Source organism: Rhodoferax sp. PAMC 29310 (genome assembly GCF_017948265.1).
Lineage (GTDB): Bacteria > Pseudomonadota > Gammaproteobacteria > Burkholderiales > Burkholderiaceae_C > Rhodoferax.
In genome coordinates this window covers 4,343,751-4,456,805 of record NZ_CP072852.1, presented here as the reverse complement: position 1 = coordinate 4,456,805, position 113,055 = coordinate 4,343,751, and the positions used below count along the sequence as shown (strand labels likewise).

Genomic DNA, 113,055 nt, shown 5'->3' with positions numbered 1-113,055 from the left:
CTGTTTGGCTTTGGTGGCATTGCCGCAGGCGCCGTGGGCATCGCCAAGGTCCTGTTCTTTGTCTTCCTCGTGCTCGCTGTTGCCAGCTTCGTCTTCGGGTCGATGAAAGGGCGTTAAGCCCGATCGATCTCCCCCTTCCCTACTTCCAAGGATTCCCTATGTCACTCATCTCTGATACCGATAAATCCAGCCATTTGATCGAACAAGCTTCGCGTTCTGCCGATCAAGCCATCCGCGCCACCCAGCATGCCGCCTCGGGCGCGGTGGACAGCGCACGCGACACCTCCAACCAAATGCGCGTCAAGGCCGAACTCGCCTCAGACACCATGGTCGCAGCGCTCGCGGACAAGGTCAGGCAGGTGACTCGCTCCCGGGACCGCGGATAGCCGTTCGACAAATGACCCTTGATGCCCCCAGCGCTCCGACCATGACAGTGGCGTGCACAGGAATGCCTGAGGCATGGTAAAAAACCATGTTCTTTCCCGGACAGAGCAAGGTCGATGCGCCAGCGCACTGAAGTTGATCCGGCAGGCCGTTACGCTGACTCAACTTCTTTTATTGCTTCAAAACCATGTCGCAACTCTTCAACCAACGTCCTCAAGGTGTGGTCCTGCTGGCCCTCGTCGTCTTCAGCACCGCTGGGTGTGCAAGCTTGCCCGACACCGAGCCCATTCTGGCGCGCCACACCGCCCAGGCCGCCCGGTTTGAAACGGCCCGCGGCCCTGTGTCTACCCGGCAAAGTGCCGCCATCGTGGCCGCACTCAAACGCCAGTCTGGCGACCTGGACATTCTGGACAAGCAAATCGCGCTGGAGCAATCCATCAACGCGAGCTCACTGGTGCTGGGCAACAAAGTCACCCTTCTGATAGACGGGCCGGCCACGCACGCGGCCATGCTGGCCGCCATTTCCAGCGCCAAGGACCATATCAACATGGAGTCCTACATCATTGAGGACGACGCGATGGGCCAGGAATTTACGCAGGCGCTTCTCAAGCAGCAAGGGCGTGGCGTTCAGGTGAACCTGATTTATGACAGCGTGGGCAGCCTGAACACACCCAAGTTGTTCTTTGACCAGCTGACACAGGCCGGCGTGGCGGTGCTGGAGTTCAACCCGGTCAACCCGTTGTCATCGCGCGACGGGTCATGGTTAATCAACAACCGCGACCACCGCAAGTTGTTGATCGTAGATGGCCGCACGGCGTTCCTGGGTGGCATCAACATCAGCAACGTGTATTCGTCAGGTTCGATCATTCACTCATCCCGCAAAGCCAACGCGAGCGATGGTGCTTGGCGCGACACCCACCTGCAGATCCACGGCCCGGTGGTGGCTGACTTCCAGAAACTCTTCATGCAGACTTGGGCCAAACAACATGGACAGGCGCTCAGGGTCAAAAACTACACTCCCTTGCTTGCTCCCGTGGGAAAAGACATCGTGCGTGCCATTGGCGGCACGCCGGACGACCCCTTCAGTCTGGTTTATCTGACGCTGATCTCGGCCATTGGCAACGCCGAGAAACAGGTTTTCCTCACCAACGCCTACTTTGTGCCCGACCCGCAATTGCTGCAGTCGCTCATCAAAGCCGCCGCCCGCGGGGTCGATGTGCGACTGATCCTGCCCAGCTACAGCGACTCGTCTTTGGTGTTTCATGCCGGCCGTGCGCAATACGCTCGCCTGCTGGCCAGCGGGATGAAAATCTTTGAGCGCCAGGGTGCCCTGCTGCACGCCAAAACAGGCATGGTCGACGGCGTTTGGTCCACCGTGGGCTCCAGCAACCTGGATTGGCGCAGTTTCATGGACAACGACGAGGTCAACGCGGTGATTCTGGGGCGGGATTTCGCCAACCAGATGGCCGCCATGTTTGCCCTGGACCAGGCAGCGTCGCTGCCTATTGACCCTCAAACCTGGGCAGACCGGCCGATACAGTTCAAACTCAAGGAATGGTTGGCCCGTCTGTGGGAACGCTGGCTGTAGCGCCAACTTCGCGCCACAGCTGGGATTTTTCCCCCATCACTACCGGCGGCAACTCGACCAAGGCGCCTCATTCGCCGGGCATGCCGCTTTCGAATGGATCAACAACGCCCTTTTATAGCTCAGATTTTGGTTTCTACAACGTATTGCAACAAAAAACATAGTCAATGACGGGCTACTGGACGCCCACGCTGACGGCTGCGACACCGCGCAGGCCTTGTTGCACAGGCGATGACCAGCACCATCAACACATGCCGCCTCGAAATTCATTGAAGGGGTGGTTTCGACACCAAGCTGCATTGAACAAATGCCGACAGCGCGTCAATATCGGGAATGAGCACATTCCGGCGCCCCTTCTCTGTGAATCCAATCACCTTGGCACGGGCCAATTTGGACATCACACGACTCACCGTTTCCAGCGTCATGCCGAGATAGTTGCCAATTTCGGCACGCGTCATGCGCAAGGTGACTTGGTCGCTGCGGAGCCCGCATTCTGCGAGTGACTCGGCGAGGTAGCGCAGGAATTCCGCGACGCGCACTTCCGCTGGCATGGAGCATACCGACATCAGTACGCCACGGTCGTGCGCGATCTCGCGGCTCATGGCCTCGTGCAGCAACGTGAGCAGTGCAGGCGTGCCAACGCAGGCGTCCAGCAGTGCGTCGCACCTGAAGGTCCAGATTTCACCGGTGTCCATCGCGATCGCATCGCACGAGTACTGCCCAGTAGCAATGCCGTCGAAACCGAGCCAATCACCCCGAAACTTAAGTCCTACCACCTGCTCACGCCCATCTCCTGACAGACCCACTATTTTTATGAAGCCGGCATTGAGCAAATGCAAGTTGCCGAAGCGCTCGCTTGCTTGGTAAATCACGTCCCCAGCATGCACAACATGGCGCCGCGGTGTTAGCGCTTCTCTCAATAGTTTCAGCATGTCTGCCACATCGAGATTTTTGCTGCGCTTAACGCCAAGTCGAGGGGTGGGCAACGCACGTTGGCTAGCGAGTGCGGAAACGAAGGTCGGACTGGCCGTCATGTTCATGTTGCGCTCCAGGTTGTTTGGCGGAATTCGTCGACAACCACCCTGGGCAGGCCTGCACAACACAACTCCAACCGCGCAGCCGCCTCCAGCACCTGCGGCAAGCGCGAACTCAGGCATTCGATGGGGCTGTGGTTCTCCAACCAGGCATTTGGCCTTACAAACCAGCTTGCAATCACCCACCCATCGAATCCGCGTCCCAGCTGAGCGGTAATACGCTGCGGCCCAAGCGCCACCTTCGGTCCGGGCATGTCGAACTGGAACAGCGGTATCCATACATCGTCGTGCCAATGAAAACCAAACAGTGCCCCCTCGTCAACGAGTTTCCCGACAACACTTTCTCGCCCCTCATATTCGACGTGCCCGCCCGCTGTCAAACCAAGCAGGCGTGAAAGGCCTCCGTAGGGCCGATAAGCGTCCAACATGGCGATAAAGGCGCGGTCCTGAGACGAGGGGTTGCCCGACTCAAGCCCTGATTTTCCAAGCACGGGAAACCAACCGCCAGCGCCAACACGGGGTGCTTTTGTGCCGCGTGTAAACGCGGCCGGAGTCATGCTGCGGGCAAGACAAGTGATTTCTTTTGGCGCTGGATCGGTGTTTGGGTTCATGACGGTTCTCCTGCCACCGATCATCTGATGACCGATGTGCGTTGGTCTGTTCGCCAGCGCACGTAACAGCCAGGGCCATTCACCCCGCAACGCGACAAAATAGGGGAGTCGCAGGAACGGCAGCACGCACAGTCGAGCAATCAGCCGATGAAAAGAATTTTCACGCTGTTTCGAAAAGTACGCCGACCAAGGCGAAAACATACAAAGAATGGTCATCACCGTGTCACAAAATAGCTTGTACTCGTCTCCTGCGTGCGGCACCGCACAGACCAGATGACATTCAAACCACACACTAGGTTTATGTCCCTGACATTGAAGTAATCCCATGAAGACTGACAGTCCACAGCGGCACGACGCAATCGAAGAGCCTAGCTGGATCAGGCCATTGGGTGAAGGCGGCTGGGGCTTTCAACGACAAGCAGTCAACAGAACAGCCTGTTGCCGGATGGGTGTCAACGTTGGCGCTAACCAGATCACCTTGAAACCGGTGATGTCAATGAGCATGGTCAAAACCGATATTGATTCCATCCTGACTCCAACCTCTGCATCAAAAGGCCCATTGATCACTGACGAGACTCATCAAAATCGACCAGTGTGGACGGATAGCGCACGGCGATGCGGTGAAGACAGAAAAAGCGCGCACCATTCTGCAATGCGCCAATGCCAGGACGACAGCCTGAGCGGAGCCCAGGCGACCCAGTTTGCACCATGAGATCGTCCCGAAACCACAAGGAACACCACCGCACGGATCGTGTGGGTTGGCTACGCGCTGCCGTGCTTGGCGCCAATGATGGCATTGTTTCTACCGCTAGTTTGTTGATGGGCGTGGCTGCAGCCAGTGTCAGCCACAGTGGCCTCTTAATGATCGGTGTGGCCGGGCAGGTGGCGGGAGCCATGTCCATGGCCGCTGGCGAATATGTGTCGGTCCATTCCCAGGAAGACACCGAAAACTCGGATTTGGTGCGCGAGCGCGCCGAGTTTTTGGCCAATCCCGCTGCCGAGGCGAAGGAATTGACAGCCATTTATGTCACTCGCGGTCTTGATCTTGGGCTGGCGCAACAGGTGGCTGAACAGCTGATGAAACACGATGCTTTGGGCGCGCATGCACGTGACGAACTCGGCATCACCCAGGCTCTGAGTGCGCAGCCTGTTCAAGCTGCGCTGGTCTCCGCCGCCAGCTTCGCAATCGGTGCGGCGCTACCACTCGGCGCAGCTGCATTGATGCCTGCGTCGATTCTTTTTGTCGGACTGGCCGTCCTGTCGCTGACATTTTTGGCCCTATTGGGCGCCATTGTCGCCTGGACTGGCGGCACCCCCGTGGCCATCAGCATGTGGCGAGTCACGCTGTGGGGTGCCATGGCCATGGCAATCACCGCGGGTGTCGGTTCGCTCTTCGGCACCGCTACTTGAACTGAGAGCAACATGCTATGAAATACAAAGACTATTATGAAACACTGGGCGTGTCGCGCGACGCCGATCTGGATCAGATCAAGAAGGCCTACCGAAAACTGGCACGCACTTACCACCCGGACATGTCGAAAGCTCCGGATGCCGAAGGCCGCTTCAAAGAAGTGGCAGAAGCCTACGCCACACTGAAAGACACCGCCAAGCGCGCGGCTTACGACGAGCTGGGGCACCCTCCGGCAGGCGCTGAATTTGCGCCACCTCCACAGTGGCGGCAGGACTTCTCTGCGGACGGGTCCGCCTTTGATGACCTTGACTTGGCGGATTTACTGGCGTCATTGGGTCGCGGGCAACGGGGAGCCGCGTCAGCGTCGATGCCACGAAAAGGTCGCGACTATGAAAGCGCGGTCACCATCACCTTGACGGATGCCCGTCGCGGTTCGACCATGAATTTGACCCTGGCAGATGCCGCCGGAGAGCGAACGCTGGAGGTCACCATTCCGCCAGGCGTGCGACAGGATCAGAAGCTGCGCCTGCGTGGCAAAGGCGGCAAAGGCCACAACGGTGCACCAGACGGTGATATTTACTTGCACATTGCGTTGGCACCCCACGCCGTGTTTCGTCCGGACGGTCTGGATCTGTACTTTGACCTGGCGCTGGCCCCTTGGGAGGCCGCTTTGGGCGCAGAGGTAGAAGTCCCCACGCTGGCTGGCCCAGTCTTGCTCACCGTCCCCGCGGGAACGCGCTCGGGCCAAAAACTGCGCTTGCGTGGGCGCGGATTGGCCGAAGGCAGCAGCGATATCTACGCCATTATTCACATCGAGGTACCCACCACACTGACTGATCCAGAACGCGCTCTGTATCTGGAGCTGGCCCGCATCTCACATTTCAACCCGCGCAAGGTCGCGCCCAAGGAGAACCCACGATGACCCAAGAACAAGTCGAATGGCGCTGGCTCGACACCCGGGAAACAATTACCTTGGCAGAGTTGTCAGACTGCTGTGGCATGAGCGAGGCTGAACTCGATGAACTGGTTGACTATTGCGCGCTGGTGCCGGTAGCGCCGAGCAACCAGCAACGTGCTTTCAGTGCGAACTGGGTTGTACCTTTGCGTACCGCTTCCAAAATGCGTGCTGATTTTGATCTGGACATTTTTACCGTCGCCATTTTGCTAGGCAACCTGAACCGCATTGAGGAACTGGAACGCCAGGTGCGCTCGCTTCAGGCTTTGCTCCCTCCTGACCTGCGCTCCAGCATGGGAATCCAATAGTCATTGTTCACCACCCGTGAACCAGCAAAGCCGTTTGTGTATGGCCACCACTACCAGCGTCAGGACGGGCCTTGAATTTTTTATAGTGGCCGCCCTATCGGTCTCGCGACGTAGCCGACGCTCCAATCTCAATCTTTATTTGCGCCATTGTTGGTTTGAATTCAGCCGTATCCGGAAATGGCGTGATAGTTGAATTTCCCGGCCAAGGCGCCGACCTATAGTGCTGTGACTTAACAATGACTGGCCCTGACCGAAACGTTGGCTTTCCGACGCAAAAACCCAAACCCTGCACTGCCAGGTGGTGGACACACTGTGCGACCCTTGTACGGTCGGCAAAGAAGCCAGCTATGTCCTACCCTGTCAGACAAGGTCTTGACCCCCGAGCCACTACACGAAGCATGACATGAAGGTTAGATCGAAGCTTTTCTTAGGCGCTCTCTTGTTGGGTCTGCTTGCCTGCGTGTATTGGTTGATGCATGAGAGCGGCACGCTGATGACGATCCTGGATCCCAATGCACTCCATGCGCGGGTCATCCAAATGGGCGCGTGGGGGCCGGCCGCGATCATCGGGCTGATGATGCTGGCAATATTGATCAGTCCGATCCCGAGCGCGCCCATTGCCTTGGCTGCCGGCGCCGCCTATGGACACGGCTGGGGCACCCTGTATGTTTTGCTGGGTGCCGAAGCCGGCGCTGTGGCGGCGTTCGCCATCAGCCGTTTTGTCGGCTTTGATACCGTGCACCGGTGGTTTGGCAACCGCCTGTCTGTTGGCTTGGTCGGTTCCCAGAGCGCACTGATGGGCATTGTTTTTGTCAGCCGGATCCTGCCGTTCATTTCGTTTGACATCGTCAGCTATGCCGCTGGAATCACGGTGTTGACGTTCTGGCGCTTCGCCATTGCGACCCTCGCAGGCATCGCACCGACGAGCTTTTTGCTGGCCCACTTTGGCAGCGAGATCGGGACTGGACAAACCAACAAGGTCTTGTTTTCAGTGCTGGCGCTGGGCGGCCTGACCTTGATCCCGGTCGGGGTGAAACTGTATCGAGGTTGGCGTGCCAGGCGGCGTCTCGACAGCAAGGAAAATTAGCTTCGTCCATTGAGACGATGCACACATCCAAGTCCGAGCCGTGCCGTGAACCTGCTTCACGGTGGCCAGGGCGCGACAAACACCGCAGTTTTCTTGGCGCGGTCACTTCTGGTCGTCATGACCTCGCTGACTGAGGTTGCGGTGTCAGGCCGCCGTCACGGCCCCGTCTTGGCTTGTCCGCCAGTCACCTTCCCGCTGATTCGGCCGACGCGACTGTCGCGCCCCCCTGCGCGGTGGGCTCGTAAAACATGTCCCTTGTCCCATCCTGACGGGATCGAGATGCGGGGTCACGACCTCGGGCTCCGCGCGGGTGGCCAGACGAGAAGGTACTTCTGGCTCGGGCCGTGGTGATGGGAGCGCAGCGTTGTCTGCATTGGTGGTCAGAAACGTTGAACTGGGAGGCAAGGAACGGATGAGACGGGGTGCTAATTCAGCGGTTCAGGCCATTGTCGTATGCCCATTGGTGGCGCGCCCTTCGCGGCGCCAACGCCTCGCTAGCCGATGAATCTTCTGACCGAGTGATCATCGGTTTGCCGCCTGATTGCCCACGATAGGAATGAAGCCGGCGAAGATACTCCGTTCCGCCGGCTTCATTCTGTTTTTTCTGCTGGCGTGGCGTGCGCGAGCGCTGCGTCCAGCGTGTCCATGAATTCGTTCAACTTGATGGGTTTTGTCATATAGCGGAAAAACCCCGCCTGCAAACCCTTCTCTATGTCGTGCGGCATGGCGTTGGCACTGAGCGCCACCACCGGAATGTGTGCGGTCATGGGGTCCTCGGCCAAGATGCGCAGGGCAGTGATCCCAGTCATGCCCGGCAGGTTGATGTCCATCAGGATCACGTCGGGTTGTTGGGCGCGTGCCATCTCGACACCACGCTGGCCGTCAGCCGTGCTGAGCATGCGAATGTCTGTGCGGCGCTCGAGCAGCCGCTGCACTAACAACAGGTTGGCCGGGTTATCCTCGACACAGAGCAACGTTTTTCGGACGGCACAAGTCACCGTGCTGTGAGCTGGTACCAAATGGGTATCGGTTAAATCAATGTCCGACTGTGGCGCGTGGCTGGAATCGAGTTCAAACCAAAACACACTGCCCACGCCCACGTTGCTATCCACGCCGATGCGCCCGCCCATGAGATCCACTAAGCGTTTGCTCGTCACCAGGCCGATCCCCGTGCCCTCTTGAGTTCCCCCCTCCTGCCCAAGGCGGTTGAAAGGCTGGAATAACTGTGACAGCTTGTCGGCAGAGAGGCCTTCACCCGTGTCTTGCACGCTGACGCGCGTGCGCCCCGATGCGCCCACATCGCAACGCACGTTCATCTGGCCCTGAATCCGGTTGTACTTAATCGCGTTGGACAGAAGATTCAACAGCACCTGCATGACGCGTGTCCGGTCTGCCATCACCACCCACGCAGCACTCTCGGGCGCCGGAAAGTGGACTTGAATGCCACTTTTTTGCGCCTCCGGGTTGATCATGGCCTGACAGTCCACCAGTACTTCCGCCAGCGAAATCGGCTCGAGTGACAAGGACATCTTGCCCGATTCGATCCGCGCAAGGTCAAGAATCTCGTTGATCAACTCCAGTAGATACCAGCCAGCCTGCAGAATCTGCTTGAGGCTGTCCGCTTGTGCCGCAGTGGGTGGCGGCGTGCCGGATTCGATGAGTTGCGCAAAGCCCAGGATGGCGTTCAGCGGCGAGCGCAGCTCGTGGCTCATCGACGACAGGAAGTCTGATTTGGCCAGGTTGGCCTCGTCGGCCTCGACCTTGGCCTTTTTCAGCTCCAGCAGACTGTCTTGAAGCACCTCGGTGAGGCGCATGCGCTCGGCCTCGGCCAGCTTGTGTTTGGTGACATCGCGCGCAGCAGCGAACACGCCAAGCACGTTGCCCTGTACATCTTTGTAAACAGAGGCGTTGTAGAGCACGTCAGTCAGGCGACCGTTCTGGTGCCGAATAGTAAGCGGGTAGTCGGTGACCGAGCCATTCAAGAACGCCTCCTGGTAGCCTTCACGCGCTTTCTCGGGCTCGGTGAAGTAGTCGGAGAAAACAGCCCCGATGAGCTTGTCCCTCGGCACACCCGTCACTCTGACCGAACCCTCGTTGACGTCGGTGATCTTTCCTTGCGGGCTGATGGTCACGAGCGGGTCAAGCGACGCCTCGATCAGACTGCGCGCGTACTGCGAGGCTTGCTTCTGTTGGGTTACGTCGCGAATCGAGCTGGAGATCAGGACACCCGCCTCCGTTTCAAGGGGGCTGAAGCTGACCTCGATGGGGAACTCGGAGCCGTCCTTTCGCCGCCCGTAGAGCTCCAGGCCGGCACCCATTCCTCGAGATTTTGGCTCCTCAATGAAACCGTCGCGATGCTTTAGGTGTTTGGTGCGGAAGCGCGATGGCATGAGAAGCTCGAGTTTCTGCCCCAGCATTTCATGGCGCTCATAGCCAAAGAGGCTCTCTGTTTTGGCGTTGACCAGCACCATTTCCCCCGTGGAGTCCACGACGACCACGCCGTCAGGAGCTGACTCCACGAAACCACGAAACTTGGCCTCTGTTTTTTTCTGGTCCGTCACGTCGCGTGCTGCAGCGAAGACGCATAGCACATTCCCTTGCACATCTTTGTAGATAGAGGCGTTGTAGAGCACGTCGGTCAGGCGCCCATCACCGCGCCGAATGGTGAGCGGGAAGTCCGTGACCGAACCTTTCAAGAAGGCCTCGCGGTAGCCTTGACGCGCCTTTTCTGGCTCAGTGAAGTAGTCTGAGAAGTCCGTGCCGATCAGTTTCTCGCGCGACACGCCGGTCACTTTGACGGAGCCCTCATTGACGTCGGTTATTTTTCCAGCCGGGCTAATGGTCACGAGCGGGTCGAGCGAGGCCTCAATGAGACTGCGCGCGTACTGGCCTGCCGAGCGTAACTTGCCGTCGGCCAACTGGCGCGCGGCATTGTCGGTTCCGATAAGCAGGTAGCCGATGATGGCGTCCTGCGCATCGCGCAGGGCTGTCACCGAGACGACCGCCGGAAAGCGGCTGCCATCCTTGCGGATGTAGGTCAGCTCGTAGATGTCCTCGATGCCGCGCGAGGCCTTGAAGACCAGCGCCTCGAATCCGGGCGAGATCGGGATGTCGAGTTCGGCACTGAGTTGCCTGGCGCGTTCGATCAGTTCCAGGGAGTCGGAAATATCGGCCGGGGTAATTTTATTCACCACGTCGGCAGCAGCGTAGCCCAGCATGCGCTCGGCGCCAACGTTGAAGATCTGGATCACGCCCCGAGCGTCAGTCGCAACGCTGGAGAAGTTGGCGCTTTCGAAGATTGCGCGCTGAAGCGTGCCGGCCTTGAGCAAGGCCGCTTCGGCCAATTTGCGCGCCGTAACGTTGCGGAAAACGATAGAGACGTTGCGCTGGGCGTCTTCACCAAATCGATGAGCGCTCACTTCGTACCACCGATTTAACGCCTTGGCTTCGTTTTCAAAATGTGCTGGCTCGCCCGTCAGGGCGACCTTGCCGTAAATCTCAAACCAATGCTCCTCAAGCGTTGGCACAAGCTCTCGCATCCGCTTTCCCTTTGCGTCTATCAAGCCGGTTTGCGCCTCAAACGCCTTGTTGGTTTCCAAAAAACGATAGTCGATTGCCTTGTCGTCCCCATCAAACATCACTTCGATGATGCAAAAGCCCTCAAACATTGTGTTGAAGATCGTGGAATAGCGCTCTTCAGTCTTGCGAATAGCCTCTTCGACCTGCTTGCGGGCGGTGTTGTCGGTGCCGATCAGCAGGTAGCCGATGATCATGTTGCTGGCATCTCGCAGGGCTGTGACCGAAACAACGGCCGGGAAGCGGCTGCCATCCTTGCGAATGTAGGTCAGCTCGTAGATGTCCTCGATGCCGCGCCGCGCCTTGAACACCATGGCATCGAAGCCCGGCGCAACGGGCGTGATCAGCTCGGCGCTCAACACCTTGGCCCGCAGCAGAAGCTCCTCGGGGTCGGAGATATCTGCCGGTGTGATGCGATTCACCACTTCCGCGGCGGTATAACCCAGCATTCGCTCGGCGCCAACGTTGAAGATCTGGATCACGCCATGCTCGTCGGTGGCAATGCTGGAGAAGTTGGCGCTGTTGAGGATCGCGGTTTGCAGTGCACCCGCCTTGAGCAGCGACTTCCGACGCTGGTCTTCGGTCAAATCTTGGTCACGATCGGAGGGGATGGCAGCGTCAGCAGGCTTGTCAGCTCGGGTTTTCATGTAGGTTTTATGGGTTCGACGAGGAGGATCGGGGCCTAGGAAGGGACAAAGTCGCACAGGGTTGGGTCGGGCACACGCGCTCACATGCCCGCGCAACATCGTGCCGTCACGGGTTGGCGTCGGTGCTCCTGCGCATACAGGCCACTGTAGCGGCCAATTCAGGACAAGTCCAACACATCCTGATGCCCGTCACCGATGCAGATAGGTCGCCGTTCGTCGACGGGGGACCGCACAACCGGTCGGACCCTAAAGACCGCCGCCGCCCAGCGGTAGCCCGTCGCGCAGGGCCTGCAAGGCGCTAGCCCACGGCTGGCGAGCCCTCCATTCGCTCACTGCCCAAGAGGTGAAAGCCAGCGCCGCCGCAACAGCTTTCGCCCTTCGCTGAACCAGAGAATCCCGCTGGCCATCACCACACACAAGCCCCATTGGGCCGCCGAGAGCGCCACGGTGCCAAAGGCGAGGTTGAGGAAAGGCAGGTGCACGACCGCCACTTGCAGCGCCGCCGACAGCGCCACCGCGACCCACAGCCAGCGGTTCGAGAACGCGGCCCGGAAGGCGGATGCGGACTCCGAGCGCGCGTTGAAGCAATTGAACAACTGCGTCAGCACCAGCACAGTGAAGGCAGCTGTACGCGCCAGTTCCAAGCTGTGCGGTCCAGGGCCCAGCCAGGCATCAACCGGCTCAATCAGCCCGCCGGGCAGAAACAGATCCAGCGTGAGCAAAGTCAGCGCCGCCATCACGATGCCGCCCTCAAGCACACCCAGCCCCAAGCGGGCGTCGATGATGCGCTGGCTGCGCGTGCGGGGTTTGCGCGCCATGACGTCGTCGGCGATCGGGTCCACGCCCATGGCCAGCGCGGGCCCGGTGTCGGTGACCAGGTTGATCCACAGGATCTGGGTAGCCAGCAGCGGCAACGCCAGCGTGCCACCCGAACCAGTGGCGGTGGCTTTCAGTCCAATGACACCTGCCCCCACCACGCCGACAAACACCGTCAGCACCTCGGCCAAATTGGACGACAGCAGGTAGCGCAAGAATTTGCGGATGTTGTCCAGCACGCCTCGCCCTTCGCGCACCGCCAGCACGATGGTGGCGAAATGGTCGTCGGCCAGGATCATGCGGGCCGCTTCCTTGGTCACCTCGGTGCCCGCCACGCCCATCGCCACGCCGATGTCGGCGGCCTTCAGCGCCGGGGCATCGTTGACGCCGTCGCCCGTCATGGCCACCACGTTGCCGCTGGCCTGCAGCGCTTGCACGATGCCCAGCTTGTGCTTGGGCGCCACGCGGGCGAACACCGATGTCTTTTGCACTGCGGCGGCGAAGGCGGCTTCGTCCAGCTTGTCGAGATCAATGCCCGTGAGCACCGGCGCACCGCTGTCGACGATGCCCAGATCGGCCGCAATGCGCACCGCCGTACGCGGGTGGTCGCCGGTGATCATCACCACGCGGATGCCGGCCTGGCCCGCCTCCTCAATGGCAACGGCGGCTTCCTTGCGAGGCGGGTCGATGATGCCCACGGTGCCGAGGTATTCCAGGTCCCGCTCCAGCGTGGCCGCCTCTTGCGCATCGGCCGGAATTTGCGCGTCGGAGGCCAGCGTGCGGCGCGCCACGGCCAATGTGCGCAGAGCGTCATCGGTCATCGAAGCCACGTCGGCCGATACCTGCTTGTGCAAAGCGGCATCGAGCGCCACCGTGGCTCTGCCGCGACGGGCCTGGGTGCAGTGCGTCACCAGCACATCGGGCGCACCCTTGGTGAAGAGCACGTGCGCGTCGCCTTCGGCATGGTCCACCACCAGCACCGACATCATCTTGCGCTGGGAGGTGAAGGGGATCTCGCCGATGCGCTCGAAGCGTTCTTTGCGCTCGGGCGCGGCTGCGCTGCCCAGCTTGTGTTCGGCCACCAAAAAGGCGGCTTCGGTCGGGTCGCCCTGGATAACCCATATACCGGCGTCGTCTTGTTGAAGTTGGGCATTACCGGCCAAGCTGCCGCCTCTCAGCACAGCTTGCAGTTCCTCGTGCAAGGGGCCTTCGGCCAGCGCGGCTCCGGCCTGCTCGGCACGCCCTTCGGGGGCGTAACCCACGCCGGTGATGTCGATGCGCCCTGAGGCTGTCATCACCCGCTGCACCGTCATCTCGCCGCGCGTCAGCGTGCCGGTCTTGTCCGACGCAATGACGGAGGCCGACCCCAGAGTTTCGACCGAGGCCAGCTTCTTGACGATGGCATGATGGCGCGCCATGCGGCGTACCCCCATCGCCAGCACCACCGACAAGATCGCCGGCAGGCCCTCGGGCACGGCAGCCACGGCCAGCGACACGCCCAGCAGCAGCACCGTGACGACGTCGGACACGCCATGGATGTCCGAGATGAACAGGATCGTGGCCACTACGGCACCGGCGACACCCAAGGCAGCGATGCCTAGCACCTTGCCCAGATGCGCGATCTCGACTTGCAGCGGTGTTGGCGCGTCGGGCGTGCTCTCCAGCAGTATGGCGATGCCACCCATCTCGGTCTGCATGCCGGTGGCGGTGACGACGGCATGGCCGGTGCCCTGCGCGACTGCCGTCCCCTTGAACACCATGTTCAGGCGGTCGCCGAGCGCCACAGGCCCGGGCAGCAGCGCGGCATCCTTCAGCACCGCCTCACTTTCGCCGGTGAGCGGCGCCTCCAGCAGCTTCAACGCGACGGCCTGCGTCAATCGCGCATCGGCGCCCACGGCATCGCCCTCGGCGAGCACCAATACATCGCCCCTGACGAGTTCGGCGCTGGGCACACGGGCCACTGCGCCATCGCGCAACATGGCCGAGGTGGCGGTGGTCATCTTCGCCAGTGCCGCCACCGCCTGCGCCGCCTTGGCTTCCTGAAGCCAGCCTAGCACGGCGTTCAGCACGATCACAAACAGTATGACGATGGCGTCCAGCGGCCAGCCCGCCGCGCCTGGCTGGCCCCGCCCCTCGAACCACCACGCGGCCAAGGCAACGAGCGCCGCCGCCGCCAGCAGGTAAACCAATGGATCTTGCACCTGCGCCAACGCGCGGCGCCAGACGGGCACGGGGGGCGCCGCGCGCAGTTCGTTCGGGCCGTCCGAGCGCAGACGGGTCACAGCATTTTCTGCACTGAGACCGTGGTGCAGATCGGTGCCGAGCGCCAGCGCCAGATCGGCGATATCGATCAGTGACGGATCGTCCACCGGCTCGGTACGCGATTCGGGATCAGGCATCGGTGCGGTTGGCGACGGCCCTTTCCGGCTGGCCCGAGGGCGGCAATGCCGGGTCGGACCAGTGCGCCTGTGTAAGAGTGTCAGGCGTCAAGTTGACAGTCACGGTTCGTTTCACCTCCAGTAAGTTCTTCGTTTGACGAAGCAGCAACGGCGCCGGGCGCGTTGCCAAGGTCCGTGAATCCAAGTGTGCGCGTTTGGCGCCGGCCGTCTGTGCGCCAGCGCACAGACGGCCGGCGCTTGACGGCACAGACTGACAAGTCAGCTCCGGCCTAGATCTTGCGGCTTCGCCGCCTAGCCTTGCAACAGACACAAAGGACTCCCCTCATGAACCACACAATCCATGCATCGCGATCCCGCGCTATGGCAGCAATGGCTCCATTAACGCGGATTCCGAGGAGTAATGCACTCATGCCTCGCCTAGTGAACATCGGCTCTCAACGTGAAGGATCGATCACATGAACACCCCTATCGAAATGAAGCCGGCGCTGGGGCGCACTGGCACAGAGGACCCGAAGCATGCCAATCAATGACCCTGAATACGTCGTCGAAGAGTTTCGCAAACGCGCTGACGCGATCGGCAGTCGACCAATTGTCGCAGCCATTGCTGGCGCGGTGCTGCTCTTTTTCCTTTGGTCAACCTGGTTCACCGTGCAGCCCGAAGAGACGGGCGTCATCCAGCGTTTTGGCGCGGTCAACCGCACGGTGGGTCCGGGCCTGCACTTCAAACTGCCGGATGGCATCGAACGCGTCCGACGGGTACCTACGGAGCGCGTCCTGAAGGAATAGTTCGGCTTTGCCACGACCTCCACCGTAGGTGGCGAAAGAACACAGTACGCGCCCGACAAGAAGCCCTTCAAGGAGGTCTCGCTGATGCTGACGGGCGATCTGAACGTGATCGATGTCCAATGGATCGTGCAGTAGCGCATCGAGGACCCGGTGCGCTACCTGTACCAAGTTCGGGAGTCACGGCAAACCATCCGCGACGTCGCCGAGGCCGTCATGCGACGGGTCGTCGGCAACCGGCTGGGCAGCGACGTGCTGACAGTCGGCCGCGTGGCCGTCTCCACCGAGGTCAAGGTGGAGATGCAGAAGATCCTCAGTGCCTACGAGACCGGTGTTCGGCTGGTCACGGTAGAGCTACAGGACGTGACGCCGCCGGACACCGTCAAGCCCGCCTTCAATGAGGTGAACGAGGCACGGCAGGACCGCGAGCGCACGATCAACCAGGCGCAGGAGCAGGCCAACCGCGAGATCCCCAAGGCGCGCGGCGAGGCCACGCGCACCGTCACCGAGGCCGAAGGCTACGCCGTCGAGCGGGTCAACCGTGCCAACGGAGAAGCTACGCGATTCACGGCGATCCTGGCACAGTACCTGCTCGCTCCGGAAGTCACGCGTCGGCGCCTGTATCTGGAGTCGATGGGGGACATCCTGCCTCAGGCCAAGGCGCTGTACATCGTCGACAGTGATCAGAAGTCGCTGCTGCCGCTGCTGCGCTTTGACTCGCCACAACTGCCTGCGCAATCCAGGACGGCAGGAGGACAACCATGAAAAACATACTGAAGGTCGGTGGGGGCCTAGCGGCGCTCGCACTCGGGGTAGCCGTACTTGGCAGCTTTTACACGCTCGAGGAAGGTGAACAGGCGGTGATCGTGCAGTTCGGCCGTCCCGTGGGCGCGCCGGTCACCGAGGCCGGGTTGCACGTCAAGTTGCCGTTCGTGCAGGACGTGCGGCGATTCGAGAAGCGCATTCTCATCTGGGACGGCGACCCCAACCAAATTCCGACCAAAGGACGCGAGTTCATCTGGGTCGATACGATGGCACGCTGGCGCATCGCGGATGCCAAGAAATTCCTTGAAAGCATGGCGACAGAGGCCGGCGCCACCTCGCGCCTGAACGACATCATCGACTCCGTGGTGCGTGACCAGGTGTCGGGCAGCGAACTCGTGGAGCTGGTGCGAAGCGCCTCTTGGGTGATTCCCAAGGATGCGCTTCTGGAGGAAGTGCCCGCCGAGGTGCAAGCCGAGCTAAAGAAGGAAGTGGCGCGCGGACGTGAGGAGCTGACCCGCACCATTCTTGAGAAGGCGCGCGAGGTCGTTCCCCAATATGGGATCGAACTGGTGGATGTGCGCATCAAGCGCCTCGACTATGTCGAGAGCGTGCGCGAGAAGGTCTACGCGCGCATGATCTCCGAGCGCAAGCGCATCGCCGCCCGCTTCAGGTCCGAGGGTGAGGGCCAGAGTGCCGAGATTCTCGGGACGATGGAGAAGGAGCTGCGCCAGATCCGTTCCACTGCCTACCGGCGTGTTCAGGAGGTGCGCGGTAAGGCAGATGCAGAGGCGACGCGCGTGTACGGCGCGGCGTATGGCGCAGACGCCGAGTTCTATGCCTTCTCGCGCACCCTGGAAGCCTACAAGGAGGGGCAGAACAAAAACGCGACGGTGATCCTCACGACCGACAGCGACTATTACCGCTACCTGAAGCGGGCCGAAGCGTCGCCAATGGGGCGGTCAGCAGCGAATCGTAAAGCGCAGGTCGACCAAGGCCGGTGAGCGGCAGCGCGTGTCAGCCAGATCGGCGGCCGCGGCGATCTGCTGAGTGTCAGGCATCGGTCCGATCGAGGGCTCCTTTTTTCGGCTGGCGCGCTTCGTCAGCCCAGTAGCCCTTGCGCCCGTGGTGTTGAAACACGGCGATCTCCATCTCGCGCGTCAATGAGTTTGACGCGTCGTAGATGGGCGCTTGTTGAAGGGCCTCACGATTCAGGTCGACGACCACGGTCTGGTCCTCCCAGCTCACGCGCTTAATCCACTGCGGGGCCACCAGAACGTCATGGCCGAGCCACCAGTTGCTTGTGCTCACCACCAGGTATCGGATGGCCCAGCTTTCTTCGTCGACGAGCAGGCCCTTCACGTATCCGATCTCGCCGTCACTGGCTTCGATGTGGTACCCGTCCACTGCATTGCAGCTGCGCAGGTGAGGATCCTGGTCACGCTGGCGTGCCTCCGTTCTTGCCTGGGCGTTGTCCGCTTCTGCGCGGGCCGCAGTGGCAGATCCATAGCCGTCGTAACCGGGCAAGAGCATGTTCGGAGATCCGCCACGGCCCCACAAGCCCATGCCACCCCAGTAATACGGATAGCTGTAGTAGTCAAGATATTCAGTCTCGTGCTGTCGGGTGATCGGCATGTCGGTGTCGATTTCGGGGCTGTTCTTGACTTGCTCACGGGTCAGCGTAACCGGCAACAACTTGGCATCCCAATCGGGCTTGCCGGCGGCAATGGGCGAGATCAATACCTTGCGGCTGGACAGCCACGAGCCGGCGTCGACGACGAGGTAACGAATCACCCAGGCCTCGTCATCGAAGTAGAAATCCTTCACGTCGCCGATGGTGCCATCGGTGGCGCCAATGGCGAGATCCTGCAGGTCTTTGGTTTGGCGAATCATGGTGTTCTCACTTTCAAATGTTTAGAACGCAGCGCGCTCAACAAGGACAGGAGCAGCGGATGCACAGTAGGGTGCATCTCCCGCAGCACTTTGTCCAAGGGTACGGGGGTGCAAATGGGCGCGTCTGTGCGGTAACGAACAGACCTTCTCGGATTGATCAGTCAAAGTTCAACGGCGAGGAACTTCGAACCGCTCGAACCGCAGTCTGCGCTGCTCACCACGCCTTGCTCGTGGCAGCCAGCACTGTTTCAAACACAGGTCCGGCGAGCCGATTCCATCGCCGGTTTTTCTGGCCTCGCCCAACAAGGAGAACCCCAAAATGGTATTGACATTGATCACCGCATGGATCCTCATCCTCCTCGGCGCCGCCCTTGGTGCCGGGGGGCTCTGGCTGGCAGCGCTGGGTGGTAGCTGGGCGTATGGCGTCGCCGGCATGGCCTTGGCGGTGTGCGGCGCCTTGCTGGTTCGCCGTCGCCGCATGGCACTAGGGGTGTATGCCACGCTGCTGGTAGCGATGGCAGTCTGGTCGCTGTGGGAGGTGGGGCTCGATCGCTGGGCGCTGATTCCCCGGGGTGCGCTGCTCGCCGTCGTCGGCTTGTGGCTGCTGGCCCCCTGGATCGACCGGACACTGGGCGAAGCAGGCGTTGTGGGGCGGGCTGAGCGATCGTCATGGCGCGGTCCACGCGGCTGGCTGGCAGGGGCCATGCTGTTGGTGGTTTCCCTGACGGCGATTTCGATCACGCGCGACCCCTTCGATGTCGCGGGCAGCTTGCCAGAGTCGCCTGTCGCAGCGGTTGCGGCGCAAGGTCGCGCGGATGCCCCTCGCGTCGCGGGCGACGACTGGCCGGCCTATGGCGGCACTGGGCAAGGCCAGCGCTACTCGTCGCTGGCCGACATCACGCCCGACACCGTGAGCCGATTGGATCTGGCGTGGACTTTCCACACCGGCGAGACGCCGCGACCGAGCGACCCGGTTGAACGCACTTTTGAGGTCACGCCGTTGAAGGTTGGCGATCTGCTTTACTTGTGCAGCGTTCGGCAACACGCCATTGCCCTGGACGCCGCCACCGGGCAGGAGCGCTGGCGCTTCGACCCGCACATTGAAGTGGGCCACAGCAGCCAGCATCTGACGTGCCGCGGCGTGGCCTACTTCGATAGCTCCGGCGGGGCATCGCAAGCGCCTGCCAGCGCGCCGGCCGCAGCTCAGCTGCCAACTTGTACCCGTCGCATCTTCTTGCCCACCATCGACGCGCGTCTGTTTGCGCTGGACGCGCTGACCGGCAAGCCCTGTCTCGAATTTGGTGACAAAGGCGTGGTCGACCTCAACACGGGTATGCCGAACCTGCGTGCTGGTTCCTACATGCAGACCTCGCCACCCGTGGTGGCCGGCGGCGTGGTGATTGTCGGTGGCGCAATCAACGACAACGCGTCCGTGCTCAACCCGTCCGGTGTGATACGGGCGTTCGATGCGCACAGCGGGAAGTTGGTTTGGAACTTCGATCCAGGCCGACCAAACAATACCGAGCCGCTGTTGCCGGGCCAGACCTATACCGCTGGTGCGCCGAACAACTGGGCACCGTCCAGCGTCGATGCGCAGCTCGGGCTGGTCTACATCGGGCTGGGCAACCGCTCGCCCGACCAACTGGGCGCGGGCCGCAGTCCGGAGGTCGAACGCTTCTCCAGTGCCCTCATCGCGCTCGACGTGGCGACCGGGAAGCTGCGCTGGCTGTTCCAAACGGTGCACCACGACCTTTGGGACCGTGATGTGCCGTCGCAGCCGTCATTGATTGACTTGACGATTGACGGCAAGCTGGTGCCCGCAGTGGTCCAGCCCACCAAACAAGGCGACCTGTATGTGCTGGACCGCCGCAACGGCAAGCCAATTCTGCCGGTGCGCGAGTTGTCGGCCCCCGCCAGCACGGTGCCCGGCGAGTTCGCGGCGCCGACACAACCCCATTCGTCGCTGAGCTTCATGCCAGCCGCCCTGAGCGGGAAGGACATGTGGGGCGCCACACCGCTGGACCAGCTCATCTGCCGCATCGAGTTGCGCAGAATGGAGTATGACGGGCCCTACACGCCACCATCGACACAGCGCACGCTGGTGTATCCGGGCAATCTGGGGGTCTTCAACTGGGGCGGCGTGGCGGTCGATCCGGTGCGCCAGATCATGGTCGGCACACCGGCGTTCCTGGCCTTCACGTTCCAGTTGATTCCACGCCCCAATGCCGTGACGAATGTCGTCAGCGCCGGTGCCAGCGAGCACTGGAACGAGAACCTCGGTGCGGCCTACGCGGTCAAGATCAGTCCGTTCCTGTCGCCCATCGGCCTGCCATGCCAAGCGCCGCCCTGGGGTGCGATCGCCGGGGTCGATCTTCGCAGCGGTCAGCGCGCGTGGATGCACCGCCACGGCACCGTGCGCGATCAGATGCCGAGCGTGCTCCCCATTCCTTTCCCGATGGGCGTGGCCAGCCTGGGCGGGCCCTTGATCACGGCCGGTGGTGTGGTGTTCTATAGCGGAACGCTGGACAATTACCTGCGCGCCTACGACGTGACGACGGGGCGCAAGCTCTGGCAAAGTCGGCTGCCCGCAGGCGGCCAGGCGACCCCCATGACCTACCGCATCGGTGGCAAACAAATGGTGGTCGTCGCAGCGGGCGGCCATGGCTCGTTCGGTACCACGACGGGCGATTCTGTCTTGGCTTACGAGTTGAAGTGAGATTTCATGACAACACGGCTCCCGCAATGCGGGGACCGGTTCGAGACAGCAACGTGCCCAAAGCACAACGAGGAGATTTTGATGAAGGCAATCTTGAAAAACACGGTCGTTACCAAGCAGGTCAATGACCGAGTGGCATTTTGGCGCGGCGCGCAGGAGGTGGCGTGATGGCGACCGAATCGTTTGACGCCATCGTCATCGGCGCCGGACAAGCCGGCCCCTCCATGGCCGCCAAGCTGGCAACAGAAGGCCGCAAGGTGGCGCTGGTGGAGTCCCACGAGTTGGGCGGCACTTGCGTCAACCGGGGCTGCACGCCGACCAAGACCCTGCGCAAATCAGCCCGGGTGGCGTATCTCGCGCGGCGCGCGGCCGAGTTCGGCGTTGAAGTTGGGACGGTCCACGTCAACTTCGAAGTGGCCATGCAGCGCATGCAAACTCGCGTGGACGAATCGCGTGCGGGCCTGGCGTCCTGGCTGGGCGGATTGGACGGGCTGACCATCGTCAAGGCGCACGGCAGGTTGGCGGGCCACTCGGGCGATGACCTCCTCGTGGAAGCGGGCTCGCGCACGCTGCAAGCCCCCATGGTCATTTTGAACACCGGCACGCGGGCCTTCGTGCCGCCCATTCCCGGGCTGGCGGACAACCCTTATCTTGACAACGATAGCCTGCTGAAACTTCGTGAGTTGCCGCGCAAGCTCGTGATCATCGGCGGCGGCTATATCAGCCTGGAGATGGGGCAGATTTTCCGGCGGCTGGGCAGCGAGGTGAGCATCATCGAAATCGGGCCGCGGCTGACCGCGCGCGAGGACGAGGATGTGTCTGCTGCCATTGCCGACATGTTGCGTGCTGAGGGCATCGAACTGCAGATGGGCGTGGACATTGCGCGCGTGTTGCCGGGCAAGACCGAAGGCGGTACCCGCGTTGAGATGGCTGATGGTCGGATCATCGAAGGCAGCCACCTGCTGGTGGCCGTGGGGCGATCGCCCAACACCGGCGATCTGGGGTTGAAGAGTGTCGGCCTTCAGACCAACGAACGTGGTTATCTCCTCACCAACGAACGGCTCGAGACCGGCGTGCCGGGTATCTGGGCGCTGGGCGACATCAATCACCGCGGCGCATTCACCCATACCAGCTACCACGATCACGACATCCTGGCCGAGAACCTCGACGGCGGGCAGCGCAGCGCGGATGCGCGCACAAGCATTTACGCCATGTTTACCGATCCGCCCCTGGCTCACGTGGGCCTGTACGAGGCCGATGCCAAGCGCCTGGTGGCCGAGGATGGTCGGCACATCAGCCAGGCCGTGTACGCCATGAAGGACGTGAGCCGCGCCAAGGAGGAGAGCGAAACCACCGGGGTCATCAAGCTGCTAATTGACGAGGACAGCGGACATTTTCTCGGCGCCACGATGCTCGGAATGGCGGGCGACGAGGTGATCCAGGCCATCGGACTGGTCATGGCCAGCAAGGGTAGCTGGCGCCAAGTGCGCGAGGCGCTGCCGGTGCACCCGACGGTGACCGAGTTGTTGCCCACCATCATTGATCGTCGCAAGCCACTTGCAGCCTGACCCGATAGTGCAGTCGAAGAAAGACAGTTGTCGGCACCAACGAGCGGTAGTGAACAGCGTGTCGGGGGCTGAGAGTGCAGGATCTACTGATTGCGTTAAGTTCTAGCATGGGCGCTTCGTTCTGGACTCAAGCGTTAAAGGGAGGTTTTTTTGAAAACACTGCTGCTGAAATACTGGGATCGACTTCGATCCAGCTTCTGGTTCGTGCCAACGGCTATGGCGTGCCTGGCCGTGGCACTGGCCTTGTCTGCCGTGGAGCTCGACAAGGCCGTCACTGATGACTGGATGCGCCGCCTGGGCTGGAGCTATTCAGGGGGTGCTGAGGGTGCAAGCTTGCTGCTGAGCAGCGTCGCTGGGTCGATGATTGCCATCGCCGGGACCGTGTTCTCGATGACGCTGGTCGCGCTATCGCTTGCGTCCTCCCAGTTGGGCCCGCGCCTGCTGGGCAACTTCATGCGCGACACGGCCAACCAATTGGTGCTGGGCACCTTCGTGGCCACATTCGTGTACTGCCTGCTTGTGCTGCGTACCATCCGGCGCGCCGACGAGGGGGCTTTTGTGCCTCACATCTCCGTCAGCATCGGCGTGCTGCTGGCCATTGTCAGCGTTGGGGTCCTGATCTACTTCATCCACCACATCTCTGTCTCGATCCAGGCGGATCAGGTCGTGGCCCGGGTCGGCAATGAGCTCGATGACGGGATCGACAAGCTGTTTTCCGTTGGCATTGGCAAGCCGGCGTCCGGGGCCTCAGGCGCGCCAATCCCTCCTCGTGAAGCCGCGCTGCCAGCCGCGTTCTCGAGCGAGTGCCGTCCAGTGGTTGCCCCGGGTGACGGCTATCTCCAGATGATTACCCTCGACGCCCTGATGGAGTTGGCCAGCGAAGACGATCTACGGCTGAGGTTGGAGTGCCGGCCTGGTCACTATCTGGTCAAGGGCCAGTCGATGGTGATGGTCTGGCCCGGGGACCGTGTCACGAAGGCCTTGGTGGGTAAGGTGAACGCCGCCTTCGTGCTGGGCAACCAGCGCACCGCCACCCAGGACATCGAGTACCCTTTTCGCCAGTTGGTCGAGATTGCGGTACGGGCCCTGTCCCCAGGCATCCACGACCCGTTCACGGCGATTACCTGCATAGATCGGCTGGAATCGGCCTTGAGCCGCCTGGCCCGACGCGACATGCCCTCACCCCTGCGATTCGACCCTCAGGGGCGGCTGCGTCTGGTGGCGCCGGGATCTTCGTTTGAAGGGATCGTGGACTTGGCCTTCAACCAGATCAGGCAAAGCGCTGGGCCCAACCCCGCTGTGGCGATCCGCATGCTCGACGCCATCGCCCAGATCGCAGGTCACGTTCAACGCGGGCAGGACGCGGCCTGCCTGCAGCGCCACGCCGCCATGATCGCCAGAGGGGCGCGAGAAGCAGTGTCCGAAGCCGACGATCTGCGCGCCGTCGAGGCGTGTTTCACGGCAGCGACGGGGGCACTGCGTGGGTCACGCAGCTCACTCCACGACGACTCTCACAGTCAACCCTTCACTTCGAGCCGGTCGCCTTCGACGTCAGCAAAACGGAGATACCGATCACAGCGGCCAGCAATGAACCGATCAGAATGGCCAATTGGGCCTCGCGCTCGAAATTCGTTCCGGCAAACGCCAGGCCGCTGATGAACAGCGCCATGGTGAAGCCGATACCGGCCAGAAAGGCCGTGCCGATCAGTTGCTGCCAGGTTGAGCCTTCGGGCAGTTCTGCCAGCCCGGTCTTCACGGCCAACCAGCTGGCCAATCCGATGCCAAGCGATTTGCCGAGCACCAGCCCGACCATGATGCCCAGCGGTACGGCGGTTGGCAGCGTGCGCAATACCTCGGCGTCGATCGCGACACCTGCATTGAACAAACCAAATACCGGCAGGATGCCGTAGGTCACCCACGGCTGCACCGCGCGCTCGAATTGCTGCAGCGGTGCCGTGGCGGCGTCCAGGCTGCCCTCGACCGCGCCAATGATGGCGACACGATCGGGGTCCATCGCGTCGGGCTCGTTGTCAAGGGCCTGGGCCTCGATGTCGTCGGCGCCGCGGCGAATGACCTTCGGCAAAGCGGCAGGCGCGATCTTCACGCGCGCAGGCACGAAAAGTGCCGTCAGCACACCGGCCAGTGTCGCGTGAAGTCCGGACAGAAAGAAGCCAGCCCACAGACCCAACCCGAGCAACAGGTAGATCCAAGCTCGGCGGGCACCGATGCGGTTGGCTTCCCACAGCGCCAGCAGCATCACGGCGATCACGGCGACGCCGTGCCAATTGATCGACGGCGTATAGAAGATCGCAATGACCAGCAGCGCGCCGAGGTCGTCGACGATGGCCAGGGCCACGAGGAAGACCTTCAACGCTTCGGGGATGCGAGAGCCTAGGACGGCCAGCGCGCCGAGCGCAAAGGCGATGTCGGTCGCCATCGGAATGCCCCAGCCCTGGGCGCCGGCGCCATTGAAGTTGAAGCCGGCATAGATCAACGCCGGAACCACCATGCCGCCCACCGCGGCCACGATTGGCAGCATCGCCTTGCGTCTTTCGGCTAATTCACCGACCAGGAACTCGCGCTTGATCTCAAGCCCGACGCTGAAAAAGAAGATCGCCATCAGTCCGTCGTTGATCCAATGGCGAAGGTCCAGCCGCAGCGTCTGCTCGCCGAGTGAAATGGTGAGTGGAACGCCCTGCATCTGCTCGTAAGCCCATGCCCACGGCGAGTTGGCCCAGGCGAGCGCCAAAATGGCGCAGCCCAGCAGCACCGTGGCGCCAGATGCTTGCCGCTGTGCGAACAGCTGGAACGGCCTCGACACGCTGTCCGCTGCGCGCTCGGCCTTCGTCCGGTCCAGCAACTCTTCATCACGCGCCAGCCCATCCGGCTTCATGGTCGGCGGAATCCGCGAACCGTGTCCACACACCGGATTCTCGGTGTACGGGGCGGCAGATTTGTCTGTGTGGGAGTCATACTCAATGATTATCACGATCTGAACCTGTTGCACTGTGCGCTGCCGCACAGACGAGCTCACTCAGGCCAGACAGACTGAACACTTGCCCAGGACGACTTGCTGGTTGCCGTCTTGGTCAAGAACCATGTGACATACCCGTTTCGCTGCCGACATGGCCGGTGCGCTATCGGTTTAACCCGTCCAGGTGGAGCCGAACCCGGCCCCGCCTGCCCGGTCCGAAACATCACAAGAGGAAGCCACATGAAGACCACACACACCCCCGACGCACTCACCCTTGACGGCCTGACTGAACTGGCGTCGTTCCAGGGGCGGCCCTGCCTGTCGCTCTACCAGCCGACCCACCGCCGCCATCCGGACAACCAGCAAGACCCGATCCGCTTTCGCCAGCTGGTGAAAGCACTGGAGACCTCATTGCGACAGCGCCACTCTGCTGGTGCCGTCCAGTCCCTGGTGGAACCGTTTGAAGCGCTGGCACAAGACCACGACTTCTGGAACCACACGCAGGACGGCTTGGCCGTGCTGGGCGCACCGGGCCTGTTTCGCGTGTTTTTGCTGCAAAGCCCGGTGCCCGAGCTGGCCGTGTCAGCCGACAGCTTTCACACCAAGCCGCTGCGCAGGTCGCTGCAGTCGGTCGGGCGCTACCAGGTGCTGGCGCTGAGCCTGCACAAGGTGCAGCTCTTTGAAGGGGACCGCAACGCGCTCGATGCCGTGGCGCTAGCACCCGACGTACCGCAGACGATGACTGCGGCACTCGGCAACGAGCTCACCGAGCCGCACAGCAGCGTCTCGTCGTATGGCGGCATCGGTGGCGACCACATGGCCATGCACCACGGCCAAGGCGGCAAGAAAGACGAGGTCGACAGCGACGCACAGCGCTTCTTCCGTGCGGTAGACCGTGCCGTGCTGGAACATCATTCGAGCCCATCAGGCTTGCCCTTGATGCTGGCGGCCTTGCCCGAACACCACCACCTGTTTCGCGAGGTCAGCCATAACCCATTCCTGATGGCCAACGGGTTGATGGTTGACCCAATGGGGCTGACGCAGGACGCCTTGCGCCAACGCGCCTGGGACGTGGCAGCACCACAGCAACAGGCGCAGCAGGCCGCATGGAGCGACGCTTACGCGGCCGCCGCGGCCAAGGGGCTGGGCAGCGAGAACCTGTCGGCGGTGGCCCATGCCGCAGTGGCCGGCCGTGTGGCGATGCTGCTGCTTGAGGCTGAGCGCCAGGTGGCGGGCCGGATCGACGGGTCGACCGGGCGCATAGACCCTTCCGATCTCAACAACCCGAGCGTGGGCGACGTGCTCGATGACTTGGGCACGCTGGTCGAGAAGATGGGTGGCCAGGTCCATATCCTGCCGGGCGAACACATGCCCAGCAACACCGGCGTGGCGGCGAGCTTTCGTCACTGACCCGCCACCACTGCTTTTTTGTCATGGCGGTAGTGCCGCACCGCACACCGCCTTGGTCCCCTACCCCACAGGAGTTCCCATGAAAATTTAACTCAACACCGACGTCAACATCGAAGGTACCGAGGCCCTGGCCGCGCAGGTGAGCGCCACGGTCGAGCAGGCGCTGGAGCGCTTTGACGAACACATCACCCGGGTCGAAGTTCATCTGAGTGACGAGAACGCCGGCAAGAGCGGACAGCACGACCAGCGATGCATGCTGGAGGCCCGTCTCGAAGGTCGGCAACCGGTGGCGGTGACTGAGCATGCCGCGACGCTGGAGCAGGCAGTACACGGCGCGGCGCACAAGCTGGCGCATCTGCTGGACAGCACGCTCGGGCGCTTGCACGACCATCGCGAAAAGACCTCCGGCCTGCCCATGTCTGGGACCGACCCAAAGAATTGGAGTGACAGCCCGGTGGAGTAACAAGGCTGATGAGCGCCACAACCGCCTTTCGCCGCCAGATCGGCAGCGCGGGTTCGGTGTGTGCGGCGCTTAGGCCAGATCAACGCAAGGAGTAAGAAATGGAAAAAATGAGAGTTGTGAATATCTTCGGGCGTTGTCGCAACGGCTTCTACAAACGGATCGTCCCGAGTTGCTCATGCACAGAACATGCGGCAACTTGCACACGAACTTACTGCACAAAATGAATCGCCGCCTTTGGCGCCCAGCGGCCACCCACTACCATTTGCTGACGATATGGCGCATCCAAGCCCCTTTGGCGACAGTTTATGCGGCGATCCTGGACTCGCTGCGTTGGCCCGATTGGTGGGTGGGCGCACAGTATGTAAAACAAACTGTTGTGAGTAGTGGCAATGGCATCAACAACGTCCGTCGCTATGCTTGGCAGGGTGAGTTGCCGTACGCGGTGTTCGACGGGTGCGCCACACGCATCGAGCGACTCGTAGCCATTGAAGGCCGCGCCCAAGGGGACCTTGACGGGATAGGTCGCTGGCACTTCTTTCAACGCGGTGCGCACAGCGAGCTGCATTACGAGTGGCATGTTCACAGCTCCCGGTGGTGGATGAATTTGATGGCGCCAATGGTGCGGCCCTTGTTGATCCGCAACCACAATCTTTTGATGACACAAGGCAGTGACGGGCTTGCACGCCTGCTCAAGGTGCCACCAGTGGATCAGAGAAATATTGACTTGACGAAAACCGGCGTTCAGTATTTCGGTGATCGTTATTGACGGCGGGGTTCGCAATGCACCCACCCATTGCCCGTTGGCTCGCCTTTTAGCCACTGCGTGCGCTGGCGCACAGAGAGTTCCAGCAATACCCGCCACACTAAATGCTTTACTTATCGGAGTTGACCATGTCCAAAAAACCTGAATTGGAAAATCAAAAAGACCTGCGCACAGTTGCGCGCAAACACTTGGAACAAGGTGCGGTGACAGAGGGCTACAGCGCCGACCGCATGGCTGTTGTGCAGCAGCTCAACCAGGCCCTGGCCACCGAATTGGTGTGTGTGCTGCGCTATAGGCGCCACTATTTCATGGCCAGGGGCATCCATTCACGCAGTGTGGCGGCCGAGTTTTTGGCGCACTCCAACGAAGAGTTGGGCCACGCCGACCGCATCGCCGCGCGCATTGTGCAGCTCGGCGGTGAGCCCAACTTCGACCCCGATCAGCTCGCGGCCCAAAGCCATGCGCAATACGTGGCGGGCACATCCCTTGAGGACATGATCCGCGAAGATTTGGTGGCCGAGCGCATTGCCATCGACAGCTACCGCAGCCTGGTGCAATTTTTGGCCCATGACGACCCCACTACCAGCGACATGATCAAAGCCATTTTGGCCGTCGAAGAAGAGCATGCCGATGAGTTAGCTGACTTGCTGGAAGACTTCCCCAACAAGGAGTAGGTTTTTTCGTTGGCTACTAACCGGATTGAAATTGATGGGACTTGTTCAGCGTAGCCCTAACGTTACCCTAGGACGCTGCCCGCACGACAAGAACCGCATTCGTACCACCGAAGGCAAACGAGTTTGACAACATGGTTTTTACAGTCGTGTTGGTACGGATCGCGTTGGGTACATAGTCCAGATCACACTCAGGGTCTGGCGTTTGCAGGTGCAGGGTTGGCAACACCACGCCATGCTGCATGGCCAGCAGCGACAACACGCATTCAAGTGCAGCTGTCGCACCCAACAGGTGTCCGTGCATCGCCTTGGTGGCACTCACGGGAATGGCGTAGGCCCTGTCACCAAACACCAACTTGATCGCAGCAGTTTCCACCCCGTCGTTGGCCGGTGTGCCGGTGCCATGCGCATTGATGGGATCAATCGCACAGGCCTCCAGCGCTGCCGATTGCAGTGCCGCCCGCATGGCTTGCGCCTGGCCCTCCACACTGGGGCGGGTGATGTGGCCGATATCCGTGGTCACCCCATATCCCAACACCTCGCCGTGAATCGTGGCACCGCGCGCCACCGCGCTGTCCCAGGGTTCAAGCACAACCATCGCCGCGCCTTCGCCCAGCACCATGCCACTGCGATCCTTCGAGAATGGCTTGCACGACCTGGCTGGGTCATCTCTATCCACCGTCGCCAGCGTGTGCAATGCCTCCCAGGCTTTCAGCGAACCAAACGAGAGTGGGGCCTCGGTCCCGCCAGCAATGGCCAGGTCGAGGCTGCTGCTGGCAATGCGCAACCAGGCCTCGCCAATGGCCACGGCAGACGATGAACAGGCCGTTGAATAGGTCAGGCTGGGCCCCCGAAAATTGTGTTCGACGGCAATCCAAGCGGCGCTGGCGTTGTGCATGCCCATCAAGATCGTGAACGGCTTGATGCGGTCCGAGGCCTCGCCGTAAAGCGTCTGGTAGCCATCGTCATTGGACTGCGATCCACCCATGCCTGTGCCCACAAAGGTGCCGGCCCGGCTTGGGTCCACCGCATCCCGGTCGCAATGAGCATCAGCAAACGCTTGCCGGGCGGCCACCAGTGCGAACTGGCTGGAGCGGTCGAGCATGCGAAGTTTAGGCGGCTCAAAATGGGCCGCAGCGTCAAAGTCGACGGTTGCTGCCAGTGGCGCATTCAGCCGCTGAGAAAACGGCGCCTTCAGGCGGTGGATGCCAAAGTAGCCGCTTGCTGCGTTGCCATAGACCTCAGCCACGGAGCAACCGAGTGGCGACACCACGCCCATACCCGTGACGGCGACGCGTCTCATGTGACCGGCATGCCAGGTGCCACGGCTCCGTCAGGTTGGGGCGCAGTGCCGTGTTGCGCCAGGATGAGTTCATCAATGAATCTCACCACATCGCCCAGGGTCAGCAATTGCACCGAGTCGGGCGACAGCGTGATGTGGAATTCGTCCTCCACATTGAACAGCAGTTCAGCGATGCCGAGCGAGTCAATGCCAAGCGCCTCCAACGGTGCATCCAGCGTCAACAGGTTGGGTTCGAGTTTGTAGTCTTTGACCAGAATGGTGCGAAGGTGTTCAAAAGTGGTCTTCATGTCATGCTCCTTGCTGCCTGATGGCGTGGTCACAAAATTCGTTTTGAATGGCAATGGCGCCCGGGTCGGCGGCGCAGCGCGTCTTGCCGCCCCACCCCGCAACCAGGGTCAGCAGTGCCGGCCAGCGCAGCATCAGGGCCAGCACGGGCTTTGCCAGCACCGGTCGCATCGCCACATGTGCAAACAAGGCGGCAAGTCGCAAACGCGCGGCAAAGGCGTGACGCCACTGCGCCTCATAAATCCGCGCAAGCTCTCGTTGCCAGACCGGGTCTGACAAGCCCGGCCCCGGCGCGCCATGGCGCAGCTGTGCGCACAGTAGCCAGGCCGATTACAGCGCCATGCTCATGCCTTCGCCAATGATGGGATGAGCCTCGCCAGCAGCATTGCCAATTCGAAAAATGTCATCGCCCTGTCCCAGGTGGATGCCCGTATCTAGTGGGCCAGCAGCCAGCCAGGTGCCCTCACGGGTGGCTCCCTGCAACGCCGTCTTGACCCCGGAACAGCGCTCCTTAAGCAGCGTCTCAATCACCTCCCCCGCACTCAGACCGGGGGATGCGCGCCGACTCGCTTCAAGCTGATCGCGGCGGATGCAGCAAGCCAGCGTGGTGATGTCGCCGTCAGCCCTGAACATGCCCCCAAAACCTCCCCTGAATGCCAGCACGGGCAGCAAGCCCTTTTCCAGTCTGGCCTGGCGAAAGTTGGCCTTGAAGGCCAACAATGTTGGCGCCAATCGAATACTGGCCACCGGGGGTGCGGACAATAACCTGGACTACTTGGAGGTAGTTCATGTATTCATACGAAGAGCGAATTCGAGCCGTCAAGCTCTATGTCAAGCTCGGTAAACGTACCGGACCGACCATTCGGCAGTTGGGCTATCCAACAAAGAATTCACTCAAGGGTTGGTATCGAGAGTACGAACGGGATCGGGACTTGCAGGTGGTGTATACCCGATCCAGGGTGAAGTACACGGCTGAGCAAATCCAAGTGGCGGTTCAGCATTACCTGGACCACGATCGTTGCATGGCCTCCACCATGAGGGCACTGGGATACCCATGCAGGGAGTTGCTCACTGAGTGGATTGACGAATTGCATCCGGAAGTTCGACCGCGTATCGTGGGGCGTGCACCGAATGTTCAGCACCCTCAGGATCTAAAGAAAGCCGCAGTGGTTGAGCTGTGCACCAGGACGACCAACGCTTTAGCCGCTGCCCAATCAGTGGGAGTGTGCCGGCCTACGTTGTACAACTGGAAGAATCAACTACTTGGTCGAGAGGCCTCAGCATCCATGAAGCGGCACAAAGATTCTGGGCCAATCCCCAAACAGAAAGACCTCACAGAATTGCAGCAGCACGTCACACTGCTTGAACGTGACATCCGGCGCTTGCAGCTTGAACATAACCTACTGAAGAAGGCCAATGAACTGTTAAAAAAAGGCCTGGGCGTCGCCCCGCAGCACCTGAGCAATCGGGAGAAGACCCTGCTGGTTGACGCCCTGAAGCACACGTATGCACTCGCAGAGCTCCTTGGCGAACTTGACCTGGCCCGTAGCTCCTACTTTTATCACTGCGCCCGGCTAAGGAGTCCTGACAAATACGCTGACGCTCGGGTTGCCATTGCCGATGTCTTCCAGAGCAATCACCGTTGCTACGGTTACAGGCGAATTCGTGCAGCACTTGGCCGGCGCCATCTGCATATCTCCGAGAAAGTCGTGCAACGCTTGATGAAGCAGGAGTGCTTGGTCGTTGCCGCCAATCGAAGGCGTCGGTACGGGTCTTACCTGGGAGAAATCAGCCCTGCACCAGAGAATCTCATCAATCGGGACTTCCAGGCTGCGACCCCGAATGAGAAGTGGCTGACTGACATCACAGAGTTCCATATCCCGGCTGGGAAGGTGTATCTCTCCCCTGTGATCGACTGCTTCGATGGTTTGGTAGTCAGCTGGACCATTGGCACACGCCCCGACTCCGACTTGGTGAACACGATGTTGGATGCTGCTGTTGAGACAGTAGCCGACAGCGAAATCCGGCCTGTCATTCACTCTGATCGTGGTGCTCACTATCGCTGGCCTGGATGGCTCTCACGGGTACACAATGCAGGACTGATTCGATCGATGTCGCGCAAAGGGTGTTCGCCAGACAACGCAGCCTGCGAGGGTTTCTTCGGGGGATTGAAAACGGAGCTGTTTTATCCTCGGAGCTGGCAGGACATATCAATCGATCAATTCATCCAGGTCGTTGACTCCTACATCCGCTGGTATAACGAAAAGCGCATCAAGATCTCCCTTGGCTCACTCAGTCCCATTGAATATCGGGCGAGCCTCGGAATCACGGCATAAACCAGTCCAAGTTTTACGCCGCACCCCCAGATTGACTAGTTTTCGGCTGGCGGCAACACTCTTGACCGACTCATACAAAACGTTTGCCGCTATTTTTTAGATTATCCGTGATTGCAGAACCCGGAATTTCAGCACCGGTTACAAATCCAAAGGCTAGACCGGAAAACTTGGAGAACCCTGCCGCAAGTCGTCCAAGCGCGACCGCGAGAATGGCAATCGATAAACAGTGAATGATTTTCAAGTCTCGCCTTAACCTTTTCTGAGGAAGTTCCGGCCGGAAAATGTCTTCGTATTCAAGAATGACCGCTCATTGGTCGGCACTTTCCCGCCGCGACCCAGGCTCCAATAATTCAGGCCTCGCGGGTGACGTAGCCTACAGCTGAGACTTGAAATAATTGAAGGAATGTGTGAACGCATCGCGGACTTTCTCCGTCTCTGCGACCATCGCTTCCCACTTATCTTCACCGGCATCCTTTAGCTCATCGAGTTTGGCTTTAGAAAGTTTGGATTGCTGACGCAGTTTGGCCATTTCCTCCTTGTATTTCGCGCGTGCGTCTTCTTTGACTTCCGCCGCTTTCGCCTCCAACCGGTCTGCCTTTGCGTCCAACTCGTCGAGTTGAAGTTTCATTGTTGCAATGTACTGGTCTCTTTTCGACATGGAAATTCCTTTTGGTTGAAATGGTGGGAGGATTCCCGGGCGAGCAAGAATTGACATAGGTCGATTTCATGCTTGTTGATGTGTGCCACCAGAATAGTCGGGAAGTGTGGCGAAGTCCTTGATGTATGTCATTGCCGATATACCAATCCGGAATCCGTCCCCCGGGTTCCTGTCCAAACTGGTGCGGTACTGCTCCATACCCGCAGTTGACGCCAAGGCGTGAGAACTCGCGTTCAAGCCCCTACGCATAGTTTCGAACTGTGCCTAGGGGTCGGGCGGCGACATTCCAACGTCGTCCGACCCTGAGTTCCTAGACCTCCAGCCGTTCTGCCAAGTCAAGGGCCTCATCGACCTCGATGCGAAACCAAATCGTAAATCGTCGCTTTAGCGCGATCAGTTGCGCTGTGCGCCGAAAGCGCTTTATCCCATTCCACTCCCGTGGCACCTACGCTTGGTGTAATGCCCTTGATCATCGAGGAGACCTCCTCGGTATTCGCATCGAATTCCGCAGCTTGTTCTCGATTTTCGAGGAATAGCCGCGCTATCGGACTGTCCATCACAGGGACAATCACCAAGTACCTTGTTACGCTGCGGAGATTTTCCCGAACATGTGGCCTCGGCATCTCCTGACCAAATCCCTGTCCCATGGTCTACCTCCATTCAATGTCAGGCCATCGTGGCCCATCGGTATTTTGCTCCCCCGGCACACTTCGCGCTGCTTCGCGGGGACTGTCTTTAAGATATTTCAGCAATGTGCGTGTGTGCGACCCATTGAATGAAAGGGAGTCCCCCTCCCCAGCGAGTCGCGTGCCATGTAACTTGCGATGAACGTCCACCGCGTGCCACGAGAGGGAATTCGGGATTTTCATTAATTCACTCGTTATGGAAGAGGATCACCGTGTCTGAAATGGTCACGATCGGTATCGATCTTGCCAAGAACTTGTTCGCTATTCATGGCGTAGATGTCACGGGCCCGCCCACTCTCTTCGGCCCCAGCGTGCCGCGAGCGAACCCATCGTCGAGAACACCAGTCATGTGGGTATCGAGCAGGACAACGACACGCCACCAAAATACCGGCACTCATTTGTGCTGTTGACTCTTGCCTGCCCAATGGATGGGGCCGCGGCAGCTTCAACTTGAGGTTGTTTACCTTTTCCGAGTAAGCGAGCAAACTAGGCTGATGAGCGATACCTCCTACTTCGCTCCACACCACGATCCTTCGAAGGGAAAATCATGAATACTGTTGCGCAGATTACCGGCTCCAAAATCGACCAGGTCACCTACACAATGGAGCCGAGCACCACGGTCCACGAGGCGGTTCGCTTGATGGTCGAGAAGAACATCGGGGCGCTGGTGGTGGTTGAAAACGGAAAGGTCGTTGGCATTGTTTCAGAGCGCGACCTTGCACGCAAGCTCGTGCTCATGGCCCGCTCGCCCATGGACACGCAGTTGGGCGACATCATGTCGAGCCCGGTGATGTGCGTTCGCCCCCACCAGACGAGCGACGAGTGCATGGCGCTGATGACTCAGAACCGCGTGCGCCACCTTCCGGTGATGGACCATGATCAGCTAACTGGGCTCATCTCGATCGGAGACCTAGTCAAAGTCACCATCAAGGAGCAGCAGTTCATCATCGAGCAACTGGAGCACTACATCGTCGGGGAACGGGGCTGACGCCTGGCAGCGCGGTTTTCCGGCCATGGACGACGACGCCAGGATCGAAACGGTGATGCGCTATCAGGAGCGCACCAAGCACCACATCAACCGCTACGCGCCCGGGCCTGGTGAATTCGATTGGGCGAACCAGCCGAATCCGTTCCGTCGCTTAGAAGGCGCACCGCTCGTGCGTCTACCGTTGCGTGGCCCCGACGACGAACCGGAGTCACCCGGTCCGAGGACCTGTACCGTCGCGGTGCGGAGCCGAGCACGCCGCTCACAATTCTCTCTCTATCGCGGTTGCTGCAATACGAGCTGGGCATTTTCGCCTGGAAGCAAGCCGGTGCCACGCGCTGGGCGTTGCGCTGCAACCCGTCCAGCGGCAATCTGCATCCGACCGAGGGCTATCTTCTAATGGGCGCGCTGCCTGGACTCAGCGACACGCCGGGTCGGTGCCACTATGCACCCCGCGAGCACGGGGTCGAACGCCGAGCGGAGTGCAGCACTGACCTGTTCACGGCGTTGATGGATGAGTTTCCGGCGCAGGCATTTCTGCTTGGGCTTTCTTCGATCCACTGGCGTGAGGCATGGCAGTACGGTGAACGTGCGTTCCGCTATTGCCAGCACGACGCTGGGCACGCGATCGGTGCGCCGCGCATCGCCGCAGCGACTCTGGGCTGGAGCGCTTCGCTGCTGCATGGCCTGAAAGACGAGACGATCGACGGCCTCGAAGTTTGAGACGGCGTTGATGAGTTGACGGGCGCTGGACCAGCCCCCATCACGACTCCTTTTTTGCTACATATTAAATAGCATTTTCAGCAGGTATATCAAGGGCCTAAGGCCTAAAAACCACATTAATTATCCGATCGCTTTATGGCAAGGCTGCAGAGGAGCAGGGGCCTTGGTCACTCCCTTTCCCCAGCAGCGAATGGCACAGCACTTTGGGCCAAGGGAACGAGTGGCAAGTCACACTGCCCTGTACTGGCCGCCATGCTGGAGCCAGTCAAACCGACCCTGCTTGGCGGTAGATTTCTGCCTGAAAAAACAGCGGCATACGCGAGGGCATTTGCAGCGAATTTGCATGTGTAGAAAGAAATGGGAGGGACGCAGTTCCAAGAGCATCGATTGGCGCCGGTCTTGCGCGCCAATGCTCCAGATTCTCAGTGACTTTCGCTTTCGCCTATGCCCAGGGCGCTGACGTGTAGACCGCTACTGAGGGCGGTCTACACGGGGTTGCGATCACAGGGCTGACTCTTTAGCCCTCTAACGTTCAGCGCCCATAAACCATATCGGGCAGTCCCGTTGCGATCACCGGAAAGATGACGACCAATGCCAAGGCGAGCACCTGAATCCCCAGGAACACCAAGGACGAACGGAAGATGGTTGCCATGGTGATTTCGGGTGGAGCGACGCCGCGAATGTAGAACAGCGCGTAACCAAACGGAGGCGACAGGAAACTCATTTGCATGTTAATAAGGTAAAGCACGCCAAACCACAACACCACGGCATCCGGCGACGGACCGGGCATCCCGAATAGGCCGTCAAATGTGAGTGATTGGACGATTGGGACGAAGATGGGAACCGCCAACAGAAGAATGCCCACCCAGTCCAGAAACATGCCAAGAATCACCAGCAAGAACATCATCAGGAACAAAATTCCGTAAGAATTCCAGCCCGTGCCCAGAATGGCATCGGTGATGAAGGCCTGACCGCCTTGCAAGATGTACAAGCCGACAAAAATCGATGCGCCAAAGATGATCCACAGCACCATGGAAGTGGCTTTCACCGTTTCAGCACTCGCCGCAATTAATGCTTTGAGCGTGAGCCGCTTGTGCAAGGCCGCCACTGCCATTGCGCCCAAACTGCCCAGACCAGCCGCTTCAACCGGCGTTGCAATACCGGCAAACAGCAAGCCGAGCACCATGGCCACCAACAGGATCGGGGCAATCAGACCGCGCACGAGCAACAGCTTTTCCTTCAGGCTCAGTCGCTCCTCAACCGGAACAGGTGGGCCCAGTTCAGGCTTGAGCGTGGTACGAACCACCACATACAGGATGTACAGGCTGGATAGCAACAAGCCCGGCATCACACTGCCCAGATAGAGTTCACCCACCGATTGTTGAGCCACAACAGCGTAAAGAATGGCCAAAATCGAGGGTGGAATCAACACACCCAAGGTGCCGCCAGCCATGATGGAGCCAATCGCAATTTCGGGATCGTATTTGCGTTTCAACATCGCTGGCAACGCAATGATGCCCATGGTGACAATCGCTGCGCCCACCACACCCACCATGGCCGCCAGCAAGGTGGAGGCGACGATGGTGGCAACGGCCAAGCCGCCGTGCAGCCCGCCCATCCACTGGTAGACCGCGTCAAACAGTTCTTCAATCAAGCCTGCTTTCTCAAGCATGGTGGCCATGAAAATGAATAACGGAATGGCCGCGAGATCCGGGTTGGTCATCATCGGGAAGATGCGACTTGGAATGATGTTGAGCATCGCTGCATCACCCAACAGATAAAGAAACACCACGCCCAATCCGCCCGCCACAAAGGCCAGCGGTAGCCCGGCCATCAGCAGGGCAAACAACGAGCCGAACATGATCCAGGTCAGGGCGGACATCGACACACCGGCAAGAATGCCTTGCATGCGAAACAGGAAGAAGTCATCTCCCCATGGATCGTAAAACCCAATATTGACCGCCTCGACCAGCACCACAGCCAACACGAGCAGCGAAAGCCCATAGGTAATCAGACGTGAACGGGTTGCCGCGCCTTGTGCCGCGGCGTTCATGCTGCCACCTCTGACTTCAACTGGGTTTCATAAATACGAATGTCCTTGATCAGCCGGGAAGTGCCAGCCATAAAAAGGAGAACCGCACCCAGCAGCATGAAACCTTTAACGGGCCAGTACTGAATTTGCCAGGTCTCGACGGATCGCTCATCCATGGACAGGCTACCTGAGAAAAACCGGTAAGAGGTAGTGATCATGGCCAAAATAAAGATGAAAAAGAACACTGATGTGACGACGGAAAAGGCGGCTTGCTTGCGCGCTGAAAGCTTGGTGTAGAGCACGTCCACACGCACATGGGAGCCGTGCAACAGGCCATAGGCACCAGCCATCATGTACTGCATGCCGAAGAGCAAAAAGCTGGCCTCATGTACCCAGATCGTGGGCATGTTGAAGAGATAGCGGGCTGCCACTTCGTATGAATACGCCAGGACGGCACTCACACTCCAAAGGGCAACAAACAAGCCGGTCCGGTCGCTGATCCAGTCCAGCATTCGCTCAAACCCACCTGCGCTGGCGTCGTAAGGAACCGCCGGCAAAACATCTTGTTGCTTTCCAATGAGCAACAGGACCAGCGGCACGACCGCCAACCAGCCCCAGTAAACCCAGTGGGGCAATACAAACCCAATGCTTTCTGATGACATATTAGGATTCCAAATAAAACGAGCGGCTCGGAATGAGCCGCTCTGAAAGTCCGCCTGCGCTTGATGCGCCTGCGGGGTTAACTAGCGGTCAGGGCTCATTTAGAGCTTCTGTCCTTTGAGGTCGGCGTCGGTCAGGTAACCCATCACGCCGTTTTTCATGTAGTCCAACTGCAGCTTAAAGACCTTGGCCGCATCTGCGTCCTTGCGGGCCCAGTTGTACCAAACCGGGATGGCGGCGCGACGGAACTTGTCCACATCCTCCTGGCTCAGGCGCGACACTGATGTGCCCGCCGCCGCGAACTTGCCCATGGCTTCAATGTTTGCCTTCTGGATGGCTACGTAATGCGACAAAGAGTAGGTCTTGACCTGATCTTCCACGAAAGCTTGCATTTTGGGTGACAGCCGCTTCCAAGCGCCCATATTCACCGTCAAGTCCATCAAATCTACGGGTTGGTAAATACTCATGGTGCCAGGAGGGCCCATCAAGATGTACTTGGTGACTTGGTGGAAACCAAGGTCGTAGTTGACCGCAGGGCCGACGAAGTCAGCCGCGTCAATCGTGCCTTTTTCCAGCGCGGGAAAGATGTCCGACCCAGGCAGTGCCACCGTTGAAACGCCGAATTGCTGGAACACTTCAGAGACCATGCCGCCGGGCAGACGAATCTTCTTGCCCTTCATTTCCTCAAGCGAGGTGATTGGCACTTTAGAGTGAATGACATTGGCGTCGTGCTGGATGGTGCCGACAAAGTACAAGCCTTGCTTGGCGTAAATATCACGGGCCATCTGGAGCATGCCAAGACCGTAGTACATGGTGTCCCATTGCGCCGGCTGATCAGGACCGGCGGGGTAGCTGGAGAGAAAAACGGTTGCGGGCATCTTGCCTGCCCAGTAGAGGGTCCAAGGATTCATGCCCTGAAGCACGCCCGACTTGACCGCTTCAAACAGTGCATTGTTGTCGGCTGCCACGGACTTGGCGGCGAAAGGCATGATCGTCAGTTCCCCGCCCGATTTTTCCTTAAAGCCATTGCACCAGGCTTCAAACAGCTTGTAGCCGGTTGTTCCAGCATCCCAAGTCGACTGGACCTTCCAAGTTTGACCGGCCGCAGCTTCTGCATTGCCAATAAACGGTGCCGCCATAGCGCCGATAACACCGGCCTTGATGAGGCCTCGGCGAGATTTGATATCCATATTTTTCTCCTAAGGGAACGGTTGAGACAACAGCAAATTACATTTGTATCTATTAGTTTGCGCTCATCTCAGAAAAGTAATGATCGGGTTAACCCGAGTAATTACTATCATTTAAGTCACAAACACTATGTGCGCTATATACATAAGAACACTCTGTGCGGCGTGATTCGATGAGAGCTTGTTGCCAGCAAAGGCTACTCGATGCTTGCAATGAAAAATTCGTCGTTCACGTTGAAAATTGACTGCTATTCTTCTTAAAAAAAAGGGGCATGAACACTTATTGATGGGAAATTTTTAGTCTGATTACCCGTATCGCCCAAAGGATTAGTCAGAGAAGATTGAAACTCCTCTAGCCAGCACAACGACACCGATGGCGACCGTAGTCAGAAGCATCCGCGCGAGATGGGCAAACACCCCCGGCCCTTCCTAACACCGCGTCGGCGCATGGTCGTACGGCAGGTTTACGCGCAGATCGTGCTTGTTGCTTTGCCAGGGGACTCAACGGACCATGGGCCAATCAGAGGAGCTTAGGTAGAGTGGCTTGGGCATGGCCGCAATGGGCCACGACGGCAAAAAAGGTGTGAGCAAGCAACCCGCCGGAGGGGGAAAGTAGCCAATGCCATTGAACAGCACACCAGTGAAGCCACAGTGAGTATTGAGCCAAGTGTGAGGGTGCCTGGTCGCGCGGGAGGTGCGGTGCCGCCCCGCCACTCCGACGGCGGGTTGCAGACGTTTCGTCTTAGGGGCGTATTGGGTACGGATTGCGGATCCACTCTTCCGGCCCTGCTGAGGCAAGCAGGCCTGAACGTGACGCCACGCAAAGGATGGTTGGTCCAGCGTTGGGCGAGGGTGTAAGAAGTTTTGTGTAAACGGTTATTTGGCAGGAAACTGCTGTCTTGCATGGAGCCGAGATGACCGTAGAGATGAAACCCTTACCCGCCGAGCTGATTGACGCCCTGTTGGCCGACTACAAAAAGCCCGAAGACCTGATTGGCCAGAATGGCCTCTTGACGCAGCTCACCAAAGCCTTGGTCGAGCGAGCTTTGCAAGCCGAATTGACCGGCCACCTGGGTCACGGCAAGAACCAGTTGGTTGCCAATGAAGCGGGCAACACCCGCAACGGGTGCAGCAAGAAAACGCTCAAAGGCGATTTTGGCCAGCTACCCATAGAAATCCCCCGTGACCGCGCCGGCACCTTCGAGCCCCAACTGATTGGCAAACACCAGACCCGCTGGAGCGGCTTTGACGACAAGATACTGTCGCTGTATGCCCGAGGCATGACGGTACGCGAGATTCAAGGCCATCTGCAGGAGATGTACGGCGCCGAAGTGTCTCCTACCCTGATTTCATCCGTGACCGACGCCGTCATGGACGAGGTCAAAGCCTGGCAGTCGCGCCCCTTGGAGGCGCTGTACCCCATCGTCTACATGGACTGCATTCACGTCAAGGTGCGCGACAACGGTACTGTGCGGGTCAAGGCCCTGTACTTGGCCATTGGCGTCAACCTGGACGGCCTCAAAGAGGTACTGGGCCTGTGGATGGCCCAAACCGAAGGGGCCAAGTTCTGGCTGCAGGTGGTGACTGAACTGAAGAACCGGGGCGTGGCTGACATCTTTATCGCCTGCGTAGATGGGCTCAAAGGTTTCCCTGACGCCATTGAGGCAGTCTTCCCCAAGGCGACGGTGCAGCTTTGCATTGTTCACATGGTGCGTCACAGCCTGAACTTCGTGGGGTGGAAACAGCGCAAGGAAGTCGCCGCGGATTTGCGGCTGATTTACGCTGCGCCCACTGAATCCGAAGCTGAGCGACAACTCACGGCATTCGAGGTCAAATGGGACGATTCCTTCGCTCCGATTGGGCGCTCCTGGCGGCGCAACTGGACACGCTTGATACCGTTCTTTGAATACCCGCCAGACATCCGAAAAGTGATTTACACGACCAACGCCATTGAGTCCGTGAACATGAGCCTGCGCAAAATAACCAAGACCCGCGGCTCGTTCCCAACTGAGGACGCAGTGTTCAAGCTGTTCTATCTGGCACTGAACAACATCAGCCAGAAATGGACGATGCCGATTCGGGATTGGAAGGCTGCTCTGAACCGCTTTACCATTCAGTTTGACGAGCGCATGCCGCGCGTCTAACTTAACCGCCGTTTACACAAAATTCGGGACACCCTCCGTTGGGCGCCAGTGTCGGCACAAGCGCGGCCTATGGGGTTGAGCTGATCGACTACTTCGCCAGCGTGGCACCACCATATGACCTACCCAAAAACGACCAACAAGTTTGGCAAGACCTCTCTGCCGATCCAGAAGCCCTCGTCAATCAGGCCGATTTTTTTTATCGAGAGTTCTTTGTGCTTGCTGTCTGCGAAAAAGCTGACTGCTAATAAATGGATTGAGTCGACTCCACCAGACAAGCGATCTCGTCGTCCAGTGGTTCGTCAAAAATGTCCCGGCACAGTTTCAACATATGGACGTTGTCATCTTGGTTGCGCACAAAATTCTCGAAGATGCGGTCAATGATGGGCTTCGTCCAGTACTTGCAAAGGTGCTTCTCCAACCTGTGATGCGGCCTCGCCGATCCAGAAGGAGACATCCACCGATTACCGGTTGGCCGTCGTTTGTCTATAACTAGAGATCCTTAGCTAAAAACACCACGTAAGTGCGTCCAATAGTGGGGCTGGACTCGGCGAAAAATTAGCTACAAAGGTTGACTCGTTCTTTGCGGAGAGGTCTTTTTTTTGGCAAGGACTCATTGCCGTAATGTTGACCTGGTTGGTTACCTTGGTTATGGGCGCTCCAGGCAAGGTGATGCGTCTTCGGCGGCGAGTGGCGCTGGTGGCCGTGGCCACCTATGCTGGATTTGCTGTCGTGCAACAAATGGGGGAGCCTCGTGACCGCTTACGCTCTTGGTGCGGTCAGCGACGCGACTTCCTCGAGCGCGTAGGCGTATTGGCCTCACAAGATGAATTAACCGGCCTTGTGAACCGCCATTCGAGCGAATTGATTGCCAATGTGCAGACCCGGATCCCACCCAACGGATACTCGATGTGTCTTGCGCTCATCGACATCGACATCGATCATTTCAAACGAGTCCACGACACGCATGGACATCAGGCGGTCGACGCCGCGCTAAAGGCTTTTGCCACATCGATGGCCAAGGGCCTGGGTGGGGCCGACATGCTGGCACGTTGGGACGGTGAGGAATTTGTACTCATGGTGCCCAACACCAGCGCTGAGGAGGGCCTTGAATGCCTTGAATGCCTGGAGCGCATGCGCGCTGCTCTGATGACGGAGATGTTCGATGGCATTGCCTCTGGCATGCAAAATACCTTCTCGACCGGCCTCAAACGGCCCGGTGAGCCCAATCAAACCACTCGCTCAATCGACACCGGGTGCAGTACTTCCCCACGGTCCTCGAACGCGTCGATATTGGCCAGCGTCGTCTCGGCAATGGCGGTCAGAGCGTCTTCGGTAAAGAAGGCCTGATGGCCCGTGATAAACACATTCGGGAAGGTCAGCAATCGCGCAAATACATCGTCGCGCAGCACCTCGCCTGAAAGGTCTCGGAAAAACAGATCCCCCTCCTCTTCATAAACGTCGAGTCCGAGGCTGCCCAGCCTGCCGGATTTCAATGCTGCGATCACGGCGGGCGTGTCGATGACCGCGCCGCGGCTGGTGTTGAGCAGCATCGCCCGCGGCTTCATGCGGGCCAACGCGTCGGCGTCGATCAAATGGCGGGTATGCGGTGTCAGCGGGCAGTGCAGCGTGATCACGTCGCTGGTGGCCAGCATCTCTGACAGATCCACATAGCGCATACCCAACGCCACGCAGGCCGGATTGGGGTGGGGGTCGAAACCGAGCAGCTGGCAACCGAAGCCGGCCATGATGCGGGCGACACATTCACCGATCTTGCCAGTGCCGACCACGCCAATGGTTCGCCCATGCAGATCGAAACCGAGCAGCCCTTCCAGGGCAAAGTTGCCCTCGCGCACACGGGCATAGGCGCGGTGCAGATGGCGGTTGAGCGCCAACAACAGAGCCACGGTGTGCTCGGCCACGGCATACGGCGAGTACTCAGGTACGCGCCCGACCACAATGCCCAAGGCAGCCGCCGCTTCCAGATCGACGTGATTGAAGCCGGCCGATCGCAGCGCCAGCACGCGCACGCCGCCAGCATGCAAGCGTTGCAGCACTTTAGCGTCCAGGTGGTCGTTGACGAAGGCGCAGACGGCCAGTGCGCCTTCGGCGGCCCCTGCGCTGTCGGCATCCAGGCATGACTCATGGAATTCGAGCTGGTGGCGCCCGGTCGCATTCGCGCGCGACAGGAAGAGGCGGTCGTAGGGTCGGGTGCTGAAAACGGCAACGCGCATGGTTGTGCTCCTTGATCCACCGCGGCGTCAGCCTGCGTCGGCGGGGGTTTAGGGCTGGCTCATCGCTGGCCAGTAATGATCCAAGCCGAGCATAGACCGGAGTGCACGAGTAGGCCAGCGGGTCTGGCACGCTCAAATTGAAATTTATGCAGCCCCAATGTTCGGGACCAAGCTACCGGCATCTTGCCCACCTTTGAGCGCCGAGGTGAAGGCCAGCATGCGATCAATTGGCACGCGGGCGCGTTCGCCCAGGGATGCATCAATGCGAATCTCATTGGCGCCGATTTCCAGAACGCGGGCCACGTCAGCCAAGCCGTTCATGGCCATCCAGGGGCAGTGGGCGCAGCTTTTGCAGGTGGCGCTGTTGCCGGCGGTGGGCGCTTCCAGAAACACCTTGCCGGGGTTCAGCGTGCGCAGCTTGTGCATCATGCCGTTGTCAGTGGCCACGATGAAGGTTTTGGCATCCATCTCGCTGGCCGCCTTGAGAATGGCCGAGGTGGAGCCCACCGCGTCCGCCAGAGCCACCACGTCCAGCGGGGACTCGGGGTGCACCAGCACTTTGGCGCCGGGGTGCTCTTTCATCATGGCTTCCAGCTCGAAGGCCTTGAACTCGTCGTGCACGATGCAAGAACCGCCCCACATGACCATGTCCGCGCCGGTCTCGCGCTGAATGTAGCCACCCAGGTGGCGGTCAGGGGCCCACAAAATTTTGTGGCCTTTGTCTTTCAGGGCACTGACGATGTCCAGCGCGCAGCTGGAAGTCACCAGCCAATCTGAGCGGGCTTTGACGGCGGCGCTGGTGTTGGCATAAACCACCACGGTGCGGTCCGGGTGAGCGTCACAGAAGGCACTGAAGTCGTCTACCGGACAGCCCAGATCGAGCGAGCAATTGGCACCCAGGTCGGGCATCAGAATAGTTTTGTTGGGCGAGAGAATTTTGGAGGTTTCGCCCATGAAACGCACGCCGGAGACCACCAAGGTGGTGGCTTCGTGGTCACGGCCAAAGCGGGCCATTTCCAGCGAGTCACTGACGATGCCACCGGTTTCTTCGGCCAGGTCCTGCAAATCCGGGTGCACGTAGTAGTGCGACACCATGACCGCGTTGCGTTCTTTGAGCAGGCGGCGAATTTTGTCTTTGAGTTCCGCACGCTCGTCGGGGCTGGGCTCAGAAGGCACGCGGGCCCAAGCGTATTTGATGGCGCAAACATCAGTGCCCAAGACGGCGTCTTGCTGCGGCAGTTCATATTCAACATTCAACAGATTGGACGACATGGGGCACACCTCACAATTTCTACAAAATTCGGCTTACTTTGAACGGAAGCCGTCGAACCGGGATAAAAGCCTACTTCAGGCCAACCCGGTCAGGATCAAGGCGTCGCTGCCTATTCGGCGCTGAAGCGCATGGAAAAGTCGATCGCCTGCACATCTTTGGTCAGAGCACCAATGGAGATGCGATCCACCCCGGTGGCGGCGATACCGCGAACGGTGGTCATGTTGACGCCGCCGGACACCTCCAGAATCGCGCGCCCGGCGTTGATTTGCACGGCCTCACGCAGCATGTCGGGCGTCATGTTGTCCAGCAACACCATGGTGGCACCGGCGTCCAGAGCCTCGGTCAACTGGGCCAGGGTCTCAACCTCGATCTCGACGAAGGTGGCATTGGGGGCCACTTGCGCCGCTCGCGCCAAAACCGCCGAGACACTGCCCGCTGCGGCAATGTGGTTTTCCTTGATCAGCACCGCGTCATAAAGACCGATGCGGTGGTTGGTGCCGCCGCCGGTTCGCACCGCATATTTCTGCGCCAGACGCAGACCGGGCAGGGTTTTACGCGTGTCCACAATCTGCGCGCGGTTGCCCGGCACGGCTTGCACGGCATCCACGTAGCTGGCGGTTTTGGTGGCCACGGCGCTCAAGGTTTGCAAAAAATTGAGTGCCGTGCGTTCGGCGGTGAGCAGCGCGCGGGCCGAACCGGTCATCTCCAATACCACCTGATCGGCGGCGCAACGCTCGCCCTCGCCCACCAACCATTGAATTTTTGCGGTGGGGTCCACCTGCTGCAAAGTGGCTTGCACCCAGGGCGCCCCACAAATCACGGCCGCTTCGCGGGCCAGCACCCGGGCTTTGGCTTGGGTGGCAGGATCAATCAAACCCGCGGTGAGGTCGCCAGCACCGACGTCTTCCGCCAAGGCACGTGCGGCGTCGGTCTGAGCGAGTGCGGCCAACGCGGCGGGAGAAAAATCGAAATGAGTGGTCATGGAGAGCCCGCAAGGTGGCACACTGCCCATGGATCAAGGTGCAACAATTACTATCAAAATGATAGTTACTTCCGCATACTAAATAGGGGCTAGAGGCTAATTTGTTATAGAAAACGATCCATGATTCTACGGCTCTCCTTGCTGAGCAGCGAGAGGTCACGAATCTTGAACTGAATGCCGTGGGAGTCGGTGACTAGCAACACGGTCGGCCCCACGCGACGGATGTCTTCGTCGCCGCGCAGCACAAAGCGGGTGTCACCCCGGTCGGTCTTGACGCTCCAAGTGCAAGGGGTGGAAAAACTGGTAACGCTGACAATATCCTGAATCTCGGGCATGAATTCCCGCGTGTCCAACGCCTCTTGGATCAAGGCCTGAACCGGCGCCGGGGCATCGGTAAGCCGGTCCAACCAGCCCACCTCATGGCCGTCGGTGGCCACCAGGGCGACGCCATCTTGCGGCGCTTGAATGGGGTAGGCCCGCACGGGTACCACGCCCTCGAAGACCTCGCCCTCGGCATTGGTCAAAACCAACCGTCCAAAGGCGTCGCGAGTAAGTTGAAAACGAGACTTGTTCATGGGGGTGATCTGGCTCATGGGGCATCGTCCATGTCGACGTCCATATTGCGGGCTTGGGCCTGGTAGAGGTTGAAATAAGCGCCTTCGCGCGACATCAGGTCATCATGCGTGCCAATTTCGACCACCTGTCCGCGGTCAAGCACCACCAGCCGGTCGGCCCTGTGCAATGTCGACAAGCGGTGGGCAATGGCGATGGTGGTGCGACCCTTCACCAAGTTTTCCAGCGCCTTTTGAATTTCTTTCTCTGTCTCGGAGTCCACCGACGAGGTGGCTTCGTCCAAAATCAGAATGCGGGGGTCAATCAACAAGGCGCGTGCAATCGAGATACGTTGACGCTCACCACCCGACAGGCCCTGGCCACGTTCACCCACCATCGAGTCGTACCCCTGCGGCAAGCGCAAGATGAACTCATGCGCGTGGGCAGCACGGGCGGACTCGATGATTTCCTCGCGGCTGGCATCTGGCTTGCCGTAAGCAATGTTTTCCGCAATGGTGCCAAAGAACAAAAACGGCTCTTGCAGCACCAAACCGATGTTGCGCCGGTAGTCCGCCACCGCATAGGAGCGCACATCCACGCCGTCGACCTTGATCGAGCCCTCGGATACGTCGTAAAAACGGCAAATCAGGTTGACCAGAGTGCTCTTGCCCGAGCCGCTGTGGCCCACCAAGCCAATCATTTCCCCAGGTGCAATGCTCAGATTGACGCCGCGATTCACTTCGCGGTTGCCATAGCGAAAGCTCACATCGGTCAGCTCGATGCTGCCCTTAACGGTGTCCAGCGGCACAGGCTTGATTGGCTCTGGTACGCTGGAGACGTGGTCCAAAATGTCAAAGATTCGCTTGGCTGCAGACGCTGATTTCTCAGTGACCGACACAATGCGGCTCATCGAATCCAGGCGCCCATAGAACCGGCTGATGTAGGCCACGAAGGCAGTCAACACACCCACCGTGATGTTGCCCTTGGCCACCAAATAGATACCAAAGCCCCACACCACCAGCAGACCCAGCTCGGTGACAAAGGACACACTGGGCGAAAACAGCGACCAAATCTTGTTCAGCTTGTCATTGACGGCCAGATTGTGCTTGTTGGCTTCGCGAAAACGGGCGGACTCGCGAGTCTCTTGGGCGAAGGCCTTGACCACCCGAACGCCGGGAATGGTGTCGGCCAGCACACTGGTCACCTCGGACCAGACCCGGTCAATCTTCTCAAACCCGGTTTGCAGCTTGAAGCGCACCGCATGAATCATCCAGATGATGAAGGGCAACGGCACCAAGGTGGCCAGGGCGAGCCAGGGATTGATGGAGAAAAGAATGGCCGCCGTCATCATCAGCATGAGCACATCGGTCGCAAAGTCGAGCAGGTGCAAGGACAAGAAGACGCAGATGCGGTCACTCTCGCTGCCAATGCGTGACATCAGATCACCCGTGCGTTTGCCACCAAAGTACTCCAGCGACATGCGCAACAAATGGTCGTAAGTGGTGGTTCGCAAATCTGCCCCGATGCGCTCCGACACCAGCGCCAGCACATAGGTCTTGGCCCAGGACAGGCCCCAGGCCAGAAAAGCGGAAGCAAACAAGCCCGAGAGGTACATCGCCACCAGCGAGGGTTCGATGTGCTGACCGTTCTGAAACGGAATCAACACCTCGTCCATCAAGGGCATGGCTAAATAAGGCGGAACCAGACTGGCGGCCGTGCCCAACAACGTCAGGCAAAACCCCAACAGCAACTGCCCTTTGTACGGTTTGGCAAAGCGCCACAGCCTGAACAGGGTCCAGGTGCTGGGCGGTGTGTGCATGACCTTGGTGCAAATCGGGCACTCTTCCTGGTCCGGCGCCAGCGGGGCCTTGCAGCTGGGGCAACGGTTGCCTTCAGCCACCACGGGTGCCTGGCCGGTGACATGGCTTTGCAACTGGATTTGAAACTGATCTTGCAAGCGAATAGCCTGCAAGTTTCGCCCCAGTGTGAAGCGCCAACTGCCCAGCAGGCCCTGGTCGCTGATCAGACTCAAATTTCCAACACCTGCATGGTCATGGTGGGTGAGCGTCAGACCCGCCTGGTAGGGCCAGGACTGCCACCCCGACGGGCCGGCTCGGCTAAGCAGCCGCTGGTCGGTGACCAACACCAACGAATTCACAAAGAAGAGACGTGTGTCAAGGTCCACCTCAAGCACTGCGAGGACGTTTTCGCCACTTTGGAGTTGCGTCTGTACATCAGAGCGCCACTCCTGCGGGATATCGTTTGTTGGCAAAGCAGAAGCGATGGCGAGGGAATCGTTTGTCATTGAGACCAGAAAACTTTCAATTTCGGTGTGGAATTGGGGTCAAATCGTGAGTCAGCGCGGGCATTTGTAGTGAAAATCCAGATTAGCACGATGTTTCGAGGTGCCCATCAAAGTTTAAAACCCACTTTAGTTGACAATTATCCGTGGGAGCGGGATTCCATCAGGGTGCTATGCTAAAAAACAAAAGAAGCATGCCGAACCAGATAGTCACACTTGTTGAGATTCATGACGACAACTACCATTAAGTTACTGCGTGTTACCTATTTGCGCGGCCCCAATATCTGGACCTATCGTCCGGTCATCGAGGCTTGGGTCGACATTGGGGCACTGGAAGACCAACCCTCCAACACCATTCCAGGTCTGTATGAGCGCCTGACTGCCCTGCTGCCCGGGCTGCAAGCCCATCGCTGCGGCGTGGGCGAGCCTGGCGGTTTTCTGCAGCGCTTGCGAGATGGCACGTGGGCCGCTCACATTCTGGAACATGTTGTTATCGAGCTGCAGAACCTGGCCGGCATGCAGAGTGGCTTTGGGAAAGCCCGTGAAACCTCGGTGCGCGGGGTGTACAAAATGGCTTTTCGCACCCGCCAGGAACAAGTCGGGCGTGCCGCACTGGCCGCAGCCAATGACTTGCTCATGGCCGCCATTGACGACCTCCCCTATGACCTCGACTCCACGATCGTGAAGCTGAGAGACATGGTCGACTCCTTGTGCTTGGGACCCAGTACCGCCCACATTGTGGATGCGGCAACCGACCGGGGAATTCCTCATATTCGGCTAACGGAGGGTAATTTGGTTCAGCTGGGCCATGGCAGCAGCCAACGCCGCATCTGGACCGCCGAGACCGATCACACCAGTGCGATTGCCGAAGAAATTGCCGGCGACAAAGACTTGACCAAGTCGCTGCTCAGCGCTTGTGGCGTACCGGTGCCTCAAGGTCAGTTGGTACAAACAGTGGAAGAGGCTTGGGAAGTTGCTCAAGACGTGGGCCTTCCCGTGGCCATCAAGCCCGAAGACGGCAACCACGGCCGGGGCGTGTCACTGGATCTGGACCAACGCCATGACGTGGAAGCAGCGTTTACTCTGGCCCAGGGCCAAGGCAGCGGTGGCGTCATCATCGAGCAATTTATCCCGGGCAACGAGCATCGTCTGCTTATTGTCGGCAAACGTGTGATTGCCGCCGCTCGGGGCGAAACTGCCTCGGTGACTGGAGACGGCCAATCCACCATTCTGGAACTGGTGAACAGCCAGCTCAACTCCGACCCACGGCGCGGCATCAACGAAGACGCACCGTTGGGGCTGATTGAGCCAGACAAATCAGCGGAGATTCAGCTCGATTTGGAGCGCCAAGGGTTCACGGCGGCCTCCATTCCGGCCAAAGATAAAACTGTGCTGATTCAACGCAACGGCAACGTCTCCAATGATGTGACCGACATCATGCACCCCACCGTGGCCGCCATGGCTGCCCTGGCGGCGCGGGTGGTCGGGCTGGACATTGCCGGTGTTGACATGGTGCTGGAAGACATCTCCAAGCCGCTGACTTCACAAAGAGGTGCGGTGGTCGAAGTCAACGCCAGCCCCGGCCTGCTGGCCCATTTAAAGCCCGCTGCGGGCTCGCCTCGCCCCATTGGCAAGGCAATCATTGAGCACCTGTTTGACGCCGACAAGAACGGACGCATTCCTGTAGTGGGCGTAACAGGCACACGCAACACCACGCGCATCGCGCGCTTGGTGGCTTGGCTGCTTTTCATCAGCGGCAAGCATGTGGGCCTGTCCTGCCAGGATGGATTTTTTCTGGGCAACCGCCAGGTTGAGGCCAAGGATGGCGTCAATTGGGAGGGGTCCGAGCGGGTGTTGATCAACCGCGGCGTGGACGCAGGCGTGTTTGAGAATAGCAGCCGAATGATCCTGAGCGAAGGCCTGGCCTACGACAAATGCTCCGTGGGCGTAGTTACCGACGTCAGCGACTTTGAGAGTCTGAGCGAGTTTTATATTGACACCTCGGACAAGCTCTACAACGTGATTCGCACCCAGGTGGACGTGATTCTCCCCTCCGGCACCGCTGTGCTGAACGCGGCTGACCCACAAGTCGTCCAAATGGCCCCACTGTGTGACGGCAACGTTATTTTTTACGGGCTGGACGCCAAACTCCCTGCCATTGCCAACCACCGTGTGGGTGGTGAACGTGTGGTGTATCTTCACAAGCAACACATTGTGTTGAGCCAGGGCATGGAGGAAGTGGGCAGCATCCCACTCAATACCCTGAAGCCCAGCAAAGCTGACCAGCCCGAAATGGTGATGGCCGCAGTCGCGGCCGCCTGGGCCTTGGGCCTGTCACCCGAACTGATTGGTGCCGGACTTCGCACCTTTGATTCAACATCGAAAAAGAGTATTTGAGCCATGGAAGTCTCCCGCATCCGAGCCCTTCGCGGCCCCAACCTATGGACACAACACACGGCTATTGAGGCAGTAGTCACGTGCACCGCTCAAGAATGTGCAATTACCGCTGAAACTGGTTTTGAAGTTCGTCTGCGTACCCGTTTTCCAGCGATCAGCCCCCTTCAGCCAGCCGGACACGACGACAAAATCACCCTGGCACACGTGCTGGGCGTCGCCGCCATTGACCTGCAATCCCAGGCCGGCAGCCCCGCCACTTTTCGCCGCACCGCGCCAACGGTTGATCAAGGTGTTTACCAAGTGGTCTTTGGTTATTCAGAGGAAGCTGTTGGCCGTCTGGCACTGGAACTGGCTGAGGCCCTGTGCCTGGCCGCTCAAAACGACACCGAATTTGACCTCGACAAAGCGCTTGAGCAGTTGCGGAATCTGGACGAAGACGTGCGATTGGGACCCAGCACGGGCTCGATTGCGGACGCCGCATTGGCGCACAATATTCCCTATCGGCGCATGACTGAGGGCAGCATGATCATGTTTGGCTGGGGCAGCAAACAGCGTCGCATTCAAGCCGCCGAGATGGACAGCACCAGCGCTATCGCGGAAGCTATTGCACAAGACAAACAACTCACCAAAAAACTGTTAGCCGCTGCTGGCGTCCCTGTGCCGATGGGTCGCGAGGTCGATACGCCTGAAGACGCCTGGGCGGCCGCGTGCGAAATTGGGCTACCCGTGGTGCTCAAGCCTAAAGCCGGCAATCAGGGCAAGGGTGTGACAGTCAACATCACGTCACGGGAGCAATTGGATACGGCGTATGCCGCTGCCGCCCACTTCAGCGACGACATTCTGGTCGAGCGCTTCATGCCGGGCCACGATTTCAGGCTGCTGGTCGTTGGCGACAAGCTGGTGGCTGCCGCCAGACGAGCCGCGCCTCACGTCGTCGGTGACGGGGTTCACACAGTGCGGGAGCTGGTTGACGAGGTAAACAGCGACCCCCGCCGTGGCACAGGTCATTCCACTTCACTCACTCAAATTCGGTTCGACGATATCGCGTTGGCTTGCCTGGCCACGCAGGGCCTGACAGCCGAGTCAATCACCCCCTTCGGACAGCGCATTCCCTTGCGTCACAACGCCAACCTCTCCACCGGTGGCTCGGCCACCGACGTGACCGACGATGTGCACCCCGCCATTGCCGAGCGCGCAGTCGCGGCCGCTCAGATGGTCGGTCTGGACATTTGCGGCGTCGACGTGGTGTGCGACAGCATTGCGCATCCACTTGAAGGCCAGGGCGGCGGCGTGGTCGAGGTGAACGCGGCGCCAGGCTTGCGCATGCACCTTTCCCCGTCTTATGGCAAAGGTCGCCCCGTGGGCGAGGCGATTATTTCCAGCATGTTTGGAGACACAGAAAACGGTCGCATTCCATTGGTCGCGGTCACCGGAACCAACGGAAAAACCACAACCGTGCGGGTTATTGCCCACTTGCTAACCCACAGTGGCCTGCGAGTTGGCATGACCAGCACGGATGGTGTCTACATCGAAGGTCAGCGCATTGACACGGGCGATTGCAGCGGCCCCAAGAGTGCACGCAGCGTGCTGCAGCACCCTGACGTCGACGCAGCGGTGCTTGAGACAGCCCGTGGCGGCATGTTGCGTGAGGGCTTGGCCTTTGACCGGTGCGACGTGGCCGTGGTCACCAATATCGGCAGCGGCGATCACCTGGGCTTGAACTACATCACCTCGGTGAATGACTTGGCGGTGCTCAAGCGCGTCATTGTTCAAAACATCAAAGACGGCGGCGTAGCCGTCCTGAATGCAACGGATCCGAATGTTGTCACCATGGCTCCGCATTGCCGGGGCACAGTGACTTACTTTGCCTTGGACCGCTACCACCCCGTGATGACCACTCATTTGGCGTTGGGGCGGCGCGCAGTGTTTGTCGAAGATGGGCACTTGGTGGCCGCAGAAGGCAGTTCAGTGCATAGGATTGCATTGGCTCAAATCCCGATCACCCGCGGTGGAACCATTGGTTTTCAGGTTGAAAACGTGATGGCCTCCGTCGGCGCAGCTTGGGCGCTGGGCATCGACTGGGGCACGATTCAAAATGGATTGGCCAGTTTTGAGAACGACGCCAATAACGCCCAAGGGCGTTTCAACCTGTTCAATTACCGCGGCGCAACGCTGATTGCCGACTATGGGCACAACCCGGATGCCATTGCCGCTCTGGTTCAGGCCGTGGACAACATGCCGGGCAAACGGCGCTCGGTCGTGATCAGTGGTGCCGGCGATCGGCGGGATGAGGATATTCGCCAACAGACCGAGATCCTGGGCGCTGCATTTGACGAGGTGGTTTTGTACCAAGACCAGTGCCAACGCGGACGCGCAGACGGTGAAGTTGTGGCGCTGTTGCGCGCAGGTTTGTCCAACGCCAGTCGAACGAAGGTCACCAAGGAGATTCAGGGGGAGTTTCTGGCCATTGACACTGCGCTGGCAAGTCTGAGTGAAGGCGACTTGTGTCTGATTTTGGTGGACCAGGTGGAAGAAGCGCTGGCCCATATTGCGAGCCGAATCGCGCAAGACGCGGGCTAGCCGATTTGAGCCGAGAAAGAGTCTGGCGCCTATCGATTGGCGCCAGACCCTGACTCAGACCACCTCGTCGACCGGGTCCCGTCCCATCAGATCGGCCACGGCCTGCTCAGGCTGCACCCGTCCATCAAGCAGCGCCAAGACGCCTTCGCTGATGGGCATCTCAACCCCCAGGCTCTGGGCACGCCGCACAACCGTGCGGGCGCTGTAGACCCCCTCGGCAACATGCCCCAGCGAGGTGACCGCTTGCTGCAAAGTTTTCCCCTGAGACAACAACAGACCGACCCGACGGTTGCGGCTCAAGTCACCGGTCGCTGTGAGTACCAAGTCACCCAAGCCGGACAGGCCCATGAAAGTTTCGGCCCGGGCGCCCAATGCGAGCCCCAAACGGGTCATTTCCGCCAGCCCCCGCGTAATCAGGGCGGCGCGGGCATTCAGACCCAGATCCAGTCCATCACAAAGGCCTGTGGCAATAGCCAGCACATTCTTCACGGCTCCACCCACTTCCACACCGACGATGTCATCGTTGGCGTAGACCCGAAGGTTGGGGCTATGAAACGCCGTCACCAACGCGTGGCGCACCGATTCGTGCGCACTTGCCGCTACCAGGGCGGTGGGTTGACCACCCGCCACTTCTTGCGCAAAACTGGGACCACTCAAAACACCCGCCACCAGATCAGGGGCAACTTGCGATTGAATTTCGTGACCCAAAAAGCCAAGACGACCATCTTCTGCGGCTTCAAAGCCTTTGCACAACCAAGCCACAGGCACCCGCGTCGATGCAATTTGGGCCAGCATGTCTCGCAGGCCCGCCATGGGCGTCGCCACAATCACCAAATCGGCATGCTGGACCAATTGTCCAAGTGAGGGGCTGATCGCCACTGAGCTGACGGCCAGTGACGCTGGGAAAGGGCTTCCTGCCAGATAGCGAATGTTTTCCCGATGAAGCTGCATGGCGGCGGCCTGCTCGGCGTCGCGCGCCCACAGAGTCACCGCGTGCAAGTTCAAAGAATTTTGGGCAGCGCTGATGGCCAGCGCTGTGCCCCAGGCCCCTGCTCCGATTACTACCATATTCATAGCAGCCTATCGAGCAAGGACGGAGACTTGTCGGGGATTTGACCCCAAAATTTACTGAGTAACAATGCTGGGAGCTTCCTCTTCGGCGTTGGCTTTTTGCTGCTCGTACATGGCCTGGAAATTGATTTCCGACAAATGCACGGGCGGGAATCCAGCACGCGAGATCAAGTCGGCCACGTTACCGCGCAAGTAGGGGTAAACAATTTGTGGGCAAGCAATGCCCATGATCTGCCCCATCTGCTCTTCAGGCAGGTGGCGAATCTCGAAAATTCCGGCCTGTGTGGCTTCCACCAGAAAAACGGTTTTGTCTTTGATTTTGGTCTGCACCGTGGCAGTCACTGAAACCTCGAAAACGCCTTCTGCCACGGGCGCTGCATTGACACCCAGTTGAATGTCCACCGTTGGGGACTCTTGTTCCAACAGGATGGCAGGCGAATTGGGCTGCTCCAGAGACGCCTCTTTCAAATAAACGCGTTGGATCTGGAAAATTGGGGTTTCTTGTTCTGCCATGGTATTTCTCTTTCGTTAAAACAAAGTCCGCGCCGCGATACTGGGAGCGGACACAGGGAATCGATCGCCGATTATCTCAGGCGGAATTCAGCAAAGATTTCAAGCCGCCCTGACTCTCCAGCGCCACCAAATCATCACAGCCACCCACATGGGTCGCGCCAATGAAAATTTGGGGCACGGTGCGCCGACCGGTGATTTTCATCATTTTGACGCGCTGCTCGGGCACCTCATCAACACGAATTTCGTCCATCTGCTCGACACCATTCGCTTGAAGAATTTGTTTGGCGCGGATGCAATAGGGGCAGGTTCCTGTGGTGTAAATTTTGACAACTTGCATGCAATAGCTCCTCAATCAATTCAATGCGTGATTTCAAGACTTCTCGACGGGAAGATTGGCGGTGCGCCAAGCGGCCAGACCACCCGACAAGGACTGTGCCTTCTCGTAGCCCAATTTCTTGGCTATCGCCGTCGCCCGGCCTGAACGCGCACCGGACTGGCAAACCAAGATGAGTGGCACGCCCTTGTTTTTCACCAAAGAAGGCAGCTTCTCTTCCAGTTGACTCAGCGGGATGTTCTTGGCACCGCCGACGTGACCAGTGGCAAACTCGGAGGCTTCACAAATATCAATGACCACCGCTTTTTCACGATTGATGAGCTGAACGGCGGCTGCAGCGCTCAAAGCGCCCGCTCCACCCCCCATCAGCGTAGGCCACAGGAGCATTCCCCCAGAGGCCAGTGCGACGCTCAGGATCATCCAGTTGTCGAGAATAAATTTCACTTTGTTCCTTGTAAGTAACCGACGGTAAACCTGACATTTTAGAATGCAGGCGCGCGTCGCGCTCTCATTCTCTGTTTTGCCTCACCCAATGTCCTGTTTTCAGAGACGTTGGGGTAACCTGATTGCTTACACACCATGTACAAACTAGTGCTTATCCGCCACGGCGAATCCACTTGGAACCTTGACAACCGTTTTACAGGCTGGACGGACGTTGACCTTACGCCCACCGGCATTGAACAAGCCCAGGCAGGGGGAAGATTGCTCAAGGCCGATGGCTATGAGTTTGACATTGCCTACACCAGCGTGCTCAAGCGCGCCACGCGCACGCTTTGGCATGTGCTGGACGAAATGGACCGCACCTGGTTGCCCGTTGTCAAAAGCTGGCGCTTGAATGAGCGCCATTACGGCGCTTTGCAAGGCCTCAACAAAGGTGAGACTGCCAAAAAATACGGCGATGCCCAAGTGTTGATCTGGCGTCGCAGCTACGACACGCCACCTCCTGCTCTGGAAGCGACTGATCCTCGCTGCGAACGCAGTGACCTCCGCTACGCCAAGCTGACACCCGATCAAGTGCCACTGACCGAGTGTTTGAAGGACACGGTCGCACGCGTCATGCCCTTTTGGGAGGACGCATTGGCTCCTGCTATCAAAGCAGGCAAACGGGTGGTGGTCGCGGCGCACGGCAATTCGATTCGCGCCTTGGTGAAGTACCTGGACGATATTTCCGACGACGACATCGTCGGTCTGAATATCCCCAATGGCATTCCGTTGGTGTACGAGCTGGATGAAAACCTTAAACCAATTCGCCATTACTACCTCGGCGATGCAGAAGCGGCGGCCAAAGCGGCGGCCGCTGTGGCATCTCAGGGTAAAGCGTAAGTAAATCCGGAACCTCTTCGGCGAGCAACGCTCCAACCGTGTACATTGGAATGACACAGGAATATATATGGGTCAAAAACTGAAAATTACGGGTTGGATTTCGCTGGGCGTGATGGCGGGGGCCTTGACCACCGTCTCATTGCAAACAGTGGCGCGAGGCACTTTGGAGCCATTGCCGATGGAGGAGATACAGCAACTGACAGCTGTGTTCGGCATGATCAAGAGCAACTACGTTGAACCAGTCGACGACAAAAAGCTGATCACCGATGCGATTGCCGGCATGGTGGCGGGTCTGGATCCACACTCCGTCTACCTCGACAAAAAAGCCCTCAAGGACTTCAATGAGGGAACCACCGGCAAATTTGTCGGTGTTGGCATCGAGATCTCCCAAGAAGACGGCTTGATCAAAGTTGTGTCGCCCATTGAGGGCTCCCCCGCTTTTCGCGCCGGCCTCAAACCCAATGACCTGATCACCAAGATTGATGACACCCCCGTCAAAGGGCTGACGCTCAATGAAGGCGTCAAACGCATGCGAGGCGACCCCAACACCAAGGTGGTACTGACCATTTTCCGCAAGGCTGAGAACCGGTCGTTTCCGGTCACGATCATCCGCGAGGAGATTCGCACACAATCGGTCCGCAGCAAGGTCATTGAACCCGGATATGCCTGGATTCGCCTCAGCCAGTTCCAGGAGCGCACGGTTGAAGACTTCGCCCGCAAGATGGAAGAAATTTACAAGCAAGAACCCCGCCTAAAAGGGCTGGTGCTTGATTTGCGCAACGATCCGGGCGGCTACCTGGACGCAGCGGTTGCCATCTCTGCCGCCTTCCTGCCTGAGAACGTGACGGTTGTGTCGGCCAACGGCCAATTGGCAGAAAGCAAATTCACGTTCAAGGCGTCGCCACAGTTCTATCAGCGCCGCGGTGGGCCTGACCCACTGAAGCATTTGAACGAAGTCACCAACGGTGCACTGAAAACCGTGCCCTTGATTGTTCTGGTGAATGAGGGTTCCGCATCCGCGAGTGAAATTGTGGCCGGGGCGCTCCAAGACCACAAACGGGCCGCCGTCCTGGGCAACCAGACTTTTGGCAAAGGCTCGGTGCAAACGGCAGTTTGCCTGGATTCCTCGTTCCGCATGGACAACTGCCCCACAGCAGCCCTCAAACTGACGACCAGCCGCTACTACACCCCCAGCGGCAAGTCGATTCAAGCCAAAGGCATTATTCCAGACGTGATGATCGACGAGACGGAGGAAGGCAACCTCTTTGCCGCGTTGCGCACTCGTGAGGCCGATCTTGAAAAGCACCTGAATAACCGTCAAGGCGGAGAAGTGAAGGACGACACCCGCGAGAAAGCCCGGGAAGAAGCTCGCAAGCGACTGGAAGAAGAACTGAAGAAACCTGTCGCCGACCGCGTCATCCCTGAATTTGGCTCTGACAAAGACTTTCAGCTCAAGCAGGCTATCAATCAGCTCAAGGGCTTGCCCGTCCTGGTCAGCAAGACCATGGTGGCACGCGAAGAAGAAAAGAAAGAAGAATAGTCGCTGGCATGACCGATGAAGAGCTTCTGCGCTACTCGCGCCACATCTTGCTTGATGAGATCAGCGTAGAGGGACAGGAGCGCATCATGGGCAGTCGGGCCCTGATCATTGGCGCAGGGGGACTGGGATCCCCTGTCGCGCTATTTTTAGGCTCGGCCGGTGTAGGGCACATCACCATCGTGGACAACGACACGGTGGACATGACCAATTTGCAGCGTCAAATTGCCCACAGCATGAGCCGGGTGGGTCAGCCTAAAGTGACTTCCGCCCAAGTAGCCATTGCCTCGCTGAACCCAACCGTCACCGTAGAGCCCGTTCTTGCCCGCGCAGACCCCACCTTGCTTGATCTCCTGGTTGCGAAGGCTGATGTGGTCCTGGATTGCTGTGACAACTTCGCCACGCGCCACAGCATCAACGCCGCCTGTGTCAAACACGGCAAACCGCTTGTTTCGGGCGCAGCCATTCGTTTTGACGGTCAAGTGTGCGTGTACGACCTGCGTGACACAAAGTCTCCTTGTTATGCCTGTGTGTTCCCACCTGATGAGGGATTAACAGAAACCCGTTGCGCCACGATGGGCGTGTTCGCCCCCTTGGTCGGCATCATTGGCTCCATGCAGGCCGCGGAAGCTCTTAAGTTGCTGAGTGGTGCTGGTCGCCCGCTCACCGGGCGCTTGGTCATGCTGGATGGTCGTGCTATGGAATTCACCGAGGTCCGCATTGGGCGCCAGGCCGGCTGCCCCGTTTGCGGCGCGCCTCACTAGCACTAAGGTTTTCGGGGAAAGCAAGAGCCGTGCTGCTGCCGGAACTCTCGCGGCAACTGTGCGCCAGCCTGCGAAAAGAGACCTTTCCGATCATGCCGCGCAGCCTGCTCTTCCAAAGCGTAGGGACCCAAACTATTGCGCCATCTATAAGACCAAGCCTGTCCACTGCGGACCATTTCTGCACCGACATCTTGCCCCTGATAAATCAACCGGGCCAGGCCGCGCCCATAGTCGTCATAGCTGCGAGTGCTGACCGTCAGTGTTCGATGAATTGTGAGGGTGCTCAACGCATTGCGCGACGCCTCGCCGCCCGTCTGACAAATCTCAGGTGCATCAATGCCTTCCAGGCGAAGTTTCAACGGCGAACCTCCAGAGTCCGGCTGCACCCACAAGGTGTCGCCATCCGTCACATGGGTCACTCGGGCCGTCATCAGCTCCGTACCATGAGCCGAAATGCTGAACAACAAAAATGCAAAGACGCAGTCGCGGTGATTCACCAACGATAAATTGAGAGGTAGTGGCAATCGCATGAGCAGGCGCGAGGATAGCTGACCTGATACGCTTCACGGCCATGTCTCTGTTGTTTCGCCTTTTTCCTTTCCTGACCTGGCCCCGCCCGACCCCCGCCTTGCTACGTGCCGACATGCTGGCGGGTCTGTCAGTCGGCTTGATGGTGATTCCGCAGGGAGTGGCCTATGCGGCGTTGGCCGGAATGCCCTTGGTGACGGGCATTTATGCAGCGATGTTGCCCGCTTTGATTGCCGTTCTTTTCAGTGCGTCAAGACGCCTTTCTGTGGGCCCCACCGCGCTGACCTGCTTGCTGGTTGGCACATCGCTGACTGGGCTTGCTGAGCCTGGCAGCGCACAGTGGGTGGAGTTGGCCGTATGGCTGGCCTTGTTGACTGGCGCAATGCAAGTATGCCTGGGCTTGATGCGATTTGGCTGGCTACTGAACCTGGTGAGTGCGCCTGTCCTGATGGCGTTCACCCAAGGGGCCGCCTTGCTGATCATTGGCTCCCAGTTGCCGGCCCTGCTGGGAATGAAAGGTCCATGGTTCCAGATGTGGAGTCCGTCCAACTGGCATCTTCCTTCAGCTGCATTCGGCTTGAGTTGCCTCATACTGTTGACACTGGCCAAACGATGGAGGCCCACGTTTCCGGCAGTTTTGCTCATCGTGCTGGCTTCCGCCGGCATAAGCCACTGGACTGGATTTGCAGCCAGCGGTGGCGCTGTCGTGGGACCCTTGCCGCAAGGGTTGCCCGCACTCTACATTCCCGAACTTCCTGGTTGGCGAACGCTGAGCAACCTGCTCTTGCCCACCCTGGTGATTGCGCTGGTCAGTTTTCTGGAGACTGCCGCCAGTGCCAAGGTTGACAACGAGAAGGCCGGTCGTCGATGGAACCAGGACCAAGACTTGATCGGACAAGGCATGGGGAAAATCACTGCGGGCTTGTGCGGCGCATTTCCGACCAGCTCCTCATTTTCCCGTTCGGCACTGACCTTGTACGCGGGCGCCCGTTCTGGCTGGGCCACGGTGGCTTCAGTCGGAGTGGTTCTGATTGTGTTGCTGGCTTTCACCAGCATCTTGAGCCACGTGCCTCAGTCGATTCTCGCGGCCATCGTCCTGACAGCAATATCCGGGCTGATCAAGCCGCAGGCGTTCACCCAACTCTGGCGCGTCTCTCGAATTGAGACCAGCACAGCTGCTGTGACGTTGGGCATCACTGTGGCGGCCGCGCCGGCATTGCATTGGGGCGTTTTGACCGGCATGCTGATGGGGCTGAGTTATTTTCTGTACCAACGCTTGCATCCACGCATCATCGAAGTGGGTTTGCACCCCGACGGCAGCTTGCGTGACCGTCACCTTTGGCATCTGGACCCGATTGCCCCCGACGTGTATGCGCTGCGCATGGACGCTGAGCTTGATTTCGCGTCGGCCAGCAGCCTGTTGCAAGCAATCTCCGAGCATCTTGCCGCGCACCCTGGACTGCAGCACGTCTGCTTGTTTGCCCAACCCATCAACCGGATTGACGCAACCGGCGTTCAAGCCTTCTCCCAACTCCGCGAAACACTCGTTGCGCAAGGGGTGACACTACATTTAAGCGGACTCAAGTTGCCGGTTGAAGTGTTGCTTCGAAAGGCGGGTGAACTGGAAAACCCTGATCAGCCTGTGATGTATCGAACCGACGCTGAAGCACTGAAGTCGTTTCATGATCTGGACACTTAATTTGGCCCAGAAGTAGCCAGGCAATTAGGCTGATTTCAACGCCTCATCCATTCCTGTCCTGTTAGACTTAATTTTTTGAATTTCCAGCTTGCCTGTGGCCACTATGATTCCATCGTCAGCGATCGATCTGCGTGAATTGCGCTTGGATGACGCACGCGCCCTAGTTGGACATGACCCGGCAAACCGCTTGTCCGAGCTGGAAAGCTCTCCGACGCAACTGCTGCAAAGTATTCTTGATGGTCTTTGTGAACTTTCGCTCAAGGATCCACTCACTGGACTGGCCAATCGACGGCATTTTCATACTGTTCTCAGCCGGGAAATTGATGTCGCCGCTCGGTCTGGTGAACCTGCACTCCTGTTGATGCTGGACATTGATCACTTCAAGAAGGTCAACGACACCTACGGTCACCATGCTGGCGATCTGGTCCTGCAAGCGATTGCGAAATGTCTGGCGTCGTGCGTGCGTCCGATGGACACCGTGGCCCGATACGGTGGAGAGGAGTTTGCAGTGATATTGCCCAGTTGCTTGGCCTCGTTTGGAAAAATTGTGGCCGAACGCATCAGGGAGGCCGTCAAAGCACTCGCCGTCCCCGTGTCACCAGTTCAGAGTATCGAGGTGACGGTCAGCGTCGGTGGGTCATTTGCACCAATCTGGATCCGCTCCACACCGGCCCTGTGGGTGGAGCGCGCAGACGCCCTGCTTTACCGCGCCAAAGCCGAGGGACGCAATCGCGCTTGCATTGACGTTCAACAAGAAATTTCTGTGAGTGCCGAGGAAAAAAACATGCTATTCGGTCATTTGGCCGCCGGTGATCCCGCGTGGATCGAAAGTATTGGCAGTGACGCCTCCAGAAGTACCCCCACCGGTACAACGACTAGGATGAACTGATCATGAGCGATGTCCTCAACCCGCCGCTCGAGCAGACTACCAATGTCGCTCCCCCGTTAAAACCATTGGCCAAAGTGCTGGCCATTACGAGTGGAAAAGGCGGCGTCGGCAAGACTTTTGTGTCCGCGAATCTGGCTGCAGCCCTTGCCAAACGGGGACTTCGTGTCCTGGTGCTTGATGCCGACCTTGGCTTGGCGAACCTTGATGTCGTTCTCAACCTTTACCCCAAACTCACGCTGCATGATGTGTTTACGGGCAAAGCCAAATTGGAAGAAGCCATTGTCAAAGCGCCAAGTGGATTCTCGGTACTGCTGGCGGGTTCTGGAATGGTCGAGTATTCAAGATTGACACCCAAGGTACGCGACGATTTCCTGCAAGTCATGGGCAGCCTAATCCCCCACTACGACATTGTCTTGCTCGACACCGGCGCAGGCATTTCGGACGTGGTGCTGTTTGCAGTCTCGCTGGCCTCAGAAGTACTGGTGGTCGCAACGCCTGAGCCGACCTCGCTCACGGATGCATATGCCACCATCAAGGTGCTTGTCGGTCAGCAAAAACGACAGACTATTCGCGTCGTGGTTAATCAGACGGCCCGCATGGGCGACGGGCGAGCCATCACGGCTCAGCTGCAACAGGTCCTTGCTCGGTTTGTGCCCAGCGAGCCCGGACGCGCGGTGCGTTTGATCCACATGGGCGATATTCCGGCAGACCCCTCCGTGCGACAGGCCGTGATGCGCCGTCAATTGCTACTGCAAACAACCCCAGGTTGTCCCGCCGCCATGGCCATCTCCCAATTGGCAGGTAAATTGGCAGATTCCGTGGTGGATCGACCCACAGCGATCTGAAGCCGGCTCAAGCGGTGACGATCCAACCCTCGAGCAAATCCATGTCAGTTGGCAGTCCATAGCAGGGTTCACCGTTGGACTGCTGGGTCTGCGCCCAACCGGCCTGCATGAGGCAAAGCACCGCGTCCAGGGAGTCACCCCGTGCATCATCCACCAGCGCATCGCGTTGGGCATGACTGAGCTTGAGCCGCAGACCCAAATGCGTGCGACCCTGTTCCAGGGCGGTGACCAGATCCTTGCGGGCAATCAGGCGATCGGCGGATTGCTTGGCGCGGTCATCACTCTTGTAACTTCGTCGGCCCAGAATCTCACGCGCCAACATGCCCGGGTAGGCCTCCAGAGCCACGCGACGTGGTTGACCGGCGTCGTTCAGGTTGTCGAGAGCGCCTGAGTGCAAGCCCGCCAATTGAACGCCAGCATCTAGCAACAAGGGCACGCCCGCGTGCAACATATACGCCACTGGTGGATTGACCCACCGCATCGAGGGACTGGATCCGGCCAAGGAGTCTGTGGCTCGGTGGGCGAACTTTCCACCAGCAGGTCGCGAGTTACAAAAATCGGAAAACACCTGTCGGATTTCAGGGCGGCTCATCGCGCAATAGTGCCGAATGCACGGTTCCCATGCATTCGGCCATCCCAAGGCCTCGATCAATTCACGCGGCAATCCAAACGGCAGATCGAAACCACCCACCCAGTCATCCGCTTGTTTCAGCCAGTCCCCAAAGTCAGGCAAGGACTGGAAGTACTTCAAATTTAATAGCTGAACCCGACCACCTAGCAATGCTCCCAGTGCTAAAACAATTGGTTTCTGGCGACTGGGGCTACTGGAGAAATCACAACCCACCAAAGAAACTGGCAGGGGGACTGGCACAGCAAACGGAATAAAAACAGGAGACTCGGCCCTTCGCTTGTCTGCGGCCGGTGTCTTAAGCCCGTCCAATGATCGAAGCGGTGGCCATAAGTTCCTCCAAAAGGGCCAGCGACACACTGCCCGACACCGAGTAGGGGTCCAACACTGGTTTTTCAGCGTATTTGAGCAAGATAGACGCGTTGATCTTGGACATATTGACCTGGCCCATGGTCCAGCCGCCAAAGCGCCTCTCCTGGATTTCCTCGTAGTGCAGAAGCACCACATCTTTGTGCCGCGGATCTCGCTGGATATGGCTGTACAACTCGCTCACAGGCATGCGTCCGCCCTCGATGGCTTGCAGGAAAATACCACCGCCATAACAAAGAATTCCGGTGATGCCGCACTCCGGATTGTGCTGACGAGACGTTGCAAGAATCGTTTCAATAGCGGAGGCGGTGGTATCCACCGCGCGGCTTGCATAAAGTAATCGAACCAACATAGTCAACCTTTCTTGGGAAGCAAAGACAGAAACTCGCGGCGCAAATTGGGATCTTTCAGGAAGCTGCCGCGCATGACGGAATTGATCATCTTGCTATCCATGTCCTTCACGCCGCGCCAACCCATGCAAAAGTGGGTGGCTTCCATTACGATCGCAAGTCCGTCGGGCTGCGTTTTTTCCTGAATCAGATCTGCCAACTGAACGACGGCTTCTTCTTGGATTTGGGGCCGCCCCATCACCCATTCAGCGAGTCTGGCGTACTTGGACAAACCAATGACGTTGGTGTGCTCGTTGGGCAAAACGCCAATCCAGATTTTCCCAATGACCGGGCACAGGTGGTGGCTGCAAGCGCTGCGCACAGTGATGGGTCCCACAATCATCAGCTCGTTAAGATGCTCGGCATTGGGAAACTCCGTGATGGCCGGAGGATGAACGTAGCGCCCGCGAAACACTTCAGTGAGGTACATCTTTGCCACTCGGCGCGCGGTGTTGTCGGTGTTGTGATCATGCTCGGTGTCAATCACCATGCTGCTCAACACGCCCTTCATCTTGTCTTCCACCTCGTCGAGCAAGCGTTCCAACTCGCCCGGCTCAATGTACTCGGCAATGTTGTCGTTGGCATTGAATCGCTTGCGCGCCGCAACCAGTCGCTCCCTGATTTTGACGGAGACTGGTGTTCCTTCGTCGGAATCGCTAATGTTCATGGTTCGTTGATTTTTCATTGACAAGTGAGGATGGTATCAGCGTTTTAACAGTAAGGTTTTTAGGCCAAAGCCCTCTATCATCTTGTACATAATGCTACCAAATTAATAGCGCTTACCAAACAAAAACAAAACCAACCGCATTAGTCCAAATGCCAATCGCTCCAAAATTTGCTGGCGCCAAGGCCGATTGGCAAAGGCAGCCGGGTTGACCGGCGTGCCACCCTTTGCGATGGCATCCTCCAGTTCCGCCCTCAGCTCCTGCGCAAACGCGGCATCCTCGACCACCACGTTGGCCTCACGGGCCAGAAGAAGACTCAGCGGATCAAGGTTTGAGGAGCCCACGGTGGCCCAGTGTCCATCGATTACCGCCACTTTGGCATGCAGGAAACTGATCGCGTACTCATGAATCTCAACACCAGCGTCGAGCAGGGCGCCGTAAACCGGTCTCGTGGCATGGAATTGCATGAAATACTCATACTGCCCCTGCAGCAACAAGCGCACCCGAACACCCCGTTTTGCGGCGTGAATTAAGCCTTTGCGTAGTTTTCGGCCCGGCAAAAAATAGGCATTGGCAATGATAATTTCTTTGCGGGCGCCACCTATGGCCTGCCGGTAGGCCCGCTCGATTCTCGCGCGATGGTGCAGATTGTCACGCAGCACCAGCTCTGCCACCGCGCCATGTGAAACACTGCCGGGTTGTTGTGGCGAAGCGTCCTCCCGACCCTGCTTCTTCACACGCAAGGCGAGAGCCACGGCGGCTTGGAGAATGTGCCAAGAGGCTGAGAAATCGACCTCACGCACCTTGCGAACGGCTTGCATACGCCACCAGAACTTAATGGTTGCCGCGTGCGCGTCCTGAACCAATGGACCCGTCACCCGCACGGTGAAGTCCAACCTCGGCACCTTCAGGACGCCATGGTTAGGATCGAAAAGGTCATCCAGCACGTTGATCCCTCCGCAAAACGCCACCGAACCATCGACAACGCACAACTTGCGATGCATGCGTCGCCAACGCCCCGGTATCAGCAGGCCCAGCCAACCCAGCGGGGAAAATATCCGCCACAAAACTCCCGCGGCGTTAAAACGTGTCACCCAAGCCGACGGAATACTTGGGGTCCCCGCACCGTCCATCACAAGATACACCGCGACGCCGCGCTGCCCGGCCCGCTCCAAGGCTTCGGCAATCAGGCCCCCCGTACCTTCGACACTGAAAATATAGGTTTCCATGCGCACTTCATGGACACTCTGGTCGATGGCGCTGACCAGTTCGGGGAAAAAATCATGTGCGCCCTTCAGCAATGCAACTTGATGACCGGCTTGAAGTTGCGACATGGCCTGCTCTTTATTCCGGGAGTCCAAACTCGGCAATCAAGGGTAAATGGTCCGACATACGCCACCAGTTCCGCCCACGCGGCACCTCGACGCCCAAAGGCGTAAGGCCCCTTGCATAGACATAGTCCAACTGCACCAACGGCAAACGGGCGGGAAAGGTGCGTTGGCGCGGCCCCAAAAAAGTCTCCAGCCCCGACGTCATCAGGGCTCGTTGCACCATGTCTCCCCAGTCATTGAAATCCCCGGCCACCAACAAGGGGGCGTCATGGGGGACCTCACGCAGGATAAAGCGCTGCAATTGGAGAATTTGTCGGGCACGACTTGCACGAATCAGTCCCAAGTGGACGACTACCACGTGCACAGCCTGATCATGCAACAACACTTCGGAGTGAAGCAGACCTCTCTGTTCGAAACGGTGATCGGACATATCCTCATGTTGGTGGCGAGTCACCGGCCACCGGGAGAGCATGGCGTTGCCATGCTCTCCATCGCGCGTATAGGCATTGGTGCGGTAAATGGCCTCATAGCCTTCTGGCGCGAGGAAGTCTGCCTGCGGCAAATCGGGCCATTGGGTAAAGTACTGCTCCTCGCGTCGGTGCACTTTACGCACTTCTTGCAGGCAAACAATATCTGCGTCCAGCTGTTCCACCGCGTGGCCCAGGTTGTGAATCTCCAGACGGCGCTGAGGCCCCATTCCCTGCACCCCTTTGTGAATGTTGTAGGTGGCAACCCTCACGGTATTCATGGACCACTCCCTTGATCAAGCAATCTTGGCAACATCAAAATCGCCTCTGCATTGGACGGAGAAAAGCAGGCCTCAGCGGCCTCCCGGTAAGGCAGCCAAAGGTAGTCGGTATGCTCTCTTGGGCTCAGAATCACCGGCGTAGCTGCAGGCACCTGCAAGCCAAACAAATGCTCCCGGTTGTGTGTCACCTCCGGTGCATACCGGTGTCGCCACTGAGGGTAAATTTCATAGACGTTTTCAAGGCGCCAGTCACACAATCCCCCAGCCAATGGCGTGCCAGGGAGGCAAACGATGCCTGTTTCCTCTTGGACCTCACGCACAGCCGTCTCATTGAACTCGTCGTTCTCCGCATCCTTGCTGCCGGTCACGGACTGCCAGAAATCGCCCGCGTCAACTCGCTTGATCAACAACACGTCCAAAGCTGGGGTGTGAATCACCACGAGCACGGATTGGGGAATCTTGAATTGAGGGTGCATAAAAAAGGGCGCTTTTGAAGCGCCCTTTCATTCTGCCTGAAGCCTTGCTCAGGATTTCATCAAACGACCTTCGCAGGCTCAATCGTGCGCAAACGGATGTGCAATTCGCGCAGTTGCTTCTCGTCAACCGGGCTAGGTGCTTGGGTCAGCAAACATTGCGCGCGCTGGGTCTTGGGGAACGCAATCACATCACGAATGGAATCGGCACCGGTCATCAACGTAACGACACGGTCCAGGCCAAAGGCCAATCCACCGTGAGGAGGTGCGCCATATTGCAAGGCGTCAAGCAGGAAACCAAACTTGAGTTGGGCTTCTTCCGGCGTGATCTTCAGTGCATCAAACACTTTTTTCTGCACCTCGGCACGGTGGATACGCACAGACCCACCGCCCATTTCCCAGCCGTTAAGCACCATGTCATAACCCTGGGAGATGCATTTCTCGGGCGCCGATACCATCCAATCTTCGTGGCCGGCTTTGGGCGCGGTGAAGGGGTGGTGAACAGCGGTGTAGCGCTGGTTTTCCTCGTCGAATTCGAACATCGGGAAATCCACCACCCACATCGGACGCCAGCCAGCGGTGAACAAGCCGTTCTTCTTGCCGAACTCGCTATGTCCAATCTTGACGCGCAGGGCGCCAATGGCGTCGTTGACGATTTTTTCCTTGTCCGCACCGAAGAAAATCAGATCGCCGTCTTGCGCACTGGTTCGCTCAAGAACTGCGGCCAAGGCTGCGTCATGAATGTTCTTAACAATCGGACTTTGCAGACCGTCACGCCCCTTGGCCAATTCATTCACGCGGATGTAGGCAAGGCCCTTGGCGCCGTAAATTTTGACAAACTCGGTGTAGGCATCGATCTCGCCACGGCTGATACCACCGCCCTCGACCGAGCCACCCGGCACACGCAGGGCGACAACTCGGCCGCCTTTCATGGTCGCAGCACCTGAGAACACTTTGAAATCCACGTCCTTCATGACGTCGGTCAATTCGGCAAATTGCAGGTTCACTCGCAAATCTGGCTTGTCCGACCCATACTGATGCATGGCGTCCTGGTAGGTCATGACCGGGAACTCGCCCAAGTCCACCCCAATGGTGTTCTTGAACACCGTGGTAATCATGCCTTGGAACATGGTGCGAATGTCTTCCTCGGTGAGGAACGAGGTCTCAATATCAATCTGGGTGAACTCGGGCTGGCGGTCAGCACGCAGATCTTCGTCGCGGAAGCATTTGGTGATCTGGTAGTAGCGATCAAAACCGGCCACCATCAAGAGTTGCTTGAACAGTTGGGGGCTTTGTGGCAGCGCGAAAAACTGACCGTCATGCACTCGACTGGGCACAAGGTAGTCCCGCGCGCCCTCGGGCGTGCTCTTGGTGAGCATGGGGGTTTCGATATCGACAAAACCGTTGGCATCGAGAAATTTACGCACTTCCATGGACACGCGGTAGCGCAGCATCAGGTTGTTCTGCATGTAGGGGCGACGCAGGTCCAGCACGCGGTGCGTCAGGCGGGTGGTCTCAGAAAGATTCTCATCGTCAATCTGAAACGGGGGCGTGACGGAGGCGTTGAGTACCGTCAATTCATGGCACAACACTTCAATCTTGCCGCTCTTCAGGTTGTCATTGGTCGTGCCGTCTGGACGTGCACGCACCACGCCTTTGATCTGAATGCAAAACTCATTGCGAATGCCCTCGGCCGTCTTGAACATCTCGGCCCGGTCAGGATCGCAAACGACCTGAACGTAACCTTCACGGTCACGGACATCCACAAAAATCACACCACCGTGGTCACGGCGACGATTCACCCAGCCACACAATGTGACGGTTTCACCTAACAGGGCATCGGTCACAAGACCACAATAATGGGAGCGCATCGCCATATTCAGCTTTCATTGACCACCCGAACGGGTGGCACAGGTTGTCAAAACTATTTCCGGGGGAGATTCATTGGCGCAGTTGGCGCCACAGAGCCCATGGAAATCACGTAAGTCAGTGCTTCGTCCACACTCATTTGCAGCTCGATGACTTCAGCGCGCGGCAACATGAGGAAAAAACCACTGGTCGGGTTCGGCGTGGTGGGCACATACACACTCACCAAATCCTCACCCAGATGTTTGGCGACTTCGCCACCCGGCGTACCGGTTTGGAACGCAATCGTCCACACGCCAGCGCGGGGATATTGAATCAACATGGCCCGGCGAAACGCATTGCCATTGCTGGAAAAAAGCGTGTCGGACACTTTTTTCACACTGTTGTAGATGGACTTGAACACGGGAATATTCGTGAACAGCCGACTCCACTGCCGCAGCCACCAGCGCCCTGCCACGTTGGAGACCAAGGCCCCCGTCAGCAACAGCGCAGTGAACACCAACACCACGCCTAGCCCGGGAATATGCCGCAGCCTCTCGATGATGGGGCCCGCGGAATCAGGCGTGAGTGCATCCAAGCCGGTCAAAAAACCGCCAAAAATGGCGTCCAGGAGACCTACCAACCACAACAAGACCCAAATGGTCAGCGTGAGTGGCAACCAGGCGAGCAAGCCCGTCAGCAGATATTTTTTAATGTGCACGACAAATCCAGAACATCACTCAATCCGATTCAAGGCGCCAATCAGGCGTCAGATTTTCCTGCTGACGGAGCTGGTGCAGGTGCGGAGACTGCCGGTTTGGCGCTAGTGGTCTCTGTGCTTGTCGCCCCGTCCGTGGACTCGGATTTGGGTGCCGTACTCGCCGAAGGTCCACCTTTGAAATCGGTGGCATACCAACCCGATCCCTTGAGCTGAAAGCCCGCGGCAGTGACCTGTTTTTTAAACACCGGTGCGTGACAGTCGGGGCAGTCCGTCAACGGAGCGTCCGACATTTTCTGCAGCACATCCTTGGCAAATCCGCAGGACTCACATTTGTAAGCGTAAATAGGCATGGAATTGGGCTCAAACTCAGGTTGCAAAGCCTTCCATTATAGGGCGTCGCCTGAAATCGAGGCCAGAGGGCAGCGCAAGCTAGAAAAGCCGAACCCGCACGATCAATTGCATGACAAGCAGACCGAGTACAAAGCCAACCCCGGCATACAAAAAGCTCTGCAACAGCCGGTTGGTGCGTTTTTGCTCCAACAACAACTCTTGTAAAGCGCGACCGGACGTCGCATTGTCCTTCTGAAGAAAGCTGTACAACAGACGCGGCAACTCCGGAATCAGCTTGGCATAGCGGGGGGACTCATTTCGAAGCTCGTCCAACAACTTCTTGGGACCGAGTTGGTCAATCATCCACTTCTCTAGAAATGGCTTGGCCGTGGCCCACAGGTCAAGGTCTGGGTCCAATTGGCGCCCCAGCCCCTCGATATTGAGCAACGTTTTCTGCAGCAGCACCAACTGGGGCTGAATTTCAACCTGGAACCGTCGCGAAGTCTGAAATAAGCGCATCAGCACCATACCCAGAGAAATCTCCTTGAGCGGGCGATCAAAATAAGGCTCACACACGGATCGAATCGCGGATTCAAGCTCATCCACGCGCGTGGTTCGAGGCACCCAGCCGGATTCAATGTGCAACTCGGCCACTCGTTTGTAGTCGCGCCGAAAGAACGCCGTGAAATTCTGAGCCAGATACTCTTTATCCGTCTCCGTCAGAGTGCCGACAATGCCGAAGTCCAGAGAAATGTAGCGGCCAAAGGTGTCTGGCGCGAGGCTAACCTGAATGTTCCCCGGATGCATGTCAGCATGAAAGAACCCGTCACGGAACACTTGCGTGAAGAAAATGGTGACGCCGTCGCGAGCCAGTTTGGGAATGTCGACCCCAGCCGATCGCAGTCGCTCCACCTGGCTGATCGGAACGCCTGTCATGCGCTCCATCACGATCACCTCGGTCATGCAGAAATCCCAGAACATCTCCGGAATCAACACCAGATCCAGCCCCTCCATATTGCGACGCAATTGCGCCGCACTGGAAGCTTCTCGAACCAGGTCAAGCTCGTCGTGCAGGTATTTGTCGAATTCAGCCACCACCTCGCGTGGCTTGAGGCGCTTGCCGTCGCTGGACAAACTCTCAACCCAGCCTGCCATCAGGCGCATCAAGCTCAGGTCTTTTTCAATCACCGACAACATGCCGGGTCGCAAGACCTTGACTGCCACATCTCGATCGACGCCATTGCGGTCCTTGATCACCGCGAAATGAACCTGGGCTATCGACGCACTGGCGATGGGCTGGCGGTCAAAGGAGACAAAAATATCATCCACTTTTTTATTGAACGCGCGCTCTATGGTGGCAATGGCCACCATAGAGGCAAATGGGGGCACCCGGTCCTGCAGTCGCGCCAACTCATCGGCAATATCCACCGGCATCAAGTCCCGGCGCGTTGAGAGTACTTGCCCAAACTTGACGAAAATTGGACCTAAACGCTCCAAAGCCTCGCGAATCCTTTGTCCGCGGGGGGCTTTTAAGTCGCGGCCGATTGAGACGACTCGGGCAATAACCCGCAGCCACGGCTTTTGAAAGCTGGTCAGGACCAGTTCGTCCAGCCCATAGCGCAACATCACCCAAATGATGAAAACGCCCCGAAACAGGCGCCTCATGGCGTTGGCCCGCTGGATCCCGCTGCCCTGTTTGTTCTCAGAAACTGCCGCAATGCCTGCGTGGCGCTGAGGGCGGCTTGGCTCAAGGTATGGGCCGGCGCGTCACCCATGACACGGGCCAGGTCTTCTTCGATGTCCCAGCGGACGTGATCGGTCAACCAATTCAACTCGGCAGCCAGTTGCACGTCGCCTTCAATGCGGACGGCAGGCTTGTCACCTCGCAAAGCGCTTTGCGCCAGTACCAGCGGTGAGGCCTCGGTCAGCGCCAGCACCAAGTCGGGCTTGGCGCCGTCTGTCGCCCGGTCCAGCAGCCCGGCGGGCGTTGCCACCAATTTGATGGAAAAGGCGCGCCAGTGCATTTGAACCACCCGGTTCTTTTGACGAACAAGGCGGGCCATTGCCTCGCTCTCCTGCATCAAGATATGGTTGAGCAGCAGGACGATGCGGCGTTGAACCTCGTCTACCACCCAGGCAGGGGGCTCAATGGCCGGGAGAGGAAGATTTTGGAGGAATCCCTCCAGCAATGAAAAAGGGGACTGTGTTGCCATAGTCCCCGATTATTCCTGAATTCAGATTGCCTTCGCCCCCATGAGGGTCCAACAACCGACTCACACCCAACGCCGCTCGGTAAAAGCGGCTGGGCAACTGGCCTATTGAAGCGCCTGAACGCCCGCCACCAACCAGCCGCTCGGACCCGTCTTGCGCTTGGTCATGTTCCAGACTTCGCGGAAAGGACTCGGCCCCGCAGACGGCTCTTCGCGGATCATTCCGGAGAACTCGACGCTAGCCATGTATTCGTCACCCAGATCTTCAATACCGAGCAACTGTGCTTCGATCATCACCACATCCGTCAAATTGACAGGCCCACCGGTGTGCACTTCACGCTCAGTCAATTGAGCCTGAATTTCCTTCAGCATGGTGTCGGTCATCATGACGCGCAACGCGTTGATGTCAGACTTGTCCCAAGCGGCTTGCAGCGACACGAAGTTGGCTTTGGCCGACTTCAAGAAGCCTTCGCTATCGAAATCAGCGGGGACACCCCAATTTTGTGAACCAGACAAACCAGAACCAATCATGGAGCCAGTGTTGGGACGTGCGCTGTCAAACTTGGCGGTCGTGCGCTCCCAAGGGCGGGCAGACGCATCATTGCCGACATTCTCTGGACGATAAGTAGCGGGAGTCTTGGCCGTCGCGCCGGGTGAGGCACCTTGAAAGGCAAAAGGTGACGCACTGCCTGGCGCTTGCGCCGACTGGCGGGAGCGACGGAACCAGCCAATGGCCATCATCACGCCCAGAGCCAACAAACCAAACATCAGAATCTGACCAAACTCCTCTCCCAAACCGAGAGAACTGGCCAACCAGGCCAAGCCCAGACCCGCTGCCAATCCACCCAGCATCGCGCCCCATGGCTTGCGAGGAGCCGCAGGAGCGGCTGCACCTGGCGCGGCAGCAGGCTTGGCGGGCGCGGCTTGGCGCGGTGCGACGTTGCTGGACTGCTGCCCAAAGGATTTGCCACCGCCAAACCGTTTGGCTGCCTCGGCATTGATACCTGACAGCATCAAAAACAGGGCCAGAAACACAGACCAGAATTTCATGAAATCTCCAGAGATTGAGTTTTTGCGTTCAATTGAGCGCGTTGATTTTTTCAACCAGGGTCAGTCAACACTTGATCCCGGCATGCAAGGCTACCAGCCCACCGGTGAGGTTGTGGTAATCCACATGCCCAAAGCCACTAGCTTTCATCAGGGCTTTTAACTCTTCCTGGCCGGGATGCATGCGAATCGACTCCGCCAAGTAGCGGTAGCTGGAGTCATCGCCGGCCACCAGCTTGCCTAACTTGGGCAAAACCTTGAAGGAATACCAGTCGTAGATTTTCTCCAGTGGCGGTGCCACCTTGGAGAACTCCAACACCAACAACTTGCCACCGGGTTTGAGGACGCGGTTCATTTCTGCCAGCGCCACGTCTTTGTGAGTCATATTGCGCAGGCCGAAGGCCACACTGACCACGTCAAAGTGATTACTTGGAAACGGCAGCTTCTCCGCGTCACAAACAAGCGTGGGCAAGGCGATACCCGCATCCAGCAACCGGTCGCGGCCGGTGCGCAACATGGCTTCGTTGATGTCGGTGTGCACCACCCGGCCAGTTTTGCCCACTTTTTTGGAGAAGGCCATGGACAAGTCGCCTGTGCCACCGGCAATGTCGAGCACCTGGTGGCCTTCGCGCAGGTTGGCTACCATCACCGTGTAGGCCTTCCAGGCACGGTGCAGGCCACCTGACATCAAGTCATTCATCAAGTCGTACTTGGGCGCCACCGAGTCGAACACGCCACGCACGTGTTTTGCTTTTTCTGCCTCGTCTACCGACTGGTAGCCAAAATGTGTAGTTGTCATGTCCGTCATCCTAGACGATGTGCATTCAAAGGGACACCGCAACCCTGAGGCGGGTCAGGGTGGTGTTGCTTCATTAACAAAAACCGCCTTTGCCCCTTATAGATCAGGAGCAGGCAGCTATCTATTTTATAGCTTGGGTATCAATGACTGCTGCAGCCATGCCCGGCCTTCTCGGGCATGGGCGAATCACGCCCCACCCCGGCGGCCTGCAGGCGTGCTTCGTAATCCAGCCAGAGCTTGTCTTGCTGCGAGCCCAGGAAATACAGGTAATCCCAGGAAAAAATGCCGGAGTCATGCCCATCAGAAAACGCCGGTTGCACGGCGTAGTTGCCAACCGGCTCCAAGCCAGCCAACTCCACCTCGCGCTTGCCGGTCTGCAGCACCTCTTGGCCCGGTCCGTGGCCCTGCACCTCGGCCGACGGCGAATACACGCGCATCAGCTCAAAGGGAATGCGGAACTCCGCGCCGTCAGAGAAGGTCACTTCCAGCACTTTCGACTGGCTGTGCACCGTGATCGACTGTGGCGTCGGAGCGCCTGATTGCAAACCTGCCATGAGCTCACCTATTCAAAAAATCTAAAGGGACCACACCCCAATTGGCGGTGTGGCGGGATCGTTCAGGGAAGACGCGGTTGCAGTGTTGCTTAGACCAACACGCGTTCGATCCCACCTTCGTTGGCCTTTTTGACGTAATCCGGCATCCACTGGTCGCCCAGAATTTGGTTGGCCATTTCGACGACGATGTAGTCTGCCTCCAGCAGACCATTCTTCAAGTCATCGCCATAGCGGCTCAAACCCTGAAGACAGGCGGGGCAGGAGGTCAACACCTTGATGTTTTCCTTGGGCGCCACACCACCCATTTCACGCAATTGGGCTTCGCCTTTGAGAATTTCTTCTTCTTTGCGAAAGCGCACCTGGGTCGAAATGTCAGGCCGGTTCAGCGCCAGCGTGCCGGACTCGCCACAGCACCGCTCTGACTGGATCACGTTGTTGCCCAACAAAGCCTTCACCGTCTTGATCGGTTCCTGCAACTTCATGGGGCTGTGGCAGGGGTCATGAAACAGAAAAGAGCCCGCGTTTTGCAGCGTGATGCCTTTTTCAAGCAGGTACTCGTGGATGTCAATGATGCGACAGCCCGGGAATATCTTATCGAACTCATAGCCCTGCAGCTGGTCGTAACAGGTGCCACAGCTCACGACAACGGTCTTGATCTCCAGGTAGTTCAACGTGTTGGCCACCCGGTGAAACAGAACCCGGTTGTCGGTGATCATCTTCTCAGCCTTGTCGAACTGACCGGACCCGCGCTGAGGGTAGCCGCAGCACAGGTAGCCGGGCGGCAACACAGTCTGGACGCCGGCGTGCCACAACATTGCTTGCGTCGCCAAACCGACTTGACTGAACAGCCGCTCGGAACCACAACCAGGGAAGTAAAACACCGCCTCGGTCTCGGCGTTGGTGGTTTTGGGGTCCCGGATGATGGGCACATAGTCCTTGTCCTCAATATCGAGCAAAGCACGGGCCGTCTTCTTAGGCAAGCCACCAGGGAGCTTTTTGTTGATGAAGTGAATCACCTGCTCCTTGATGGGTGCCGTACCCAGGGTGGCTGGCGGCGCCTTGGTTTGCTTGCGGGCAACCACCTTGAGCACATCCGCCGCAATACGCTGCGCCTTCATGGCCACATTGACCATGGCTGAGCGGGCGAACTTGATGGTCTCAGGATTGGTCGCGTTGAGCATGAACATGGCCGCAGCACCTGCAGGGCGGAAACTCTTTTTGCCCATTTTGCGCAACAGGTTGCGCATGTTCATCGTGACGTCACCAAAGTCGATTTTCACGGGGCACGGCGACAGGCATTTGTGACACACCGTGCAGTGGTCGGCCACGTCTTCAAATTCCTGCCAATGCTTGATGCTCACACCGCGGCGCGTCTGCTCTTCGTACAGAAAAGCTTCCACCAGCAGGGAGGTGGCCAAAATTTTGTTGCGTGGGCTGTAAAGCAAGTTGGCGCGCGGCACGTGTGTTGCACACACGGGCTTGCACTTGCCGCAACGCAGGCAGTCTTTGACGCTGTCGGCAATGGCGCCAATGTCGCTTTGCTGCATGATCAATGACTCATGCCCCATCAAACCGAAGCTTGGGGTGTAGGCATTGGTCAAATCAGAGCTTGGCGACCGTCCGTCTTGCGCGAGCAGCTCTGAATTTCGTAGCAACTTGCCTTTGTTAAAGCGGCCTTCCGGATCCACCTTGGCTTTGTAGTCGGTGAACGGTTGCAGCTCTTCGTCCGTCAAAAACTCCAGCTTGGTGATGCCAATGCCGTGCTCGCCCGAAATCACGCCGCCCAGCGATCGTGCCAGTGCCATGATGCGTTTGACTGCGCCATGTGCCGCCTGCAACATTTCATAGTCGTCGCTGTTGACTGGCAAGTTGGTGTGCACATTGCCGTCGCCGGCATGCATGTGCAGCGCCGCCCAGACGCGGCCTTTCAACAATCGCTTGTGTACGGCAGTGCATTCTGACAAGATCGCCTCGAAGGCACTTCCCGCAAAAATTTGCTGCAAAGGCAGGCGCAACTGTGTCTTCCAGCTGGCCCGAAGGGTGTGGTCTTGCAACTGGGGAAACAGGGTTTCCACGTCAAGCAACCAACCGCTCCACAACTTGCGAACGTCGCGCACCAGCTCCAACGCCTGGCCGACGCGGTCTTCCAGCAACTCGGCAGAGGGGATTTCGTTGGCGTCGTCTTGCTTGCCCAGCGGCAAATTGCCCTTGGCAAAGAACTCCTCCAGGGCATCACACAGCGCCAGTTTGTTGGTCAGGCTCAGCTCAATATTGATGCGCTCAATCCCATCGGTGTACTCGGCCATGCGGGGCAGAGGAATCACCACGTCTTCATTGATCTTGAAGGCGTTGGTGTGGCGCGAAATCGCCGCTGTGCGCTTGCGGTCCAACCAGAATTTTTTGCGCGCCTCCGGGCTGATGGCAATAAAGCCTTCGCCGCTGCGCGAATTGGCAATGCGCACCACCTCGGAGGTGGCCCGTGCCACGGCGTCAGCATCGTTACCGGCAATGTCGCCCACCAGCACCATCTTGGGCAGACCGCCGCGTTTGGATTTGGTGGCGTAACCCACCGCTTTCAGGTAACGGTCATCCAAATGTTCCAGGCCAGCCAGCAATACGCCAGTGCGCTTCTGCTCGGCAAACATGAAGTCTTTGATTTCGACAATGCTCGGCACCGCGTCTTTGGCGTTGCCAAAGAATTCCAGACACACGGTTCGGGTGTGGCCAGGCATCTTGTGCACCACCCAGCGGGCACTCGTAATCAGGCCATCGCAGCCTTCTTTCTGAATGCCGGGCAGTCCGCTCAAGAATTTGTCGGTCACGTCCTTGCCCAAACCCTCTTTGCGGAAGGTTTTGCCAGGAATGTCCAGGCGCTCGCTGCGCAGCGGCGTTTTGCCGTCGGCCTTGAAATACTGCAACTCAAAGCTGGCCACGTGCACGTCATGGATCTTGCCCATGTTGTGGTCAACCCGGGTCACCTCCAGCCACTCGGCTTGAGGGGTGACCATGCGCCACGAGGCCAGGTTGTCCAACGCCGTGCCCCAAAGCACGGCTTTTTTGCCGCCTGCATTCATGGCAATGTTGCCGCCAATGCACGAAGCCTCCGCGGAGGTGGGGTCTACCGCGAAGACATAGCCTGCACGCTCAGCGGCGTCAGCCACGCGCTGGGTCACAACACCGGCTTCGGTCCAGACCGTGCCAACCGGCTCTGACAAACCAGGCAAGGTCAGCATCTCAACCTCGGTCATGGCTTCGAGCTTTTCGGTGTTGATGACAACGCTCCTCCAAGTAAGAGGAATCGCTCCACCCGTGTAACCGGTGCCGCCACCACGTGGAATGATGGTCAAACCCAGCTCAATACAACCCTTGACCAGCCCTGCCATCTCGGCTTCGGTGTCGGGCGTCAGCACCACAAAGGGGTATTCCACGCGCCAGTCGGTGGCGTCTGTCACATGAGAGACACGGCTTAGACCATCAAATTTTACGTTGTCCTTGGCCGTCAGCTTGTTCAATACGCGTTGCGCTTTGCGCCGCAAGGTGGCTACTTCCACAAAAGCAGCGTCGAAATCAGCCACGGCACGCCGGGCGGCCGTCAACAGTTCACCCACCATGGCGTCGCGAATGGGGTCAGTTTCCGGCGTCCGGCGCTTTTGCACTTCAGACAAACGGTGCTGCAAGGCCTCGACCAACTGGGCACGGCGCTTGGGGTTGTCCAGCAAATCGTCTTGCAAGTAGGGGTTGCGCTGCACCACCCAAATATCACCCAGCACCTCGTACAACATACGGGCGGAGCGCCCGGTTTGCCGCTCGTCACGCAGTTGATTCAGCCAGTCCCACGCCGGAGCACCGAGCAGTCGAATCACGATCTCCCGGTCGGAAAACGAAGTGTAGTTGTAAGGAATTTCGCGAATGCGAGCATGACCGTGCGACGTTGTCGTCGCCTCGGAGACCAATGGAGTAATCTGAATGGGGGCGTTCATCGGGTTCTGTGGTTGCAGCCAGAGCGAAAAACATGAGTCGCGCGACTCAAAATCCAGCTGAGGGTTGATATTAACGCAGTGCACAATTCACGCGTTGTCATGATGGAAACCCTGATCTACATGGGTGCAAATCTGATGTCTAATCACTCTCTCTTTTTTATGACACTGAAGTGTCAAAAAATTGACATAAGGCCGGGATACGCTCGCGCCTTTCTTTCACATTAGGAGACTTCATGAAACTGAAATTAGCGACCGCGGCCCTTGTAGCCGTCTTCTCTCTCTCAGCACAGGCCCAAACTGAAGTCCAATGGTGGCACTCCATGGGAGGCGCCTTGGGAGAGTGGGTCAACGACTTGGCCAAAGACTTCAACGCCAGCCAGACCGAGTACAAAATTGTTCCCACCTTCAAGGGCAGCTATGACGAGTCCATGACGGCGGCCATCGCGGCCTTCCGCTCCGGCAACGCGCCCCACATTCTGCAAGTGTTCGAAGTGGGCACTGCCACCATGATGGCCAGCAAAGGCGCCATCGTGCCTGTCGGCAAAGTCATGGCAGACTCGGGTGTCAAGTTTGACGCCAAGGCCTATGTGCCTGCGGTGGCCGGTTACTACACCGCCCTCAACGGTCAAATGTTGAGTTTTCCCTTTAACAGCTCGACGCCCGTCTTCTTCTACAACAAAGACGCCTTCAAGGCGGCGGGTATGGACCCTGAGAAGCCACCAACGACCTGGCCTGAGGTAGCATTGGCGGCCGCCAAACTCAAGACATCTGGTCAAAAGTGTCCGTTCACCAGTAGCTGGATGAGCTGGACGCAGCTGGAGAGCTTCTCTGCATGGCACAACACCGAGTTCGCCACCAAAGGCAACGGCATGCGCGGTATTGACGCACGGCTGAACTTCAACAGTCCTCTGCATGTGCGCCATATCGAGAACCTGGGCAATATGGCCAAAACCGGCCTGTTTGTGTACAAAGGCCGTGGCAATGCAGCCGACGCCACCTTCGTCTCAGGCGAGTGCGCCATGTCCACCGCATCGTCGTCTTTGTACGGCAACGTCAAACGCAACGCCAAGTTTGCCTTTGGTATTTCCACCCTGCCTTTCTACCCAGACGTGGCCGGTGCGCCTCAGAACACTGTGATCGGTGGAGCCAGTTTGTGGGTGATGTCGGGCAAAAAAGCGGCCGAATACAAAGGCGTTGGTCAATTCTTCGCTTACCTGTCACGGCCTGAAGTGGCAGCTGCCAGCCACCAACGCACTGGCTACCTCCCCGTCACACTGGCATCATTCAAACTGACCGACGAGAGCGACTTCTACAAGAAGAACCCTGGCACCGACGTGCCTGTGACACAGATGATTCGCAAAACAACAGACAAGTCGCGCGGCATTCGCTTGGGCAACTTTGTGCAGATTCGCACTATCAACGACGAAGAACTCGAAAACGTCTGGGCTGGCAAGAAATCAGCCAAAGAAGCGCTGGACACCGCGGTTCAACGCGGCAATGAGCAACTCGAGCGCTTCCAAAAAGCCAACAAGTCTTAAACCCACTGGCTCGGGTTTCACTCGAGCACCCACTCGCACGCCGCAGCCGGCTTTCCGGCTTCGGCGTGTATTTCATTTCCAAGTCAATAACCGCCTCTTCTCCCTATGGAAAAACGCGTTCGATTCAAATCAAGCTGGCTGCCCTGGGTCTTGATTGCACCGCAGATGGCGATCGTGCTGATCTTCTTCTTTTGGCCTGCGGCGCAAGCGCTCTACCAAAGCGTACTCACCCAGGACCCCTTCGGCATGTCCACCGAGTTCGTTGGCCTGGAAAATTTCAAGCGACTCTGGGATGACGCGACCTACTGGGGGTCCTTCAGAACCACCGCCGTGTTCTCCATTCTGGTGGCGGTCATTGGCCTGTCGCTGGCGTTGATGCTGGCGGTCATGGCGGACCGGGTCCTCAAAGGTGCGGCCATCTACAAAACCCTGCTAATCTGGCCCTACGCTGTGGCGCCCGTGGTGGCAGGTGTGCTGTGGCTGTTCATGTTTGCCTCGCCAATGGGCGTGGTGTCGTATTACCTGCAGGCGTTTGGCATCGAGTGGAATCACCTGCTCAACGCCAACCACGCGATGACCCTGATCGTCGCCGCCGCCGTGTGGAAACAAATTTCGTACAACTTCCTGTTTTTCCTGGCCGGCCTAAATTCCATTCCCAAATCACTGATTGAAGCTGCGGCCATTGACGGTGCAGGTCCGTGGCGCAGGTTTCGAACCATCGTGTTTCCGCTCTTGTCTCCCACCACCTTCTTCCTGCTGGTGATCAACGTGGTGTACGCCTTTTTTGACACCTTCGGCATCGTGGACGCCACGACACAGGGCGGTCCTGGCAAAGACACCGCCATTCTGGTCTACAAGGTGTATTACGACGGATTCAAGGCGTTGGACATGGGTGGCTCGGCGGCCCAGTCGGTCGTCCTGATGACCATCGTCATCACGCTGACGGTGATCCAGTTCCGGTTTGTTGAAAAGAAAGTGCAGTACTAATATGCGAGGAGCCCAACATGATTGAACGACGCCCTGTCCTGACGGTCATCTCGCATCTGGTGCTAATTTTGGGGGTGATGGTGGTGGCTTTCCCGCTTTACCTGACCCTGATTGCCTCCACCCAGAGTGCCGAGCAGATCGTGCAGTCCTACCCTATGTCGCTGCTCCCCGGTGGGCACATGATTGAGACCTACAAAACCGCCCTGTTTGGCGGCTTCACCAGCGCCGGCAGCAAGATACCGGCGGCAGCCCCCATGATGTGGGTCAGCATGCTCAGCGCCCTGATCATTGCCATTGGCAAGATCGCCATTTCCCTGCTGTCAGCGTTTGCCATCGTGTACTTCCGCTTCCCGTTTCGCTCGGTGGTGTTCTGGATGATCTTTGTCACCCTGATGCTGCCCGTGGAAGTGCGCATTGGCCCCACCTACGAGGTGGTCTCCAACCTGAACATGCTCAACAGCTATGCGGGCCTGACGGTGCCGCTGATTGCGTCCGCCACCGCCACGTTCTTGTTCCGGCAGTTTTTTCTGACGGTGCCTGACGAGTTGGTGGAAGCCGCCCGCATGGACGGAGCGGGCCCGATGCGCTTCTTCAAGGATGTGCTGCTGCCCTTGTCCAGCACCTCGATTGCGGCGCTGTTTGTAATTCAGTTTATTTACGGCTGGAACCAGTACCTGTGGCCGCTGCTAGTCACAACTGAGGAAGACATGTACCCGGTGGTCATGGGCATCAAACGCCTGATCACGGGTGAGTCCTATGTGGAATGGAACGTGGTCATGGCCACCGCCATTCTGGCCATGGTGCCCCCGGCGCTGGTCGTCATCCTGATGCAACGCTGGTTCGTCAAGGGCCTGGTAGACACGGAAAAGTAATCTTTTTCGCCACCCGTTGCCCCAAACCACCTTTTAATTCAAAGAATTCGAAACCATGGCTTCCATTTCTCTGCGCAATGTCGTCAAGCGCTACGGCAACTCAAAAACCGGCCTCCAGGTCATTCACGGCGTCAATGCCGAGGTGGCAGATGGGGAGTTCATCGTCATCGTCGGCCCCTCGGGCTGTGGCAAATCCACCTTGCTGCGCATGGTCGCCGGGCTGGAAGAAGTCTCCGGCGGAGAAATCTGCATTGGCCCCCGTGTGGTCAACGACCTGGAACCCGCCGAGCGTGACATCGCCATGGTGTTCCAGAACTACGCGCTCTACCCTCACATGAGCGTGTTTGAGAACATGGCCTACGGCCTGAAGATCGCCAAAGTGCCCTCCGCCGAAATCCAGGCCCGTGTGGACAAAGCGGCCAAAATTCTGGAAATCGGACCGTTTTTGCAGCGCAAACCGCGTGAACTGTCGGGCGGGCAACGCCAACGCGTCGCCATGGGCCGCGCCATCGTGCGCCAGCCCCAGGTGTTTTTGTTTGACGAGCCACTGTCCAATCTGGACGCCAAACTGCGCGCGCAGACCCGTCTGGAAATTCAGAAATTACACCGCGAACTCGGTATCACCTCTCTGTTTGTGACGCATGACCAGGTGGAAGCCATGACGCTGGCCCAGCGCATGATCGTCATGAACGCAGGCGTGATGGAGCAATTCGGCACCCCGGAAGAGGTCTATAACCGCCCCGCTACCACTTTTGTCGCCAGCTTCATCGGCTCGCCCCCCATGAACCTGCTGAAAAGTGCCCCTGATGCCGTGCCGGGCACCATCACCGGCATTCGCCCGGAGCACCTGGACATCGGCAGCACCGGCTGGGCGCTGCGCGTCGAAGCGATCGAGATGCTGGGAGCCGAACGACTGATTTATGGTCGTTGGGAGCATGGCAGCGGCGATGAACTGGTCATCATCCGCACCGAAGAGTCGCAGGCAGTGCCTGCGGTGGGCAGCACCATCCACGTCATGCCTCGCCCCGACAAGCTGCACTGCTTCGATGGCAGCACCGGCAAACGCATGGAAACACGTTCCTAAATGCTAGTCACTCACGACAACTGGCCCTACCCCCGCTGGATCGCCCATCGGGGTGCCGGCAAGTTGGCGCCGGAGAACACCCTGGCCGCGTTCCGCCTGGGCGCCAGCCATGGCTACCGCATGTTTGAGTGCGACGTGAAATTGAGCGCCGACGGCGTGCCCTTTCTCATGCACGACGACACGCTGCCACGCACCACCAATGCGCGTGAGGTACTGGGCGCCGGCCAAAGCGCAGTCGGTGGTGACCACCCCTGGGGTGAGCTGGCGCAATTGGATGCTGGCAGCTGGCACTCGCGCACCTACGCCGGTGAGCCCTTGCCAACGCTCGACAACATCGCCAGCTACTGTCTGCGCAACAGCTTCTACCTGAACATCGAAATCAAACCCACGCCGGGTCAGGACGCACAAACCGGGGAAGTTGTGGCCAACGAGGCCGCGCGCCTGTGGCAAGGCGCCGACGTGCCGCCGCTGCTCACCTCGTTCAAGCCAGACGCACTGGAAGCCGCTCAGGCGGCCCAGCCCCAGTTGCCCCGCGGGCTGCTTCTGGACACGCTCTGGACCGGTTGGTTGGAAACCGCGTTGCGTCTGGAATGCGTGGCGATCGTCTGCAATCACGCCTTGTGGGACACCTCCAGCGTGACTCAGGCCAAAAGCGCCGGGTTTCGGACCCTGAGCTACACGGTGAATGACGAATGGGCCGCCCAGCGCCTGATTGAGCTAGGAACCGACGGCATCATCACGGACCGGGTGGATTTGTTTGCGCCCTGGACACGGTAGTCCTGCCTGAGCCGTGGGGCCGGCGTGCCGGCTCGGGAAAGGTTTCAAGTTCGACAAACCCCGCCTTTCGCATCATGCCGGCTGAGGCGGCGTTTTCTTCATGCCGGTCGATGTACACCGAAAAAACGCCTTGGCCCGCCATCAACGCCACGACTTCTTTGAGCAATTGCGTTCCCACACCCCGCCCCGCCTGATCGACGCGAACCACCGCTTCGCAGACATAGCCGTGTTCGGTTTTGGCCTCAGCGGCAGATTGGTATCGGCTGAACTCACGGGTGAGGCAAAACGTCACGGCTCCCACCAGACGCCCCTCATCCAGAGCGAGTAAGGCGCCCGCCCGGCCTTGCGCAATGTCATCCACATGGGCTTGCACCCCGGCCAGCGGTAACCAGTTCCACTCATTGGGGCCCTGCGTGAGGATCAAGTCCAGCAAATCGGGCAAGTGCTGCGGCTCCGCCTCGACAAAAATCAAAGACATCGCCCGCCTCAGGCCTTCCAACCGCGAAGCAACACCCATTGGCTGGTAGCGCACACCAAGCCCATAACGGCATAGGTGGCCATCTTTCCATCACGACCAAAGCACCATAACCCCAACACCAACACGGCTAGGCTCACTACAAAATTAATAGCTGCCTGCGCAGAAAATGCAGGGGCTCCAGCCACTTTTTTCATAAAAAAGGTCGCCAGCAGACTGACCATCACGGCCATCCATAGAGCGGGCGCCGCGAAATTCACCAAGTGATTCAGGAGATCAAGTAGGCCCATAGTGCGGAATTTGATGTGATTTGATATGGGTCAAGAAACGAGACAAGCGGGATGGTTGGCGCTGATTTTATAATCTACACATGGCAGTCTGGGCTTTGGGCATCAATCACACGACCGCACCGCTAGATTTGCGCGGTCGGTTTGCGTTCGCCCTGGATCAGGTGGGCCCCACTTTGCGGGGCCTGCGCGCCTCGTATTCGCGCCAACCCGAAGCCGCCCTGATCTCCACCTGCAACCGCACCGAAATCTATTGCGCTGGGGAACAAGTCGAACTGGAGCACACGCTGGACTGGCTGGCCCAGGCCGGTGGCGTCTCACCCACTCTGCTTCGCACCCACTCCTACGCCCTTCAAGACGGCTTTGCCGCGCGCCATGCGTTTCGTGTGGCCAGTGGGCTGGACTCCATGGTGCTGGGCGAGCCACAGATTCTGGGACAAATCAAAGACGCGGTCCGTGCCGCTGAGGCCGAAGGCGCCTTGGGCACCACACTCAGCCAGCTGTTTCAGCGCTCCTTTGCCGTAGCCAAAGAGGTTCGCACGTCTACCGAAATTGGCGCGCATTCCATCAGCATGGCGGCCGCAGCCGTTCGCTTGGCGGGTCAATTGTTCGAAGACCTGGCCGAGGTCAAGATTTTGTTTGTGGGTGCCGGCGAGATGATCGAGCTGTGCGCCACGCACTTTGCGGCCAAAAATCCCAAATCCATCGCCATTGCCAACCGCACGCTGGAACGCGGCGAAAAACTCGCCACCCGCTTTGGTGGCGAAGTCATGCGTCTGGCTGATTTACCTGACCGTCTGCACGAATTTGATGCGGTGGTGAGCTGCACCGCCAGCACTTTGCCCATCATCGGTCTGGGCGCGGTCGAGCGCGCCATCAAACGGCGCAAACACCGCCCCATGTTCATGGTCGATCTGGCCGTGCCGCGTGACATCGAAGTCGAGGTCAAAGCGCTGGAGGACATTTACCTCTACACCGTGGACGACCTGGCCGGTGTCGTGCAAACCGCACAGGCCAGCCGCCAGGCCGCCGTGGCGCAGGCCGAAGCCATTGTGGACGCCGGTGTGCAGAGCTTTTTGCATTGGGTGGACCAGCGCGGCTCTGTTCCCTTGATTCAACAACTTAACGCTCAGGCTGACGAATGGCGTTTGTCCGAAATTACCCGGGCCCGCAAACTACTGGCGCGCGGTGACGATGTGGACGCCGTGCTGGAAGCGCTCTCCAAAGGCCTGACGCAAAAGATGTTGCATGGCGCCATGGCGGAGTTGCGCGCTGGCGACTCTGAGGCACGCGACCGGGCCAGCGCGGCCATTCAGCACTTTTTCCTGCGCAAAGAACGTTAGCGACGCTGCTCGCCGCGTGCCCCGCCCTGCGGTTGCCACGCCTTGTCGGCTGACCGTGACACCCACAGTGCCCGTCCGCCCGCTGATTCAGGACAAGCGCTGCGCTTGCCTCCCCCTTTTGACGAATGACCCGATTACTCGACCATGAAGCCCTTTCTCCGCCACCAACTTGAACGTTATGCCGACCGCCTCGGCGAGCTTGAATTTTTGCTGTCCCGCGAGGACATCATGAGCGACATGAAACAGTTTCTCGTGCTCTCACGGGAACACACCGAGGTGTCGGGCGTAGCAACCCGCTGGGCGCGCTACACCCAACGTGAAGCTGATCTGGCCGAGGGCAAGGACTTGTTGGCCAGCGCGGCGGGTGATGCCGACATGGCGGACATGGCGCAAGAGGAGATCGACGGGGCCACCGCCGAGCTTGCGCAACTGGACGGCGAGTTGCAGCGCATGTTGCTGCCCAAAGACCCGGACGATCAGCGCAACGCGTTCATGGAGATTCGCGCGGGCACGGGCGGCGACGAATCCGCCTTGTTTGCGGGCGACTTGCTGCGCATGTACACGCGCTACTTTGAGCGTCGAGGCTGGAAGGCCGAAATCATGAGTGAGTCCGCCAGTGAACTGGGGGGCTACAAAGAGGTGGTGGTTCGTATCGAAGGTGAAGGAGCCTACGGCAACCTCAAGTTCGAATCGGGCGGCCACCGGGTGCAACGCGTGCCCGCCACGGAAACCCAGGGCCGCATTCACACCAGCGCCTGCACGGTGGCGGTGCTGGCTGAGCCGGATGAAACCGTGGCGATCCAGATCAACCCCGCCGACTTGCGCATCGACACCTACCGTGCCAGCGGCGCCGGGGGCCAGCACATCAACAAGACCGACTCTGCGGTGCGGATCACCCACTTGCCCACCGGCATCGTGGCTGAATGCCAGGAGGGCCGCAGCCAGCACAGCAACAAGGCGCAGGCGCTCAAGGTGCTGAACGCTCGCATTCAGGAAAAAGACCGCTCTGAGCGTGCCGCCAAAGACGCGGCCCAGCGCAAGAGCCTGATTGGATCGGGCGATCGCAGTGACCGCATCCGCACTTACAACTTTCCCCAAGGGAGGCTGACCGATCACCGCATCAACCTCACGCTGTACAAACTGCTCTACATCATGGAGGGCGACATGGACGACGTGATCCAAGCCCTGCAGGCCTATGAGGCGGCCGAACAACTGGCCGCGCTGGAAGTGGGCGCTGGCGCGTGATGCCGTGTTTGAGCATCATATTGGGCTCTAGCCCAGATCAATCGAGCGCAATCAGCTATTTTATTGATAGCAGCTTCCTCTCATGACGAGCCCCTGCCCCAAGCCCCTCGTCGCCCACACCCTGGCCGACCTGCAAGCCCAAGGCCTGCCGCGCCTGGACGCGCAATTGTTGTTGCTGCATGCACTCGGACAAGACCTGCACAACCGCGCCTGGCTGATGGTGCATGACACCGAAGAGGTGTCTGAAGCTGCTCTGCAATCCGTCACCACAGCCGCGCAACGGCGGCTCCAGGGCGAGCCGATGGCTTACATCACGGGTCACAAAGAGTTTTTCGGCCTGGATTTGCTGGTGGATGCGCGGGTGCTGGACCCCCGGCCCGACACCGAAACACTGGTGGACTGGGCGCTGGAGGTGTTGCCACCCCAGAACGCTTACGCGCCCCGTGTGCTGGATCTGGGAACAGGCAGCGGCGCCATTGCCCTCGCCCTCAAGGCGACGCGACCCGAGCTGACCGTTCATGCCACCGACTTCAGCATCGACGCACTAGAGGTGGCCCACGCCAATGCCCAACGACTGGGTTTGAACGTGTCTTTCAGCCAAGGCGCCTGGTTTTCCGCGCTGGCGCCGGACACGCCGCGTTTTCATGCCGTCGTCTCCAACCCTCCCTACATTGCGGCCGAAGACGAGCACTTGGCGGCCCTCACCCATGAGCCCTTGCAGGCTCTGGCCAGCGGCGCTGACGGGCTTGACGACTTGCGCCACCTCATCGCCAACGCCCCAGCCCACCTGCTCCCCGGCGGTTGGCTTTTGCTGGAGCACGGCTACGACCAAGCCCTAGCCGTGCGCGCGTTATTGCACGACGCCGGATTCGAACTGGTTCAGTCCCGCCAAGACTTGGGCGGCCTTGAGCGCTGCAGCGGCGGACTACTCCAGACCTGACCACATCACCCAACGGCCGGCCATTCAGCGCCTGAACTCGGCCCATTGTTCAGCGGCTGCTATGCTGACCCGCCCGACGCACAGAACTTGCCCCCTACCTCATGAAAAACCTGTCTCAATATTTCTTCCGTGGCCTGTTCACCCTGCTGCCTCTGGGCCTCACGGTCTATGTGCTTTACCTGTTGATCGCGTGGACCGAATCGCTGGCCATGACCCTAATTCGCCCTTTTGTGGGCCAGGTTTACCTGCCCGGCATGGGCATTGTGCTGGGGGTGGGCGTGATTTTGGGGGTCGGATTTTTGATGTCGCAAGGCGGCACTGCTCGCCTGTTGTCGTGGGTTGAGCTGCCTTTCACCAACCTGCCGGTGGTGAAAAGCATTTATTCATCGCTCAAGAATTTTGCAGACTTCTTCGCGCCGCACGACCAGGACAGCCAACAGGTCGTCGTGCTGCGCGTGCCTGACCAAGAGTTGTCGATTGTGGGTCTGGTCACCCGCCAAAGCCTCATAGGTTTGCCCAAAGGACTGGCACGCGACGACCAGGTCGCCGTTTACCTGCCCATGGGCTACATGATTGGGGGATACACGGTGTTTGTGCCCCGCAGCTGGGCGGAGCCGATTGACATGACCGTGGAAGAAGCCATGCGCTCTTCGCTGATCGCCTGGATGGCCTCCAGCCGTTCTAATACGCCCTGAGGCCCCAAGTCAATGGGAGTGGCTTACCAACCCCAAACCAATTTTCCGGACACCCAGCCCGATTTGCCGCTGCTGGGCTGCACTTTTACCCAGCCTGATTTTTTGCCACGGGTGCGCAGTACATCACCCCGCTCAGCTTTTCCCACAATGGAGTATTTGGTGCTGGGGCCGCTGCGAATATTGACCGTATTGGACTTGACCACGTGGTACGGGGTTTTGCTGGTGAGCTTGCGCGATACCCAGCCCCGGTCGTTCTCAAAATCTTGCACCTGAAGCCAGCTTCCCTTGCGCTTGAGCACTTTCAGGGGGTAGCCTTTTTTAAGTTCCCATAGCGCATCGGTGCGGGTGCTGGGGCCCGACCTCATGTTCACAATCGAGCCCTTGATGCTGACCATTTCTGCGGCAAATGCACTGGTCAAACTCGCTACACCCAAACTGGCAACGACTATTAACTGGCGTACGGTAACGGCTCCAAACATGCGTCAAAGCTCCTTTTCTGAAAAATAAAATAAGAAATTCACTGGGAAATCGGGGTTCACCCCGATTTCCCAATAGCCAACAGTTTATTTCATTCGTTCAAATGTATCCAGGGTCGGGCGGGACAAGGCCCGTGACAAGGCCGACACGCTGGCGTAACCGGACTCGCGTGCGGCCCGCTTCAGGCCCAAACCGGCCCGCACCGCGCGACTGGCAATTGACAAGCGCAACACCCCCAGATACCTGCCCGGCGGTTGGTTCATCAGCTCACGAAACCGGGTGGCAAAGGCGGTGCGGGACATGCCGGCGGTGTGGGCCAGCGTCTCCAGCGTCCACGCCTGTTGCGGTTGGGTGTGCATGGCCACCAGTGTGGCGGCGATGCGAGGATCGGCCAAGCCGTTGAACAAACCCCGACTGGTGCGCGGGTGGGCGACCAGATGGCGCAGCATGCCGATGAACAAAATGTCACCCGCGCGGTCCAGCAAAGCGGGTTGACCACAGCGCGGATCAAGCAACTCACCCGCTATCAACTGAATCACCTGCTGCAAGGAGGCGTCGGCCTCAGCCAGCGACACCACCATCGGCTGGGCAAACTCGGCCAGCAACAGCGCCGCCGCGGGTCCATCGAGCGTCGCACGTGCGCAAATCATGGCCTCAAACGCAGGTACAGACGAGGCCGACAAGGTGTGAGGCATGTCCCCCCGACACAACACGATGGCAGGCCCCTGCACTGGCAGGTCCGCGCCGCCCTCCACACCAAGCTCAAACAAGCCACCCATGATCAAATGCAAGTGCAGCATCGGCTGAGCCACAGCGTCCCAACTCAGCACCGGTTGCAAGGGTTGAGGACGCGCGACCTCCACCCGGGGGGCCAATCCACTTAGCAAGGCAGACAATCGGTCCAAACGACGAGCAACCGAGGTCATTTTGAACGATTTGCAAACTTAAATGTATTTTTCATAGCCAATCGTACCGCACAATCACCACATCCGCCATTGGCAGAGTGACTGATGGCGGCGCGTCACGGGTTTAAACCCGCGCACCCGCCGCCCGCCGATACTGGCTCCCTCTCTTTTTTGAAAGACTACCCCATGCGTACTCAAACCCTCATGCCCCGCTACCCCGTTCCTGCCCTGAACGTGGCCCTGACCAATGGAGAGCGTTTTGTGCTGGGTGCGGCCCCCGCCGCGCACTTTGACATGCTGGTTTTCTACCGCGGCCTGCATTGCCCCATTTGCGCCAAGTACCTGCTCGAGTTGGAGCGCCTGGCCCCTGAGTTCGCGCAGCGCGGTGTCAACCTCGTTGCTGTGAGCGCCGACGAACTGGACCGCGCTCAATTGATGGCCGACAAGGTCAAAGTCAGCGGCGTCAAAGTTGGCTACGGCATGAGCCTGCGAACCGCCCGCGAGTGGGGGCTGAACATCAGTGCCGGCCGTGGCAAAACCTCCATTGGTATTGAAGAGCCAGCGTTGTTCAGCGAGCCCGGTGTATTTTTGATTCGCCCAGACGGCACGCTGTATTACGGCGCGGTTCAAACCATGCCGTTCGCACGTCCACCGTTCCAGGACTTGCTGGGCGCGGTTGATTTCGCCATCGCCAAAGACTACCCCGCCCGCGGCGAGTACACCGGCGAGGTCTGAGCCCATGCGCCCTGCCCGTGTTTTATTGCTGACCGCCCTGGCGATGCTGGCGTTTTCCGGCAACTCAGTGTTGTGCCGGTTAGCGCTCAAACACACGGGCATTGACCCGGCCACCTTCACCTCGGTGCGCCTGGTCTCGGGCGCGGCCGTGTTGTGGCTGTTGGTTCGGGTCAGAGACGGCCACACGGCGCCCGCAGGCAACTGGCCTTCTGCCCTGGCCCTGTTTGCCTACGCTGCGGCGTTCTCATGGGCCTATGTGAGCCTGCCCACGGCGGCGGGCGCCTTGTTGCTGTTTGGGGCAGTTCAGGCCACCATGATTGGCTACGGCCTGTGGCAAGGCGAACGTTTGGCGCCACGCCAGACGCTCGGCTTGCTGGCCGCTTGTGTTGGATTGATCGCCTTGCTGTTGCCCGGTCTGTCTGCTCCGCCACTGGGTGGCGCCTTGTTGATGATGGCCGCCGGCGTGGCGTGGGGGGTTTACTCCCTGCGCGGCAAAGGCGCTGGCGATGCCACCCAAACCACCAGTGGCAACTTTCAACGCGCGTCGGTATTGACGCTGGCTCTCAGTGCCCTCACTTTGTCCCAAGCCAATTTTGACAACACGGGTCTGGCCTACGCCGTGATCTCGGGCGCGTTGACCTCTGGCCTGGGTTACGCCGTCTGGTACACCGCCGTACGCGGCCTGCCCGCCACCAGTGCCGCCACCGTGCAACTCAGCGTGCCGGTGATTGCGGCTCTCGGCGGCGCCCTCTTCCTGAATGAACCCCTCACTTTGCGCTTGATTGCGAGCTCCCTCGCCATTCTTGGCGGTGTGGCATTGGTGATCGTGGGCCGACGGCCCAACTGAGGCCCCAAAAATGCGTGGATGAAGGGGTCAATGCCCCTGTCTTGTCATTTCGCAAAGGGTGCATCCATACTGGCAGGCTAAATAAGCCAATTCACATCACCCGGCTTCCTGCAGCCTTGGCTACGTTGTGAGACTCACCGAGAGGATGTCATGTCGCTTTTGTTTGCCCCCACCACTCTGGGCCCACTGCCACTTCAAAATCATTTGGTCATGTCGCCGATGACGCGCAATCGCGCCACTGGCAACGTTCCAAATGAGTTGATGGTTCAGTACTACGCGCAAAGGGCCTCGGCGGGGCTGATCATCACCGAAGGCACCTCACCATCTCCCAATGGACTGGGTTACCCCCGCATTCCAGGCGTTTTTTCACCCGCGCAGATCAACGGCTGGCGCCCGGTCGCTCAAGCGGTTCATAACAAGGGCGGTCGGATCTTCATGCAACTGATGCACTGCGGGCGCATCGCCCACCCCCTGAATCTGCCCGAAGGTGCCCGAGTACTGGCGCCGTCGCCGCTGGCAGCTACGGGAGATATGTACACCGATGCCAAGGGACCCCAGCCCCACCCTGTGCCCGTTGAAATGACACAGACCGACATCAACGCGACCGTGGCCGAGTTCGCACAGGCGGCCAGCAACGCACTAGCAGCCGGTTTCGACGGCGTCGAATTACACGCTGCCAACGGCTACATCCTGGAGCAATTCCTCCGCCCGACCTCGAATCAACGCACGGACGCCTACGGCGGCTCCATTGAGCACCGGGCACGGTTTGCGCTGGAGGCGGTCGAAGCCGTGATCGTGGCCATCGGCAAAGACAGGGTCGGCATTCGTCTGTCCCCTTTTGGGGTCTTCAACGATATGCCTTTGTATAACGACATGGAGGCGGACTACACCTATCTCGCGCAGCAGTTGGCTCACCGAACATTGAACTACATCCATCTGGTTGACCATGCTGCCATGGGGGCGCCAGAGGTGCCACAGTCGATGAAAGACATGTTCCGCCGCACCTTCAAAGGAAACCTGATTCTCAGCGGCGGCTATGACGTGGCCCGGGCAGACGCTGACTTAATGGCGCACAAGGCCGACTTGATCGCCGTGGGCCGGCCCTTTTTGGCCAACCCGGACCTCCCGGCTCGGTGGCAGTCTGGCGCGCCACTCAATGCCCCCGACGCCAATACGTTCTACACGCCAGGTCCAAGCGGTTACATTGACTACCCCGCCACGACGCCCTCCAGCTAGCTTGCGCTGACGTCGCTCAATAAACATCAAGAGAGGTCTGCCGTCCCATGGCCCACCCTTTCAGACAACATGACTCATTTCAAACACCTTAAGGCGCCCGCCTTTCCAACCCTCTACAGCTCCATCACCGGGAGCCACGCATGAGTTTCTACGGCGTCACCGACATTTGGACTTACGTCATTGGAGCGATTGGCATCATTTTGTTGCCCGGGCCAAATTCCATTTATGTGCTCTCCGTGGCGGCCGCACGCGGCGTCAAAGCCGGCTACCAAGGGGCGATGGGGGTGTTTGTGGGCGACACCATCTTGCTGCTGCTGACGGCACTGGGCGCAGCCAGCCTGCTCCGCACCTACCCTGACTTGTTTATTGGGGTGAAGTATGCGGGCGCTGCCTACCTCGCGTGGGTGGGGCTGAACTTGATCTGGGGTGCCATTCAAAAAGCCCGCAGCCCTGAACTGGCGACAGAGGTGCCTCGTGAAAGCGCCGCCAACCTGCAACACCCATTCAAGCGGGCCTTGGTCATCAGCCTGCTCAACCCAAAGGCAATTTTGTTTCTGCTGTCGTTTTTTGTGCAGTTCATCGACCCAAGCTACGCCAGGCCGGCCGTGCCATTTTTGATCCTGAGCGCGATCATCATGGTGTTCAGCGGCATTTATCTGTCTGCCCTGATTTTCCTGGGCACCCGGTTGGCACAGGCCTTTCGGGCCCGCAAGCGCCTGAGCGCTACCCTGTCGGGCGGCGTGGGTGGCCTGTTCATCTGGTTTGGCAGCAAACTGGCCACAGCCACGCTGCACTAGGCCCCACGCCTGAAGTCACATCTCAATGGTGATGACCGTGCTCACCATGCACGTGGCGGTGTGCAATTTCTTCTTTTGAAGCCGCCCGCACATCTGACACGGTGACACTGATTCGCAGGGCTTTGCCGGCGAGCGGGTGGTTGCCATCCAGCATGACCGTGTCACCCTTGATTTTCATCACGGTGAAGGTTTGGGCATGGCCATCTTCGCCCACCCCTTGCAACTGACCGCCCACTTTGACGCCGGCCGGAAACTGGGCTTTGGGAATCGTTTGAACCAGGCTCTCGTCATGCGCACCAAAAGCATCTTCAGGCTGAAGATCCAGGGTGGTCTGAAAACCTTTTTCCTGGCCCTCAAGGGCGGCTTCCAGCTTGGGGAAGGTGTTGTCGTAACCGCCATGCAGGTAAACCATGGGAGTTTTGCTTTCTTCAAGCAGTTTTCCTGTGGTCTCGGCTAATTTGTAGCGCAGTATGACTGCCGTGTTTTTTTCAATCTTCATGAATACTCTCCGTTGAGGCTCCATTATCGGTGCTTCGCCCATGGGCCCCACTGGCACCCAACGCTGACTCCAATGGCGATCGCCGTCAAAACTTTATGAAATAAGTGCCGCCAGTCCTTGATAAATGAGCGCGTGAAGCTATCTATTCATTAGCAAAATCGAGCCAACCCTGCTCAACAAAGGGTCGCGCTGCGCCCCACTTCGGCGAAGATGAAATAATTACGCCATTTCTAACCAAGGATATTCAACATGAGCGACACCCAACAGCGCATTGCCGAACTGGTCAAATCCAACGACGTGGTTCTTTTCATGAAGGGAAATGCCAGTTTTCCCCAGTGCGGATTTTCCGGACGCGCCATTCAGGTCTTGAAGGCCTGCGGTGTGGATGCCAAAGCCATCAAAACCGTCAACGTGCTGGAAGACGATGAAGTTCGCACCGGCATCAAGGAATTCAGCAACTGGCCCACCATCCCCCAGCTCTACGTCAAGGGTGAGTTCATTGGTGGCTCGGACATCATGATGGAAATGTACGAAAACGGCGAACTGCAACAAGCCCTGGGAAACCAAGCTTAATTCGTCTATTGCCTGGGCCTGACGGCGCCTCGCCGTCCGCCTGCCAGAAACCACCGCAAGGTGGTTTTTTTACGTCGTCTCGAATTGCCCCTGAAACCCGCGGCTTTTCTCTCCATGGAGTAGCTGGCATCTTGTGTTTCAATGATCTCGCGCATGTCGCTTGGTCGTTACTACTCAGGAGTCCATCATGGAATCTCGCAGTCTGGTTTCCCAGCCCTCGCCATTTCACCTCCCACTGGCTCAATTGCGCCGCGTGTTTCAACCGGAGGAGGTTGAACGCAAACTGGTCAAGTTGCGGGACTACGAGCACGACGCGCTTCGCGCCACTTACCAGCGCATGCTCGAACGTGGCCCCCAACGGTTTCAGGTCAACCCCTCAGGCATTCCTGACATGGCTGCGTTGTACGAGATGCTGCCCAACTTTACCGATGTGCTGGACGACGTGAAGCGTCACGTGGCACTGCCCCAGGACAGCCACGACGGGCTGGAAGTCACCCCCATCCTCCTGCTGGGCCCACCCGGCATCGGAAAAACGCATTTCGCTCGCAAGCTGGCCAACTTGCTGGGAACCGGCATGAGTTTGTTGCCCATGAGCTCAATGACAGCCGGCTGGCTGTTGTCAGGGTCATCCTCTCAATGGAAAGGCGCCAAGCCGGGCAAGGTGTTTGAAGCACTGATCGATGGCGAATACGCGAACCCCGTGATCGTGGATGAGATTGACAAGGCCAGTTGCCATGCCCAATACGACCCCTTGGGCGCGCTGTATGGTTTGCTTGAACATGACACCGCCGGCAGCCTCACGGACGAATTTGCCGAAATCCCGATTGATGCCAGTCAGGTCATCTGGATCACCACCGCCAATGACGAGCGATGCATTCCCGACCCAATTTTGAACCGCATGAATGTCTTCACGGTCGAGCCTCCCTCTCCGGAAGCGGCCCGCCAAATCGCCCGCAGCCCGTACAAGTCCATTCGCAGCGACCACGGCTGGGGCGAGAAATTTTCACCAGAGCCCAGTGACGACGTGCTGGATCAATTGGGCGACATGGCTCCCCGTGACATGCGCCGCGCCCTGATGACTGGCTTTGGCAATGCCCAGTTGGCCCGCCGTGACACCATCTCGTTCATTGATCTGCCCAAATCCACCCAAAAGAAGGGGCAGCTTGGCTTTATGCAGTGAATTCCCAACGGCGCTGGGCGCCGAACACAGCATTTGGGTAGGGCGACTTGCCGCGAGAGCCGTTGTAGCGCCCCAGCGCCATAAAGAGGTTGCCGTTTTCCCGGTCCAGGTAGTGACGCAATATGACGCAGCCAAAGCGAAGGTTGGTCTGCATGTGAAACAACTTGCCCGCGTCACCATCCGCCAACACGCGGGTCCAGAACGGCATGATCTGCATATAGCCCCGCGCGCCGACACTGGAGATCGCAAATTTGCGGAAATTACTCTCTACCTGAACCAAGCCCATCACCATGGCGGTGTCCAGCCCGGCACGACGGCTTTCATACCAAATGGTTTGAAGAAACTCCTGGCGGGCGCGCCAGTCGGGCTTTTTGGTGCGTAAACGGTCACTCATTGCGCCTTGCCAGCGCAGAAATTCGAGCCGGGACCCCGTGTCCGGAAATTCAGGCACAGGCGGGGCCTGGTTGGCAATGGCGGAGCTCAAGGCGGTGCGCACCGAGTCCACCAGCGGCTCCTCCAACTGCCCACCGGCTTGCGCCGACTCGGGAATGGAAAGCAGCCCCAAGCCGCCCGCCAACGAGGTGATGACTGATCTTCGAGTCAACATTCCTGGTGTCAACCCCTTCAAATCTTCAGCCGGGATTGAATCAAGGCGGCAATGTCAGCCACGGGAACCTGGGTTGATTCCGCATCGCGACGGTGTTGGTACTCCACCATGCCTTCTTTCAGGCCCCGGTCACCCACGGTGACCCGGTGCGGCACACCAATCAACTCCCAATCCGCAAACATGGCACCAGGACGCTCGCCCCGGTCATCCAGAATCACGTCCACGCCGGCGGCCAGCAAGTCGCCGTACAACTGTTCAACGGCCGCCTTGACGTCGGGAAACCGATCGGCGCCAATCGGGCAAAGCACGACCGTGAATGGCGCCAGCGCATCAGGCCAGATGATGCCGCGCTCGTCGTGATTTTGCTCAATGGCAGCGGCTGGCAAACGGGTGATGCCGATGCCGTAGCAACCCATTTCCATGAACTGAGGCTTGCCATTGACATCCAAAAAGGTCGCCTTCATGGCCTCGCTGTACTTGGTACCCAAATAGAACACGTGCCCCACCTCGATGCCGCGCTCAATGGCCAGCACACCTTGACCGTCGGGCGACGCATCGCCCGCCACCACATTGCGCAAGTCAGACACCAGCGTCGGTTCTGGCAAGTCACGTCCCCAGTTGACCCCCGTCATGTGGAAGTCGGGCTCGTTGGCCCCACAAATCCAATCACCCATCACGGCCACGTCACGATCAACCACCAAGTTGACCGACTGTTTCAATCCAATAGGGCCGAGGTAGCCAGGCTTGCCACCGAAGCGGTCTTCAATTTCAGTCAGCGTGGCGAAACGGAATCCCGCCAAACCGGGCAGCTTCCCGACCTTGACTTCATTCATGTCGTGATCGCCACGCAAGAGCAGCAACCACACTTGTGACTTGACGACTGCGCCTTGTGCATCCAGCGTATCGGTGGCCAGAACGAGTGATTTGACGGTCGTGGTCAATGGCACGTTCAAAAATTCAGCAACAGCTACACAGGTGCTCGTGCCTGGTGTTGATGTTTTATCCATACCCCGCGTCGGTGCTGGCCGCGCGCCTGCGGGCGCCAGTGATTCCGCCTTCTCCATATTGGCGGCGTATTCGCTGTCGGTGCAGTAAACAATGGCATCTTCGCCGGTCGCGGCAATGACCTGAAACTCTTCGCTCAAATCTCCGCCAATGGCACCGCTGTCCGCGGCAACGGCACGGTAGGTCAGTCCAAAGCGGTCAAAAATCCGACGGTAAGCCTGCGCCATGACTTGGTAGCTGGCCTTGGCTGACACGGGGTCGCGGTCAAAGCTGTAAGCGTCTTTCATGATGAACTCACGTCCCCGCATCAAGCCAAACCGGGGACGACGTTCGTCACGGAATTTGGTTTGAATTTGGTAGAAATTTTTCGGCAGCTGTTTGTAGCTTTTGATCTCCTGCCGAACAATATCCGTCACCACCTCTTCACTGGTGGGTTGAATTACAAAATCACGATCATGGCGATCCTTGATGCGCAGTAGCTCAGGCCCCATTTTCTCGAAGCGCCCGGTCTCCTGCCAAAGCTCTGCAGGCTGCACAACTGGCATGTTCAACTCAACTGCGCCGGCCCGGTTCATTTCTTCACGAACAATCGCCTCAACTTTGCGAACCACGCGCAGGCCCATGGGCATCAGGCTGTAAACACCGGCACCCAGTTTCTTGATCATGCCGGCGCGGGTCATCAGCTTGTGGCTCACGACCTCGGCATCAGCAGGTGCTTCTTTGAGGGTTGAGATAAAGAATTGGGAGGCTTTCATGGGGGGAATCCGGGAATAACTGAGGGCTGTCGCCCTTGAAGCGCAGCAAGTGCTGTGCATAATGGCAACAGTTTAAAAATTGGGGTTTGATTATGCTTGACCGTGACGGCTTTAGGCCCAACGTCGGCATCATCCTGCTCAACCAGAAAAATCAAGTGTTCTGGGGCAAGCGCATTCGAACACACTCTTGGCAATTTCCACAAGGTGGCATTGATCGGGGGGAGACGCCAGAACAGGCCATGATTCGCGAATTACGCGAAGAAGTGGGCCTCTTCCGTGAGCACGTTCGCATTGTGGCCCGAACCCGAGATTGGTTGCGCTACGAGGTGCCGGACAGATTCATCCGCCGCGATGCTCGCGGATTCTACAAAGGCCAGAAACAAATCTGGTTCTTGCTTCAATTGGTTGGTCATGACTGGGATTTAGACCTACGTGCCACCGACCATCCTGAGTTTGACGCCTGGCGATGGAACGACTACTGGGTGCCGCTGGATGCGGTTGTAGAGTTCAAACGGGGCGTTTACGAAATGGCGCTCACAGAGCTCGCCCGCTACTTGCCTCGCGCTGACCATCGGAATCGTTTCCTGCGCCAGGGAATGCGCCCTCACGACCCCACGTTTGTGGAGGAGCAGGTGCCGGGTGCAAATATGGAACTTCCGCCTGGCGCAAGCTTCGAGCCCGACCCACAGACTGCCATTGACGCGGCTTCATCGGAGAGTACGCATCATGGCGTCCAAAAAACTTAGCATATTACTTTTATCACTGTTTACTGGGGTTGCATTCGCCCAAATCGTGGCACTGGACCCAGACTGGAAAGAGAGCGAAGCCCCTTCGCCTCCCTCTTTTACTCAGAAGAATCTAATTCCGCTGAACATGCCGAACTATGTGAGTTTGAAGTTTGGGGTTGATCCTCAGACCCTGACAATCACCTCGGATGGCATTGTTCGCTATGTGGTTGTCGCCACCAATTCCAGCGGCTCCATGGCAGCCATGTACGAGGGAATTCGATGCGCCACAGGCGAGGTGAAAACCTACGCCAGATTCAACTCTAGCGGTGAGTGGGACACCCTCAAACGACCCGAGTGGTTGGACCTAGCGGGCAAACAACCATCCAAACATGCCCTAGTATTGGCGCGACAAGGCGTTTGCGAAGGGGCAACATCCACTGGGCTCTCAGTGACCGATATAGTGAGGGCTCTGAGAAAATAATCACCTGAGACAGGTTCTACCGGGTCACCACCATGTTGTCGCGGTGCACCATTTCCGGCTCGGCGGTGTAGCCCAGCAACTTCTCGAAGTCGCTTGACGGTTTGCGGCACAGCAGGCGGGCCTCGGAACTTGCGTAATTGGCGAGCCCCCGCGCCATTTCCACGCCGGCGTCGTTACGCACCGCAATCACATCTCCACGCGAGAAATCACCAAAGACAGCGGTCATGCCGATGGGGAGCAGGCTTTTTCCTTCGCTGCGGACCTTGGTCGCCGCGCCCGCGTCGACAGTGACCGCACCGCGAAGCTGCAGGTGATCAGATATCCATTGTTTGCGGGCTTGAGACTTCCTGGTTTGGGCAACCAACAAAGTTCCGATGGATTCCCTTTGAACCAACCGCATCAGCACGTCCGGCTCACGACCCCAAGCAATCACTGTGGAGGCACCAGACCCGGCAGCACGTTTTGCAGCCAATATTTTGGTGAGCATGCCACCGCGCCCAATGCTGGATCCCGCGCCCCCAGCCATCATTTCCAAAGCCGGATCGCCAGCCTTGGCCTCATGAACAAACTGCGCAAATGGATCTTTTCTCGGATCGGCCGAGTAAAGTCCTTTTTGATCCGTAAGAATGATCAAGGCGTCCGCCTCGACCAAGTTGGCCACCAACGCACCCAAGGTATCGTTGTCGCCGAATTTGATTTCGTCATTGACAACGGTATCGTTCTCATTGATCACCGGCACGACGCCATGCTTCAACAGCGTCAATAACGTTGACCGCGCGTTCAAATAGCGCTCACGATCAGTTAAATCGGCATGCGTTAGCAGTACTTGAGCACTCTTCAGATTGTTCTCACGCAACTTGGTCTCATACGCGTGAGCCAGTCCCATTTGCCCCACGGCCGCCGCCGCCTGTAGTTCATGGATGGCGTGGGGTCGCTTCGCCCACCCCAAACGCTTCATGCCCTCAGCAATCGCACCGCTGGAAACCATGATGACCTGACGTCCATCCTGGACCAGAAGCGCCATCTGACGGCACCATTCACCAATGGCCGCGTCGTCCAAGCCCCGGCCCTCATTGGTCACCAGGCTTGAACCGACTTTGACAACGATACGCCGGGCATCACGCAGGGCGGGCGAGGAGGTTTTTAGGGTCATAACAGGGTACAGCTCAAACCTATATGGCGAACATCGCTACTACTTTAATAGCAACGCGTTCGCGGATCAATTACTCAGCAGTTGACGGAAAACGCGGGTCAACCACAACTGGGGCCTGTTCGGCCAATTGCTGCGCATTGACATGTTGGTAAATTGTTTTGATCAGCGGTTCACAACCTTCCCGGGTCAGACCGGAAATTTCAAAAACCGGACCCTTGAATTTGAAACGCTTCACAAAGTCCTTGACCAACGCGGCACGCTCCTCCAAGGGGATCATGTCCAGCTTGTTCAGAACCAACCAGCGTGGCTTTTCATACAACTCGGCATCGTACTTTTTGAGCTCATTCACAATGGCTTTTGCCTGGGCGACCGTGTCCACGCCTTCATCAAACGGAGCCATATCCACTACATGCAATAAGAGTCTGGTGCGCTTCAGATGCCTCAGGAACAAATGCCCCAGGCCAGCGCCATCCGAGGCGCCCTCAATCAGGCCAGGCAAGTCGGCCACCACGAAACTTTGCTCTGGACCCACGCGAACAACACCCAGGTTTGGATGCAGCGTCGTGAATGGATAATCGGCGATACGCGGGCGGGCGTTGGATACAGCTGAAATGAGGGTTGATTTGCCTGCATTAGGCATCCCCAGCAAGCCCACGTCCGCTAAAACCTTAAGCTCCAACTTCAAACTGCGCTTGTCACCTGGCCAGCCAGGCGTTTTCTGACGCGGCGCACGGTTAATTGCGCTCTTAAACCGCATGTTTCCAAAGCCGCCATCCCCACCCTTGGCAATGGTGATGACGTCACCGTGGGTTAGCAACTCAAACAATACCTCACCGGTTTCGGAGTCTGAAATGATGGTGCCAACTGGCATTTTCAGAGTGATGTCTTCGCCGGCTGCGCCGAACATGTCGGACCCCATACCATGTTGCCCGCGCTTGGCATCATGACGGCGAGAGAATCGAAAATCGACCAACGTATTTAAATTCGAATCGGCAACGGCAAATACATGTCCGCCACGCCCACCATCTCCCCCGTTGGGACCACCAAATTCCTTGTACTTTTCATGGCGAAACGAGACGCAGCCAGCCCCGCCGTCTCCCGCAGAGATTTCAATATAGGCTTCGTCAACGAATTTCATGATTTCAGACTTTATAAACGAAAAACCCCGCGCAGCGCGCAGGGTCTTGATACGGAGTTACCAGCGACTTAAGCCGAGATAACGTTCACCGTCTGCTTGTTCAATGCGCCTTTTGTGGCGAAAGACACGTGGCCTTCAACCAATGCAAACAGAGTGTGATCTTTGCCGATTCCGACATTGGCGCCAGGGTGGAATTTAGTACCCCGTTGACGAACAATGATTGCGCCAGCGCTAATCAATTCGCCACCGAACTTCTTCACACCGAGCATCTTGGGCTTGGAATCGCGCCCGTTTCGCGTAGAGCCGCCGCCTTTTTTCTGTGCCATGACCCTTGTCCTTTAAGCGGCAATAGCGCCGATCAGCAGTTCAGTGAACTGCTGGCGATGCCCTTGACGTTTCTGGTAATGCTTACGACGGCGCATTTTAAAAATGCTGACCTTGTCGTGTTTGCCGTGAGCCACAACAGTGACACTCACGGTTGCGCCGGACACCAAGGGTGTACCGATCTTGATTTCTGCGCCGTTTCCGACTGCCAAAACCTGATCGAACACAATCTCTTGGCCCACGTCCGCAGCAATCTGTTCTACTTTAATTTTTTCGCCAGCAGCAACCCGATATTGCTTGCCACCGGTTTTTATGACCGCGTACATTATGACCTCTTCAATTTAGCTCTGGAACGAATTTTCGCAGAGCCAGTCATTATAGCGCAACGTAAAATCCCAATCAACCCGGAGCCAGCCCACTGGCGCTAAGCAATGGCGGTTTTCTATAATGCACGGATATAACTGGCCAACGTTTTGCAAGCAACTATACCCACCCCACCCACTTTGATGTCAATCATTGCGCAAGACATGCGCGAGGTTGACCTGGTTATTGCCAACCGACTTGACTCCAGCGTTCCTTTGGTGGGCCAAGTGTCGAAATACATCATCGCAGCCGGTGGGAAGCGCTTGCGACCGGCGTTGCTGCTGCTGACTTGCGGGGCATTGGGTTACACAGGACCCCAACGATTCAACATGGCTGCCGTTGTGGAGTTCATCCATACGGCGACGCTGCTGCATGACGACGTAGTTGACGACTCCGCCATGCGCCGGGGCAATGCCACTGCCAATGAAACCTTTGGCAATCCCGCCAGCGTGCTCGTCGGCGACTTTCTGTATTCTCGTGCTTTCCAGATGATGGTCGACGCGCAAGACATGCGCATTATGGCGGTGCTTGCTGACGCCACAAACGTCATTGCAGAAGGAGAAGTGATGCAACTGATGAATATGCACAACGCGGAATTGGATGAAAGTGCATATCTTCAGGTTATTCGTTCAAAAACGGCCAAGCTATTTGAAGCCAGCGCACGGGTTGGAGCAATCCTTGCTGGCGCATCAACAGATATTGAAACTGCCTGCGCAGAATACGGACAGGCTCTAGGCACGGCCTTTCAGGTCGTCGACGATGTGCTTGACTACACCGGAAATGCAGAACTCCTGGGAAAAAACCTTGGGGACGACTTGCGGGAAGGGAAAACAACACTTCCGTTAATAGCCGCCATGCAGCGCGGGTCAGAAACAGAGCGTCTCATTGTTAAAAGCGCCATTGAAAAAGGCGACACGGCTATGCTTGATGAGGTCGCTCGTATCGTCAAAAAAACCGGCGCCTTGGAGGTGACCCGAAAAGCAGCGCTCGCTGAAGCCAGTCGCGCAGTCTCGGCTGCCAAACGCCTGCCTAAAACTCCCTACTCGGATTGTTTGATCGAATTGGCGACGGGTCTGTTAGCTCGTCAGGCCTAATCAACCGACACCGCGCTGCCAAAGGGGACAGAATGAGAAGTAGCCCAGGAATTTGAGCACCCCGACCTCGTCACCGAAATACGACATGTTGAACTGGTAGTCTGAACCACTTTCGCCACAAATCGATGGCCAATCTGGGGCACTATGCTCAGGCGACTGTCAACGACCCACCGACTCGAATCCTGACGTAGTACATTCTTGCTCTATGCCCTCAGTTGATAACACTCTCCGAGACCCTACCCCAACAGCTTTGCCTGGACTGGGGCGTGCGTTAGTTTTAGCTGGAAAACTGGAGCAAAAGCTTGCAGAGGATCTTTACCGTAAAGCTGAAGACAGTCGCACTGGCTTCATAGCAGAACTCACCGGCTCTGGCGCGGTTTCCGCTTTCGATTTGGCACACACCATGTCCGTCGCCTATGCGGCACCATTGATTGACCTCAACGCACTTGATGTAAAAAGTCTTCCCACTGGATTACTGGACCCGAAAATTTGCAGCGACTACCGTGTTGTCGTTCTCAGCAAACGGAACAACCGACTTTTGGTCGCCACAGCTGATCCATCCGATCAACAAGCAGCTGAAAAGATCAAGTTTGCGACGCAGTTGGGCATTGACTGGGTTATTGCGGAATATGACAAGCTTCTCAAACTTGTCACGAGCAAAGCGGCAACAGCTGCGGAAACAATGGAAACGCTTATCGGTAGCGATTTCGAGTTTGATGAATCAGCCACCGAGTCCATTGCGGACTCAACCGACACAGCGGCATCAGAGGTAGATGACGCGCCCGTCGTCAAGTTCTTGCACAAAATGCTTCTTGACGCATTTAGCATGCGTGCATCGGATCTCCACTTCGAGCCCTATGAACACAACTATCGGGTCCGCTTTCGAATCGATGGGGAACTCAGAGAAATTGCGTCACCGCCGGTAGCCATTAAAGACAAGCTTGCATCTCGGATCAAAGTGATCTCCAGGATGGATATCTCCGAAAAGCGTGTCCCTCAAGACGGCAAGATGAAACTCAAAATCGGACCTGACCGGGTTATCGATTTTCGAGTCAGCACTTTGCCGACCCTATTTGGAGAAAAAATTGTTATTCGGATTTTGGACCCCAGCAGTGCAAAGCTGGGCATTGACGCGCTTGGCTATGAGCCTGAGGAGAAAGAGCGACTTTTGAAAGCAATCAGTCGACCGTATGGCATGATTTTGGTCACCGGCCCAACCGGGTCCGGAAAAACGGTCTCGCTTTACACCTGCTTGAATCTTTTGAACAAGCCAGGGGTCAACATTGCGACCGCAGAAGACCCTTCCGAAATCAACTTGCCAGGCGTCAACCAAGTCAATGTCAATGATAAAGCAGGACTGACATTTGCCGTTGCACTCAAGTCGTTCTTGCGCCAGGATCCAGACATCATCATGGTCGGGGAAATACGTGATTTGGAAACCGCCGATATTTCGATCAAAGCGGCGCAGACAGGCCACCTGCTCCTTTCGACACTTCACACAAACGATGCGCCTGCCACTTTGACCCGCATGCGCAATATGGGCATTGCGCCGTTCAATATTGCATCAAGCGTCATCCTGATCACGGCGCAGAGGTTGGCGCGCAGGCTTTGCCCAAACTGTAAAACTGCGGTTGACATCCCCAAGCAGGTCTTACTTGACGCAGGTTACAAACCAGAAGAGTTGAGCACCCCATGGGTGGCCTACCAGCCTGTTGGGTGCTCGATGTGCAACAGTGGATACAAAGGCCGTGTGGGTCTGTACCAAGTGATGCCAATCACTGAAGAGATTCAGCGCATTATTCTCCGGGATGGAAGTGCGCTGGAAATCGCCGAGCAAGCGGCCAAGGAAGGCGTTCGCTCACTTCGACAAGCGGGCCTGAACAAGGCCAAACTCGGTTTGACTTCGCTTGAAGAAGTCCTTGCCGTAACCAACGAATAATTGATTCATACAAGGGACCGTATGGCAACCGCAAAGTCAAAAACGACCAAAGAATTTGTCTTTGAGTGGGAAGGGAAGGACCGCAATGGCAAGCAAGTTCGCGGAGAGACCCGTGCGGCAGGCGAAAACCAAGTGAAAGCTGCCCTGCGTCGTCAGGGAGTTTTGCTATCCAAGATCAAAAAGCGCCGGATGAGCGCTGGGCGGGCCATCAAGCCGAAGGATATGGCGATATTTACCCGGCAACTTGCCACGATGATGAAGGCCGGAGTACCGCTGCTGCAAGCATTTGATATCGTTGGACGGGGTAATCCCAATCCCAGCGTCACTCGGTTGCTCAATGACATTCGGTCAGACGTGGAAACCGGAACATCCCTCAGCGCGGCGTTTCGCAAATACCCACTCTACTTTGACAACCTGTACTGCAATCTAGTCGAGGCCGGCGAGGCCGCAGGTATCTTGGATCAACTTCTGGATCGGCTCGCTGTTTACATGGAGAAAACAGAGGCGATCAAGTCAAAGATCAAGTCTGCGTTGATGTACCCCATTTCAGTTTTGGTGGTGGCGTTCGTAGTCACCGCCGTGATCATGATATTTGTGGTGCCAGCATTTAAAGAGGTATTCTCAAATTTCGGAGCCGATCTGCCGGCGCCGACCCTTGCCGTTATCGCAATCAGTGAGATATTTGTTTCCTACTGGTGGCTTATTTTTGGCGGTATCGGAGGAGGAATTTACTTCTTTATGCAGGCTTGGCGTCGCAACGAAAAGATGCAGCAGGTGATGGATAGGCTTATGTTGCAAATGCCTATTTTTGGCGTCCTTGTCGACAAATCTTGCATCGCCCGGTGGACTCGGACCCTTGCCACGATGTTTGCTGCGGGTGTGCCACTGGTAGAGGCCCTTGACTCAGTGGGCGGGGCCTCTGGCAATTATGTCTACCAATCAGCCACCGTAAAAATTCAACAAGAAGTCTCTACAGGCACTGCGTTGACGGTGGCGATGACCAATGCCAACCTCTTTCCTTCAATGGTTCTGCAAATGTGCGCAATTGGTGAAGAGTCCGGATCCATCGATCACATGCTGAGCAAAGCTGCTGATTTCTATGAGGGGGAAGTCGACGACATGGTTGCCGGCATCTCCAGCCTCATGGAACCCATCATTATTGTGATCTTGGGTACTGTCATTGGTGGCATTGTTGTCGCGATGTACCTGCCGATTTTCAAGTTGGGACAAGTTGTCTGATGATCGATTTGCAAGGAATGAGTACGATTGTTTTCGCGGGCTTGGGGTTGCTGGTCGGCAGCTTTTTAAATGTCGTGATTTACCGGCTTCCTCTCATGCTTGAAGCCCAATGGAAATCTGAAGCGGCTGAATTTTCTGGGACGAAGCTCTCGGATGGGTTGCCATTCAACTTGATGACCCCCCGTTCGCGCTGCCCAAGTTGCAATCATCAAATTCGTTGGTTTGAGAATATTCCAGTATTGAGCTATGTATTTTTGCGAGCAAAGTGCGCGAAGTGCAACACACCCATCAGCTTGCGATACCCAAGTATTGAACTCGCCACCGGCACATTGTTTGCCTTTTGCGGCTGGCAATGGGGCGCAAGCGCTACAGCCCTGGCCTGGGCGGGATTTTGTGCCTGCCTAGTCGCACTAACCATGATCGATTGGGACACCACTCTGCTCCCGGACGACATTACCTTGCCTCTATTGTGGGCTGGGCTGATTGCGTCAGCAGTTCAATGGACCTCTGTAAGCCTATCGTCTGCGGTCTGGGGATGTATCGCTGGTTACATCTCCCTTTGGCTCGTCTACTGGGCGTTCAAGCTCGCGACTGGAAAAGAAGGAATGGGATATGGAGATTTCAAACTCTTTGCGGCGTTGGGTGCGTGGTTTGGCTGGCAAGCGTTGATTCCTATTATTTTGATGGCATCCGTCATAGGCGCGGCTGTCGGCATTGCCATGAAGTTCTCCAGCGGACTGCGCGAGGGAGGCTATGTGCCATTTGGCCCCTTTTTGGCCGGAGCAGGCTTGATGGTCATGATTTTTAGTCCCCAACCCATCATGAGTTTTGTGGGGCTTTAAACGTGCCCTCGTTCTTACGCGTCGGATTAACAGGTGGAATCGGCAGCGGGAAAAGCACTGTCGCGAAACTTCTGGCATCCCATGGCGCCAGAATCATTGATGCAGACGCGATATCCAGGCAAATGACTGCGGCGGGCGGCGATGCGATCCCCTTGATTTCAAAAACATTTGGTCAGCTTTTCATCGATGTCGATGGCGCATTAAACAGAGACAAGATGCGTCAGCTGGTTTACACCGATGCAAAAGCGCGAGAGGCACTCGAGTCAATTATCCACCCCTTGGTTGGGCGAGAGATTCAATGGCAAACGAATGTGGCGCTTGATGAGCAATGCCGAGTTGTGGTCTTTGACGTCCCCTTGCTCGTTGAATCGCCGGTGTGGAGAGAAAGAGTCGATCATGTGCTGGTCATCGACTCGACCTCGGAGCTTCAAATTGAAAGAGTCAATATTCGAAGCGGCATGAGTCGTTCCGAGGTTGAAAAAATCATGGCCTCACAGGCCAGTCGGAAAACTCGCCTGAGCGCCGCAGACACTGTAATCTGCAACATCACGCAATCGCTAAGTCAACTTGCATTGGAAGTCCGCTACATCGCCAGCGGCTTCGGGCTATCATGCAATTGACTTGGCAAACAACGAAATTAGTGTGATCCTTTACGAGTACCCCTTTAACGAACGTATCCGAACCTACTTGAGGCTGGAGCAACTGTTCATTCGTCTGGCAAACCTGATCTCCAGAGAACAGGCTCTTGACCATCATTTTGCGATTACCACGCTCTTTGAAATCATGGACGTTGGCGCCCGAGCGGACCTGAAGTCAGATGTTCTGAAAGACCTGGACAAACAAAAGCACGCAATGGATGCCTTCCGAGGCAACCCAGCGATCGCTGAGGGTGTGCTGGATGAGGTTATCCAGCAACTGGACCAGTGCTTTCAGTCCCTTAGCGGCCTATCAGGCAAGGCTGGCCAATCGCTCACTGAAAATGACTGGCTGATGAGCATCCGCAGTCGAATTGGAATCCCTGGTGGCACCTGCGAGTTCGACCTTCCCGCCTACTACGCGTGGCAACATCGGCCCAGCAGCGAGCGAACAAGCGATCTTGTAACTTGGAGCAAGACACTGACGCCTCTGGCCGACTCAATTCAATTGCTTCTCAAACTATTGCGCGACTCTGGTGCTCCTCAAAAGGTGGTTGCCAGTAGCGGACAGTTCCAGCAAAATCTGCCGCAAGGTCGAACGTTTCAACTGCTCCGTCTAGCTCTGGATCCAACGCTAGAGCTCGTTCCAGAAATCAGTGGAAACCGGCTTATGGTGTCCATCCGAATGATGCGCCAAGGTGAAGACCACCGACTGCATCCTTGCCAAGAGAACGCGAGTTTTGAAGTCGCATTGTGCTCATGACCATTGAGTTTCAATTGTCAAGCCATAAACCCAAAGTTGTACGATGCCCAACCTGCCGTGGCGACAGTATTTTCGCGCCGTCCAATGCCTTCCGGCCCTTTTGCAGCGAGCGTTGCAAAAACATGGACCTGGGAGCTTGGGCAAATGAAGAGTTTCGGGTAAACAGCTCTGACGCAGAGGTCGAAGACGACGTAGACGGCAGGCCCGCCACATGAAGCCGACTAGCTCAAGCCGGCTAGGCTGAGAACGGGTATTTTGACCTTCGTCAACTGACTAGTCTAAGTTGGTCGCGCCGATATGGCCTCGTTCTTGGGCCAGCCAATCAAGCACTGGCATGGTCCCCGGCAAAATAGGCGTCACTACGACGGGCAATCGCTGCCAAGAAGCTTGCTGGCCTTCTCTCATTTGCAGTTCACCCTCCCAAGACAATACCTTGCAAAAATGAAGCCGAACCAGGGCATGGGGATAGTCGACAGTCTCATCTTTCCAAGTTGCTACCTCGCCAATCGAGATGCCTAACTCCTCCTGCAACTCGCGGGCCAAAGCTTGGACAACAGACTCGCCGGACTCAAGCTTCCCGCCGGGAAACTCCCAATATCCGGCGTAAACCTTGCCGTTCGGTCTTGAGGTCAACAAAAAGTCTCCGTCAGACCGAATCAAAATGCCAACGGCAACCTCAGTCAAGGGCCGATCCAAGCCACCTTCCCTCGGCAACTGAGCGTCTGCGACCAATGGAGCCGATTTCATGGCATGGTGCTCTGTTTTCCGGAGAAATCCCGCGCAAACTGATAAGCGACACGCCCGCTGCGAGAACCTCGCTCCAAAGCCCAAACCAATGCCTCAGGCTTGGCGAGTTCAATGGATTCAGTGCTCGCACCAAAGAAAGTTAGCCACTGTGCTATCACGGCCAAATACTCATTTTGTGTAAATGGATAAAAACTTACCCAGAGCCCAAAACGCTCCGACAAAGACACCTTTTCCTCGATAACCTCACCCGGATGAACCTCCCCATCTGGCGTATGGGTGTAACTGAGATTTTCCTTCATGTACTCGGGCAACAAATGCCGGCGATTGCTTGTCGCATATACCAGCACGTTAGGTGTCGTTTCCGCCACTGAGCCATCCAAAATAGATTTGAGGGCTTTGTAGCCTGGTTCGCCATCTTCAAAGCTCAAATCGTCACAGAACACAATAAAACGTTCTGGCCGCTCCGACACCAAGTCGACAATGTCGGGGAGATCAACCAAGTCCGTTTTGTCGACTTCAATCAAACGTAAACCTCGGCCCGAGTATTCGTGGAGGCAGGCCCTGATCAGGGATGACTTGCCGGTGCCGCGTGCGCCCGTCAGCAGAACGTTGTTCGCCAGACGCCCATCGACAAACCGAGCCGTATTGCGACTGATTTTCTCCTTCTGCTGGTCGATCTCCTGCAAGTCCGAAAGATGAATAACGCCAACATGGCGTATTGGTTCCAGCGCACCTCGGCCATTGCTTCTCTTTCGATAGCGAAAAGCGATCGAAGCGGTCCAATCCGGTTCAGTAAGTGACTGCGGCAATATCGCTTCGATCCGGCCAATGAGTCGCTCAGCGCGGAGCATCAATTTCTCAAACTGCTCGCTCATGATCGGTAATCGGCATTGATGGTCACATAGTCTTGGCTCAAATCACAAGTCCAGACTGTGTCCTTTGCGTCTCCCCTGCCCAACTCCACCTTGACCGTGATTTCGTTTTTCTTCATGACGCGCTGTCCGTCTTCTTCGCGATATCCTGGATTTCTCCCCCCCTTCACCGCAACGAGGACATCGTCCAAGCGCAAGTCAATGGTGGATTGATCCAAATCCTCTATTCCAGCGTACCCCACAGCTGCAAGAATTCGACCCAAGTTAGGGTCGCTTGCGAAGAACGCCGTTTTCACCAGGGGTGAATGTGCAATGGCATACGCGACCTGGCGACATTCCTGGGTCGATTTTCCACCTGTCACCTCAATTGCTATAAACTTAGTAGCGCCCTCTCCATCTCTGACAATCGCTTGAGCCAGCTTCTTGGCCACCTCGAGCATGGCAAGCTTTAACTTCTGACCAGCCGGACTGGTCAGCGAGTCAATTGGGGCATTCGCCGCTTTGTTTGTGGCAATGACCACGAAGGAGTCATTGGTCGACGTATCGCCATCGACCGTCACCCGATTAAACGATCCGTCTGCCAACTCGGTGGCCAATTGCTTCATTAATGTGGCGCTGATGCAAGCATCCGTCGCCAGAAAACCGAGCATTGTTGCCATGTTCGGGCGAATCATTCCCGCACCCTTGCTAATCCCTGTGATGCTGATCGCGACACCGTCGATGATGACCCGCGTGCCAAACGCCTTCGCCACAGTGTCAGTCGTCATGATGCCTTCAGCTGCTCGCATCCAATTGCCCTCCTGGGCATCAGCCAAGGCTGCTGGCAACCCCGCTTCTATGCGGTCACTGGGCAAAGATTCCATGATCACACCGGTTGAGAACGGCAGGATTTCCTCGGGCATGATCCCAATTCGAGCTGCCAATGCTCTGCAGGTACTCAAGGCGCGCTGACGGCCATCTTCCCCTGTTCCGGCATTGGCATTGCCCGTATTGATCAGCATGGCCCGAACACCCACATTGCTTGCGAGGTGATCTCGGCATATTTGTACTGGCGCGGCACAGAATCGATTTTGGGTGAACACCCCAGCGACTGACGCCCCCTTATCAATCAAGACCACGGTCAGGTCCTTGCGGTTGGCCTTGCGAATACCTGC

108 protein-coding genes and 3 pseudogenes (2 of these 111 running past the window's edge) are annotated in these 113,055 nt (G+C 58.2%); 55 read left to right on the top strand and 56 right to left on the bottom strand.

Features of this window, described 5'->3' with window-relative positions; all coding sequences use genetic code 11:
* From J8G15_RS20685 to J8G15_RS20675, 3 genes are all read left to right on the top strand, one after another.
* Window positions 1-117 carry the 3' portion of a DUF1328 domain-containing protein gene (locus J8G15_RS20685; RefSeq protein ID WP_210544810.1) on the top strand. It extends 48 nt beyond the left edge of the window, so 117 of the gene's 165 nt are visible here — the last part of the coding sequence; the start codon falls outside the window, past its left edge; it ends in the stop codon at window positions 115-117.
* Window positions 118-158: 41 nt separating this feature from the next.
* A complete protein-coding gene (locus tag J8G15_RS20680) occupies window positions 159-386 on the top strand; it encodes a hypothetical protein (RefSeq protein WP_210544808.1) in 228 nt (75 codons plus the stop codon).
* A gap of 185 nt (window positions 387-571) precedes the next feature.
* Window positions 572-1,972, top strand: coding sequence for a phosphatidylserine/phosphatidylglycerophosphate/cardiolipin synthase family protein (locus tag J8G15_RS20675; RefSeq protein WP_210544806.1), 1,401 nt, complete (start codon window positions 572-574; stop codon window positions 1,970-1,972).
* A 263-nt stretch (window positions 1,973-2,235) separates the two neighbouring features.
* On the opposite strand, the gene J8G15_RS20670 is transcribed toward J8G15_RS20675, so the two are convergent.
* Together J8G15_RS20670 and J8G15_RS20665 are read right to left on the bottom strand one after the other, a co-directional pair.
* Entirely contained in the window at window positions 2,236-3,009 is a 774-nt protein-coding gene (locus J8G15_RS20670) for a Crp/Fnr family transcriptional regulator (RefSeq protein ID WP_210544803.1), read from the bottom strand.
* Entirely contained in the window at window positions 3,006-3,614 is a 609-nt protein-coding gene (locus tag J8G15_RS20665; protein ID WP_210544802.1) for a hypothetical protein, read from the bottom strand. Before J8G15_RS20665 ends, J8G15_RS20670 begins: the two co-directional genes overlap by 4 nt.
* A gap of 708 nt (window positions 3,615-4,322) precedes the next feature.
* Here J8G15_RS20665 and J8G15_RS20660 point away from each other — a divergent pair.
* The 4 genes from J8G15_RS20660 to J8G15_RS20645 all read left to right on the top strand — a co-directional run bounded on the left by J8G15_RS20660 (window position 4,323) and on the right by J8G15_RS20645 (window position 7,375).
* Window positions 4,323-5,024: a VIT family protein gene (locus J8G15_RS20660; protein WP_210544800.1), complete on the top strand. Its 702-nt coding sequence runs from the start codon at window positions 4,323-4,325 to the stop codon at window positions 5,022-5,024.
* 17 nt (window positions 5,025-5,041) lie between these two features.
* The gene (locus J8G15_RS20655) at window positions 5,042-5,947 is read left to right on the top strand and encodes a DnaJ C-terminal domain-containing protein (protein WP_210544798.1); all 906 of its coding nucleotides are present in this window, start codon (window positions 5,042-5,044) and stop codon (window positions 5,945-5,947) included.
* Entirely contained in the window at window positions 5,944-6,288 is a 345-nt protein-coding gene (locus J8G15_RS20650) for a chaperone modulator CbpM (RefSeq protein WP_210544796.1), read from the top strand. The genes J8G15_RS20655 and J8G15_RS20650 overlap by 4 nt, the downstream gene beginning before the upstream one ends.
* Before the next feature lie 403 nt (window positions 6,289-6,691).
* Complete coding sequence (locus tag J8G15_RS20645; protein WP_210544794.1) at window positions 6,692-7,375, top strand: TVP38/TMEM64 family protein; 684 nt, start codon at window positions 6,692-6,694, stop codon at window positions 7,373-7,375.
* A 590-nt stretch (window positions 7,376-7,965) separates the two neighbouring features.
* Here the strand turns inward: J8G15_RS20645 and J8G15_RS20640 are convergent.
* Window positions 7,966-11,598 carry a PAS domain S-box protein gene (locus J8G15_RS20640; RefSeq protein ID WP_240538392.1) on the bottom strand — a complete coding sequence of 1,211 codons (3,633 nt, stop codon included), beginning with the start codon at window positions 11,596-11,598 and terminating at the stop codon, window positions 7,966-7,968.
* A 329-nt stretch (window positions 11,599-11,927) separates the two neighbouring features.
* Window positions 11,928-14,813, bottom strand: coding sequence for a cation-translocating P-type ATPase (locus J8G15_RS20630; RefSeq protein ID WP_210544792.1), 2,886 nt, complete (start codon window positions 14,811-14,813; stop codon window positions 11,928-11,930).
* 516 nt (window positions 14,814-15,329) lie between these two features.
* On the opposite strand from J8G15_RS20630, the gene J8G15_RS20625 reads away from it, so the two are divergent.
* From J8G15_RS20625 to hflC, 3 genes are all read left to right on the top strand, one after another.
* Entirely contained in the window at window positions 15,330-15,599 is a 270-nt protein-coding gene (locus tag J8G15_RS20625) for an SPFH domain-containing protein (RefSeq protein WP_210544790.1), read from the top strand.
* 150 nt (window positions 15,600-15,749) lie between these two features.
* Window positions 15,750-16,361, top strand: coding sequence for an FtsH protease activity modulator HflK (gene hflK / locus J8G15_RS20620; RefSeq protein ID WP_210544789.1), 612 nt, complete (start codon window positions 15,750-15,752; stop codon window positions 16,359-16,361).
* A complete protein-coding gene (gene hflC, locus J8G15_RS20615) occupies window positions 16,358-17,362 on the top strand; it encodes a protease modulator HflC (protein ID WP_210544787.1) in 1,005 nt (334 codons plus the stop codon). The genes hflK and hflC overlap by 4 nt, the downstream gene beginning before the upstream one ends.
* Window positions 17,363-17,411: 49 nt before the next feature.
* Here the strand turns inward: hflC and J8G15_RS20610 are convergent, their stop codons facing one another.
* The gene (locus J8G15_RS20610) at window positions 17,412-18,251 is read right to left on the bottom strand and encodes a PRC-barrel domain-containing protein (RefSeq protein ID WP_210544785.1); all 840 of its coding nucleotides are present in this window, start codon (window positions 18,249-18,251) and stop codon (window positions 17,412-17,414) included.
* A gap of 319 nt (window positions 18,252-18,570) precedes the next feature.
* Between J8G15_RS20610 and J8G15_RS20605 the strand changes: the two genes are divergently transcribed.
* From J8G15_RS20605 to J8G15_RS21785, 3 genes and pseudogenes are all read left to right on the top strand, one after another.
* A complete protein-coding gene (locus J8G15_RS20605; protein ID WP_210544783.1) occupies window positions 18,571-20,967 on the top strand; it encodes a membrane-bound PQQ-dependent dehydrogenase, glucose/quinate/shikimate family in 2,397 nt (798 codons plus the stop codon).
* A gap of 167 nt (window positions 20,968-21,134) precedes the next feature.
* Window positions 21,135-22,535, top strand: a complete 1,401-nt coding sequence (locus J8G15_RS20600; RefSeq protein WP_240538391.1) for a mercuric reductase — start codon at window positions 21,135-21,137, stop codon at window positions 22,533-22,535.
* 216 nt (window positions 22,536-22,751) lie between these two features.
* A pseudogene (locus J8G15_RS21785) lies at window positions 22,752-23,804 on the top strand (DUF2254 domain-containing protein); the annotation flags it as partial.
* A 256-nt stretch (window positions 23,805-24,060) separates the two neighbouring features.
* Here the strand turns inward: J8G15_RS21785 and nhaA are convergent.
* The gene (nhaA, locus tag J8G15_RS20595; protein WP_210544780.1) at window positions 24,061-25,428 is read right to left on the bottom strand and encodes a Na+/H+ antiporter NhaA; all 1,368 of its coding nucleotides are present in this window, start codon (window positions 25,426-25,428) and stop codon (window positions 24,061-24,063) included.
* 321 nt (window positions 25,429-25,749) lie between these two features.
* Here nhaA and J8G15_RS20590 point away from each other — a divergent pair, with 321 nt between their 5' ends.
* From J8G15_RS20590 to J8G15_RS20575, 4 genes are all read left to right on the top strand, one after another.
* Entirely contained in the window at window positions 25,750-26,919 is a 1,170-nt protein-coding gene (locus J8G15_RS20590) for a hypothetical protein (RefSeq protein ID WP_210544778.1), read from the top strand.
* 139 nt (window positions 26,920-27,058) lie between these two features.
* On the top strand, window positions 27,059-27,382 hold the full coding sequence (locus tag J8G15_RS20585; RefSeq protein ID WP_240538390.1) for an HPF/RaiA family ribosome-associated protein: 324 nt from the start codon (window positions 27,059-27,061) through the stop codon (window positions 27,380-27,382).
* 220 nt (window positions 27,383-27,602) lie between these two features.
* Window positions 27,603-28,148: an SRPBCC family protein gene (locus J8G15_RS20580; RefSeq protein WP_210544777.1), complete on the top strand. Its 546-nt coding sequence runs from the start codon at window positions 27,603-27,605 to the stop codon at window positions 28,146-28,148.
* Between the two features lie 125 nt (window positions 28,149-28,273).
* A complete protein-coding gene (locus tag J8G15_RS20575; RefSeq protein WP_210544774.1) occupies window positions 28,274-28,819 on the top strand; it encodes a bacterioferritin in 546 nt (181 codons plus the stop codon).
* A 67-nt stretch (window positions 28,820-28,886) separates the two neighbouring features.
* Here J8G15_RS20575 and J8G15_RS20570 read toward each other — a convergent pair whose 3' ends face one another.
* Genes J8G15_RS20570 through J8G15_RS20555 form a run of 4 tightly spaced genes read right to left on the bottom strand, consistent with a single transcriptional unit; the run spans window position 28,887 to window position 31,166 of the window.
* Entirely contained in the window at window positions 28,887-30,119 is a 1,233-nt protein-coding gene (locus tag J8G15_RS20570) for a beta-ketoacyl synthase (protein WP_210544772.1), read from the bottom strand.
* Entirely contained in the window at window positions 30,116-30,406 is a 291-nt protein-coding gene (locus J8G15_RS20565) for an acyl carrier protein (RefSeq protein WP_210544770.1), read from the bottom strand. Before J8G15_RS20565 ends, J8G15_RS20570 begins: the two co-directional genes overlap by 4 nt.
* A 1-nt stretch (window position 30,407) precedes the next feature.
* Window positions 30,408-30,683 carry a hypothetical protein gene (locus tag J8G15_RS20560; protein ID WP_210544768.1) on the bottom strand — a complete coding sequence of 92 codons (276 nt, stop codon included), beginning with the start codon at window positions 30,681-30,683 and terminating at the stop codon, window positions 30,408-30,410.
* A 51-nt stretch (window positions 30,684-30,734) separates the two neighbouring features.
* Window positions 30,735-31,166, bottom strand: a complete 432-nt coding sequence (locus J8G15_RS20555; RefSeq protein ID WP_210544766.1) for a hypothetical protein — start codon at window positions 31,164-31,166, stop codon at window positions 30,735-30,737.
* Between the two features lie 26 nt (window positions 31,167-31,192).
* Between J8G15_RS20555 and J8G15_RS20550 the strand changes: the two genes are divergently transcribed.
* Window positions 31,193-32,740, top strand: a complete 1,548-nt coding sequence (locus tag J8G15_RS20550) for an IS3 family transposase (protein WP_210544764.1) — start codon at window positions 31,193-31,195, stop codon at window positions 32,738-32,740.
* Between the two features lie 70 nt (window positions 32,741-32,810).
* Here the strand turns inward: J8G15_RS20550 and J8G15_RS20545 are convergent, their stop codons facing one another.
* From J8G15_RS20545 to J8G15_RS20535, 3 genes are all read right to left on the bottom strand, one after another.
* Window positions 32,811-32,981 (bottom strand): hypothetical protein, encoded by a 171-nt coding sequence (locus J8G15_RS20545; protein ID WP_210544762.1) that lies wholly within the window; start codon window positions 32,979-32,981, stop codon window positions 32,811-32,813.
* A 132-nt stretch (window positions 32,982-33,113) separates the two neighbouring features.
* Window positions 33,114-33,398 (bottom strand): hypothetical protein, encoded by a 285-nt coding sequence (locus J8G15_RS20540; protein WP_210544759.1) that lies wholly within the window; start codon window positions 33,396-33,398, stop codon window positions 33,114-33,116.
* 344 nt (window positions 33,399-33,742) lie between these two features.
* The gene (locus tag J8G15_RS20535) at window positions 33,743-34,045 is read right to left on the bottom strand and encodes a hypothetical protein (protein ID WP_210544758.1); all 303 of its coding nucleotides are present in this window, start codon (window positions 34,043-34,045) and stop codon (window positions 33,743-33,745) included.
* Between the two features lie 260 nt (window positions 34,046-34,305).
* Between J8G15_RS20535 and J8G15_RS21780 the strand changes: the two are divergent.
* From J8G15_RS21780 to J8G15_RS20525, 3 genes and pseudogenes are all read left to right on the top strand, one after another.
* Window positions 34,306-34,410, top strand: a pseudogene (locus J8G15_RS21780) (IS110 family transposase); the annotation flags it as partial.
* Window positions 34,411-34,631: 221 nt separating this feature from the next.
* Window positions 34,632-35,072, top strand: coding sequence for a CBS domain-containing protein (locus tag J8G15_RS20530; RefSeq protein WP_210544756.1), 441 nt, complete (start codon window positions 34,632-34,634; stop codon window positions 35,070-35,072).
* Between the two features lie 282 nt (window positions 35,073-35,354).
* Window positions 35,355-35,792: a SagB/ThcOx family dehydrogenase gene (locus J8G15_RS20525; RefSeq protein WP_210544755.1), complete on the top strand. Its 438-nt coding sequence runs from the start codon at window positions 35,355-35,357 to the stop codon at window positions 35,790-35,792.
* Between the two features lie 532 nt (window positions 35,793-36,324).
* Here the strand turns inward: J8G15_RS20525 and J8G15_RS20520 are convergent.
* The 3 genes from J8G15_RS20520 to dctP form a co-directional block, all read right to left on the bottom strand.
* Window positions 36,325-37,845 (bottom strand): TRAP transporter large permease subunit, encoded by a 1,521-nt coding sequence (locus tag J8G15_RS20520; RefSeq protein ID WP_210544752.1) that lies wholly within the window; start codon window positions 37,843-37,845, stop codon window positions 36,325-36,327.
* Window positions 37,842-38,486 carry a TRAP transporter small permease subunit gene (locus J8G15_RS20515; protein WP_210544751.1) on the bottom strand — a complete coding sequence of 215 codons (645 nt, stop codon included), beginning with the start codon at window positions 38,484-38,486 and terminating at the stop codon, window positions 37,842-37,844. Before J8G15_RS20515 ends, J8G15_RS20520 begins: the two co-directional genes overlap by 4 nt.
* Before the next feature lie 99 nt (window positions 38,487-38,585).
* Window positions 38,586-39,674, bottom strand: a complete 1,089-nt coding sequence (gene dctP / locus J8G15_RS20510; RefSeq protein WP_210544750.1) for a TRAP transporter substrate-binding protein DctP — start codon at window positions 39,672-39,674, stop codon at window positions 38,586-38,588.
* Window positions 39,675-40,585: 911 nt separating this feature from the next.
* Here dctP and J8G15_RS20505 point away from each other — a divergent pair.
* The gene (locus J8G15_RS20505) at window positions 40,586-41,815 is read left to right on the top strand and encodes an IS256 family transposase (RefSeq protein WP_210544748.1); all 1,230 of its coding nucleotides are present in this window, start codon (window positions 40,586-40,588) and stop codon (window positions 41,813-41,815) included.
* Between the two features lie 241 nt (window positions 41,816-42,056).
* Here the strand turns inward: J8G15_RS20505 and J8G15_RS20500 are convergent, their stop codons facing one another.
* Window positions 42,057-42,269: a hypothetical protein gene (locus J8G15_RS20500; RefSeq protein ID WP_210544745.1), complete on the bottom strand. Its 213-nt coding sequence runs from the start codon at window positions 42,267-42,269 to the stop codon at window positions 42,057-42,059.
* Window positions 42,270-42,436: 167 nt separating this feature from the next.
* Between J8G15_RS20500 and J8G15_RS21775 the strand changes: the two are divergent.
* Window positions 42,437-42,958 (top strand): annotated as a pseudogene (locus J8G15_RS21775) (GGDEF domain-containing protein); the annotation flags it as partial.
* Between the two features lie 83 nt (window positions 42,959-43,041).
* Here the strand turns inward: J8G15_RS21775 and J8G15_RS20495 are convergent.
* The 5 genes from J8G15_RS20495 to J8G15_RS20475 form a co-directional block, all read right to left on the bottom strand.
* Window positions 43,042-44,046, bottom strand: a complete 1,005-nt coding sequence (locus J8G15_RS20495; RefSeq protein WP_210544744.1) for a 2-hydroxyacid dehydrogenase — start codon at window positions 44,044-44,046, stop codon at window positions 43,042-43,044.
* Window positions 44,047-44,190: 144 nt separating this feature from the next.
* The gene (nadA, locus tag J8G15_RS20490; RefSeq protein WP_210544742.1) at window positions 44,191-45,318 is read right to left on the bottom strand and encodes a quinolinate synthase NadA; all 1,128 of its coding nucleotides are present in this window, start codon (window positions 45,316-45,318) and stop codon (window positions 44,191-44,193) included.
* A gap of 110 nt (window positions 45,319-45,428) precedes the next feature.
* The gene (nadC, locus tag J8G15_RS20485; RefSeq protein WP_210544740.1) at window positions 45,429-46,301 is read right to left on the bottom strand and encodes a carboxylating nicotinate-nucleotide diphosphorylase; all 873 of its coding nucleotides are present in this window, start codon (window positions 46,299-46,301) and stop codon (window positions 45,429-45,431) included.
* Window positions 46,302-46,405: 104 nt separating this feature from the next.
* The gene (locus J8G15_RS20480; RefSeq protein ID WP_240538389.1) at window positions 46,406-46,894 is read right to left on the bottom strand and encodes a DUF1854 domain-containing protein; all 489 of its coding nucleotides are present in this window, start codon (window positions 46,892-46,894) and stop codon (window positions 46,406-46,408) included.
* Window positions 46,891-49,158, bottom strand: a complete 2,268-nt coding sequence (locus tag J8G15_RS20475) for an ABC transporter ATP-binding protein (RefSeq protein ID WP_210544738.1) — start codon at window positions 49,156-49,158, stop codon at window positions 46,891-46,893. The genes J8G15_RS20480 and J8G15_RS20475 overlap by 4 nt, the downstream gene beginning before the upstream one ends.
* A gap of 225 nt (window positions 49,159-49,383) precedes the next feature.
* Between J8G15_RS20475 and cphA (J8G15_RS20470) the strand changes: the two genes are divergently transcribed.
* Window positions 49,384-51,552 carry a cyanophycin synthetase gene (gene cphA / locus J8G15_RS20470; protein WP_210544736.1) on the top strand — a complete coding sequence of 723 codons (2,169 nt, stop codon included), beginning with the start codon at window positions 49,384-49,386 and terminating at the stop codon, window positions 51,550-51,552.
* 3 nt (window positions 51,553-51,555) lie between these two features.
* On the top strand, window positions 51,556-54,132 hold the full coding sequence (gene cphA / locus J8G15_RS20465; protein ID WP_210544734.1) for a cyanophycin synthetase: 2,577 nt from the start codon (window positions 51,556-51,558) through the stop codon (window positions 54,130-54,132).
* A gap of 54 nt (window positions 54,133-54,186) precedes the next feature.
* On the opposite strand, the gene J8G15_RS20460 is transcribed toward cphA (J8G15_RS20465), so the two are convergent.
* The 4 genes from J8G15_RS20460 to J8G15_RS20445 form a co-directional block, all read right to left on the bottom strand.
* Window positions 54,187-55,206, bottom strand: coding sequence for an NAD(P)H-dependent glycerol-3-phosphate dehydrogenase (locus J8G15_RS20460; protein WP_210544732.1), 1,020 nt, complete (start codon window positions 55,204-55,206; stop codon window positions 54,187-54,189).
* A gap of 51 nt (window positions 55,207-55,257) precedes the next feature.
* Window positions 55,258-55,716, bottom strand: a complete 459-nt coding sequence (gene secB / locus J8G15_RS20455; RefSeq protein WP_210544729.1) for a protein-export chaperone SecB — start codon at window positions 55,714-55,716, stop codon at window positions 55,258-55,260.
* 76 nt (window positions 55,717-55,792) lie between these two features.
* Window positions 55,793-56,053 (bottom strand): glutaredoxin 3, encoded by a 261-nt coding sequence (gene grxC / locus J8G15_RS20450; RefSeq protein WP_210544727.1) that lies wholly within the window; start codon window positions 56,051-56,053, stop codon window positions 55,793-55,795.
* Between the two features lie 33 nt (window positions 56,054-56,086).
* Window positions 56,087-56,494 carry a rhodanese-like domain-containing protein gene (locus tag J8G15_RS20445; protein ID WP_210544725.1) on the bottom strand — a complete coding sequence of 136 codons (408 nt, stop codon included), beginning with the start codon at window positions 56,492-56,494 and terminating at the stop codon, window positions 56,087-56,089.
* 135 nt (window positions 56,495-56,629) lie between these two features.
* On the opposite strand from J8G15_RS20445, the gene gpmA reads away from it, so the two are divergent.
* The 3 genes from gpmA to J8G15_RS20430 all read left to right on the top strand — a co-directional run bounded on the left by gpmA (window position 56,630) and on the right by J8G15_RS20430 (window position 59,674).
* The gene (gene gpmA / locus J8G15_RS20440) at window positions 56,630-57,373 is read left to right on the top strand and encodes a 2,3-diphosphoglycerate-dependent phosphoglycerate mutase (protein WP_210544723.1); all 744 of its coding nucleotides are present in this window, start codon (window positions 56,630-56,632) and stop codon (window positions 57,371-57,373) included.
* 67 nt (window positions 57,374-57,440) lie between these two features.
* Window positions 57,441-58,913, top strand: coding sequence for a S41 family peptidase (locus tag J8G15_RS20435; protein ID WP_210544721.1), 1,473 nt, complete (start codon window positions 57,441-57,443; stop codon window positions 58,911-58,913).
* Between the two features lie 8 nt (window positions 58,914-58,921).
* Entirely contained in the window at window positions 58,922-59,674 is a 753-nt protein-coding gene (locus tag J8G15_RS20430) for a molybdopterin-synthase adenylyltransferase MoeB (protein ID WP_210544719.1), read from the top strand.
* Window positions 59,675-59,676: 2 nt separating this feature from the next.
* On the opposite strand, the gene J8G15_RS20425 is transcribed toward J8G15_RS20430, so the two are convergent.
* Window positions 59,677-60,171, bottom strand: a complete 495-nt coding sequence (locus tag J8G15_RS20425; RefSeq protein ID WP_240538388.1) for a thermonuclease family protein — start codon at window positions 60,169-60,171, stop codon at window positions 59,677-59,679.
* Between the two features lie 74 nt (window positions 60,172-60,245).
* Here J8G15_RS20425 and J8G15_RS20420 point away from each other — a divergent pair, with 74 nt between their 5' ends.
* The 3 genes from J8G15_RS20420 (at window position 60,246) to J8G15_RS20410 (ending at window position 63,635) form a co-directional block, all read left to right on the top strand.
* Window positions 60,246-61,901: a SulP family inorganic anion transporter gene (locus J8G15_RS20420; protein ID WP_210544715.1), complete on the top strand. Its 1,656-nt coding sequence runs from the start codon at window positions 60,246-60,248 to the stop codon at window positions 61,899-61,901.
* 103 nt (window positions 61,902-62,004) lie between these two features.
* The gene (locus tag J8G15_RS20415; protein ID WP_210544714.1) at window positions 62,005-62,790 is read left to right on the top strand and encodes a GGDEF domain-containing protein; all 786 of its coding nucleotides are present in this window, start codon (window positions 62,005-62,007) and stop codon (window positions 62,788-62,790) included.
* A gap of 2 nt (window positions 62,791-62,792) precedes the next feature.
* A complete protein-coding gene (locus tag J8G15_RS20410) occupies window positions 62,793-63,635 on the top strand; it encodes a MinD/ParA family protein (protein ID WP_210544712.1) in 843 nt (280 codons plus the stop codon).
* Between the two features lie 7 nt (window positions 63,636-63,642).
* On the opposite strand, the gene J8G15_RS20405 is transcribed toward J8G15_RS20410, so the two are convergent.
* The 15 genes from J8G15_RS20405 to J8G15_RS20335 form a co-directional block, all read right to left on the bottom strand.
* A complete protein-coding gene (locus J8G15_RS20405; RefSeq protein WP_210544710.1) occupies window positions 63,643-64,506 on the bottom strand; it encodes a DUF429 domain-containing protein in 864 nt (287 codons plus the stop codon).
* A gap of 55 nt (window positions 64,507-64,561) precedes the next feature.
* Complete coding sequence (locus J8G15_RS20400) at window positions 64,562-64,984, bottom strand: BLUF domain-containing protein (protein WP_210544708.1); 423 nt, start codon at window positions 64,982-64,984, stop codon at window positions 64,562-64,564.
* 2 nt (window positions 64,985-64,986) lie between these two features.
* Entirely contained in the window at window positions 64,987-65,688 is a 702-nt protein-coding gene (gene folE, locus J8G15_RS20395) for a GTP cyclohydrolase I (protein ID WP_210544706.1), read from the bottom strand.
* Window positions 65,689-65,790: 102 nt separating this feature from the next.
* A complete protein-coding gene (clsB, locus tag J8G15_RS20390; protein WP_210544704.1) occupies window positions 65,791-67,020 on the bottom strand; it encodes a cardiolipin synthase ClsB in 1,230 nt (409 codons plus the stop codon).
* Window positions 67,021-67,030: 10 nt separating this feature from the next.
* On the bottom strand, window positions 67,031-67,765 hold the full coding sequence (locus J8G15_RS20385) for an endonuclease/exonuclease/phosphatase family protein (protein ID WP_210544702.1): 735 nt from the start codon (window positions 67,763-67,765) through the stop codon (window positions 67,031-67,033).
* Window positions 67,762-68,241, bottom strand: a complete 480-nt coding sequence (nudB, locus tag J8G15_RS20380; RefSeq protein WP_210544701.1) for a dihydroneopterin triphosphate diphosphatase — start codon at window positions 68,239-68,241, stop codon at window positions 67,762-67,764. The genes J8G15_RS20385 and nudB overlap by 4 nt, the downstream gene beginning before the upstream one ends.
* A 59-nt stretch (window positions 68,242-68,300) precedes the next feature.
* Complete coding sequence (gene aspS / locus J8G15_RS20375; protein WP_210544699.1) at window positions 68,301-70,115, bottom strand: aspartate--tRNA ligase; 1,815 nt, start codon at window positions 70,113-70,115, stop codon at window positions 68,301-68,303.
* Window positions 70,116-70,162: 47 nt separating this feature from the next.
* Complete coding sequence (locus tag J8G15_RS20370; protein ID WP_210547688.1) at window positions 70,163-70,798, bottom strand: DUF502 domain-containing protein; 636 nt, start codon at window positions 70,796-70,798, stop codon at window positions 70,163-70,165.
* Window positions 70,799-70,845: 47 nt separating this feature from the next.
* Window positions 70,846-71,154, bottom strand: a complete 309-nt coding sequence (locus J8G15_RS20365; RefSeq protein WP_210544696.1) for an FmdB family zinc ribbon protein — start codon at window positions 71,152-71,154, stop codon at window positions 70,846-70,848.
* 79 nt (window positions 71,155-71,233) lie between these two features.
* On the bottom strand, window positions 71,234-72,799 hold the full coding sequence (gene ubiB / locus J8G15_RS20360; protein ID WP_210544695.1) for a ubiquinone biosynthesis regulatory protein kinase UbiB: 1,566 nt from the start codon (window positions 72,797-72,799) through the stop codon (window positions 71,234-71,236).
* On the bottom strand, window positions 72,796-73,347 hold the full coding sequence (locus J8G15_RS20355) for a hypothetical protein (RefSeq protein WP_210544693.1): 552 nt from the start codon (window positions 73,345-73,347) through the stop codon (window positions 72,796-72,798). Before J8G15_RS20355 ends, ubiB begins: the two co-directional genes overlap by 4 nt.
* Before the next feature lie 102 nt (window positions 73,348-73,449).
* On the bottom strand, window positions 73,450-74,394 hold the full coding sequence (locus tag J8G15_RS20350) for a Tim44 domain-containing protein (protein ID WP_210544692.1): 945 nt from the start codon (window positions 74,392-74,394) through the stop codon (window positions 73,450-73,452).
* Window positions 74,395-74,458: 64 nt separating this feature from the next.
* Window positions 74,459-75,190, bottom strand: a complete 732-nt coding sequence (gene ubiE / locus J8G15_RS20345) for a bifunctional demethylmenaquinone methyltransferase/2-methoxy-6-polyprenyl-1,4-benzoquinol methylase UbiE (protein WP_210544690.1) — start codon at window positions 75,188-75,190, stop codon at window positions 74,459-74,461.
* Between the two features lie 140 nt (window positions 75,191-75,330).
* Entirely contained in the window at window positions 75,331-75,744 is a 414-nt protein-coding gene (locus J8G15_RS20340; protein WP_210544688.1) for a gamma-butyrobetaine hydroxylase-like domain-containing protein, read from the bottom strand.
* Between the two features lie 89 nt (window positions 75,745-75,833).
* Complete coding sequence (locus J8G15_RS20335) at window positions 75,834-79,724, bottom strand: DUF3683 domain-containing protein (protein ID WP_210544686.1); 3,891 nt, start codon at window positions 79,722-79,724, stop codon at window positions 75,834-75,836.
* Window positions 79,725-79,957: 233 nt separating this feature from the next.
* Between J8G15_RS20335 and ugpB the strand changes: the two genes are divergently transcribed.
* The 5 genes from ugpB (at window position 79,958) to ugpQ (ending at window position 84,982) form a co-directional block, all read left to right on the top strand.
* On the top strand, window positions 79,958-81,262 hold the full coding sequence (gene ugpB, locus J8G15_RS20330; protein WP_210544684.1) for a sn-glycerol-3-phosphate ABC transporter substrate-binding protein UgpB: 1,305 nt from the start codon (window positions 79,958-79,960) through the stop codon (window positions 81,260-81,262).
* Window positions 81,263-81,367: 105 nt separating this feature from the next.
* On the top strand, window positions 81,368-82,249 hold the full coding sequence (ugpA, locus tag J8G15_RS20325) for a sn-glycerol-3-phosphate ABC transporter permease UgpA (RefSeq protein WP_210544683.1): 882 nt from the start codon (window positions 81,368-81,370) through the stop codon (window positions 82,247-82,249).
* 17 nt (window positions 82,250-82,266) lie between these two features.
* Complete coding sequence (ugpE, locus tag J8G15_RS20320) at window positions 82,267-83,121, top strand: sn-glycerol-3-phosphate ABC transporter permease UgpE (RefSeq protein ID WP_210544681.1); 855 nt, start codon at window positions 82,267-82,269, stop codon at window positions 83,119-83,121.
* A gap of 55 nt (window positions 83,122-83,176) precedes the next feature.
* The gene (locus tag J8G15_RS20315; protein WP_210544679.1) at window positions 83,177-84,205 is read left to right on the top strand and encodes a sn-glycerol-3-phosphate import ATP-binding protein UgpC; all 1,029 of its coding nucleotides are present in this window, start codon (window positions 83,177-83,179) and stop codon (window positions 84,203-84,205) included.
* A complete protein-coding gene (gene ugpQ / locus J8G15_RS20310; RefSeq protein WP_210544677.1) occupies window positions 84,206-84,982 on the top strand; it encodes a glycerophosphodiester phosphodiesterase in 777 nt (258 codons plus the stop codon).
* Here the strand turns inward: ugpQ and J8G15_RS20305 are convergent.
* Both J8G15_RS20305 and J8G15_RS20300 read right to left on the bottom strand, forming a co-directional pair.
* Window positions 84,942-85,460 (bottom strand): GNAT family N-acetyltransferase, encoded by a 519-nt coding sequence (locus J8G15_RS20305; RefSeq protein WP_210544675.1) that lies wholly within the window; start codon window positions 85,458-85,460, stop codon window positions 84,942-84,944. The genes ugpQ and J8G15_RS20305 overlap by 41 nt on opposite strands.
* 8 nt (window positions 85,461-85,468) lie before the next feature.
* Entirely contained in the window at window positions 85,469-85,747 is a 279-nt protein-coding gene (locus J8G15_RS20300; RefSeq protein ID WP_210544673.1) for a hypothetical protein, read from the bottom strand.
* An 80-nt stretch (window positions 85,748-85,827) separates the two neighbouring features.
* Between J8G15_RS20300 and hemA the strand changes: the two genes are divergently transcribed.
* The 4 genes from hemA to J8G15_RS20280 all read left to right on the top strand — a co-directional run bounded on the left by hemA (window position 85,828) and on the right by J8G15_RS20280 (window position 89,967).
* Window positions 85,828-87,087 carry a glutamyl-tRNA reductase gene (gene hemA / locus J8G15_RS20295; RefSeq protein WP_210544672.1) on the top strand — a complete coding sequence of 420 codons (1,260 nt, stop codon included), beginning with the start codon at window positions 85,828-85,830 and terminating at the stop codon, window positions 87,085-87,087.
* A 144-nt stretch (window positions 87,088-87,231) separates the two neighbouring features.
* Window positions 87,232-88,332, top strand: a complete 1,101-nt coding sequence (gene prfA, locus J8G15_RS20290) for a peptide chain release factor 1 (RefSeq protein WP_210544668.1) — start codon at window positions 87,232-87,234, stop codon at window positions 88,330-88,332.
* An 82-nt stretch (window positions 88,333-88,414) separates the two neighbouring features.
* Window positions 88,415-89,272, top strand: coding sequence for a peptide chain release factor N(5)-glutamine methyltransferase (gene prmC / locus J8G15_RS20285; RefSeq protein ID WP_210544666.1), 858 nt, complete (start codon window positions 88,415-88,417; stop codon window positions 89,270-89,272).
* A gap of 101 nt (window positions 89,273-89,373) precedes the next feature.
* Entirely contained in the window at window positions 89,374-89,967 is a 594-nt protein-coding gene (locus J8G15_RS20280; RefSeq protein ID WP_210544664.1) for a DUF502 domain-containing protein, read from the top strand.
* A gap of 23 nt (window positions 89,968-89,990) precedes the next feature.
* On the opposite strand, the gene J8G15_RS20275 is transcribed toward J8G15_RS20280, so the two are convergent.
* Together J8G15_RS20275 and J8G15_RS20270 are read right to left on the bottom strand one after the other, a co-directional pair.
* Window positions 89,991-90,446: an SH3 domain-containing protein gene (locus J8G15_RS20275; protein ID WP_210544661.1), complete on the bottom strand. Its 456-nt coding sequence runs from the start codon at window positions 90,444-90,446 to the stop codon at window positions 89,991-89,993.
* Between the two features lie 84 nt (window positions 90,447-90,530).
* A complete protein-coding gene (locus tag J8G15_RS20270) occupies window positions 90,531-91,370 on the bottom strand; it encodes an AraC family transcriptional regulator (protein ID WP_210544659.1) in 840 nt (279 codons plus the stop codon).
* A 165-nt stretch (window positions 91,371-91,535) separates the two neighbouring features.
* On the opposite strand from J8G15_RS20270, the gene J8G15_RS20265 reads away from it, so the two are divergent.
* From J8G15_RS20265 to leuE, 4 genes are all read left to right on the top strand, one after another.
* Complete coding sequence (locus J8G15_RS20265) at window positions 91,536-92,084, top strand: peroxiredoxin-like family protein (RefSeq protein ID WP_210544657.1); 549 nt, start codon at window positions 91,536-91,538, stop codon at window positions 92,082-92,084.
* A 4-nt stretch (window positions 92,085-92,088) separates the two neighbouring features.
* Window positions 92,089-92,931, top strand: coding sequence for a DMT family transporter (locus J8G15_RS20260; RefSeq protein ID WP_210544655.1), 843 nt, complete (start codon window positions 92,089-92,091; stop codon window positions 92,929-92,931).
* A 150-nt stretch (window positions 92,932-93,081) separates the two neighbouring features.
* Complete coding sequence (locus J8G15_RS20255; RefSeq protein WP_210544654.1) at window positions 93,082-94,167, top strand: alkene reductase; 1,086 nt, start codon at window positions 93,082-93,084, stop codon at window positions 94,165-94,167.
* 140 nt (window positions 94,168-94,307) lie between these two features.
* Complete coding sequence (gene leuE / locus J8G15_RS20250) at window positions 94,308-94,964, top strand: leucine efflux protein LeuE (protein WP_210544652.1); 657 nt, start codon at window positions 94,308-94,310, stop codon at window positions 94,962-94,964.
* Window positions 94,965-94,986: 22 nt separating this feature from the next.
* Here the strand turns inward: leuE and J8G15_RS20245 are convergent, their stop codons facing one another.
* Window positions 94,987-95,463, bottom strand: coding sequence for a peptidylprolyl isomerase (locus tag J8G15_RS20245; RefSeq protein ID WP_210544649.1), 477 nt, complete (start codon window positions 95,461-95,463; stop codon window positions 94,987-94,989).
* Between the two features lie 249 nt (window positions 95,464-95,712).
* Between J8G15_RS20245 and grxD the strand changes: the two genes are divergently transcribed.
* Window positions 95,713-96,036, top strand: a complete 324-nt coding sequence (grxD, locus tag J8G15_RS20240; RefSeq protein WP_210544648.1) for a Grx4 family monothiol glutaredoxin — start codon at window positions 95,713-95,715, stop codon at window positions 96,034-96,036.
* A 187-nt stretch (window positions 96,037-96,223) separates the two neighbouring features.
* Complete coding sequence (locus tag J8G15_RS20235; RefSeq protein ID WP_210544646.1) at window positions 96,224-97,216, top strand: AAA family ATPase; 993 nt, start codon at window positions 96,224-96,226, stop codon at window positions 97,214-97,216.
* Here the strand turns inward: J8G15_RS20235 and J8G15_RS20230 are convergent.
* Together J8G15_RS20230 and J8G15_RS20225 are read right to left on the bottom strand one after the other, a co-directional pair.
* Window positions 97,206-97,823, bottom strand: a complete 618-nt coding sequence (locus tag J8G15_RS20230; RefSeq protein WP_210544644.1) for a lytic transglycosylase domain-containing protein — start codon at window positions 97,821-97,823, stop codon at window positions 97,206-97,208. The genes J8G15_RS20235 and J8G15_RS20230 overlap by 11 nt on opposite strands.
* A 17-nt stretch (window positions 97,824-97,840) precedes the next feature.
* The gene (locus J8G15_RS20225; RefSeq protein WP_210544642.1) at window positions 97,841-99,583 is read right to left on the bottom strand and encodes a proline--tRNA ligase; all 1,743 of its coding nucleotides are present in this window, start codon (window positions 99,581-99,583) and stop codon (window positions 97,841-97,843) included.
* 92 nt (window positions 99,584-99,675) lie between these two features.
* On the opposite strand from J8G15_RS20225, the gene J8G15_RS20220 reads away from it, so the two are divergent.
* Together J8G15_RS20220 and J8G15_RS20215 are read left to right on the top strand one after the other, a co-directional pair.
* Window positions 99,676-100,329, top strand: coding sequence for an RNA pyrophosphohydrolase (locus tag J8G15_RS20220; RefSeq protein ID WP_210544640.1), 654 nt, complete (start codon window positions 99,676-99,678; stop codon window positions 100,327-100,329).
* The gene (locus tag J8G15_RS20215) at window positions 100,310-100,792 is read left to right on the top strand and encodes a CNP1-like family protein (protein ID WP_210544638.1); all 483 of its coding nucleotides are present in this window, start codon (window positions 100,310-100,312) and stop codon (window positions 100,790-100,792) included. The genes J8G15_RS20220 and J8G15_RS20215 overlap by 20 nt, the downstream gene beginning before the upstream one ends.
* 16 nt (window positions 100,793-100,808) lie before the next feature.
* Here the strand turns inward: J8G15_RS20215 and proB are convergent, their stop codons facing one another.
* The 4 genes from proB to rplU all read right to left on the bottom strand — a co-directional run bounded on the left by proB (window position 100,809) and on the right by rplU (window position 103,733).
* A complete protein-coding gene (gene proB / locus J8G15_RS20210; RefSeq protein WP_210544636.1) occupies window positions 100,809-101,945 on the bottom strand; it encodes a glutamate 5-kinase in 1,137 nt (378 codons plus the stop codon).
* A gap of 70 nt (window positions 101,946-102,015) precedes the next feature.
* On the bottom strand, window positions 102,016-103,083 hold the full coding sequence (gene cgtA / locus J8G15_RS20205) for an Obg family GTPase CgtA (RefSeq protein WP_210544634.1): 1,068 nt from the start codon (window positions 103,081-103,083) through the stop codon (window positions 102,016-102,018).
* Window positions 103,084-103,151: 68 nt separating this feature from the next.
* A complete protein-coding gene (rpmA, locus tag J8G15_RS20200; protein WP_210544632.1) occupies window positions 103,152-103,409 on the bottom strand; it encodes a 50S ribosomal protein L27 in 258 nt (85 codons plus the stop codon).
* Window positions 103,410-103,421: 12 nt separating this feature from the next.
* A complete protein-coding gene (gene rplU, locus J8G15_RS20195; RefSeq protein ID WP_210544630.1) occupies window positions 103,422-103,733 on the bottom strand; it encodes a 50S ribosomal protein L21 in 312 nt (103 codons plus the stop codon).
* Between the two features lie 180 nt (window positions 103,734-103,913).
* Between rplU and J8G15_RS20190 the strand changes: the two genes are divergently transcribed.
* From J8G15_RS20190 to J8G15_RS20160, 7 genes are all read left to right on the top strand, one after another.
* Window positions 103,914-104,864, top strand: a complete 951-nt coding sequence (locus J8G15_RS20190; RefSeq protein ID WP_210544628.1) for a polyprenyl synthetase family protein — start codon at window positions 103,914-103,916, stop codon at window positions 104,862-104,864.
* Window positions 104,865-105,069: 205 nt separating this feature from the next.
* Window positions 105,070-106,803 (top strand): type IV-A pilus assembly ATPase PilB, encoded by a 1,734-nt coding sequence (gene pilB, locus J8G15_RS20185; protein WP_210544626.1) that lies wholly within the window; start codon window positions 105,070-105,072, stop codon window positions 106,801-106,803.
* Between the two features lie 21 nt (window positions 106,804-106,824).
* Window positions 106,825-108,042: a type II secretion system F family protein gene (locus J8G15_RS20180; protein WP_210544624.1), complete on the top strand. Its 1,218-nt coding sequence runs from the start codon at window positions 106,825-106,827 to the stop codon at window positions 108,040-108,042.
* Window positions 108,042-108,884, top strand: a complete 843-nt coding sequence (locus J8G15_RS20175) for an A24 family peptidase (RefSeq protein WP_210544622.1) — start codon at window positions 108,042-108,044, stop codon at window positions 108,882-108,884. The genes J8G15_RS20180 and J8G15_RS20175 overlap by 1 nt, the downstream gene beginning before the upstream one ends.
* A gap of 2 nt (window positions 108,885-108,886) precedes the next feature.
* Window positions 108,887-109,504, top strand: coding sequence for a dephospho-CoA kinase (gene coaE / locus J8G15_RS20170; protein WP_210544620.1), 618 nt, complete (start codon window positions 108,887-108,889; stop codon window positions 109,502-109,504).
* A gap of 22 nt (window positions 109,505-109,526) precedes the next feature.
* A complete protein-coding gene (gene zapD, locus J8G15_RS20165) occupies window positions 109,527-110,282 on the top strand; it encodes a cell division protein ZapD (protein WP_210547687.1) in 756 nt (251 codons plus the stop codon).
* Window positions 110,279-110,497 carry a DNA gyrase inhibitor YacG gene (locus J8G15_RS20160; protein ID WP_210544618.1) on the top strand — a complete coding sequence of 73 codons (219 nt, stop codon included), beginning with the start codon at window positions 110,279-110,281 and terminating at the stop codon, window positions 110,495-110,497. The genes zapD and J8G15_RS20160 overlap by 4 nt, the downstream gene beginning before the upstream one ends.
* 58 nt (window positions 110,498-110,555) lie before the next feature.
* On the opposite strand, the gene J8G15_RS20155 is transcribed toward J8G15_RS20160, so the two are convergent.
* The 3 genes in view from J8G15_RS20155 to argJ are tightly spaced (each overlapping or abutting the next) and all read right to left on the bottom strand, a layout consistent with a single transcriptional unit that may run on beyond the window.
* Window positions 110,556-111,029, bottom strand: coding sequence for an NUDIX domain-containing protein (locus tag J8G15_RS20155; protein WP_210544616.1), 474 nt, complete (start codon window positions 111,027-111,029; stop codon window positions 110,556-110,558).
* Window positions 111,026-111,904 (bottom strand): ATP-binding protein, encoded by an 879-nt coding sequence (locus J8G15_RS20150; RefSeq protein WP_210544614.1) that lies wholly within the window; start codon window positions 111,902-111,904, stop codon window positions 111,026-111,028. Before J8G15_RS20150 ends, J8G15_RS20155 begins: the two co-directional genes overlap by 4 nt.
* Window positions 111,901-113,055, bottom strand: the 3' portion of a protein-coding gene (gene argJ, locus J8G15_RS20145; RefSeq protein ID WP_210544612.1) for a bifunctional glutamate N-acetyltransferase/amino-acid acetyltransferase ArgJ. It continues 75 nt past the right edge of the window; the window shows 1,155 of its 1,230 coding nt (coding positions 76-1,230); the start codon falls outside the window, past its right edge — the gene reads right to left on this strand; its stop codon occupies window positions 111,901-111,903. The genes J8G15_RS20150 and argJ overlap by 4 nt, the downstream gene beginning before the upstream one ends.

Bases quoted from the DNA above. Each gene is read 5' to 3' on its own strand.
- ubiE (WP_210544690.1), bottom strand. From the start codon at position 75,190: ATGACAACTACACATTTTGGCTACCAGTCGGTAGACGAGGCAGAAAAA.
- J8G15_RS20420 (WP_210544715.1), top strand. From the start codon at position 60,246: ATGTCTCTGTTGTTTCGCCTTTTTCCTTTCCTGACCTGGCCCCGCCCG.
- J8G15_RS20335 (WP_210544686.1), bottom strand. From the start codon at position 79,724: ATGAACGCCCCCATTCAGATTACTCCATTGGTCTCCGAGGCGACGACA.
- J8G15_RS20600 (WP_240538391.1), top strand. From the start codon at position 21,135: ATGGCGACCGAATCGTTTGACGCCATCGTCATCGGCGCCGGACAAGCC.
- J8G15_RS20575 (WP_210544774.1), top strand. From the start codon at position 28,274: ATGTCCAAAAAACCTGAATTGGAAAATCAAAAAGACCTGCGCACAGTT.
- cgtA (WP_210544634.1), bottom strand. From the start codon at position 103,083: ATGAAATTCGTTGACGAAGCCTATATTGAAATCTCTGCGGGAGACGGC.
- leuE (WP_210544652.1), top strand. From the start codon at position 94,308: ATGAGTTTCTACGGCGTCACCGACATTTGGACTTACGTCATTGGAGCG.
- J8G15_RS20340 (WP_210544688.1), bottom strand. From the start codon at position 75,744: ATGGCAGGTTTGCAATCAGGCGCTCCGACGCCACAGTCGATCACGGTG.
- hemA (WP_210544672.1), top strand. From the start codon at position 85,828: ATGGCAGTCTGGGCTTTGGGCATCAATCACACGACCGCACCGCTAGAT.
- ugpQ (WP_210544677.1), top strand. From the start codon at position 84,206: ATGCTAGTCACTCACGACAACTGGCCCTACCCCCGCTGGATCGCCCAT.
- J8G15_RS20300 (WP_210544673.1), bottom strand. From the start codon at position 85,747: ATGGGCCTACTTGATCTCCTGAATCACTTGGTGAATTTCGCGGCGCCC.
- aspS (WP_210544699.1), bottom strand. From the start codon at position 70,115: ATGGCGATGCGCTCCCATTATTGTGGTCTTGTGACCGATGCCCTGTTA.
- J8G15_RS20535 (WP_210544758.1), bottom strand. From the start codon at position 34,045: ATGGGACAGGGATTTGGTCAGGAGATGCCGAGGCCACATGTTCGGGAA.
- J8G15_RS20605 (WP_210544783.1), top strand. From the start codon at position 18,571: ATGGTATTGACATTGATCACCGCATGGATCCTCATCCTCCTCGGCGCC.
- J8G15_RS20550 (WP_210544764.1), top strand. From the start codon at position 31,193: ATGTATTCATACGAAGAGCGAATTCGAGCCGTCAAGCTCTATGTCAAG.
- J8G15_RS20270 (WP_210544659.1), bottom strand. From the start codon at position 91,370: ATGACCTCGGTTGCTCGTCGTTTGGACCGATTGTCTGCCTTGCTAAGT.
- J8G15_RS20500 (WP_210544745.1), bottom strand. From the start codon at position 42,269: ATGTCTCCTTCTGGATCGGCGAGGCCGCATCACAGGTTGGAGAAGCAC.
- ubiB (WP_210544695.1), bottom strand. From the start codon at position 72,799: ATGAGGCGCCTGTTTCGGGGCGTTTTCATCATTTGGGTGATGTTGCGC.
- J8G15_RS20400 (WP_210544708.1), bottom strand. From the start codon at position 64,984: ATGTTGGTTCGATTACTTTATGCAAGCCGCGCGGTGGATACCACCGCC.
- J8G15_RS20655 (WP_210544798.1), top strand. From the start codon at position 5,042: ATGAAATACAAAGACTATTATGAAACACTGGGCGTGTCGCGCGACGCC.
- J8G15_RS20610 (WP_210544785.1), bottom strand. From the start codon at position 18,251: ATGATTCGCCAAACCAAAGACCTGCAGGATCTCGCCATTGGCGCCACC.
- pilB (WP_210544626.1), top strand. From the start codon at position 105,070: ATGCCCTCAGTTGATAACACTCTCCGAGACCCTACCCCAACAGCTTTG.
- prfA (WP_210544668.1), top strand. From the start codon at position 87,232: ATGAAGCCCTTTCTCCGCCACCAACTTGAACGTTATGCCGACCGCCTC.
- clsB (WP_210544704.1), bottom strand. From the start codon at position 67,020: ATGTCGCAACTTCAAGCCGGTCATCAAGTTGCATTGCTGAAGGGCGCA.
- prmC (WP_210544666.1), top strand. From the start codon at position 88,415: ATGACGAGCCCCTGCCCCAAGCCCCTCGTCGCCCACACCCTGGCCGAC.
- rplU (WP_210544630.1), bottom strand. From the start codon at position 103,733: ATGTACGCGGTCATAAAAACCGGTGGCAAGCAATATCGGGTTGCTGCT.
- J8G15_RS20565 (WP_210544770.1), bottom strand. From the start codon at position 30,406: ATGAAGACCACTTTTGAACACCTTCGCACCATTCTGGTCAAAGACTAC.
- J8G15_RS20220 (WP_210544640.1), top strand. From the start codon at position 99,676: ATGCTTGACCGTGACGGCTTTAGGCCCAACGTCGGCATCATCCTGCTC.
- J8G15_RS20665 (WP_210544802.1), bottom strand. From the start codon at position 3,614: ATGAACCCAAACACCGATCCAGCGCCAAAAGAAATCACTTGTCTTGCC.
- J8G15_RS20410 (WP_210544712.1), top strand. From the start codon at position 62,793: ATGAGCGATGTCCTCAACCCGCCGCTCGAGCAGACTACCAATGTCGCT.
- J8G15_RS20680 (WP_210544808.1), top strand. From the start codon at position 159: ATGTCACTCATCTCTGATACCGATAAATCCAGCCATTTGATCGAACAA.
- ugpE (WP_210544681.1), top strand. From the start codon at position 82,267: ATGATTGAACGACGCCCTGTCCTGACGGTCATCTCGCATCTGGTGCTA.
- J8G15_RS20225 (WP_210544642.1), bottom strand. From the start codon at position 99,583: ATGAAAGCCTCCCAATTCTTTATCTCAACCCTCAAAGAAGCACCTGCT.
- grxD (WP_210544648.1), top strand. From the start codon at position 95,713: ATGAGCGACACCCAACAGCGCATTGCCGAACTGGTCAAATCCAACGAC.
- J8G15_RS20660 (WP_210544800.1), top strand. From the start codon at position 4,323: ATGAGATCGTCCCGAAACCACAAGGAACACCACCGCACGGATCGTGTG.
- J8G15_RS20275 (WP_210544661.1), bottom strand. From the start codon at position 90,446: ATGTTTGGAGCCGTTACCGTACGCCAGTTAATAGTCGTTGCCAGTTTG.
- J8G15_RS20590 (WP_210544778.1), top strand. From the start codon at position 25,750: ATGAAGACCACACACACCCCCGACGCACTCACCCTTGACGGCCTGACT.
- J8G15_RS20230 (WP_210544644.1), bottom strand. From the start codon at position 97,823: ATGTTGACTCGAAGATCAGTCATCACCTCGTTGGCGGGCGGCTTGGGG.
- nudB (WP_210544701.1), bottom strand. From the start codon at position 68,241: ATGCACCCTCAATTCAAGATTCCCCAATCCGTGCTCGTGGTGATTCAC.
- J8G15_RS20670 (WP_210544803.1), bottom strand. From the start codon at position 3,009: ATGAACATGACGGCCAGTCCGACCTTCGTTTCCGCACTCGCTAGCCAA.
- J8G15_RS20460 (WP_210544732.1), bottom strand. From the start codon at position 55,206: ATGAATATGGTAGTAATCGGAGCAGGGGCCTGGGGCACAGCGCTGGCC.
- J8G15_RS20365 (WP_210544696.1), bottom strand. From the start codon at position 71,154: ATGCCTATTTACGCTTACAAATGTGAGTCCTGCGGATTTGCCAAGGAT.
- rpmA (WP_210544632.1), bottom strand. From the start codon at position 103,409: ATGGCACAGAAAAAAGGCGGCGGCTCTACGCGAAACGGGCGCGATTCC.
- J8G15_RS20155 (WP_210544616.1), bottom strand. From the start codon at position 111,029: ATGAAATCGGCTCCATTGGTCGCAGACGCTCAGTTGCCGAGGGAAGGT.
- J8G15_RS20430 (WP_210544719.1), top strand. From the start codon at position 58,922: ATGACCGATGAAGAGCTTCTGCGCTACTCGCGCCACATCTTGCTTGAT.
- J8G15_RS20580 (WP_210544777.1), top strand. From the start codon at position 27,603: ATGAATCGCCGCCTTTGGCGCCCAGCGGCCACCCACTACCATTTGCTG.
- gpmA (WP_210544723.1), top strand. From the start codon at position 56,630: ATGTACAAACTAGTGCTTATCCGCCACGGCGAATCCACTTGGAACCTT.
- secB (WP_210544729.1), bottom strand. From the start codon at position 55,716: ATGGCAGAACAAGAAACCCCAATTTTCCAGATCCAACGCGTTTATTTG.
- J8G15_RS20630 (WP_210544792.1), bottom strand. From the start codon at position 14,813: ATGCCTGATCCCGAATCGCGTACCGAGCCGGTGGACGATCCGTCACTG.
- J8G15_RS20255 (WP_210544654.1), top strand. From the start codon at position 93,082: ATGTCGCTTTTGTTTGCCCCCACCACTCTGGGCCCACTGCCACTTCAA.
- J8G15_RS20315 (WP_210544679.1), top strand. From the start codon at position 83,177: ATGGCTTCCATTTCTCTGCGCAATGTCGTCAAGCGCTACGGCAACTCA.
- dctP (WP_210544750.1), bottom strand. From the start codon at position 39,674: ATGGATATCAAATCTCGCCGAGGCCTCATCAAGGCCGGTGTTATCGGC.
- proB (WP_210544636.1), bottom strand. From the start codon at position 101,945: ATGACCCTAAAAACCTCCTCGCCCGCCCTGCGTGATGCCCGGCGTATC.
- J8G15_RS20305 (WP_210544675.1), bottom strand. From the start codon at position 85,460: ATGTCTTTGATTTTTGTCGAGGCGGAGCCGCAGCACTTGCCCGATTTG.
- J8G15_RS20640 (WP_240538392.1), bottom strand. From the start codon at position 11,598: ATGAAAACCCGAGCTGACAAGCCTGCTGACGCTGCCATCCCCTCCGAT.
- nadA (WP_210544742.1), bottom strand. From the start codon at position 45,318: ATGTCGTCCAATCTGTTGAATGTTGAATATGAACTGCCGCAGCAAGAC.
- J8G15_RS20350 (WP_210544692.1), bottom strand. From the start codon at position 74,394: ATGAAATTCTGGTCTGTGTTTCTGGCCCTGTTTTTGATGCTGTCAGGT.
- J8G15_RS20215 (WP_210544638.1), top strand. From the start codon at position 100,310: ATGGCGTCCAAAAAACTTAGCATATTACTTTTATCACTGTTTACTGGG.
- J8G15_RS20435 (WP_210544721.1), top strand. From the start codon at position 57,441: ATGGGTCAAAAACTGAAAATTACGGGTTGGATTTCGCTGGGCGTGATG.
- J8G15_RS20540 (WP_210544759.1), bottom strand. From the start codon at position 33,398: ATGTCGAAAAGAGACCAGTACATTGCAACAATGAAACTTCAACTCGAC.
- J8G15_RS20265 (WP_210544657.1), top strand. From the start codon at position 91,536: ATGCGTACTCAAACCCTCATGCCCCGCTACCCCGTTCCTGCCCTGAAC.
- J8G15_RS20175 (WP_210544622.1), top strand. From the start codon at position 108,042: ATGATCGATTTGCAAGGAATGAGTACGATTGTTTTCGCGGGCTTGGGG.
- ugpB (WP_210544684.1), top strand. From the start codon at position 79,958: ATGAAACTGAAATTAGCGACCGCGGCCCTTGTAGCCGTCTTCTCTCTC.
- J8G15_RS20515 (WP_210544751.1), bottom strand. From the start codon at position 38,486: ATGTCATCAGAAAGCATTGGGTTTGTATTGCCCCACTGGGTTTACTGG.
- J8G15_RS20675 (WP_210544806.1), top strand. From the start codon at position 572: ATGTCGCAACTCTTCAACCAACGTCCTCAAGGTGTGGTCCTGCTGGCC.
- J8G15_RS20570 (WP_210544772.1), bottom strand. From the start codon at position 30,119: ATGAGACGCGTCGCCGTCACGGGTATGGGCGTGGTGTCGCCACTCGGT.
- ugpA (WP_210544683.1), top strand. From the start codon at position 81,368: ATGGAAAAACGCGTTCGATTCAAATCAAGCTGGCTGCCCTGGGTCTTG.
- J8G15_RS20475 (WP_210544738.1), bottom strand. From the start codon at position 49,158: ATGACAAACGATTCCCTCGCCATCGCTTCTGCTTTGCCAACAAACGAT.
- J8G15_RS20160 (WP_210544618.1), top strand. From the start codon at position 110,279: ATGACCATTGAGTTTCAATTGTCAAGCCATAAACCCAAAGTTGTACGA.
- J8G15_RS20645 (WP_210544794.1), top strand. From the start codon at position 6,692: ATGAAGGTTAGATCGAAGCTTTTCTTAGGCGCTCTCTTGTTGGGTCTG.
- nadC (WP_210544740.1), bottom strand. From the start codon at position 46,301: ATGACCACTCATTTCGATTTTTCTCCCGCCGCGTTGGCCGCACTCGCT.
- J8G15_RS20355 (WP_210544693.1), bottom strand. From the start codon at position 73,347: ATGGCAACACAGTCCCCTTTTTCATTGCTGGAGGGATTCCTCCAAAAT.
- J8G15_RS20530 (WP_210544756.1), top strand. From the start codon at position 34,632: ATGAATACTGTTGCGCAGATTACCGGCTCCAAAATCGACCAGGTCACC.
- J8G15_RS20260 (WP_210544655.1), top strand. From the start codon at position 92,089: ATGCGCCCTGCCCGTGTTTTATTGCTGACCGCCCTGGCGATGCTGGCG.
- J8G15_RS20625 (WP_210544790.1), top strand. From the start codon at position 15,330: ATGCCAATCAATGACCCTGAATACGTCGTCGAAGAGTTTCGCAAACGC.
- J8G15_RS20495 (WP_210544744.1), bottom strand. From the start codon at position 44,046: ATGCGCGTTGCCGTTTTCAGCACCCGACCCTACGACCGCCTCTTCCTG.
- cphA (WP_210544736.1), top strand. From the start codon at position 49,384: ATGACGACAACTACCATTAAGTTACTGCGTGTTACCTATTTGCGCGGC.
- grxC (WP_210544727.1), bottom strand. From the start codon at position 56,053: ATGCAAGTTGTCAAAATTTACACCACAGGAACCTGCCCCTATTGCATC.
- hflC (WP_210544787.1), top strand. From the start codon at position 16,358: ATGAAAAACATACTGAAGGTCGGTGGGGGCCTAGCGGCGCTCGCACTC.
- J8G15_RS20235 (WP_210544646.1), top strand. From the start codon at position 96,224: ATGGAATCTCGCAGTCTGGTTTCCCAGCCCTCGCCATTTCACCTCCCA.
- J8G15_RS20245 (WP_210544649.1), bottom strand. From the start codon at position 95,463: ATGAAGATTGAAAAAAACACGGCAGTCATACTGCGCTACAAATTAGCC.
- J8G15_RS20385 (WP_210544702.1), bottom strand. From the start codon at position 67,765: ATGAATACCGTGAGGGTTGCCACCTACAACATTCACAAAGGGGTGCAG.
- J8G15_RS20650 (WP_210544796.1), top strand. From the start codon at position 5,944: ATGACCCAAGAACAAGTCGAATGGCGCTGGCTCGACACCCGGGAAACA.
- folE (WP_210544706.1), bottom strand. From the start codon at position 65,688: ATGAACATTAGCGATTCCGACGAAGGAACACCAGTCTCCGTCAAAATC.
- J8G15_RS20505 (WP_210544748.1), top strand. From the start codon at position 40,586: ATGACCGTAGAGATGAAACCCTTACCCGCCGAGCTGATTGACGCCCTG.
- J8G15_RS20480 (WP_240538389.1), bottom strand. From the start codon at position 46,894: ATGAGCCAGATCACCCCCATGAACAAGTCTCGTTTTCAACTTACTCGC.
- cphA (WP_210544734.1), top strand. From the start codon at position 51,556: ATGGAAGTCTCCCGCATCCGAGCCCTTCGCGGCCCCAACCTATGGACA.
- nhaA (WP_210544780.1), bottom strand. From the start codon at position 25,428: ATGAAGCCGGATGGGCTGGCGCGTGATGAAGAGTTGCTGGACCGGACG.
- J8G15_RS20190 (WP_210544628.1), top strand. From the start codon at position 103,914: ATGTCAATCATTGCGCAAGACATGCGCGAGGTTGACCTGGTTATTGCC.
- J8G15_RS20280 (WP_210544664.1), top strand. From the start codon at position 89,374: ATGAAAAACCTGTCTCAATATTTCTTCCGTGGCCTGTTCACCCTGCTG.
- J8G15_RS20150 (WP_210544614.1), bottom strand. From the start codon at position 111,904: ATGAGCGAGCAGTTTGAGAAATTGATGCTCCGCGCTGAGCGACTCATT.
- J8G15_RS20520 (WP_210544752.1), bottom strand. From the start codon at position 37,845: ATGAACGCCGCGGCACAAGGCGCGGCAACCCGTTCACGTCTGATTACC.
- J8G15_RS20180 (WP_210544624.1), top strand. From the start codon at position 106,825: ATGGCAACCGCAAAGTCAAAAACGACCAAAGAATTTGTCTTTGAGTGG.
- J8G15_RS20415 (WP_210544714.1), top strand. From the start codon at position 62,005: ATGATTCCATCGTCAGCGATCGATCTGCGTGAATTGCGCTTGGATGAC.